General features: G+C 39.7%; 125 protein-coding genes, 2 tRNA genes, 2 other RNA genes, 1 pseudogene, 1 CRISPR repeat array and 1 riboswitch (1 of these 132 running past the window's edge). Of the genes and pseudogenes, 47 read left to right on the top strand and 83 right to left on the bottom strand.

Going from position 1 to position 115343, the window contains the following annotated elements:
* Positions 1 to 160, bottom strand: the beginning of a protein-coding gene (locus tag WMO31_RS08205) for an AEC family transporter (protein ID WP_367999501.1). The gene continues 767 nt to the left of window position 1, outside the view; 160 of the gene's 927 nt are visible here — the first part of the coding sequence; its start codon is at positions 158 to 160; its stop codon lies beyond the left edge, outside the window.
* Between the two features lie 69 nt (positions 161 to 229).
* The gene (locus WMO31_RS08200) at positions 230 to 412 is read right to left on the bottom strand and encodes a DUF1540 domain-containing protein (RefSeq protein WP_015524182.1); all 183 of its coding nucleotides are present in this window, start codon (positions 410 to 412) and stop codon (positions 230 to 232) included.
* A gap of 120 nt (positions 413 to 532) precedes the next feature.
* Between WMO31_RS08200 and WMO31_RS08195 the strand changes: the two genes are divergently transcribed.
* From WMO31_RS08195 to WMO31_RS08185, 3 genes are all read left to right on the top strand, one after another.
* Positions 533 to 865, top strand: coding sequence for a hypothetical protein (locus WMO31_RS08195; protein WP_337367979.1), 333 nt, complete (start codon positions 533 to 535; stop codon positions 863 to 865).
* Between the two features lie 566 nt (positions 866 to 1431).
* A complete protein-coding gene (locus WMO31_RS08190) occupies positions 1432 to 1728 on the top strand; it encodes an ABC-2 family transporter protein (protein ID WP_207661384.1) in 297 nt (98 codons plus the stop codon).
* A gap of 68 nt (positions 1729 to 1796) precedes the next feature.
* The gene (locus WMO31_RS08185; RefSeq protein WP_367999500.1) at positions 1797 to 3023 is read left to right on the top strand and encodes an LL-diaminopimelate aminotransferase; all 1227 of its coding nucleotides are present in this window, start codon (positions 1797 to 1799) and stop codon (positions 3021 to 3023) included.
* Positions 3024 to 3610: 587 nt separating this feature from the next.
* On the opposite strand, the gene ssrA is transcribed toward WMO31_RS08185, so the two are convergent.
* From ssrA to WMO31_RS08120, 13 genes are all read right to left on the bottom strand, one after another.
* Positions 3611 to 3957: a transfer-messenger RNA gene (gene ssrA / locus WMO31_RS08180) on the bottom strand.
* A gap of 18 nt (positions 3958 to 3975) precedes the next feature.
* Positions 3976 to 4716 (bottom strand): hypothetical protein, encoded by a 741-nt coding sequence (locus WMO31_RS08175; RefSeq protein WP_367999499.1) that lies wholly within the window; start codon positions 4714 to 4716, stop codon positions 3976 to 3978.
* A 197-nt stretch (positions 4717 to 4913) separates the two neighbouring features.
* The gene (smpB, locus tag WMO31_RS08170; RefSeq protein WP_021884061.1) at positions 4914 to 5363 is read right to left on the bottom strand and encodes an SsrA-binding protein SmpB; all 450 of its coding nucleotides are present in this window, start codon (positions 5361 to 5363) and stop codon (positions 4914 to 4916) included.
* Positions 5364 to 5450: 87 nt separating this feature from the next.
* Entirely contained in the window at positions 5451 to 6053 is a 603-nt protein-coding gene (gene recR / locus WMO31_RS08165; RefSeq protein ID WP_367999498.1) for a recombination mediator RecR, read from the bottom strand.
* A 2-nt stretch (positions 6054 to 6055) separates the two neighbouring features.
* A complete protein-coding gene (locus WMO31_RS08160) occupies positions 6056 to 6406 on the bottom strand; it encodes a YbaB/EbfC family nucleoid-associated protein (RefSeq protein ID WP_015524209.1) in 351 nt (116 codons plus the stop codon).
* Between the two features lie 19 nt (positions 6407 to 6425).
* Positions 6426 to 8180, bottom strand: coding sequence for a DNA polymerase III subunit gamma/tau (dnaX, locus tag WMO31_RS08155; protein WP_367999497.1), 1755 nt, complete (start codon positions 8178 to 8180; stop codon positions 6426 to 6428).
* Between the two features lie 68 nt (positions 8181 to 8248).
* Positions 8249 to 8347: signal recognition particle sRNA small type (gene ffs, locus WMO31_RS08150), an RNA gene on the bottom strand.
* A gap of 440 nt (positions 8348 to 8787) precedes the next feature.
* On the bottom strand, positions 8788 to 10170 hold the full coding sequence (locus WMO31_RS08145) for an NAD(P)/FAD-dependent oxidoreductase (RefSeq protein ID WP_367999496.1): 1383 nt from the start codon (positions 10168 to 10170) through the stop codon (positions 8788 to 8790).
* Between the two features lie 70 nt (positions 10171 to 10240).
* A riboswitch (purine riboswitch) is annotated at positions 10241 to 10338 on the bottom strand.
* A 156-nt stretch (positions 10339 to 10494) separates the two neighbouring features.
* On the bottom strand, positions 10495 to 11169 hold the full coding sequence (locus tag WMO31_RS08140; protein WP_117951436.1) for an acyltransferase: 675 nt from the start codon (positions 11167 to 11169) through the stop codon (positions 10495 to 10497).
* Positions 11170 to 11220: 51 nt separating this feature from the next.
* On the bottom strand, positions 11221 to 11442 hold the full coding sequence (locus WMO31_RS08135; RefSeq protein ID WP_015524213.1) for a hypothetical protein: 222 nt from the start codon (positions 11440 to 11442) through the stop codon (positions 11221 to 11223).
* Positions 11443 to 11446: 4 nt separating this feature from the next.
* Positions 11447 to 12052: a phosphatase PAP2 family protein gene (locus tag WMO31_RS08130; RefSeq protein WP_015524214.1), complete on the bottom strand. Its 606-nt coding sequence runs from the start codon at positions 12050 to 12052 to the stop codon at positions 11447 to 11449.
* A 68-nt stretch (positions 12053 to 12120) separates the two neighbouring features.
* A complete protein-coding gene (gene hflX, locus WMO31_RS08125) occupies positions 12121 to 13371 on the bottom strand; it encodes a GTPase HflX (RefSeq protein ID WP_303929733.1) in 1251 nt (416 codons plus the stop codon).
* 17 nt (positions 13372 to 13388) lie between these two features.
* Entirely contained in the window at positions 13389 to 13988 is a 600-nt protein-coding gene (locus WMO31_RS08120; RefSeq protein ID WP_367999495.1) for a sugar O-acetyltransferase, read from the bottom strand.
* 256 nt (positions 13989 to 14244) lie between these two features.
* Between WMO31_RS08120 and WMO31_RS08115 the strand changes: the two genes are divergently transcribed.
* The 6 genes from WMO31_RS08115 (at position 14245) to WMO31_RS08090 (ending at position 20683) form a co-directional block, all read left to right on the top strand.
* A complete protein-coding gene (locus WMO31_RS08115) occupies positions 14245 to 14439 on the top strand; it encodes a hypothetical protein (protein WP_367999494.1) in 195 nt (64 codons plus the stop codon).
* A 237-nt stretch (positions 14440 to 14676) separates the two neighbouring features.
* Positions 14677 to 16002, top strand: coding sequence for a Mur ligase family protein (locus tag WMO31_RS08110; RefSeq protein WP_046433453.1), 1326 nt, complete (start codon positions 14677 to 14679; stop codon positions 16000 to 16002).
* Between the two features lie 2 nt (positions 16003 to 16004).
* A complete protein-coding gene (locus WMO31_RS08105; RefSeq protein ID WP_367999493.1) occupies positions 16005 to 16784 on the top strand; it encodes a hypothetical protein in 780 nt (259 codons plus the stop codon).
* A 6-nt stretch (positions 16785 to 16790) separates the two neighbouring features.
* On the top strand, positions 16791 to 19004 hold the full coding sequence (recD2, locus tag WMO31_RS08100) for an SF1B family DNA helicase RecD2 (RefSeq protein WP_367999492.1): 2214 nt from the start codon (positions 16791 to 16793) through the stop codon (positions 19002 to 19004).
* On the top strand, positions 18988 to 19650 hold the full coding sequence (locus WMO31_RS08095) for a ComF family protein (RefSeq protein WP_367999491.1): 663 nt from the start codon (positions 18988 to 18990) through the stop codon (positions 19648 to 19650). The genes recD2 and WMO31_RS08095 overlap by 17 nt, the downstream gene beginning before the upstream one ends.
* 16 nt (positions 19651 to 19666) lie before the next feature.
* A complete protein-coding gene (locus WMO31_RS08090) occupies positions 19667 to 20683 on the top strand; it encodes a rod shape-determining protein (RefSeq protein ID WP_117949307.1) in 1017 nt (338 codons plus the stop codon).
* A 210-nt stretch (positions 20684 to 20893) separates the two neighbouring features.
* Here the strand turns inward: WMO31_RS08090 and WMO31_RS08085 are convergent, their stop codons facing one another.
* Positions 20894 to 21463 carry a hypothetical protein gene (locus WMO31_RS08085; RefSeq protein ID WP_117949305.1) on the bottom strand — a complete coding sequence of 190 codons (570 nt, stop codon included), beginning with the start codon at positions 21461 to 21463 and terminating at the stop codon, positions 20894 to 20896.
* 174 nt (positions 21464 to 21637) lie between these two features.
* Positions 21638 to 25114 carry a dockerin type I domain-containing protein gene (locus tag WMO31_RS08080; RefSeq protein WP_367999490.1) on the bottom strand — a complete coding sequence of 1159 codons (3477 nt, stop codon included), beginning with the start codon at positions 25112 to 25114 and terminating at the stop codon, positions 21638 to 21640.
* 561 nt (positions 25115 to 25675) lie between these two features.
* On the opposite strand from WMO31_RS08080, the pseudogene WMO31_RS08075 reads away from it, so the two are divergent.
* From WMO31_RS08075 to WMO31_RS08025, 11 genes and pseudogenes are all read left to right on the top strand, one after another.
* A pseudogene (locus WMO31_RS08075) lies at positions 25676 to 26719 on the top strand (ABC transporter ATP-binding protein); the annotation flags it as partial.
* 384 nt (positions 26720 to 27103) lie between these two features.
* Complete coding sequence (locus WMO31_RS08070) at positions 27104 to 27895, top strand: ABC transporter permease (protein WP_101029201.1); 792 nt, start codon at positions 27104 to 27106, stop codon at positions 27893 to 27895.
* Entirely contained in the window at positions 27895 to 28701 is an 807-nt protein-coding gene (locus tag WMO31_RS08065; protein ID WP_015524227.1) for an ABC transporter permease, read from the top strand. The genes WMO31_RS08070 and WMO31_RS08065 overlap by 1 nt, the downstream gene beginning before the upstream one ends.
* Positions 28702 to 28733: 32 nt before the next feature.
* Entirely contained in the window at positions 28734 to 29822 is a 1089-nt protein-coding gene (locus WMO31_RS08060; RefSeq protein WP_155130755.1) for an ABC transporter substrate-binding protein, read from the top strand.
* 376 nt (positions 29823 to 30198) lie between these two features.
* Positions 30199 to 31020 carry an ABC transporter permease gene (locus tag WMO31_RS08055; RefSeq protein WP_021884043.1) on the top strand — a complete coding sequence of 274 codons (822 nt, stop codon included), beginning with the start codon at positions 30199 to 30201 and terminating at the stop codon, positions 31018 to 31020.
* Between the two features lie 12 nt (positions 31021 to 31032).
* Positions 31033 to 31779 carry an ABC transporter ATP-binding protein gene (locus tag WMO31_RS08050; RefSeq protein ID WP_015524229.1) on the top strand — a complete coding sequence of 249 codons (747 nt, stop codon included), beginning with the start codon at positions 31033 to 31035 and terminating at the stop codon, positions 31777 to 31779.
* Between the two features lie 71 nt (positions 31780 to 31850).
* Positions 31851 to 32945, top strand: a complete 1095-nt coding sequence (locus WMO31_RS08045; protein WP_367999489.1) for an NAD-dependent epimerase/dehydratase family protein — start codon at positions 31851 to 31853, stop codon at positions 32943 to 32945.
* Positions 32945 to 34822 (top strand): LicD family protein, encoded by a 1878-nt coding sequence (locus WMO31_RS08040; protein WP_367999488.1) that lies wholly within the window; start codon positions 32945 to 32947, stop codon positions 34820 to 34822. The genes WMO31_RS08045 and WMO31_RS08040 overlap by 1 nt, the downstream gene beginning before the upstream one ends.
* A gap of 397 nt (positions 34823 to 35219) precedes the next feature.
* Positions 35220 to 35306 (top strand) — tRNA-Leu (locus WMO31_RS08035).
* A 568-nt stretch (positions 35307 to 35874) separates the two neighbouring features.
* Positions 35875 to 37161: an IS256 family transposase gene (locus WMO31_RS08030; protein WP_367999487.1), complete on the top strand. Its 1287-nt coding sequence runs from the start codon at positions 35875 to 35877 to the stop codon at positions 37159 to 37161.
* 511 nt (positions 37162 to 37672) lie between these two features.
* Positions 37673 to 38761: a hypothetical protein gene (locus tag WMO31_RS08025; protein WP_298179435.1), complete on the top strand. Its 1089-nt coding sequence runs from the start codon at positions 37673 to 37675 to the stop codon at positions 38759 to 38761.
* 273 nt (positions 38762 to 39034) lie between these two features.
* On the opposite strand, the gene WMO31_RS08020 is transcribed toward WMO31_RS08025, so the two are convergent.
* The 5 genes from WMO31_RS08020 to WMO31_RS08005 all read right to left on the bottom strand — a co-directional run bounded on the left by WMO31_RS08020 (position 39035) and on the right by WMO31_RS08005 (position 44006).
* Complete coding sequence (locus WMO31_RS08020; protein WP_298179432.1) at positions 39035 to 40645, bottom strand: recombinase family protein; 1611 nt, start codon at positions 40643 to 40645, stop codon at positions 39035 to 39037.
* A gap of 95 nt (positions 40646 to 40740) precedes the next feature.
* Positions 40741 to 40905, bottom strand: a complete 165-nt coding sequence (locus WMO31_RS08015) for a hypothetical protein (protein ID WP_181984276.1) — start codon at positions 40903 to 40905, stop codon at positions 40741 to 40743.
* Positions 40906 to 40922: 17 nt separating this feature from the next.
* Positions 40923 to 42389 carry a relaxase/mobilization nuclease domain-containing protein gene (locus WMO31_RS08010; protein ID WP_298179426.1) on the bottom strand — a complete coding sequence of 489 codons (1467 nt, stop codon included), beginning with the start codon at positions 42387 to 42389 and terminating at the stop codon, positions 40923 to 40925.
* Positions 42389 to 42700, bottom strand: coding sequence for a plasmid mobilization protein (locus WMO31_RS11275; protein WP_438871054.1), 312 nt, complete (start codon positions 42698 to 42700; stop codon positions 42389 to 42391). Before WMO31_RS11275 ends, WMO31_RS08010 begins: the two co-directional genes overlap by 1 nt.
* A gap of 223 nt (positions 42701 to 42923) precedes the next feature.
* Complete coding sequence (locus WMO31_RS08005; protein ID WP_298179423.1) at positions 42924 to 44006, bottom strand: AAA family ATPase; 1083 nt, start codon at positions 44004 to 44006, stop codon at positions 42924 to 42926.
* Between the two features lie 161 nt (positions 44007 to 44167).
* Between WMO31_RS08005 and WMO31_RS08000 the strand changes: the two genes are divergently transcribed.
* The 16 genes from WMO31_RS08000 to WMO31_RS07925 all read left to right on the top strand — a co-directional run bounded on the left by WMO31_RS08000 (position 44168) and on the right by WMO31_RS07925 (position 56199).
* Positions 44168 to 45310, top strand: coding sequence for a DUF6076 domain-containing protein (locus WMO31_RS08000; RefSeq protein WP_367999486.1), 1143 nt, complete (start codon positions 44168 to 44170; stop codon positions 45308 to 45310).
* 16 nt (positions 45311 to 45326) lie between these two features.
* A complete protein-coding gene (locus WMO31_RS07995) occupies positions 45327 to 46145 on the top strand; it encodes a hypothetical protein (protein ID WP_367999485.1) in 819 nt (272 codons plus the stop codon).
* Between the two features lie 131 nt (positions 46146 to 46276).
* Positions 46277 to 47350, top strand: a complete 1074-nt coding sequence (locus WMO31_RS07990; RefSeq protein WP_178777935.1) for a S66 family peptidase — start codon at positions 46277 to 46279, stop codon at positions 47348 to 47350.
* A 10-nt stretch (positions 47351 to 47360) separates the two neighbouring features.
* On the top strand, positions 47361 to 47570 hold the full coding sequence (locus WMO31_RS11270) for a hypothetical protein (RefSeq protein ID WP_178777933.1): 210 nt from the start codon (positions 47361 to 47363) through the stop codon (positions 47568 to 47570).
* A gap of 26 nt (positions 47571 to 47596) precedes the next feature.
* On the top strand, positions 47597 to 47725 hold the full coding sequence (locus tag WMO31_RS11265; protein ID WP_298181560.1) for a hypothetical protein: 129 nt from the start codon (positions 47597 to 47599) through the stop codon (positions 47723 to 47725).
* 136 nt (positions 47726 to 47861) lie between these two features.
* Positions 47862 to 48296 (top strand): GNAT family N-acetyltransferase, encoded by a 435-nt coding sequence (locus WMO31_RS07980; protein ID WP_298181557.1) that lies wholly within the window; start codon positions 47862 to 47864, stop codon positions 48294 to 48296.
* An 11-nt stretch (positions 48297 to 48307) separates the two neighbouring features.
* A complete protein-coding gene (gene aac(6') / locus WMO31_RS07975) occupies positions 48308 to 48751 on the top strand; it encodes an aminoglycoside 6'-N-acetyltransferase (RefSeq protein ID WP_298181554.1) in 444 nt (147 codons plus the stop codon).
* An 11-nt stretch (positions 48752 to 48762) separates the two neighbouring features.
* Positions 48763 to 49272 (top strand): GNAT family N-acetyltransferase, encoded by a 510-nt coding sequence (locus tag WMO31_RS07970; RefSeq protein ID WP_303693102.1) that lies wholly within the window; start codon positions 48763 to 48765, stop codon positions 49270 to 49272.
* Positions 49273 to 49414: 142 nt separating this feature from the next.
* Positions 49415 to 50035: a hypothetical protein gene (locus WMO31_RS07965; protein ID WP_298181414.1), complete on the top strand. Its 621-nt coding sequence runs from the start codon at positions 49415 to 49417 to the stop codon at positions 50033 to 50035.
* Between the two features lie 40 nt (positions 50036 to 50075).
* Positions 50076 to 50723, top strand: coding sequence for an HAD family hydrolase (locus WMO31_RS07960; protein ID WP_298181415.1), 648 nt, complete (start codon positions 50076 to 50078; stop codon positions 50721 to 50723).
* Positions 50695 to 50820, top strand: a complete 126-nt coding sequence (locus WMO31_RS07955) for a hypothetical protein (protein WP_298181416.1) — start codon at positions 50695 to 50697, stop codon at positions 50818 to 50820. Before WMO31_RS07960 ends, WMO31_RS07955 begins: the two co-directional genes overlap by 29 nt.
* Positions 50817 to 52064 carry a GNAT family N-acetyltransferase gene (locus tag WMO31_RS11260; RefSeq protein WP_438871053.1) on the top strand — a complete coding sequence of 416 codons (1248 nt, stop codon included), beginning with the start codon at positions 50817 to 50819 and terminating at the stop codon, positions 52062 to 52064. The genes WMO31_RS07955 and WMO31_RS11260 overlap by 4 nt, the downstream gene beginning before the upstream one ends.
* A 34-nt stretch (positions 52065 to 52098) precedes the next feature.
* Positions 52099 to 52539: a VOC family protein gene (locus tag WMO31_RS07940; RefSeq protein ID WP_298181418.1), complete on the top strand. Its 441-nt coding sequence runs from the start codon at positions 52099 to 52101 to the stop codon at positions 52537 to 52539.
* A gap of 26 nt (positions 52540 to 52565) precedes the next feature.
* Positions 52566 to 53024, top strand: a complete 459-nt coding sequence (locus WMO31_RS07935; protein WP_298181420.1) for a GNAT family N-acetyltransferase — start codon at positions 52566 to 52568, stop codon at positions 53022 to 53024.
* Between the two features lie 104 nt (positions 53025 to 53128).
* Complete coding sequence (locus WMO31_RS07930; protein ID WP_298181424.1) at positions 53129 to 53866, top strand: methyltransferase domain-containing protein; 738 nt, start codon at positions 53129 to 53131, stop codon at positions 53864 to 53866.
* A 152-nt stretch (positions 53867 to 54018) separates the two neighbouring features.
* A complete protein-coding gene (locus WMO31_RS07925; protein ID WP_367999484.1) occupies positions 54019 to 56199 on the top strand; it encodes a KAP family P-loop NTPase fold protein in 2181 nt (726 codons plus the stop codon).
* 413 nt (positions 56200 to 56612) lie between these two features.
* On the opposite strand, the gene WMO31_RS07920 is transcribed toward WMO31_RS07925, so the two are convergent.
* The 44 genes from WMO31_RS07920 to WMO31_RS07705 form a co-directional block, all read right to left on the bottom strand.
* Positions 56613 to 57452: a peptidoglycan recognition protein family protein gene (locus WMO31_RS07920; RefSeq protein WP_303667625.1), complete on the bottom strand. Its 840-nt coding sequence runs from the start codon at positions 57450 to 57452 to the stop codon at positions 56613 to 56615.
* 2 nt (positions 57453 to 57454) lie between these two features.
* A complete protein-coding gene (locus WMO31_RS07915; RefSeq protein ID WP_294038936.1) occupies positions 57455 to 57670 on the bottom strand; it encodes a phage holin in 216 nt (71 codons plus the stop codon).
* Positions 57671 to 57683: 13 nt separating this feature from the next.
* Positions 57684 to 57959, bottom strand: a complete 276-nt coding sequence (locus tag WMO31_RS07910) for a branched-chain amino acid ABC transporter permease (protein ID WP_117839239.1) — start codon at positions 57957 to 57959, stop codon at positions 57684 to 57686.
* A 3-nt stretch (positions 57960 to 57962) separates the two neighbouring features.
* Positions 57963 to 58211 carry a hypothetical protein gene (locus WMO31_RS07905; RefSeq protein ID WP_367999483.1) on the bottom strand — a complete coding sequence of 83 codons (249 nt, stop codon included), beginning with the start codon at positions 58209 to 58211 and terminating at the stop codon, positions 57963 to 57965.
* A 14-nt stretch (positions 58212 to 58225) separates the two neighbouring features.
* Entirely contained in the window at positions 58226 to 58993 is a 768-nt protein-coding gene (locus WMO31_RS07900; RefSeq protein ID WP_367999482.1) for a hypothetical protein, read from the bottom strand.
* Complete coding sequence (locus WMO31_RS07895) at positions 58977 to 60182, bottom strand: hypothetical protein (protein WP_367999481.1); 1206 nt, start codon at positions 60180 to 60182, stop codon at positions 58977 to 58979. Before WMO31_RS07895 ends, WMO31_RS07900 begins: the two co-directional genes overlap by 17 nt.
* 16 nt (positions 60183 to 60198) lie before the next feature.
* Positions 60199 to 60600: a DUF6711 family protein gene (locus tag WMO31_RS07890; RefSeq protein ID WP_117967690.1), complete on the bottom strand. Its 402-nt coding sequence runs from the start codon at positions 60598 to 60600 to the stop codon at positions 60199 to 60201.
* A 13-nt stretch (positions 60601 to 60613) separates the two neighbouring features.
* Positions 60614 to 63535, bottom strand: coding sequence for a phage tail protein (locus tag WMO31_RS07885; protein ID WP_367999480.1), 2922 nt, complete (start codon positions 63533 to 63535; stop codon positions 60614 to 60616).
* A gap of 123 nt (positions 63536 to 63658) precedes the next feature.
* Complete coding sequence (locus tag WMO31_RS07880) at positions 63659 to 64369, bottom strand: zinc ribbon domain-containing protein (RefSeq protein ID WP_303929752.1); 711 nt, start codon at positions 64367 to 64369, stop codon at positions 63659 to 63661.
* Positions 64370 to 64474: 105 nt separating this feature from the next.
* Entirely contained in the window at positions 64475 to 64759 is a 285-nt protein-coding gene (locus tag WMO31_RS07875) for a Gp15 family bacteriophage protein (RefSeq protein WP_367999479.1), read from the bottom strand.
* A gap of 20 nt (positions 64760 to 64779) precedes the next feature.
* Complete coding sequence (locus WMO31_RS07870; RefSeq protein WP_117912485.1) at positions 64780 to 65097, bottom strand: hypothetical protein; 318 nt, start codon at positions 65095 to 65097, stop codon at positions 64780 to 64782.
* Between the two features lie 22 nt (positions 65098 to 65119).
* Positions 65120 to 65563, bottom strand: coding sequence for a phage tail tube protein (locus tag WMO31_RS07865; protein WP_303667666.1), 444 nt, complete (start codon positions 65561 to 65563; stop codon positions 65120 to 65122).
* 4 nt (positions 65564 to 65567) lie between these two features.
* Entirely contained in the window at positions 65568 to 65960 is a 393-nt protein-coding gene (locus WMO31_RS07860; RefSeq protein WP_215639406.1) for a phage tail terminator protein, read from the bottom strand.
* A complete protein-coding gene (locus WMO31_RS07855) occupies positions 65957 to 66343 on the bottom strand; it encodes a hypothetical protein (protein WP_303667668.1) in 387 nt (128 codons plus the stop codon). The genes WMO31_RS07860 and WMO31_RS07855 overlap by 4 nt, the downstream gene beginning before the upstream one ends.
* Complete coding sequence (locus WMO31_RS07850; protein WP_117949272.1) at positions 66343 to 66735, bottom strand: hypothetical protein; 393 nt, start codon at positions 66733 to 66735, stop codon at positions 66343 to 66345. The genes WMO31_RS07855 and WMO31_RS07850 overlap by 1 nt, the downstream gene beginning before the upstream one ends.
* A 16-nt stretch (positions 66736 to 66751) precedes the next feature.
* Positions 66752 to 67081, bottom strand: coding sequence for a hypothetical protein (locus WMO31_RS07845; protein WP_303667669.1), 330 nt, complete (start codon positions 67079 to 67081; stop codon positions 66752 to 66754).
* Between the two features lie 4 nt (positions 67082 to 67085).
* Entirely contained in the window at positions 67086 to 67316 is a 231-nt protein-coding gene (locus tag WMO31_RS07840; protein ID WP_117967704.1) for a hypothetical protein, read from the bottom strand.
* A 16-nt stretch (positions 67317 to 67332) separates the two neighbouring features.
* The gene (locus WMO31_RS07835; RefSeq protein WP_195231739.1) at positions 67333 to 68226 is read right to left on the bottom strand and encodes a capsid protein; all 894 of its coding nucleotides are present in this window, start codon (positions 68224 to 68226) and stop codon (positions 67333 to 67335) included.
* Between the two features lie 18 nt (positions 68227 to 68244).
* A complete protein-coding gene (locus WMO31_RS07830) occupies positions 68245 to 68829 on the bottom strand; it encodes a hypothetical protein (RefSeq protein ID WP_303667670.1) in 585 nt (194 codons plus the stop codon).
* Between the two features lie 139 nt (positions 68830 to 68968).
* Positions 68969 to 69169 (bottom strand): hypothetical protein, encoded by a 201-nt coding sequence (locus WMO31_RS07825; protein WP_117949264.1) that lies wholly within the window; start codon positions 69167 to 69169, stop codon positions 68969 to 68971.
* Positions 69170 to 69378: 209 nt separating this feature from the next.
* Positions 69379 to 69567: a hypothetical protein gene (locus tag WMO31_RS07820; RefSeq protein ID WP_117838486.1), complete on the bottom strand. Its 189-nt coding sequence runs from the start codon at positions 69565 to 69567 to the stop codon at positions 69379 to 69381.
* Positions 69568 to 69574: 7 nt separating this feature from the next.
* Positions 69575 to 71296: a phage minor capsid protein gene (locus tag WMO31_RS07815; RefSeq protein WP_367999478.1), complete on the bottom strand. Its 1722-nt coding sequence runs from the start codon at positions 71294 to 71296 to the stop codon at positions 69575 to 69577.
* Positions 71297 to 71303: 7 nt separating this feature from the next.
* Entirely contained in the window at positions 71304 to 72863 is a 1560-nt protein-coding gene (locus WMO31_RS07810; protein ID WP_367999477.1) for a capsid protein, read from the bottom strand.
* Entirely contained in the window at positions 72850 to 74214 is a 1365-nt protein-coding gene (locus WMO31_RS07805) for a terminase large subunit domain-containing protein (protein WP_367999476.1), read from the bottom strand. The genes WMO31_RS07810 and WMO31_RS07805 overlap by 14 nt, the downstream gene beginning before the upstream one ends.
* Positions 74207 to 74602, bottom strand: a complete 396-nt coding sequence (locus WMO31_RS07800; RefSeq protein WP_367999475.1) for a terminase small subunit — start codon at positions 74600 to 74602, stop codon at positions 74207 to 74209. The genes WMO31_RS07805 and WMO31_RS07800 overlap by 8 nt, the downstream gene beginning before the upstream one ends.
* A gap of 155 nt (positions 74603 to 74757) precedes the next feature.
* Positions 74758 to 75153 (bottom strand): polymorphic toxin type 24 domain-containing protein, encoded by a 396-nt coding sequence (locus WMO31_RS07795; protein ID WP_117949256.1) that lies wholly within the window; start codon positions 75151 to 75153, stop codon positions 74758 to 74760.
* Positions 75153 to 75776, bottom strand: coding sequence for a DUF4417 domain-containing protein (locus WMO31_RS07790; protein WP_367999474.1), 624 nt, complete (start codon positions 75774 to 75776; stop codon positions 75153 to 75155). Before WMO31_RS07790 ends, WMO31_RS07795 begins: the two co-directional genes overlap by 1 nt.
* A gap of 155 nt (positions 75777 to 75931) precedes the next feature.
* Positions 75932 to 76342 (bottom strand): DUF1492 domain-containing protein, encoded by a 411-nt coding sequence (locus WMO31_RS07785; RefSeq protein ID WP_303667674.1) that lies wholly within the window; start codon positions 76340 to 76342, stop codon positions 75932 to 75934.
* Positions 76339 to 76560 carry a hypothetical protein gene (locus WMO31_RS07780; RefSeq protein ID WP_367999473.1) on the bottom strand — a complete coding sequence of 74 codons (222 nt, stop codon included), beginning with the start codon at positions 76558 to 76560 and terminating at the stop codon, positions 76339 to 76341. The genes WMO31_RS07785 and WMO31_RS07780 overlap by 4 nt, the downstream gene beginning before the upstream one ends.
* Positions 76547 to 76741, bottom strand: coding sequence for a hypothetical protein (locus WMO31_RS07775; protein WP_306526367.1), 195 nt, complete (start codon positions 76739 to 76741; stop codon positions 76547 to 76549). The genes WMO31_RS07780 and WMO31_RS07775 overlap by 14 nt, the downstream gene beginning before the upstream one ends.
* A gap of 5 nt (positions 76742 to 76746) precedes the next feature.
* The gene (locus WMO31_RS07770) at positions 76747 to 77085 is read right to left on the bottom strand and encodes a hypothetical protein (protein ID WP_296642485.1); all 339 of its coding nucleotides are present in this window, start codon (positions 77083 to 77085) and stop codon (positions 76747 to 76749) included.
* Positions 77063 to 77281 carry a hypothetical protein gene (locus tag WMO31_RS07765; RefSeq protein WP_303667681.1) on the bottom strand — a complete coding sequence of 73 codons (219 nt, stop codon included), beginning with the start codon at positions 77279 to 77281 and terminating at the stop codon, positions 77063 to 77065. Before WMO31_RS07765 ends, WMO31_RS07770 begins: the two co-directional genes overlap by 23 nt.
* Entirely contained in the window at positions 77278 to 77664 is a 387-nt protein-coding gene (locus WMO31_RS07760) for a RusA family crossover junction endodeoxyribonuclease (RefSeq protein ID WP_303667682.1), read from the bottom strand. Before WMO31_RS07760 ends, WMO31_RS07765 begins: the two co-directional genes overlap by 4 nt.
* A gap of 315 nt (positions 77665 to 77979) precedes the next feature.
* A complete protein-coding gene (locus tag WMO31_RS07755; protein WP_303667683.1) occupies positions 77980 to 80190 on the bottom strand; it encodes an AAA family ATPase in 2211 nt (736 codons plus the stop codon).
* Complete coding sequence (locus WMO31_RS07750; protein WP_367999472.1) at positions 80177 to 81787, bottom strand: DEAD/DEAH box helicase; 1611 nt, start codon at positions 81785 to 81787, stop codon at positions 80177 to 80179. The genes WMO31_RS07755 and WMO31_RS07750 overlap by 14 nt, the downstream gene beginning before the upstream one ends.
* Positions 81787 to 82338 (bottom strand): hypothetical protein, encoded by a 552-nt coding sequence (locus tag WMO31_RS07745; protein ID WP_303667685.1) that lies wholly within the window; start codon positions 82336 to 82338, stop codon positions 81787 to 81789. Before WMO31_RS07745 ends, WMO31_RS07750 begins: the two co-directional genes overlap by 1 nt.
* A 20-nt stretch (positions 82339 to 82358) precedes the next feature.
* On the bottom strand, positions 82359 to 83459 hold the full coding sequence (locus WMO31_RS07740) for an AAA family ATPase (protein ID WP_303667686.1): 1101 nt from the start codon (positions 83457 to 83459) through the stop codon (positions 82359 to 82361).
* Positions 83460 to 83729 carry a hypothetical protein gene (locus WMO31_RS07735; RefSeq protein ID WP_101028766.1) on the bottom strand — a complete coding sequence of 90 codons (270 nt, stop codon included), beginning with the start codon at positions 83727 to 83729 and terminating at the stop codon, positions 83460 to 83462. It lies immediately after the preceding gene.
* A gap of 2 nt (positions 83730 to 83731) precedes the next feature.
* Positions 83732 to 85021, bottom strand: a complete 1290-nt coding sequence (locus WMO31_RS07730; RefSeq protein WP_367999471.1) for an AAA family ATPase — start codon at positions 85019 to 85021, stop codon at positions 83732 to 83734.
* A gap of 113 nt (positions 85022 to 85134) precedes the next feature.
* A complete protein-coding gene (locus WMO31_RS07725) occupies positions 85135 to 86223 on the bottom strand; it encodes a hypothetical protein (protein ID WP_303667688.1) in 1089 nt (362 codons plus the stop codon).
* A complete protein-coding gene (locus tag WMO31_RS07720; protein WP_303667689.1) occupies positions 86220 to 86456 on the bottom strand; it encodes an MreC domain-containing protein in 237 nt (78 codons plus the stop codon). The genes WMO31_RS07725 and WMO31_RS07720 overlap by 4 nt, the downstream gene beginning before the upstream one ends.
* A complete protein-coding gene (locus tag WMO31_RS07715; protein WP_303667690.1) occupies positions 86446 to 86700 on the bottom strand; it encodes a hypothetical protein in 255 nt (84 codons plus the stop codon). Before WMO31_RS07715 ends, WMO31_RS07720 begins: the two co-directional genes overlap by 11 nt.
* A gap of 12 nt (positions 86701 to 86712) precedes the next feature.
* Complete coding sequence (locus tag WMO31_RS07710) at positions 86713 to 86904, bottom strand: hypothetical protein (protein ID WP_117882358.1); 192 nt, start codon at positions 86902 to 86904, stop codon at positions 86713 to 86715.
* A gap of 4 nt (positions 86905 to 86908) precedes the next feature.
* Positions 86909 to 87118: a helix-turn-helix domain-containing protein gene (locus tag WMO31_RS07705; protein ID WP_117838524.1), complete on the bottom strand. Its 210-nt coding sequence runs from the start codon at positions 87116 to 87118 to the stop codon at positions 86909 to 86911.
* Between the two features lie 78 nt (positions 87119 to 87196).
* Between WMO31_RS07705 and WMO31_RS07700 the strand changes: the two genes are divergently transcribed.
* Positions 87197 to 87886: a hypothetical protein gene (locus WMO31_RS07700; RefSeq protein ID WP_303667691.1), complete on the top strand. Its 690-nt coding sequence runs from the start codon at positions 87197 to 87199 to the stop codon at positions 87884 to 87886.
* Here the strand turns inward: WMO31_RS07700 and WMO31_RS07695 are convergent.
* A complete protein-coding gene (locus tag WMO31_RS07695) occupies positions 87883 to 88068 on the bottom strand; it encodes a hypothetical protein (RefSeq protein ID WP_293638383.1) in 186 nt (61 codons plus the stop codon). The two genes, WMO31_RS07700 and WMO31_RS07695, sit on opposite strands and share 4 nt — an antisense overlap.
* A 112-nt stretch (positions 88069 to 88180) precedes the next feature.
* Between WMO31_RS07695 and WMO31_RS07690 the strand changes: the two genes are divergently transcribed.
* On the top strand, positions 88181 to 88741 hold the full coding sequence (locus WMO31_RS07690) for a hypothetical protein (RefSeq protein ID WP_101028771.1): 561 nt from the start codon (positions 88181 to 88183) through the stop codon (positions 88739 to 88741).
* Between the two features lie 88 nt (positions 88742 to 88829).
* Here the strand turns inward: WMO31_RS07690 and WMO31_RS07685 are convergent, their stop codons facing one another.
* The gene (locus WMO31_RS07685) at positions 88830 to 89048 is read right to left on the bottom strand and encodes a helix-turn-helix domain-containing protein (protein ID WP_117967752.1); all 219 of its coding nucleotides are present in this window, start codon (positions 89046 to 89048) and stop codon (positions 88830 to 88832) included.
* A gap of 422 nt (positions 89049 to 89470) precedes the next feature.
* On the opposite strand from WMO31_RS07685, the gene WMO31_RS07680 reads away from it, so the two are divergent.
* From WMO31_RS07680 to WMO31_RS07665, 4 genes are all read left to right on the top strand, one after another.
* On the top strand, positions 89471 to 90103 hold the full coding sequence (locus WMO31_RS07680) for a LexA family protein (protein WP_303667693.1): 633 nt from the start codon (positions 89471 to 89473) through the stop codon (positions 90101 to 90103).
* A gap of 176 nt (positions 90104 to 90279) precedes the next feature.
* Positions 90280 to 91500: a Fic family protein gene (locus WMO31_RS07675; RefSeq protein ID WP_367999470.1), complete on the top strand. Its 1221-nt coding sequence runs from the start codon at positions 90280 to 90282 to the stop codon at positions 91498 to 91500.
* Between the two features lie 169 nt (positions 91501 to 91669).
* Positions 91670 to 92707 carry a tyrosine-type recombinase/integrase gene (locus tag WMO31_RS07670; RefSeq protein ID WP_367999469.1) on the top strand — a complete coding sequence of 346 codons (1038 nt, stop codon included), beginning with the start codon at positions 91670 to 91672 and terminating at the stop codon, positions 92705 to 92707.
* A 273-nt stretch (positions 92708 to 92980) separates the two neighbouring features.
* A tRNA-Pro gene (locus WMO31_RS07665) sits at positions 92981 to 93057 on the top strand.
* Positions 93058 to 93577: 520 nt separating this feature from the next.
* Here the strand turns inward: WMO31_RS07665 and WMO31_RS07660 are convergent.
* Entirely contained in the window at positions 93578 to 95230 is a 1653-nt protein-coding gene (locus tag WMO31_RS07660; RefSeq protein WP_367999468.1) for a sigma-70 family RNA polymerase sigma factor, read from the bottom strand.
* 567 nt (positions 95231 to 95797) lie between these two features.
* Positions 95798 to 96448, bottom strand: a complete 651-nt coding sequence (locus WMO31_RS07655; protein WP_294441278.1) for an HAD family hydrolase — start codon at positions 96446 to 96448, stop codon at positions 95798 to 95800.
* Positions 96449 to 96754: 306 nt separating this feature from the next.
* Here WMO31_RS07655 and WMO31_RS07650 point away from each other — a divergent pair, with 306 nt between their 5' ends.
* A complete protein-coding gene (locus WMO31_RS07650) occupies positions 96755 to 98356 on the top strand; it encodes an O-antigen ligase family protein (protein ID WP_367999467.1) in 1602 nt (533 codons plus the stop codon).
* 3 nt (positions 98357 to 98359) lie between these two features.
* On the opposite strand, the gene WMO31_RS07645 is transcribed toward WMO31_RS07650, so the two are convergent.
* A complete protein-coding gene (locus WMO31_RS07645) occupies positions 98360 to 99223 on the bottom strand; it encodes a polysaccharide deacetylase family protein (protein ID WP_367999466.1) in 864 nt (287 codons plus the stop codon).
* 158 nt (positions 99224 to 99381) lie between these two features.
* Between WMO31_RS07645 and WMO31_RS07640 the strand changes: the two genes are divergently transcribed.
* From WMO31_RS07640 to WMO31_RS07625, 4 genes are all read left to right on the top strand, one after another.
* On the top strand, positions 99382 to 99774 hold the full coding sequence (locus WMO31_RS07640) for a Fur family transcriptional regulator (RefSeq protein ID WP_021883631.1): 393 nt from the start codon (positions 99382 to 99384) through the stop codon (positions 99772 to 99774).
* Between the two features lie 25 nt (positions 99775 to 99799).
* On the top strand, positions 99800 to 100339 hold the full coding sequence (locus tag WMO31_RS07635; protein ID WP_015524277.1) for an NADH peroxidase: 540 nt from the start codon (positions 99800 to 99802) through the stop codon (positions 100337 to 100339).
* A 99-nt stretch (positions 100340 to 100438) separates the two neighbouring features.
* On the top strand, positions 100439 to 100597 hold the full coding sequence (gene rd / locus WMO31_RS07630; RefSeq protein ID WP_015524278.1) for a rubredoxin: 159 nt from the start codon (positions 100439 to 100441) through the stop codon (positions 100595 to 100597).
* A 64-nt stretch (positions 100598 to 100661) separates the two neighbouring features.
* Complete coding sequence (locus WMO31_RS07625) at positions 100662 to 101420, top strand: exodeoxyribonuclease III (protein WP_195231768.1); 759 nt, start codon at positions 100662 to 100664, stop codon at positions 101418 to 101420.
* A 197-nt stretch (positions 101421 to 101617) separates the two neighbouring features.
* On the opposite strand, the gene WMO31_RS07620 is transcribed toward WMO31_RS07625, so the two are convergent.
* The 12 genes from WMO31_RS07620 to WMO31_RS07565 all read right to left on the bottom strand — a co-directional run bounded on the left by WMO31_RS07620 (position 101618) and on the right by WMO31_RS07565 (position 113514).
* On the bottom strand, positions 101618 to 102730 hold the full coding sequence (locus WMO31_RS07620) for an Mbeg1-like protein (RefSeq protein WP_367999465.1): 1113 nt from the start codon (positions 102728 to 102730) through the stop codon (positions 101618 to 101620).
* Positions 102731 to 102859: 129 nt separating this feature from the next.
* Positions 102860 to 104665: a DNA helicase RecQ gene (gene recQ / locus WMO31_RS07615; RefSeq protein WP_367999464.1), complete on the bottom strand. Its 1806-nt coding sequence runs from the start codon at positions 104663 to 104665 to the stop codon at positions 102860 to 102862.
* 17 nt (positions 104666 to 104682) lie between these two features.
* The gene (locus WMO31_RS07610) at positions 104683 to 105057 is read right to left on the bottom strand and encodes a DUF4186 domain-containing protein (protein ID WP_337805983.1); all 375 of its coding nucleotides are present in this window, start codon (positions 105055 to 105057) and stop codon (positions 104683 to 104685) included.
* Between the two features lie 159 nt (positions 105058 to 105216).
* Positions 105217 to 105525: a hypothetical protein gene (locus WMO31_RS07605; protein ID WP_367999463.1), complete on the bottom strand. Its 309-nt coding sequence runs from the start codon at positions 105523 to 105525 to the stop codon at positions 105217 to 105219.
* A 125-nt stretch (positions 105526 to 105650) separates the two neighbouring features.
* Positions 105651 to 106589, bottom strand: a complete 939-nt coding sequence (locus tag WMO31_RS07600; protein ID WP_367999462.1) for a DUF4428 domain-containing protein — start codon at positions 106587 to 106589, stop codon at positions 105651 to 105653.
* A 12-nt stretch (positions 106590 to 106601) separates the two neighbouring features.
* Complete coding sequence (locus WMO31_RS07595; RefSeq protein WP_367999461.1) at positions 106602 to 108146, bottom strand: dockerin type I repeat-containing protein; 1545 nt, start codon at positions 108144 to 108146, stop codon at positions 106602 to 106604.
* Positions 108147 to 108159: 13 nt separating this feature from the next.
* Entirely contained in the window at positions 108160 to 108744 is a 585-nt protein-coding gene (locus WMO31_RS07590) for a DUF6935 domain-containing protein (RefSeq protein ID WP_015524285.1), read from the bottom strand.
* Between the two features lie 16 nt (positions 108745 to 108760).
* Positions 108761 to 109147, bottom strand: a complete 387-nt coding sequence (locus WMO31_RS07585) for a hypothetical protein (RefSeq protein ID WP_117967778.1) — start codon at positions 109145 to 109147, stop codon at positions 108761 to 108763.
* A gap of 192 nt (positions 109148 to 109339) precedes the next feature.
* Positions 109340 to 109741 (bottom strand): hypothetical protein, encoded by a 402-nt coding sequence (locus tag WMO31_RS07580; RefSeq protein WP_367999460.1) that lies wholly within the window; start codon positions 109739 to 109741, stop codon positions 109340 to 109342.
* Positions 109742 to 109926: 185 nt separating this feature from the next.
* Entirely contained in the window at positions 109927 to 110565 is a 639-nt protein-coding gene (locus WMO31_RS07575) for a LuxR C-terminal-related transcriptional regulator (protein ID WP_367285993.1), read from the bottom strand.
* Positions 110543 to 111850 (bottom strand): sensor histidine kinase, encoded by a 1308-nt coding sequence (locus tag WMO31_RS07570; RefSeq protein ID WP_367999459.1) that lies wholly within the window; start codon positions 111848 to 111850, stop codon positions 110543 to 110545. The genes WMO31_RS07575 and WMO31_RS07570 overlap by 23 nt, the downstream gene beginning before the upstream one ends.
* Positions 111847 to 113514 (bottom strand): histidine kinase N-terminal 7TM domain-containing protein, encoded by a 1668-nt coding sequence (locus WMO31_RS07565; RefSeq protein WP_367999458.1) that lies wholly within the window; start codon positions 113512 to 113514, stop codon positions 111847 to 111849. Before WMO31_RS07565 ends, WMO31_RS07570 begins: the two co-directional genes overlap by 4 nt.
* A gap of 411 nt (positions 113515 to 113925) precedes the next feature.
* A CRISPR array of direct repeats spans positions 113926 to 115343; the repeat unit is 36 nt; unit sequence GTTTTACTACCTTATAGATTTACACTATTCTCAAAC.

Genomic DNA, 115343 nt, shown 5'->3' with positions numbered 1-115343 from the left:
TGTTAATTACAACGGCGGGCATAAGAATTCTGTTCTCAAGCTTTGAAAAAATTTCGGCTGAATTTTCCGGCAAAAATCCGCCCTGTCGGATTGTAAAACCGATAAATATAAACGAAAACAAAACCGCAATCTGAAAAATCACCGATGAAAAAATCTCCACAAATTCATCCCCTTTTAAAGCCAAAACACCCCCAGTCCGAGGGTCTGAGGGTGTAAGCTTCAAATCAAATTACTTGCAGCTGCACTTTGCTTCAAAGCTCTGGCAGTCCGTACACTGACAAACAGTCGGATTTGCCTCGTGAGTTCCGACCTTGATTGCTTCAAGCGAACAGTAGTCCTTTGTGCTGTTATGATGCTTACAGTTTGTTACCGAGCACATAATGCTTTGGTTACAATATGCATTGTTTTCCATAGTATTCATTCTCCTCATTCATTTTTGCGGATTAGCCGCTTTTTATATTGTTTCTGCATTTTGCGGATTTATACCGCACACTTTGAAACATCTGCAATAAAATGTACTGAGGTGAATTACATGAATGTTGTATCGGCTGTTTTTCTTGTTGTTTTTGCCGTAATCGGAATTTGTGCATTTGTCCGTGAATTAACATTTTTTCTCTTTCGTAACAGAAAAAATAATACCGTTATGTTTGTTGCTCCCGTCAGCGGAAAATGTGAAAATGCTGAATATATTTTGCGAAGTGCTGCCGCAAAGGTGAAATGGATAAGCAGAGGAAGAAATGACTGTGTAATTTGCCTTGACTGCGGTATGGACGATGAAACAAAAAGAATTTGCCAAAAAATATGTCGTGACTACAGCTTTGCAAAGCTTTTGACAAAACAGGAATTTTTAAAAATGATAAAGTAAAAATCCAAACGAAATTTAAACAAAAATACTGCCACGGAATATGCCGAGGTTTTATAAGGCAGTATGATAAATCTGAATAAACCCAAGACATTGCCATGGCAGTATGAGGCTTTGACTGTAAAAGGTCAAAGCCTTTTTCTTATCAAAAGTCTGTGAGTGCATTTTTGCATAAATCGAAAAAGAGTGTAAGAATAGGCATTATAAAAAACACTATTATTATTTGTTTATAATTACATATGTATCTGTTATATTGTACAAAGAAATGTGAATAAGTCTGTAGACAATTATAATTGTATTTTATTGTTTAAATATGGTAAAATTCAATTAACAAAACAAATGCCCTTACAATAAACTAATATAAAAATTAATGTTGTGAGTGATGTGAGTTTTGTAATTTCTACTATTTTTTGTAGATTATTAGTTTTATTGTAGACAACAAAAAATAACTTTAAACACGAAAGGAGAGCTAATAATTTATGCAAGAGCATAAAAAAATATCGCATCTTACACACAGAAATTCAGTTCAAAAAACAATTAGGATGCAACTGAATCCTGTAGGTAAAACAATGGATTATTTTCAAGCAAAGCAAATTCTTGAGAATGATGAAAAGCTTAAAGAGAACTATCAGAAAATCAAGGAAATAGCAGACAGGTTTTACAGAAATTTAAATATTGTAAGAAACATAATTACTTACATTATTCCGTTCGCGTTTACGGCTTTTTATCCTGCGTATTATATCCTTTCGGGCGAAAACCCACTATTTAACATTGGTATGACGGTGTTAATCGCAATTGTGATGATGGTTGTTGGAGTGATTGTGTGGAACAGAGGCATTAGGTCTTATGAAAGTGCTGGTTCATAAATTTTATGTTGACTAAATAATTGACATATGATATATTGGTAAATAAATAAATAAAAGGAGTGACTAAAGTGGAAATACAGAATTTATTTGCTCAAAGAATTGGTGGAAAAGAATTTGGAATAAATAATGAAGTTTATAAATTCGCTTTAATAAAGAAATGGAAGCAAGAAGCTGAGAAAAAGCATTCAAATAATTTTAAATTAATTGATATGGGAGTGGGTGAACCTGATTGGGCCGCTGATGATAAAGTTGTTAATATGTTATCTATTGAAGCAGGCAAACCCGAAAATAGATTCTATTCTGATAATGGAATTCCTGAATTTCAAAATGCAGCAATAAAATATATGGAGGAAGTTTTTGGTATATCAAACTTGACAATTAATAATGTAATTCACGGTATTGGTAGTAAACCAATTCTTGCAATGCTTCCTTCTTGTTTTATTAATCCTGGAGATTATGTGCTAAATACTATTCCTGGATACCCCGTCCTGGCAACTCATGCAAAATATTTGGGTGGGAAGATTTATGATTTGCCTCTTAAGGAGGAAAATAATTTTTATCCGGATTTTTCGGAAATCCCGAGGGAAGTTTTAGAAAAAACGAAATTATTATATATTAATTATCCTAATAATCCAACAGGACAAGTGGCAACAAAAGAATTCTTTGAAAATGTCGTAAAATTTGCCCAAAAGAATAACATTATTGTAATTCATGATGCGGCATATGCAGCGCTTACATATAATGATGTTAAACCTCTAAGTTTCTTATCGGTTGATGGAGCTATAGATGTAGGTGTAGAGATTCATTCTTTATCAAAAGCTTTTAATATGACTGGATGGAGATTAGGTTTTTTAGTCGGAAATGAAAAAATTGTTTCTGCATATGGTGTAGTCAAAGATAATACAGATTCGGGTCAATTTCGCGCGATACAGAAAGCAGGTGCTTTTGCTCTTAATAATAGATGGATTACAGAAAATACAGTTAATAAATATTCAAGAAGATTTAAAATGCTAATTGAAGCACTCAATGAAGTTGGATTTAATTGTGTAGAGCCAAAAGGTACTTTCTATTCTTATGTGAAAATTCCAACTGGAACAGAAGAAGGAGTTAAATTCAATACTGCATTAGAGGTTGCAAGATATATTTTATTAAATGCAAACATTTCAGTTGTTCCTTGGGATGATTGTGGACATTATTTAAGATTCTCTGTTACATTTTCAGCTACTCATTACGAGGAAAAAATAATAATTGATGAAATGAAAAATAGATTGAAAAGTTTAAAATTTGTATTTTAAGAATATATAATGTAAATTTGATTATAATTGTAGTAAAATTCAAGTTCTATCATATGTAAGACCAATTTATTGCCAATATTAATAATTGTAATAAATATAAAATTAAAATTATGACAAACTAGGGTAATGCCATTATAGCAGAGATTATATATATTAGTTCCTTTTAGGATAGTAAGAATGAAGATTCCCCTTTGCTGATAGTCGGCTAACTTCTGCAAACCCAAGTCTTAATATTTATTTTTGTCCATATGGGGTTATTGAACAATGAAAAAGTTATTACAATCTCACATATGTTATTTAAGTTATTTTGAAATTTATGTAACATCATACAATGTAAGGGTTTAATAACCCTGTATAATTTCTACTTTTTTGATTAGATAAAAAGGTTACTTACACCGATTAACAACAAATTCATTTTGCTACAAAAATACAAGCCACACACAAACAAAAGCAGAGAGTCCGAAAGCTCTCTGCTTTTTATCGTTTTTTAACATTGTACCGAACCATTACAACAAAGTTACCTACATAGCTATGGGAATTATCATAAACAGAAAAAGTCACAACTGCATATGCAATCGTGACCGATTTGGTGGAGATGAGGGGAATCGAACCCCTGTCCGAAAAAATCTTGCCAAGGGTTTCTCCGAGCGCAGTTGGTGTTTTAAATCTCCCTCGGTGCATCGCCCATCAACAGGCTATGCACTTTGGCAGCTCCTAAACTGTGACAGGGTTCGGAGCGCTCCCCTGTTCACATTTACCTCTAATCGACGCCCCTTACACAGCCGAGGTACTCTGTGCAGGAACGAGCAGCACTCAGGCTGCTAAAGCAACTGTTTTGTTGTCAGTTAATTTTAAAGTTGCGGATTTTATGGCGGTTCCGCACCGCCGCTCGCTTACCAAGGTTTGAAATCCCCGTCGAAACCTTTACATCCCCATATTCAATTTAAAAATTTTATATTGAAAACCTGTATTCGGTAACAGGCTTATCAAGCATTTTTTCACAGCAGACAAGACAACATTCAATGTGCTTTGTATTCGGCTCAATCGGTGAATACATCACAGCCGTTTTCAAATCGCTTTTGTTCGAATCATCCATTGCTAAAGCAACAACTCCGTCATCGGTTGCCAATCCGCCCATACCCTTGAAAGGTTTGTCAAGCTCATCAAAAAGGCAGAATATCACTGAGATTTCATCATCACACGAATACTCAACATACGGAAGCACAACATCATTTTCGAAAAATTCCTTCATTTCGGAATCTTCGGCTGAATTCAAAAGTTTAAGATTTTTAATCACAATTTGATTTTCGCCGTCAAAAATTTCAATCGGAATATTTACTTCCTTGCCAACTTCAAGGCTGAGTTTTGCTAACGGATAATCTGTCTTTTGATATTTTGAAAATATTATTTCAACATTCTTTGTCAAATCAAGCAAAGACAAATCATCAATCTTATTCTCAAGTTCAATAAAGTTTATGAACAGAGAATCAAGAGGAACGTCGAAAAGCCTGTCGCTCTTCCAACCGAGTTTCATAAACTCTGAGATGATATATGACCTTGTTAATTCGCAACATTCAAGCGTTTCACCGCATACTGAGTCAAAGTCAAAACGCTGTCCGTCAATTACAATTGCGGAAAAATCATCGGACAAATCAGAATTATTTTTCTTTTCAAGAATGATATTTTCTCTCAAAGTCAAATCTTCACAGCAAATATCATCTTTGGAACAATTGAAATTCAACAGAACAAGCTCGGTTTTATCGGACGAATTTGCAAAACCAAGCACGGAATAATCGGTATCAAAGGCAGAAAAGTCCCGTCCGATTAAAGCAAAATCGCTGTATCCGAAATATTTTCGTACAAGCTACGCAAACTCATAATAACACCAAACTATCTTCTCTGTTCTTTAATGGCACGCTCCATATCACGCTTTGCGGAGCGTTCTGCCATATCGGCACGCTTATCGTATAGCTTTTTACCTTTGCAGAGTCCAACCTGAAGTTTTACCTTGCTGTCCTTGAAATACAGACTAATCGGGATAAGTGAATATCCCGTCTGCTTAACCGTGCCGTAGAGCTTTAAAATCTCTTTTTTGTGCATAAGAAGCTTTCTCACACGCATCGGATCACGGTTAAAGATGTTTCCCTGTTCGTAAGGAGAAATGTGCATTCCGTTGACAAAAATTTCGCCGTCAACAATTGAACACCAGCTGTCCTTGAGATTCACTCTGCCGGCACGCAAGGATTTTACTTCCGTACCGCAAAGCTCAATTCCGGCTTCATAGGTTTCCTCGACAAAATAATCGTGTCTTGCCTTTTTGTTCTGAGCAATCGTTTTCATATTTGCCACTGCACATCCTCCTTTCTACTGTGGAATACAAGATTATACTACTGTTTCGACAATTTGTCAATAGTTTAAATCAAGAAATTAAATTTCATTTCTGCCCTCAAGAGCCTTTGCAAGAGTGTATTCATCGGCATATTCAAGGTCACCGCCAACGGGGATACCGTAGGCAAGTCTTGTCACCTTTACACCAAGCGGTTTTAAGAGCTTTGAAATGTACAGAGCCGTTGCATCGCCCTCAACGGTCGGGTTGGTTGCCATAATGACCTCCTCAACCGATTCCTCGTTAAGCCTTGCAAGCAGTTCTTTTATTGTAAGGTTGTCGGGACCGATATCGTTAAGCGGTGAGATTGAACCGTGGAGGACATGATAAACGCCCTTAAATTCGTGGGTATTTTCAATAGCCGTAGCATCTCTCGGAGTTTCAACAACGCAGATAACGGAATGATCCCTTGCGGGATTTGCACACACGGGACAAAGGTCTTTGTCTGTAAGATTACAGCATCTACTGCAATAGTGAATCTTTGTGTGGGCATCCATCACCGCACCCGCAAGCTGTTCCGCTTCTGTTTTTGACAGATTGAGAACATAATATGCAAGTCTTTGAGCGGTTTTGTTACCGATTCCCGGCATTCTTTCAAACTGCTCCACCAAATTTTCAAGCGGAGCAACATTATATCCCGACATAATCAGAACATTCCCGGAATGTTAAGTCCGCCTGAGATTGTTTCCATTTTGTCCTCTTTTTCCTTAGCGGCTGCTCTGATTGCCTCATTTGCGGCTGCCATAACGAGGTCTGAGAGCATTTCTACATCCTCGGGATCAACAACTTCGGGTGAAATCTCAACCTTTGTGAGTTCCATTTTGCCTGTTACTGTAACCTTAACTGCACCGCCGCCGGCTGTTGCCTCATACTCTTTTGTTTCGAGTTCCTTTGATGCGGCCTCCATATCATCCTGAAGTTTCTGAGCCTGACGGGCAAGCTGCTGGATGTTGTTTGCTCCGCCGCTGCCGTAACCCTTTGGTAATCTTGCTTTCATAATTTTATCTTCCTTTCGGTTATTCTTGTGTTATTATTACATCGCTTCCCTGCAAGCTTTCAATAAGCTTGTCAACGGGATCGGTTTTTTCTTCCTGTTTTGCACTCGGTCTTTTATACGGACCGAGATTATAGTGCTGACCTGTTGTTTCTAAAATAAGCTGACGGATTTCCTGTCGTCTTTCGTTATTTTTGAGGAGTTCAAAAGCCATTTCATTATCTGTGTCAATCAGCAAATATTTTCCGCTTGTGTAGGCGGCAGAATTTGCAAATGCCGCCGCAATTGCCCTTGAAACAGGTTTCATATTGTTGACTACCTCTGCCCAATCGGGGAACGGTTGTGCGTTGTTATAGATTGCATCAAGGTCAACGCTCTGTCTTTGAGCTGTTTTCTTAGGCTTTTGCTGTGCAGAAACGGGTTGTTCCTGTATTGGCTGAACGGGCTGTTTCGGTGTCGGCATCTCAACAGGAGGCGTCGGAATTACCGGCTCGTCCTTTATTTTTTCCGAAACAGGTTTTGTTTCCTGTGACTTTTCGGGTTCTGCATTTTGAACCTCGGGTTTTGGAGTTTCATTCTGAACAGACTGCGGTACAGTTTGCACCTGTTCGGGAACATAGTTCACCTTTATTCCCTTTTTAACTGCCTTTTCAAGGGCGGTTACCCTTGCGGTCAAAGCCTCAATTGTACCGTCAAGCTCCGCTGATGACAGCTTTACAACTGCCATTTCAAGCTCTGTTCTGTCGCCTGTTCCTCTGCCCATATTCTGATATGCCCTTGAAAGCACATCCATATAATAGACAATGTCGGCAAGTGAGAGGTAATCCGACTGCGTTTGAGCCTGTTCAAACTCATCGTCAGCCATAATCACGATATCCCTCGGATTTTTCACCGATTTTATGAGCATTAGCGTTCTGAAATGCGAAAGCAATTCATCGCAAAGCCTTGCCATATCCTTGGACTCACCGTAAAGCCTGTCAACAATTTCAAGTGCCTTTGCTGTGTTCTTATTGATTACACAATTAGAAAGCTCAAAAAGATATGTCTTTCTCGCAAGTCCTGCGGCACTGCGAACAACATCTTCATCAATTTCCGAGCTGATTGCAATGCATCTGTCAAGAAGCGAAAGAGCATCTCGCAACGCACCGTCTGCAACAGATGCGGCAAGCATTGCGGCACTGTCGCTCAGTGTCACGCCCTCCTGATTTGCAACATAGAGCAGTCTGTCTGCTATTGCACGGGGTGGGATTCTGTGAAAATCGAAACGCTGGCAGCGCGACAGAATTGTCTGCGGAAGCTTGTGAACTTCGGTAGTTGCCAGAATGAATATGACATGTTCGGGAGGTTCTTCAAGCGTTTTGAGCAAGGCATTGAACGCCTCGGTTGTGAGCATATGAACCTCGTCAATGATGTAAACTCTGTATTTGCACTTTGCGGGCTTGAACTGAACCTCGTCAATAATCTGACGGATATCATCAATTTTTCTGTTGGATGCGGCATCCATTTCGACAATATCGAGGATACTGCCGTCGTCAATTCCCTTGCAGATTTCACATTCACCGCAGGGATTTCCGTTTACGGGATGAAGGCAATTGACTGCCTTCGCAAGAATTTTTGCACAGGTAGTTTTGCCCGTACCTCTTGAACCCGTAAAAAGATATGCATGGTTAAGACGGTTGGTGCTGATTTCGTTTAAAAGAGTTGTGGTTATGTGTTCCTGTCCCGAAACATCGGCAAATGTTTTCGGTCGCCACTTTCTATAGAGTACCTGATACAAAAATTCACCCCGCAATCAACAAAAAATGCAAGCCGTCAGCCGAAATAACGGCAATCGTACAAATGAGTGAACGACAGACTTACTGCATCGCATCGGCAATACTGCTTAATGCTGCTCGGTTCCCCGCCTGACATGATTCACAGACCCCAATCGTACAGGGCCTGCCGCTCACTTAATTGCACGCTTTTTGACTTCTTGCAATTCTGAACTAAATTATTCATTTCTTTGTTCATAAAAAGAAATATATTGTACAAAAGAACACCATTGCAAGACAAGCTGATTGTTCAGTCTGCTTTACAACGAGCTTATTATACCATAACCGATTAATAAAATCAATAGGTTTTGGTTATTTTTATTGTTTGCAGTCGCAGAAAGATATCGTCTGTTTTGCAGCGGCGAACGAAGTTCGCCACTACAAATGAATACACATATTTGATTAAATCATAAGTTATGTGAATAAACAAAATGTTACATCAATGCGGGCGTCCAATGAACGCCCCTACAGCATAGACTGCATAAGCACTTGCAATTTTGCACTCGGGCATAATATGCTGTTTATTATGCAATCTATCTTCACGAATTGGGAACGGCGGCTCGCCGTCAATTTTTAATTTGCTAAGATTTCCCTTGCGACGAATACACCGCCGGCGCTGGCATGAGAAAGTGAATGTGTAACGCCGCTGCCGTCACCGATGATATAAAGTCCCTTGTGGGGCGACTCGAGATGCTCGTCAACATCAACTTCCATATTATAGAACTTAACCTCAACGCCGTAGAGAAGTGTGTCATCATTGGCTGTGCCGGGGGCAATTTTGTCAAGAGCATAAATCATTTCGATGATACCGTCAAGGATTCTCTTTGGAAGCACAAGGCTCAAATCGCCCGGTGTTGCGTCAAGAGTCGGAACAACAAGTCCTTCTTTGATTCTGCTCGGATTGCTTCGGCGACCTCGAATCAAATCACCGAAACGCTGAACAATTACACCTCCGCCCAGCATATTGCTAAGACGGGCAATGCTTTCACCATAACCGTTGCTGTCCTTGAAAGGCTCTGAAAAATGCTTGCTGACGAGGAGTGCAAAGTTTGTGTTCTCTGTCTGCTTTGCCTTGTCCTCATAGCTGTGACCGTTTACTGTGATAATACCGTTTGTGTTTTCGTTTACAACGCAACCCTTCGGGTTCATGCAGAATGTACGCACATTGTCCTCGAACTGTTCTGTGCGGTAAACAATCTTGCTTTCGTAGAGTTCGTCTGTGAGGTGTGAAAAGATTGCGGCAGGGAGCTCCACACGAACACCGATGTCAACACGGTTCGACTTTGTGGGAATATTAAGGTTATGACAAACATGTTCCATCCACTTGCTGCCGCTTCTGCCGACTGAAACAATGCACTTTTCGCACTCATAATTTTCATCGGCTGTGTCAACAAGATAACCTTCCTTATCATTGCCGTTCTTGAGTTCAACATTTTCAACAGGTGTATCAAAGTAGAAATCAACCTTGTTTTCAAGGTAATCATAAAGATTTTTAAGCACAATGTAGTTGATGTCCGTACCGAGATGACGGACTGATGCGTCAAGAAGATTAAGCTTATTCTGTAAGCAAAGCTTCTTAAAGCTTGTGCCTGCTGTGGAATAAAGCTTTGTACCCTCTCCGCCGAACTTCATATTGATTTTGTCAACATATTCCATAAGCTCAATAGCTTTTTTCTTGCCGATATGTTCGTAGAGCGTGCCTCCGAAATCGTTTGTTATGTTGTACTTGCCGTCCGAAAACGCACCTGCACCGCCGAAACCGCTCATAATGGAACAGGTTTTGCATGAAATGCAATTTTTAACTTTGTCACCGTCAATCGGACATTTTCTCTTTTCAAGAAGATGACCTTTTTCAAATACGGCAACCTTTATTTCAGAGTTGTTTGTTACAAGCTCATATGCAGAAAAAATTCCGCCCGGACCTGCTCCTACAATAATAACATCGTACTTTTTCATTATCATTTTCTCCTTTATTTGTTGTGGGTAACATTTAAGGGCAATAAAAAAACCGCCAAAACATAATACTACGCCCCTTAACGGGGATTATAGTAAACTGTTTAAGGCAGTTTGTAGAAACACCCGTCCGTATTACGGGCTTATACAATCCAACTTCTGCACACGGCAGAAAATTGTTCTGATAAAAGTCATCAAAACCTTGGTTATTGTAACAAATAACATCACAATTGTCAACAAAAAAACGCAAAAATTTAAAATCTGTTATTTTTCCTTTATCGCATAAAAACTACACAATAATTATGCTTGCCGACAAATGCATAAATATTATTCAATCTTTTCGGCAACCTCGCCAAGACGCTTGTAGATGCTGTTTTCGGGAACATAACCTCTTACAAACGAAAGCGGATAGATGTTGGTGTTTCTGCCGATTACCGAACCTGGGTTAAGAACGCTGTTGCAACCTACCTCTACATGGTCACCGAGCATTGCGCCGAACTTTTTAACATTTGTGTCAACCTTATCGCCGTCGCAAAGAACAGTTACAAGGCTCTTGTCACTCTTGAGGTTTGATGTGATTACACCTGCGCCTGTGTGTGACTTGTAGCCGAGAATACTGTCACCGATGTAGTTATAGTGCGGAGTCTGAACACCGTCAAAAAGAATTGAATTTTTAAGCTCTGTTGAGTTGCCCACAACTGCGCCTTTGCCGACAATTGCATTGCCTCTGATAAAAGCACACTGTCTGATTTCGGCATCTTCGCAGATAATGAGCGGTCCGCCGAGATATGCGGAGTCAAAAACCTTTGCACTTTTTGCAACCCACACATTTTCTCCCCTCTGCTCGTAGATTTCGGGATCAAGAGTTTTTCCGAGTTCAATGATAAATTCGCTGATTTTCGGAAGAGCTTCCCACGGATAATCAACAGTTTCAAGCAAGGGCTTTGCAATAGTCCTGCTGTAATCAAACAGATTTTTTGCCAATAATTTTTCGTTTTCCATTTTTAGAATTTACTCCCAATATATATTATTATTTTAAAGAATTTTAAAGTTTTATACCTCAACAAAGAACAGCCAGTAACCGCTTGCGTCCTTTCCCGCAACAAACTCAACTCCTCCGCTTATGTACTTTGAAAATACATAGCTTTTGCCGTTCTGAGGATTTGTCACGGTGGCACAACTGCCCTCATGAATCCAACGCTCGTTGAAAACATTTATTCCCTTGATGAGAAAAGTCTCTTTTGAGGTTTTGCCGACAAATCTGTAATTTTTCATAAAATCAGCCTTCTTTAACCTTTTGCGGTGACAGCCTGTTGTCAAGACCTGTCTTTTTAAACACAAGCACAACGACAACGGCACAAATCACGCCGAGTAACATTCCGCAGAGAACATCTGACGGATAATGAACATAGTTATAAAGTCTTGAGAATACAATCAAAAGCGCAAGTACAAGTGCAGGAATTCCGAATCGTTTGTCCTTGATGAGCATAACGGTTGCCGCCGCAAGTGACGAACAGCTGTGTCCCGACGGAAAGCTGCTGCCTGACGGAATGGCTATGTTAAGCCCAAAGTCGGGATTCAACTCAGACGGTCTTGCTGAATAATCGATATTCACCATAAACGGCCGTGGTCGGTTTATAAGATTTTTTATTCCGATTTCACCGACAAGAAAGCCGATTGCCATTGCAACAAGCATCATAACTCCCATTGAGCGAGTTTTTTTAAAAATTATAAACACAATGCCGACTGCAATCCAGAAAAGCCCCATTTCACCCATATAGCTGAAAAAAGCCATAATCGGATCAAGAAAAGAGCATTTAAATGTGTTCTGAATAAATTCAAGAACCGAGGTGTCAAATGATTGAATCATATCAAAGAATGACATATCATTTTCCTTTCATAATATCATTATAACAACCAAAAAACAGAATGTCAAATTAAATAAATTTTAAGTTATTCACATTCATATTTTGCAAGTTTAGCATAAAGTGCTTCGTCAACAACAGCCTCAACCGAAAGTCCTTCGGCAACATATTCTTCATAAATGAGAGTGCCTTTGTTGCGGATTTCGTTTGCAAGACCTGCCTGTGCAAACGGCAGAAGAATTTTTACTCTTTTCATTCTGACAGGAAGATTGTCCTCAATTGCATTAAGAAGTTCGTCTATGCCCGTGCCGTTCTTTGCGCTTATGCGAACACAGGCTTTAAAGTCCTGTGCAAGCATAGTTTCGTCAAGCAAATCGCACTTGTTGAGAACGGTTATAATCGGTGTGTCACCGCAACCGAGGGATTCAAGCAAGTCGGTTGTAACCTGCATATGTGTTCTTGCCTCGTCACTTGATGCGTCACATACATTTAGAATAATATCCGACTGTGCCGCCTCTTCAAGGGTTGAGCGGAATGCTTCAACAAGGTGGTGCGGAAGTCTGCGAACAAGTCCTACCGTGTCAATCATCATAACGGTTACACCGCTCGGAAGCTTCAACGCTCTTGAGGTGGGATCAAGCGTTGCAAAAAGCTTGTCCTGTGCAAGCACACCTGCGTCTGTAAGGCAGTTCATAAGAGTTGACTTGCCTGCGTTTGTGTAGCCGACAATCGCACAGGTTATTACACCGTCCTTTTTTCTGCGTGAACGCAACATCTGACGATGCTTTTCAAGGTCGGAAAGCTCTTCTTTCAGGCTTTCAATTCTTCTGCGGATATGTCGTCTGTCGGTTTCAAGCTTTGTTTCACCCGGACCTCTTGTGCCGATACCGCCGCCGAGTCTTGACATTGCGATACCCTTGCCCGTAAGTCTTGGGAGCATATATTTAAGCTGTGCAAGCTCAACCTGAAGCTTACCCTCTTTTGATCTTGCTCTCTGGGCAAAAATATCGAGAATAAGCGTTGTTCGGTCAATTACTCTGACATCTGTTTCAGCCTCGATATTTTTAATCTGTGTCGGAGAAAGCTCGCTGTCAAACACAAGCAAATCTATCTCCTGCGATTCGCAGATTTCAGCAATCTCGGCAAGCTTGCCTGTGCCGACAAAAGTACCCTTTTCAATTTTTTGCAGATTCTGCGTTACCGATAAAACGGGATCTGCTCCCGCACTTTTTACAAGTTCAAAAAGTTCGTCAAGTGACGCCTGTGCGTCATATTCGCCCGTGTCAACACTGACGAGCAATGCACGGGTAATTTTTTCTTCGTTACTTTTAAGCTCCATAAAATCCTCACTTGAAGTTATTTATTCATACTTTTGTCAAAACAGGTTTTCATATCCTCATCCGTGATTTTTCTGATAGGCTTGCACGGATTTCCCACGGCTACGCAGTCGGACGGAATATCCTTAACAACAACGCTTCCACCGCCGATTACAACATTACTTCCGATTGTGACGCCAGGCATGACCTGAACTCCTCCGCCAATCCACACATTGTCGCCGACGGTAATCGGATAGGCATATTCAAAGCCTGCGTTTCTTCTCGGATAATCAACAGGATGACCTGCCGTGTAAAATCCGCAGTTTGGTGCAACAAAAACATTGTCGCCGAATTTCACCTTTGCACAGTCGAGAATCACCATATTGTGGTTTGAATAGAAATTCTCACCGAGTTCAATATTGTAGCCGTAGTCGCACCAGAACGGAGCGGTAATGTAGAAATTTCCCTTTGTACTGCCGACAATTTTCTTTATCAGAATTTTTTGAGTCTCTTCATCTTCAAACGGAAGATTGTTGTACTCTCTGCAAAGATTTTTAACCGAACAGCGTTCATTGCGAAGCTGTTTGTCGCCCATTGTATTATACAGCTGCGAATTAAGCATTTTTTCTTTTTCAGTCATAATTTTCTCCGTTAATAAATCACATAACAAAATTTACATAACAACGCTTATTATATTATAATCTCACCTTCAATACAAGTAAATCCAAAAATTAATTTACTTTTCAACTGACAACAAAATTCAATTTTAAAATTCATAGGGAGGATAATGGGACAGCAGGCTTTTGTATAATATAGTTACATTGAAAATATCAATGGAATTTGCAGAAAAAACGATTAAATTATGAGATTCCGTTTTGATTTGAGGAGGAATTATTATGGAAGAAAAAAGAAAAACCGTCACATCAACCGAAGTAAAACGCAGATACAATCAAAAAGTTTACCGTCAAATTTCATTTTCCGCCCCAAAGGAACTTGTTGAGGAATTCAGAGGGATATGCAGAAATATCGGAATTTCACAGGCAAGTGTTTTCAAAAAGTTTATCACCGATTTTGTTGAAAAGTACAGATAAAATCAAAGCCACTCGTTGAACGGATGGTTGCAGTCTGCATAAAAGCCCGAAATTCAAGCTGTCCGAATTTCGGGCTTTTTATTTTTTGGTTTTAAAATTTTTTCAACCTGCTGTTTCAATTTGCAAAAAATTTTAAGAATATATATTCAAAGAAATAAAATTGTGGTATAATGATGAAGAATATATACAAGGTATGTACAGGCAACACAGGTTGTCTTTAATTAAGGAAGTGGCAAAATGAAAAAACTATTTACTATTATTGTGTGCAAGGTTCTGAAATTTGTCGGAGGATTGCTCGGCAAGGGCAGCAGTCTGCCGGGACAGATTGCGCTTAAGCTCTGCCCCGATATTCTCGGACGAATTGAACTGCCGAAATATATTGTTGCCGTAACAGGCAGTAACGGCAAGACATCTACCGTTGAGATGATTGCACATATTCTTTGTGAAAGCGGCAAAAAAGTTGCCTGGAACAAAGAGGGTTCTAACCAGATTGAGGGCGTTACAACTCTTATTCTCGGCAGCTGTACTCTTTCGGGCAAGGTTAAGTCGGACATTCTTCTTATTGAAAGTGACGAACGCTTTGCAAAATATACCTTCAAATACATCACACCGACTCATTATGTTATCACAAACCTTTACCGTGACCAGCTCACACGAAACGGTCATCCGGAATGGGTTTACAATGCCGTAAAGGATAGTATTCATCCCGAAACTCAGCTTATTCTTAACGCCGACGATCCGCTTGTTTCGTGCTTTGGCTACGGCAGGGATAATGTTGTATGGTTCGGTGCAGGCAATCTTCCGACCGATACAAAGGAGTTTGTCGGTGTTTATAATGACGGTGCATATTGCCCTCACTGCAAATCTCCTATGACATATTCAAGCTATCACTACGACCACATAGGCAACTATGAATGCCCTAACTGCGGTCTTAAAAGGCAGGATACAAGCTACACAGTTACATCTGCCGATCTTGAAAAAGGCGAAATTACAATCAACAATAAGTACAAGATTGAACTTACACTCAAATCGCTTTATAATGTTTACAATTTGCTTGCGGCATTTACCGTTGCGTCAATCACAGGTGTTGACGGCAACACAATTGCAAAGAGCCTGAGCAATTATGTTCTTAAAAACTTCCGTGTTGTAACATTCACGCTCGGAAACAGAAAGGGTACGCTTGTTACATCAAAACATGAAAACAGCATTTCGTACAATCAGTCACTCAAGCTTGCCGCATCCGACAAGGATAAGTGCGATGTTTTGATTATTGTTGACGCAGTCAGCAGAAAGTATTTTACAAGCGATGTTTCATGGCTTTGGGACATCAACTTTGACCTTCTCAAAAGCGACAATGTAAAGAACATTGTGCTTGCAGGAACATATTGCAATGACCTTGCAACAAGATTTTCTTTCTCAAAAGTTGACAGAAACAAAATCAAGGTTATCAAGGACATTGAAGAAGCCGTTGATTATCTTGACAATGACCGCAAAGAAAAGATTTATGTAATTACCTGTTTCTCAGACAAGGGTAAATTTCTTGAAAAGGTAAAGGTGGACTGATTATGAAAATTCTTCATTTGTATCACGATATAATGAACCTGTACGGAGAATATGCCAATGTTTCTGCGCTTGAAAGAATGCTTGAAAAGAGCGGTGTGAAATTTACAACCGACAGGCTTACCCTGTTTGACAATGCCGACCTGGGCGATTACGATTTTATCTACATCGGTTCGGGTACAGAAAAAAATCAGAAGCTTGTTTTGCAGGATTTTAAAAAGTACAAGGATTTTCTTGTTGAATACATCAACAGCGGCAAGGTAATTCTTATGACGGGCAACTCGTTTGAAATGCTCGGAAAAACAATTACAGACTCTGACGGCAAGGTTTATGACGGACTCGGAATTTATGATTTTACAGTTACCGAGCAGAACAAACGCAGAATTACAGGCGATATTGTTTATACATCTGACATTCTCACAAAACCGATTGTCGGCTTTGTAAACAAGTGCAGTGAAATCATGTGTGATTATAACGATTATTACAACGGAACTCACCCTATTCCGCCCGAAGATGATAAATTCTTAGAAAAACCTCTTTTCACAGTTAAGCATGGACTCGGCAACTGCGAGGGTTCAAAAGAAGAAGGATTACACATTCATAATCTTTTCGCAACTCATGTTACAGGGCCTATTATGATTAAAAATCCGCATTTTCTTGAATACATTGCATTGCAGATTTCAAAAAATACGAATGGCTTCAAGCCGTGTACGGATTACCTCGACTATGAAAGAGCGGGCTACGAAATTACTCTCGGCGAACTCACAAAAAGATTTGAGGAGTAAGTTTTAATGAACAACGACAATCTTCTTCAGCTTGAGGGAGCAATTGAAAGCGTGGTTTTCCGAAACGATGAAAACGGCTACACGGTAATCGAGCTTGCTGACGGTGACGATTATTTGACCGCTGTCGGAATTATGCCACAGGTGTCGTCGGGTGATGTTGTAAAGCTTACGGGCAAATATACAAATCATCCGAGCTACGGCAGACAGTTTGCCGTGCAGATTTGCGAAATCAGCAGACCTACCGAGGCGGCTGATATTCTGCGTTATCTGTCATCCGGAGCTATCAAGGGAATCGGCACTCAGACCGCACAAAGGCTTGTAAAGGAATTTGGCGAGGCAACGCTTGATGTGCTTGAAAATCAGCCCGAAAGAGTTGCAATGCTGAAAGGAATTTCTTCGCAAAAAGCCGAGGATTTTTCAAAGCAGTTAAAGCAGAACACAGGCGTGCGAACACTCATGCTTTTTCTCGGCGAGTACGGAATTTCAAACACCGCATCGGTCAAAATTTTCAACGCTTACGGTCCGAGCTGTGTCGATTTAATCAAGAAAAATCCGTACATTCTCTGTCAGGGTGATTTTGGGGTATCGTTTGAGAGTGCGGATTTTATTGCTAAAAAAGAAAAATTAGAACCCGATTCAAATGTCCGTATGCGTGCAGGAATCGTATACATTCTTCATCACAACGAGCGAAACGGTCACACCTGTCTGCCAAAGGAAAAGCTGCTGAAGGTTTCAACCGATTTTCTCGGAATTGACGGTGAAAAGGTTTCGGAGTGCATGGAAGAAATGCTGTTTGACCGTTCGCTTATCGAAGATAAGATTGACGACAAAAAATTTGTGTTTCCTCCCAATGTTCACCTCTGCGAAATGTACATAGCGTCAAGAATAAAAATGTTGCTCAAATTTCCGTCAGAGAAAATTAAAAACATTGACAAGGCGATTGAAAAATGTGAAAAAGAGGACGGAATCGAATATGCCGATTTGCAAAAGAAAGCAATCACTATGGCACTTACCGAAGGTATGCTCGTTCTGACAGGCGGTCCCGGTACAGGAAAAACGACAACCCTCAATGCTATAATAAAAATAATGAAAGCAAACGGCAAAACCGTTTTGCTTTCTGCCCCCACAGGCAGAGCTGCTCAACGAATGAGCGAGCTCACGGGCGATGAGGCAAAAACTCTGCACAGACTGCTTGAGGTCAGCTGGGATAAACATGACAACCCCATTTTCAACAAGAACGAACGCAATCAGCTGAAGTGCGACGCATTGATTGTTGACGAGGTTTCAATGGTGGACACATTCATTATGGAAAGCGTTATGAGAGCGCTTTCCACAGGATGCAGACTTATTCTTGTAGGCGACTCCGACCAGCTCCCCTCTGTAGGTCCGGGTAATGTGCTCGGCGATCTTATCGAAAGCGGACTTATTCCCGTTGTACGGTTGAATGAAATTTTCCGTCAGGCACAGCAGAGCCTTATTGTCACAAACGCACATAAGATTGTGAACGGTGAAATACCCATTCTTAACTCCGCCGACAAGGACTTTTTCTTTCTTCAAAGGAACAATAAATCAGAAGTTTCAGCGGTGATAGCTGACCTTTGTGCAAATCGTCTGCCAAAGGCATACGGATATTCTCCGTTTGAAAACATTCAGGTGCTTGCTCCGTCCAAAAAAGGTGAACTCGGAACTACCGAGCTTAACCACAAATTGCAGGCGGCGCTAAATCCGAAGGATGACGATAAGGCGGAAATCACAATCGGTTCAAAAACCTTTCGTACAGGCGACAAGGTTATGCAGATAAAAAACAACTATGATATTCGCTGGTTTCGTGAAAACGGCGAAACGGGCGAAGGAATTTTCAACGGTGACATAGGAATCATCACAAAGATTGACAGAAAGACAAAATCGCTTGTCGTTAAATTTTTTGACAAGATTGCAAGATACACCTTTGAATTTGCGGGCGACCTTGATTTTGCCTACGCAATCACGGTGCATAAAAGTCAGGGCAATGAATTTGACGCAGTTATTATACCGATGTTTTCGGGTCCTCCTCAGCTTTACTACAGAAATCTGCTCTACACCGCTGTTACAAGGGCGAAGAAAACGCTTGTGCTTGTCGGCAATCCGTCAACCGTTGAATATATGGTAAACAATAACCGCCGTACAAAAAGGTACAGCGGTCTTAAAGAATTTTTACTGAGAGATGACACACTTTATTAAGAAAGTTTTCGGCACAATAAAAGGATTTTTCTTTACGGTTCGTTGTCCGTACTGCGGAAGGGTTATTGAACCGAACAAAAACTGTTGTGACAAATGCAGAAAAGAATTCCCCGAAATGCCGCTTGTACGATATGCAACGGGAGGGTACATCTGCACCTCTCCTTTCCCCTATGACGGAATTTTTCGCAGGGCAGTTCTTAACTTTAAATTTCACAACTGCGGTGCATATGCCGAATTGCTTTCACACGAAATGGTTCGTTCAATAAAAGATGTTTACCGTGACAGGGAATTTGACCTTGTCACCTGTGTGCCGATGCACAATGATACTCTCAGAGAGCGTGGATACAATCAGGCTGAGTTGCTCGCAAAGGAATGTGCAAGGCTTCTCGGCATTGAGTATGCCGACCTGCTTGCCAAAACAAAGAAAAATAAAACCCAGCACAGCATAAAAGCGGCTGAAAGGGCAAAAAATGTTATAGGCGTTTATTCGCCGATTGACAAGAATTTAATCAAAGGCAAGCGAATACTGATTATTGACGACATTATTACAACAGGCAGTACGCTTGGCGAATGTGCAAGAATACTTAACAAGTGCAAATGCGGTGAGATTTGTTGCTGTACGCTTTGCACATCTCTGCTGATATAGCATTGGAGTGATTAAAATGGATATAGCTGTTGATCTCGGTTCTGACAGAACAAGAGTTTTTATTGAAAATAAAGGAATAGTGCTTGATGAGGCGAGCGTTGTTGCGTTTGATGTTGACACCTACGACATTGTCGGCGTCGGCAACGAGGCTTATAAGATGATTGGCAAAACGCCTGCAGGCATAAGAGCAATGCACCCGATTGATGACGGTGTTATTTCACGCTCCGAACTTGTTGAGGATATGGTTTCAATTCTTATAAAAGAGGTCAGTCCGTCAAAGGTGACTATGCCGAGAGTTGTTGCATCAATCCCGAGTGAGGTTACCGAGGTTGAAAAAAGAGCTGTTGTAAATGCAGTAAGCTCAATCGGTGTTCGCAAGGTGTATCTTATTGAAGCACCAAAAGCGGCGGCAATGGGCTGTTCGCTCGACATAACAAGTCCTCACGGCATTCTGATTGCAGATGTCGGCAGCGGTACGGCAGACATTGCCGTGCTTTCTCTCGGCGGAATTTCGGTTTCAAAGTGCATAAAGTCGGCAGGCTGTGCAATGGACGAAGAAATAGTTAAATACATCAGAAAAGAGCATAACCTGATTATCGGCACAAACATGGCAGAGGCCTGCAAAAAGGCTGTTGGCTGTGTAAAAATTCCGAAAGAGCCTAAGCTTTTCAGAGTTAAAGGCAGAGATGCCGTAAGCGGTCTGCCTAAATTTATTGATGTTGGCTATGCCGAAATCAAGCCTGTAATCGAGGATATTGCGCTTAACATTATCAGAGCAATCAAAGATGTGCTTGAACAGACTCCGCCCGAGCTTGTCGGTGACATCTACACTGACGGTATAATTTTGACAGGCGGTCTTGCCAAGCTGACGGGATTTGCAAGGCTTCTCAGCGAATCTACAAAGCTGAAAGTAAGAGTTCACAAAGCCTCCGCTGACTGCGTTATCAACGGTTGCGGCAAGGCAATCGAATATATTGACCATCCCGAAAAAATACAGCCTGGTGCAGTCAATCCGCTTATAGAGGCATTTTAATTATAATTTTAAACATTTTATCCGCAGATTTTACCGTCTGCGGATTTTTTGTAACATGGTATTGTAAAATCCGAAAATATGATTTAACAGTTGTCTTTATCCCGTTTCAGTACCGTACTTTTTTTCTTCTTTTTTACATAAAAATCTCCCCTTAAAGCATTCCCTGAAAACCATGTTTTTCAAGAGTCTGCTTTAAGGGGATTATATCAGTTAACAATTGTTCTCCGCTTTTGTTTTATAGTTCATTATTCTTTCAAGAAATGACTGTACTTTTTCTTTGGCTATCTCTCCGCTGTTTTCAATTTCGGTATCGCCAATGTAAAACTTGTGTTCAACGGATTTCTTCAAAATATCAAGCAATTTTTTCTGTTCATCCGCTTTGTTAATGAAAACGGACACGGCACAATCACAGGCTATGGAAAATTCTGCCGGTGTTTTTGAAGCAAGTGCGTCGTAAAACCTTTCTTTTACGCTTTCAAATTTATTTTCCGTGTCAGTCGGCAAAAGCTTTGTAATTATCTTCCAAGTATTCCACGCAAGAAATCCGTTGCAGTTTTCAAGACCTTTGGCAACAAATTCAAAGAACGGATAGACAAGTTTCGGATTTACTTCGCAAATATACTCAAGAACCTGTTCCGCCCAGTGAGCATTTGCGTAATCATCGTCAAGAAAAATCTCAATAAGCAAAGGAACAGTCAGAATTTCTTTGCTTGCAAGCTGTGCATAATATTCTTTTTCAAGCCTTTGTTCAAATTCCTGAAAAATCTGCTCTGTTTTCATAAATTCCCGTGCATAAATTCACTTAAATTTCGGTTTATTACTCCTAATATAATACTGTATATTACATTCTTTTTCAAGTAAAATCATATTAAAAGTAACATTCCCCCCGAATTTTATCGGAGGGAATGCTTTACTGTTAGCAGAATATTAAGAAAAGGTTGTTCTGTAGTTCTGTTATTCTGAATAGCTTACCCAGACACCGCCGGACTTTGAACCCGGATTTGCACGGAAACAGTTCTTACCGTCAGCAACTGTCAAGTCGTTTGTCTGTGTTTTCCATGTTGATTCTGTGTCCTTAAAGAGGAAACAGTTTGCACCGGGGCTGAGCGGTGTGTCAAAATCGTAGTACCAGATATCTGTACCTGCAATCTTATTCATGTGAGCTGCTGCGTTGCCGAGTCCGCTCTCTGCCCAACCGTAGATATAAACATCAGTATAGTGTGCCTTTGAGTTATCAAAGTAAACTCTTGAAAGTGTGAATGCAGGCTTCTGCTCCGGAACATACGGAGCTGTTGAAACAGCTTCGTCATTGCTGAGTGCGATGCAGTTGTTTGTCTTTGAAACTGTTGCATTCCAGCAATTGTAAACATTACCGTCATCACCGCCTACAGGCTTTTCGTCAACCTCTGAAAGAGAACGATAAACGCTGACATTTGAAACTGTTGCAGGAACTTCAACTGTGTAAACATTCGGGTAAGCGTCTGTATCCTGCTCAAACTGATAGCTTGCACCTGTGTCAAGGTCATAAGCAAAGAGTGAAACACCGTCAGATGTCATCCAGCCAAGCTTAGTCTTGAAGTAAAGAGTGTATGTGTCAGCAGGCTTTGTTGTAGGCTGTGCAGTCGGCTTTACGGTTGTAGGCTCAGCGGTAGTCGGCTCAGGTGTTGTAGGCTGTTCTGCCTGATAAACATCACCCGTGCGGCCCCAGTCTTTGAGCTGAACAATGTACTTCTGAATCAATGTTGCGTCAACAACAGAGATTGCATTATCCCCATTAACATCAGCAAGAATCTGCTTGTCAGCCGAAAGTGTTTCAAGCTGAACGACATGTTTCTGAACGAGTGTAGCGTCAACGACTGTAATGTCACCGTCACCGTTTACTTCACCGTAAACAGCATTGCCCGAAGGCTCTGTTGCGGGCTGTGCAGTCGGCTTTACGGTTGTAGGCTCAGCGGTAGTCGGCTCAGGTGTTGTAGGCTGTTCTGCCTGATAAACATCACCCGTGCGGCCCCAGTCTTTGAGCTGAACAATGTACTTCTGAATCAATGTTGCGTCAACAACAGAGATTGCATTATCCCCATTAACATCAGCAAGAATCTGCTTGTCAGCCGAAAGTGTTTCAAGCTGAACGACATGTTTCTGAACGAGTGTAGCGTCAACGACTGTAATGTCACCGTCACCGTTTACTTCACCGTAAACAGCATTGCCCGAAGGCTCTGTTGCGGGCTGTGCGGTTGTAGGCTGAGTTGACGGAACAGGCTTTGTTGTAGGTTCTGCTGCAGAACCCTTTGTAACATCAGTAGCCTCAATCTCAACCTTTGTAGGTGTAAGAGTTGTATCCTCCCATGTACCTGCCTTTGTAAGTGAGAATGCCTTTGATGAACCGTTGAGGCTGATAGGTGTACCTGTTCTGCCCGGATACTGCTCGCCGCCTTTTTCAGAGATGATTACTCTTGTGTTGGCTGAAGTTGAAAGGTCAAAATCCGACGCAGCCTGATTTTCATCATCCTCATCAGCTGAAATACTTGATGACTTCGGAACTTCGTAGTAATAGTAACCTGTTGCAGGATCAAGAGTCATTGCTTCGCCCGGCCAGTTTGCATTCTTGTAAACAGTACCCTTGTTTGTGGTTTCATCAAAGATGTAAACCTGGTAAGGTGCTGACCAGCCCTTCTTGTTAGCAGGGTTGAAGAATACATACACTCCCGATTCCTGAGCGGTACTCTTTGCGTACTTATAAACCATTGAAGAAGTCTTTACACCGTCGGTTGCCGTAACTGTGAGATTGATTGTTTCGCCCGGCTTATAATCTGAACCGATACGGATTGATGTTGTACCCGTAAACTTAACAGGAGTTGAATCATCAAGACAGTAAGTACCCGATGTTGCGTTTTCAAGACTGAGTGTAAGGGTCATTGTGTCGCCCCTGAACGAACCGCTTTCAACAGAGTTTATTGCCTTCGGGGTTGTTGTACCGTTGTAAACAACAGCAACACCCGTGTTGCCGATTGAACCTGTGAGAACGCCGTTTGCAACCGTAAACTCAGCACCTGAAACCGTATCCGTATATTTGCCGTCTGCAAGACCTGTGCCGGAAATACTTACGCTTGCGTTTGTACCTTTACAATTTGAAAGAACGATACCGCTTGTGCCTCTTGCAACATAAGCAATGTCGCCTGAAGAACCGAGCTTTTCAGACTGACCTACAAAAAGGTTGTGGAACTTGTTAATTTCGGAAACAGCTGTGCTCTTGTAAGTTGAATCCGTTGAAATGTTACCCATGAGAGCTGTTCCCGGACGGGCAAAGAAAAGTGCTGTTGAATCTTTTCTTGATGCAACGATTGCCCATGCCTTTACAACATTTTCATCCGAAACATCGGCAGTGTTTGAGAATCCCGATGAACCCGAGCTGCCCTCGTATGTATCGTGGCTTTCTGCCCAGAGAACTGCATTTGACGCTGCAACACCTGATTTGTATTTCGCATTGGTAGCTGTGCTTGCCTTACCCCTTGTGACATTGTAAAGCACTGCGTCGCCCGTTCTGTTGTCAGTAACATTGATATACTTGGTGTATGAGGAGTAGCTTCTGTCTGCACCGCAGTTGTTAAGAATTTCACCGTAGATGTAGAGGTCATCGCCTGTTTTCTGTGTGTAGTAAGAAGAAGCCGATGTTGTTATATTTTTCCAGTAATCAGACGCATACTCGCCGTCATCCTCTGTTTCAATATGCTTTGCGGCATCAAAACGGAAACCGTCAACACCGCAGTCGATGCATTCCTTGAGGAGGTTGATAATGTATTCCTGAACAGCAGTATCGTTTGTTACAAGGTCAGGACACTTTGAAACATGACCCTGAACAACTGCCTGAACCGAACTGTCGTTTGCATCGCCTTTGTACGTACGGGTGTAGGTTTTTCTTTTCTTATAGAACTCAGGCTCGTACTTTTTAACCTGATTGCTCACAGTCTCCGGCCTAGCTTCATCGGCATTTGCAATATGGTTTGAAACGATATCGCAGATGATTTTGATGCCGTATTTGTCAGCCTCATCACAAAGTGATTTAAGATCATCCTTTGTGCCGAGCCATGACTCCTCTGCAATATGGAAGCTGATCGGCTGATAAAGCTTCCACCACTGACCTGTTACATCGCCTGAGGTTGAGTAGTCCTTTGGCTGCTGAACGGGAGAAGTCTGAACTGTTGTGTATCCTGCCGCTGCAATTGCGGGAAGGTTTTCTTTGATTGTATTGTAAGACCAGTTGAATGCGTGGAGCATAACACCGTCGCCGACCTTATCACGAAGGGTGCTGTCGGCAGATGCAGTCTGTGCGGAATCAACCTCGGCAGCATTTACGGAGGTAATTGCCGCAAAAGAAGATGTCAGAAGCGCAGACGCAACAACAAGACTTGCAATCTTTTTTGCTTTCTTCATAGGGAAAACATCCTTTCATAAAATTCTCGATTTCATTATAACAAATTTCACCAAAAAAGTATATACTTTATGTTACAAATTCGAGGGCTGTTTTTTGTGCAGATTACACGGTTGTAAAAATTTTTTAACAATAATTTTGCACCAAAAAGCATTATATTTAACCTTTTCTGACTCTGTATGAGCTTTACTTCTTTAAAAGAATATTAGTGATGCAAATTTGATTTTCTTTTTACACGATATTGATTGACATTTTTGTGCATTTAGAATATAATCAAAGAGCAGTTGTCCCCTGATGCTTATGTGACGGGTGACATTTCGGAAAATTTAAATTGTATTGCGTGCAATCGCTTTCTTTTAAGCGGTTAATAAGGATTTTATGTGAAGGAAAAGGACGGGGCGACACAGCCGTCTTATTTTTCTGTTCAAAAATTCTGAGCATCATGGTTATGTCTTTGCAGAAACGGCAGAGCGGACTGTGTTCGCCTGCATTTTTCAGGCTGACACAATCCGCTTTATTTTTTACGGATTTTACTGTTATCACAACGGAACAGGGGTGCATAAATGGAACAGACATCAAAGAAAACAATAGTTTCACTCAAGGATATTTTCATCAAATTTGACGGTGAGGTAATTCTTAACCACATCAACCTTGATATAAATGAAAAGGAATTTGTAACTATTCTCGGTCCGTCAGGCTGCGGTAAAACCACAACCCTGCGCATCATCGGCGGTTTTGTTGAACCCGACAGCGGCGATGTCATTTTCGGCGGCAAAAGAATTAACGGAACTCCTCCGAATAAAAGAAATGTAAACACGGTATTCCAGAAATATTCTTTGTTTCCCCACCTCAATGTTTTTGATAATGTGGCTTTCGGACTCAAGCTTAAAAAGATGCCGAAAGATGAAATAAAAAAGCGTGTAACCGATATGCTTGCAACCGTTGACCTCAAGGGTTATGAAAAGCGTTCCGTTGCAAAGCTTTCGGGCGGTCAGCAGCAGCGTGTTGCAATTGCAAGGGCGCTTGTGTGCGATCCCGAAATCATTCTGCTTGACGAGCCTCTCGGCGCTCTTGATCTTAAACTGCGTAAGAGTATGCAGCTTGAGCTTAAGGAGATTCAGCAGAAAACTCAGAAAACATTTATATATGTTACTCATGATCAGGAAGAGGCTCTGACCATGAGCGACCGTGTCGTTGTTATGAACAACGGTGTAATCGAGCAGATTGGTTCTCCCGAGGATATATACAACGAGCCTGTGAACGCATTTGTTGCAGACTTTATCGGTGAGGCAAATATTCTCAACGGAATTATGCTTGATGACTGCAGAATTCAAATTCTCGGCAAAGAGCTTGAATGTGTTGACAAGGGATTCGGCAGGAATACTCCTGTTGATGTTGTCATCCGTCCCGAGGATATTGAAGTTACCTCTCCCGAGGACGGTCAGCTTGTCGGAATTGTTGAGAACACAACCTTCAAGGGTGTTCACTATGAGATGAGCGTAAGATGCGGAAAGTGTGAAATTCTTATCCACTCCACCAAATCGGCTGAAATCGGAAGCAAAATCGGTATGAGGGTTATCCCGTTCAACATTCAGATTATGAACAAGCTTCTTCCGTTTTACGATAATGTTATTGAGACAACCGTTACATACTCGAATCAGAATGACAATTCCTTTGAATTTGAGCTTGAGGGCGAAACCGTTACCGTTCCCGATAAATACTATGAAGAAGGTACAAAGCTAAAAATCACTCTGCCGCCCGACGCTCTTTCGCTTGCAGGCGACGGCGTGGGCGATTTAAAGGATTTGTACATTGAATCCGTAGTTTACAAGGGTGAACACAACGAAATCATTCTTGAATCGGACGAAAGAAAGTGGCTTATGCTCAGCGATACGGACGAGCAGGTCGCAACCTATGTTCCGCTTTCATTCAACTTTTCAAAGGCTCGGTTTGAGGTAATCTCAGAGTTTTCGGAAAAGGAGGGCTGATAAATGAAATCACGCAAGCCCTCTATTCCCTACATAATCTGGATGGTTGTTTTCACAATGATTCCGATTATTATGATCGGCTTTACCGCCTTTACCGACAAGAACGGTAATTTTTCGCTTCAGGCATTTACAAATGCGTTTTACTACACAAACATTTTTGTAAAATCACTTTGGATTGCGCTTATTTCAACGGCAATCTGTCTTGTACTTGCATATCCGCTTGCATACCTTCTCACGAGAATGAAAGAATCAACCCAGAACACGCTCATTATGTTGCTTATGATTCCTATGTGGATGAACTTTCTGCTAAGAATCTACGCATGGGTAACGCTTTTGCAGGACAACGGTCCGATTGATATGATGCTCTCGCTTTTGGGTATTCATTCAACCTACATCGGCAACACGGGTGCGGTAATTCTCGGAATGGTGTATGAATATCTTCCGTTTATGGTTCTGCCGATTTACACCGTTATGAGCAAAATCGACAACGGTCTTATTGAGGCGGCGCAGGATCTCGGTTCAAACAACTTTACCGTATTCAGAAAGGTTGTCGCACCGCTCAGCGTTCCCGGAATTATTTCGGGTGTGACAATGGTATTTGTTCCGAGTGCAAGCACATTCCTGGTTGCACAGTATCTCGGCGGTCCGGACGACATTATGATTGGTGATGTCATTGAAAAAATATTCTGGACAGACCAAAACACGGGTTCGGCAATTTCATTGATATTAATGATTTTTATTTTCGTGTTCCTGATAATCATGAACTTGTTCGGTGATGAGGAGGCGATTGCATAATGAAAAAGAAAACAGGTATTCTTTCAAAAATTTACATTGCAATCCTGCTTATTTTCCTTTATTCGCCCATTGCCGTACTTATCTTCTATTCCTTCAACAACGGAAAAACTACCGTCTGGAAAGGATTTACATTCAAATGGTATATACAGCTTTTTCGTGACGACAATATTATGAACGCATTGTGGAACACTGTTATTATTGCCGTTCTTGCATCTGTTTTTGCTACAATCCTCGGAACTGCCGCCGCAATCGGCATCAGCAATTTCAAGGGCAAAAAAAGAATGCTTATTCAGAATGCGTCAAACATTCCGATCATCAGCCCTGACATAGTAATGGGTGTTTCTCTCATGCTTTTGTTTACGACTCTCGGAGTTATCTTTAACTTTGAAATGGGATTTTTCACGGTTTTAATTTCGCACATATGCTTTTGTGTTCCGTTTGTTGTGCTTAATGTTATGCCGAGAATCAAACGAATGGATCAGAGCATTTACGACGCCGCCCTTGACCTTGGCTGTAACCAATGGCAGGCATTTTACAAGGTAATTATTCACGAGCTTATGCCGGGTATTTTCTCGGGTCTGCTCATGAGTTTTACATATTCTCTTGACGATTTCATCATAACATATTTCACAAGAGGTGCAAAATTCCAGAACCTCTCTATTGAAATTTACTCGATGACTCACAGGAGAATTTCACCGAAAATCAACGCTCTTTCCGCACTGCTTTTCCTTGCTGTACTCATTGTTATGGTTATTATTAATCTGCGTGACAGACACGAAGAAAAGGTGCAGAAAAAGAGAACTTGATTTTAAAAATTTTATTAAAGGGAGATTGAGAAATGAAAAGAATCATCAGCATTGTCCTTGCATCTGCAATGACGGCAACATGTGCGGCTTGCCTTTCAGGCTGCGGCGGAGGTGCTTCGGCTGACTCAGCTGACGCAGGAGAAGTTAATGTTTACAACTGGGGCGAGTACATTTCAAACGGCGAAGATGACTCACTCGACATTATCGAGGAGTTTGAAAAACGCACCAACATCAAGGTAAACTACACAACCTATGAAACCAACGAAGAGCTTTACAATATGCTGAAAAACAGTAATGTAAGCTATGATGTTGTCATTCCGTCCGAATATATGATCAGCAGAATGATTGATGAGGATATGCTGTTGGAGCTTAACTTTGACAATATTCCTAACTACGACAATCTTATGGATCGTTTCAAAAAGCTTGCCTGCGATCCCGAAGGTAAATATACCGTATGCTACAGCTGGGGCGTAACAGGTATGGTTTATGACAAAACAAAGGTTAAAACAAAGCCCGATTCATGGGACGCACTTTGGAACAAAGACCTTTCAGGTCAGATTCTTATGTTTAACAACAGCCGTGACGCAATGGCAATTGCAATGCAGCTTGAGGGCATTAATCCTGCTAACTGCACCAAGGCAGATGTTGACAAAGCCGCCGCTAAACTTAAAGAGCAGAAGCCTCTTCTTAAAAAATATGTAATGGATCAGGTATTTACTGAAATGGAAAACAGCCAGTCGGCAATTGCTCCGTACTACGCAGGCGACATTATGACAATGATTGATAACAACGAAGATCTTGACTACGCAATGCCAAAGGACGGCTCAAACCTTTTCTATGACGCAATGTGTATTCCGAAATGCAGTAAAAACAAGGAAAATGCAGAGAAGTTCATCAACTTTATGCAGGATCCGGAAATTGCCGCTGCAAACTTTGAATATCTCAACTATGCAACACCAAATCAGGTTGCATATGACGATTACATTGATGAAGACGCAAAGAAAAACGAATTTATCTTCCCGAGTGACGAGTATCTTGACAAATGCTATGTATTTTCAAATGTTTCCGATGAGGTTTATTCCTATATGCAGGAACAGTTCGTAAAAATCCAGGCAGACTGATAAGCAATAAAATTAATCCCGAGCAAAGCTTTTAAAGGCTCTGTTCGGGATTTTAATTTTGGTAAATTTTTAAAAAAATTAATCATCCCCCATTTATACAGCCTTTAAATTTTATGTTATCTTAAAAGCATTATTCCTTATTTTAAAAGGTTTCCGTGACAGGTTGTCATATTCGCTCTGCTAACACTCAAAATACACAGAATTAACGGGGATTCGCTCAATCTTACAAATAGATTTCAATTGCCTTGTTTTGATTGACAAATTAGGAAAAAGTAATATAATATATACTGTTAAAGAGTGCATAATACATTTTTCGATTTTATTCACTTGCAGGCGGGCGCCTGTGCATCACAAAAGAGATAGGATGGTATAATAATTGTTTACAATTTTAAAAGAACATCGTGGCTTCGGAAAGCAGATTTTGCTCCTTGCCAAAAACGAACTTATTAAAACTTACAAAGGCGCCGTAATCGGTCCTCTTTGGGCTGTTGTTAAGCCTGCGTTTACAATTTTTGTTTACTGGTTCGCTTTTTCCTGCGGTATCAAACAGCTTAAAACACTTCACCTTGACATCGGCGGAGCACAGCCTTTTTCCATTGACTTCTTTACTTTTATGTTCATCGGTATCATTCCGTGGTTCTTTATTCAGGACAGCATAACGCAGGGTGCAAAGGAACTGAGAATCAACCGTCAATTTATTACAAAGGTTAAGTTCCCCGTTTCAACAATCCTTACTTATACAGAGGTTTCAAGGCTTTTTGTTCACCTGATTCTTATGGCATTTATGTACGCATATGTACTTTTCACAATCGGACCGAGCTGGTACAATCTGCAATTTTTCCTGTACTGTCCGTTGATGTTTATCTTCTTCCTTGCACTCACATGGTCAACAGCCCCGATGTCTGCGTTCAGTAAGGACTTTGAAAGCCTGATTGTTTCCGTTATGTCAGGTATTTTCTGGTTATCGGGTATTATGTACAACTCCTACGGCTTTGATTCGCCGTTCCTCAACAAGCTCATGCTTATCAATCCGATTAACTTTTTCGTAAACGGCTACCGCAACTGTTTCCTCTACAACAGACCGTTCTATGCAAACAAAACGGAATGTCTTGTGTTTGCAATTGAATTTGTTGTAATTTTCGCCCTTGGTATTTTCAACTACAACAGACTCAGGAAAAAACTTCCTGATGTACTTTAAGGAGGTAATATTATGGCTGAAACAAAAGTATCCGATCCGATTATTACCTTTAAAAATGTCAGCAAAACCTACACTCTCTACAAAGATGACAAGGCAAGATTCAAGGCTCTTTTCTTTAAGCCGAGAAATGCAAAAACAAATAAGGCACTTAACAATGTTTCAATGGTAATCAATCGTGGCGAATCGGTTGGTATTGTCGGCGATAACGGTGCAGGCAAGTCAACTCTGCTCAAGATGATTACGGGCGTTGCATTTCCCGACGAAGGCGAAATCACCGTTGACGGCAAGGTTGCCGCATTGCTTGAGCTCACTGCAGGCTTTTCCATGGAAATGACAGGCAGGGAAAACATTTATCTGAAGGGTTATGTTCTCGGTCTTGAGGACAGCTACATTAAGCAGATTGAGGAGAAAATCATCGACTTTGCAGAGCTTGGAGATTACATTGACCAGCCTGTAAGAACATACTCAAGCGGTATGAAAATGCGTCTTGGTTTTGCTATCAATGTCAACATTGAACCCGATGTTCTTGTTGTTGATGAGGCGCTCTCGGTCGGTGACGCAACCTTCAAAAAGAAGTGTAAAAATAAAATTAAAGAGATTATCGAAAGCGGTGTAACCGTACTTTATGTAAGTCACAATGCCGCTTCGGTTAAAGAAATCTGCGCGCGTTCAATCTTCCTGAAAAAAGGAACTGTTATGTTTGACGGCCCGACAGATGAAACCCTCAGAGTGTATGAGGAATCAAAAAAGAAAAAATAATTCCGTTTCGGAATAAAGCAAAAGCTCCACAATTGCGGAGCTTTTCTGATTTATCTGAGAGGTAAACCCATATGGACTGTACCGTAAAAGGCAATCTGCCCTCCGAAATTTTTGAGGACATTAAAAAAATTGCAGACAACAGGATAAATTTTCAACAGTTAAAAAACAAGACTGTTTTCGTGTCGGACTGTCACGGACTTATTGCATATTACATTATATGCACATTGCTTGAGGGCAATGATTTTTTTGAAAACAACACAAGGGTAATCACCCTTGCAAAAAGCCGTGAAGATGCCGAAAAGCAGTTCGGCAGCCTTACTCTCCGCAAAGATTTTGTTGTTGAAATCGGAGAGTCAAAGAACTTTCCGGAGATTGAAAGAGCCGACTTTATAATATACTGCAACTGCCCGTGTGAGGTTGCAGAGGAAGATTGCAGTAATCCCGAAATTGCGGATACAATCACTTCGGGCTTTGCAAATGTGCTTGAATATGCAAAAGAGTCAAATGCCGAATCGGTTCTGCTCGTATCTTCATATATGGTTTACGGGGAGGTTTTCAGCGGTAAAAATAACATTTGCGAAAACGACCTCGGCTATCTTGATCCGACCGATGCCGACAGTGCATACGCACAAAGTATGCGTTCAGCCGAAACACTTGCTGTTTGCTATGCTGAAAAGTTCGGTATGAATGTAAAAATCGCCCGTCCCTGCCCCACACTCGGAGGTATCAGAATGAGCGATGAAAGAAAATGGGCAAAGCTGATTGTCAGTGCGGCAAAAAATCAGAGCATTATGCTTACAGATAACGGTGGTGAAAAGTTCAGCTTTTGCTATGTGACGGACACGGTTTCTGCATTGATTGATATTTTGCTTAACGGAAAAAGCGGTGAGGCATACAACATTTCAAACGATAACGCAAATGTGACAATGCGGGAATTTGCACAGCTTGTAAAATCGGTAAATCCCGAAAAGAATCTCTCCGTAGTGTTCGTTCACAGAAAAGACGAAGAAGAACCCGAATTTTCTCCGTCATCCCCCACACCGTATGTTTTGTGCAACGATAAAATAAAATCACTCGGCTTTAGTCCGAAAACCACGCTTAAAGACGGAATAAAACGCAGTATAAGAGCAACAGAACTGCGAGCAGAATTGCGAAGGATAAAGTAATGCGTATTAAAGATTTTTTAAACGAATTTGAGGCCGACAGGGCGGCATTGCCCGGAGTTGAAAAAGAAACTCTTGCAAAGCTCAGGAACAAAACAATTGTCATCTCGGGCGGTGAACTTGCAAGGTGTCTTTGCTATGCCTTTCTGTACAATAACGAGGCTAAAAGGCTCGGAATAAAAGTTATCCTTCTCGGCAAATCACGCAATGCAATGGCATCATACCACAGCGAACTCTTGTTAAGAGATGATTTTGATTTTGTCGATTATAATTCTGCATCAGAAATTTCAAGTGCCGACTATGTAATTACAACAGGAATCTGCGGTGAACATACAGACAACAACCCACAGATTATGATTGACGGCATTGCAGAGATAAATGCCTGTGCCAAAATTGCAAAAGCCACAGGCGCAAGGGTTGTCGTTGTGAACGACAGCAGAATTTACGGCAAAGCCAAACCGCACAGAGTTTATTCCGAAAACGAGTACGCAGAACTTGACGCAACCTCTCCCTCATCGCTTGCAGGTCAGCTTATGAGAACGAGAGAAACCACCTTGCACTCGGTTTTGAAGAACAGCGAATCAACCGTTACAACGCTCAGAACTGGCATAATTTTGGGAGCGTCAAGCAACTTTACAAGCGTGCTTGATCCTGTTTTTGACGATATAGCCAACCGCCGTGACACAGTTGTTCCTGCAACAAGGGATCGTTGCACCTTTGTTTATATCAACGATGTTTTAAAGGCGATTGTTTTCGCAATGACAAATCTTGAAGAAAACGCAGTTTATAATGTCGGCGGCAAAAACTGTAACGCATCACTGATTATGATTGCGGCTGTTCTCAACGATATTTACGGCAGTCGCTGTACAATTGAGTCGGGCAATTTTACGGAGCTTGACGGCTGTGCAATTAATTCAAACAAAATTTCCGTAAACGAATGCACTCCCGACATAGACCTTGAAACCATGCTGAAAATCTGCATAATGGACAAGATGAAGTCCGAAAAAGTTCTGCGTATCCCCCACTCACACGAGCGCAGACTTGATTCAATTCACGAAATTCAGCTTGCATTTCTGCTTGAAACCGACAGAATTTGTCGAAAGCACAACATAAAATATTTTCTCGGCGGCGGAACACTTCTCGGTGCAATCCGTCACAAAGGGTTCATTCCGTGGGATGATGATGCCGATATTATGATGTTGCGTGAAGATTTTGACCGCTTTTGCGAGATTGCGCCAAAGGAACTTCCGAGCAATATGACTTTTCAATCGTACCATACGGACAAGGCTTGTTTCTATGAATTTGCCAAGGTCAGACTTGACGACACTTTCTTTGCAACCGACTTTGCAAAAGACCATCACGCAATGCACAACGGAATTGCGTTTGATATTTTCTGTCATGATAACACAGCCAATTCAGCAATCGGACGAAAAATTCATATGGCTGTGACTCTGTTCACAAGAGCGCTGGTGTTCAATAAATGGAACAATCGCAAGGCTGAAAACGGCAGTAGAATCCAGAGCATTGTAACAAATTTCTGCAAGAAAATATTTCCGCTCAGATTCAGTATGTGGCTTGAAGTCCGTACTTTAAAATTCTTTAAAAACAAAAAGAACGCAAAATATCTCTATGACGGAATGGGCAGAAATATTTATAACGGTGCTTTTCCAAAGGAATATCTTGACGATGTTGCTTATGCCGACTTTGAGGGTTACAAGTTCCCCGTGCCAAAGGAATATGACAAGTACCTTACTTTCCTCTACGGCGACTATATGGAGCTTGCACCGCTTTCAACAAGAATGGGTTGCCACGAAATTGCCCTCTGTGACATCGGAAAATATGACGGGTTCAAAATCCGCAAACCCGATTCTGAAAAATAATCAGCGTAAAACAGACCGATAAAATAAATGTGACTTGACACTTACCTGTCGGTCTGCTATAATAATGTAGCACATTTTGAGTGCTGTTGCGGAATCAGCTGAAGAGTAAGATTTATCTGAAAGTAAGCTCCGCCTCGGTTTCCCCACCGTGTAAAAATCAAGGGAATTTAAATTGATTATGCAAAAGTTGACACAATCATTTTCAACTTTCCATTTTCAATTTTCAATTTAATAAGCAGGTATGGCGGAATTGGCAGACGCGCATGGTTCACTTCGCACCACCTCGGTGTAAATTCATTTCATTGACTATATCCTGCAAATTGTGGATTAAGCATTTAGCTCCACCTAGGTTCTCAACTCTCAACCGTGTAAAAATTCAGAGAGAAAAATTAAATATGCACCCGTGGCGGAACTGGCAGACGCGTATGGTTCAGGTCCATATTTTCGAGAGGAAGTGCAGGTTCAATTCCTGTCGGGTGCACCATTGACCTTGTAATCCATCACAATTTACAAGGTCTTTTCTTTTTTCCATAATAAATGCTTTGATTTCGTTTGTAAGATTTCAAAATTCTTTTGAGTAGTCCAACGAGTAATAATTTTATGTACGAATAGCGTAAAATACATGCAATGATAAAGTCATTTCTGGATAACAAAAAATACCCTACGGATACTATAGAATCAATAAATCGCAGACAAACGAATGCGACTTAGTTATTGAAAACAATAAACAAATCTTATTTCTTGAAATAAAAAACAGACATTTACCTGAAACATTTGAACAAGGCGATGATGTTAGTACTTTACGTTGTCTTGCTGAAGGTATGATTAAGGCCCAAATACAATGCTTGAAGCTTGAGTATTTTTAAAAAAAGAACGGAAACATTATTCTATAAGATGATAGTGATGAGGATAAACCTGTTACTTATCAATTGAACTGGAATAAAAGACGTATTATATGAGACCGCCGAGAATTTTGTGTAAAAGTGAATAATAGACTTCCTTTCAAGCAATAATGGAAATAGAAAAATTAAAGCTTGGAAGGAAGTTTTTTAATGGCAAAAGCACCGGCAGAAATGATGAGAGAATTTGTAAGAAGCCAGAATTTCACATCAACAGATGAAGTGATGACAGCGATGAAAGATATGTTCAAGGACATTCTTCAGGAGGTTATGGAATGTGAGCTTGCCGATGAGCTCGGCTACGAGAAAAGTGAAAGAACGTCGAATGATGAATATGGCAAAAAGTCGAAAAATTACAGAAACGGCTATTCGAAAAAGACGGTAAAAACGCAGATGGGCGAGCTTGAAATCAAAGTTCCGAGGGACAGAAACGGCGAATATGAACCCAAAATAATCAGCAAATACAACCGCAATGCAGACGGTATGGAAGAGAAAATTCTCTCACTTTATGCCTGCGGAATGAGCCAGCGTGACATTGCCGAACAAATCAAAAATCTTTATGATGTTGAAATCTCGCCTGAGCTTGTCAGCAAGATAAGCGAGAAGATTATGCCTGATGTTACAGCCTGGCAAAACCGACCTCTTGAAGCTGTATATCCGTTTATTTTTATGGATGCAATTCATTACAAGGTCAAGGAAAATCATCAGTATATCACGAAGGCTGCATATGTAGTTTTGGGCATCAATCTTGACGGTCAGAAAGATATTCTCGGAATATGGATTGGCGAAAATGAGAGCAGTAAATTTTGGTTGAATGTGTTGAATGAGCTCAAAACCCGTGGAATTAAAGATGTATTTCTGTTCTGCGTTGACGGTCTGACAGGTTTCAGACAAGCTATTGAAGCAGCTTTTCCAAATGCACAAATCCAGCGTTGCATCATTCATCAGATACGCTCAAGCACAAGGTTTGTCAGCTACAAACACATCAAGGAGCTGATGGTTGACCTCAAGAAAGTATATCAAGCAATCAGCGAGGAAGAAGCTATGAACAACCTGATTTTGTTCAAGGACAAGTGGGGCAAAATTTATCCCTCTTGCGTGAAAAGTTGGGAAGAAAATTGGGATATCCTATCCACGTTTTTCGCATATCCGCCCGAGGTTCGGAAGATAATATATACAACGAATATTATCGAAGGTTTGAACCGCCAGTTCAGGCAGATTACGAAGAACAAGCCATCATTCACGAATGATAACAGCCTGCGCAAAATGTTGTATTTAGCGTCGCAAAAGATTGTCGAACGCTGGACACAAAGATGTCGAAACTGGGATATTGTTTTGAGTCAGTTATCGATAATATTTGAGGACAGAATACCGGCTCGATTTGCCCCTGAAAATAGAATTTCCTGTCCGCAAAATGTTATTCACGCAAGGCATGTATAACATTCCACAGACAGGAAAGAAAAGTTGACACGGGGCAAATCAGAAAGCCTGATTACACCGCAATCCGCTGTTTTGTTATTGCTTGAAGGATTATTATTTACACAGAATTTTATGGGGTGCCTATTATTGCATTAGCATTTGTGCTCACGAATACTTATTCTTAACAAATAAGGGTTTTAGTAAAAATTCTTAGAAAGCTTATTAGTTTCCACATACCATGCGAATGATAAAAATAAAGAGAGTGAGTTGTATAATCCGAACAAAATGAGTAACGAATTAAAAAACATAGTAAATGAAATGTTTAAATCCGATATGAATCTTAATCAAGTGTTCTTTGATACATTGTTTAGGAGTACCCAACAGTTGCATGCCATATTGAGTGTAATTAACTCGTTGGATGAGTTTATACATTATTTAACCGAACCGATATATATCATGGATGGCAGTAATGATGTATATTGTCAGTTGCTCAGAAGTATTAAAATGACAAAAATGTAAAAGGAGATAAAATATGAGTTTACAACATGGTGACAAACTATTTGTATTTTATGATAATGACAAGATACCGAAGCACGGAAGGTATTCGTATTTCGGAACTGATTTTGGAACGGTATCTGGGTTTAGTCAGTATATAGACGGTTATATATTTGCTGCGAAAGTCTTATATAGCGAATTTGTTTCTTGTGATAGCTATAGGAATGATATTCTTGATACAATCATTTATCCACTATGCTTTAATTATCGTCAAATCATTGAGCTTTATATCAAATACTTATATTTCAAATATTCTGGAACAAATGATACTGATAAAGAGAACTTCGTAAAACGTGTGAGCCATAAACTCAATAAAGCGTGGTTAGAAGTAAAACCTTATTTGCTACCGTTGCTGTCCAAAATAAATAGTTCAATAGACATTACTCTCTTTGATGAGTTTATTAATGAAGTAGATTCTTTTGATACAGATTCTTTCCGTATGCGCTATCCTATCAAAAAGGATTTAACCCCTGTACATACTTCATCAGTTAAACTTGATGTCGTAGGATTGCATTCTAAAATGATTGATTTATTTAACTTGTTTCACAGACTAGATTGTGAAATTGAAAATGTGCTTATAAATAACGATTATAATGTAGAACTGACAAACAATATAAAACGTATTTATAATAAATATAAGGACGAAATAATCGAAGTCTCAAAAAAACTAAATAAACTAGCAGATAAGGAACAAACTGAATTAAAAGAACCACAAGCACATAGTATTGCTGACTATGTTGAAAGTGATTTATTCTATAATCCTCATAATACAGAGTTTGAAGATTTGATTATGAGGTTGCCATCCGAAAATGCCTTTATTCTAGGTTTGCTGATTCAGGTTGGTAGAAATATTGCTGACGGAAATTGCAAGTTGGCGGTAAACGAGGAACGAAAAAATGATTTTAATAAACTAATGGAAATAACATTGCAACAATGTGACTCGTTTATTTCTTTAAATGGTCTTTATTCAAATAGGGATATGTGCTATTCTCTATTTGAAAAAGGATATATAGTTTCTTCTAGATGGCTGAACCTCTCTCTTGAAATAATAGAAAGTGTTAGTTGATGTATATATTTATATATAAAAATCGGCAGCGGGCAACCCATAAAATTTTGTGTAAATAATCCTTCAAGCAATAACAAAACTGTAGAATATCCGCACCACAAAAAGCCCGATTTTATCGAGCGTGCTTTTTCCCATTTTTCATTGCTTAAATCGTTGGCAGACGCACAACCTTGGGGTTGAGACTTCTTGTATATTTACTACAAATTTAATTCTGTTAAATTATGCAATTGTCATAATTTTATATTTATAAAGGTCGTGTGTCTGCAAATCATTTTACCCTTGCAATATGAGATTATGTTCCACACCGCTTTTCCCGTAAATCTCATAATGTTTTGTAAATTTGGCTTTCAGATTAATTTCTATCCTCAGCTTTTTATCACTCTCGTAAATTTTGATTTCATCTACCAGCAACCGTAAATTTGCATCACTGATTGCTCCGTCCTTGATGATTTCTTCAATCAGGTCTACGGTTTTCTTCAACTCTGATTTGCGTTTCTTAATCGTTGTATTGTAGTATTTAATAGCTTCAATTTCTTCTGTTATCTGCTGTATATCTTCTTCGCAAGTTTTTAGCATTTCGGTATAGATTTCTGCGTGTTCCTTATCCCTGATGCGTTCAAGAAGTATTTCTTTTTGGTCGCTCTTGCGCTGTTCAAGCCTATCTTCCAGCTTTTTCAGCTTGTTATTAACCGTGTTTTTCTTCTTCATCCACTTCTTAACATTGGTTTCAATGGACTTGTAATTATCAATTGCAGAGTCCTTGACCCCTAGAATTTCCTTGTATATCAGTTCATCAAGATCCCTTTCGTTTACTCTATGCGGACTGCAATTCTCCTTGCCGTATCGGTGATAGCCGTTGCATACATATTCTATCCTATCAGGATGTTCTCGCCATTTTCTTGTTTTGCATACAAAACACGAGCCGCAGTCACCGCACTTGATAAGTCCTGCATATCTGTGACATGGTTTATTACTTCCTGCTCTTACATTTCTTTTAACTTTATCCGAGATTAAAAATTGTACCTGCTTCCACTTATCCTCATCGATAATGGCAGGTACAATATTTTCATGTCTGTATTGTTCCTCTTCGGGAAGATTCTTTCTGATGTGATTGATTTTATTGTTGTAGGTCTTGTGATTAACCACCGTACCTATGTAAAACTCGTTTTCAAGAATTCTCTTGACACCTTTGTTATCCCATAGGTATCTTCTGCCTATCTCGGGTTTGTTGTAGCCGAGATTCTTGCCGAATAGTTTTTTCTGATAGTATGCAGGAGATTTCACACCTTCCTCATTCAAGATTTTCGCTATTGCATTGAATCCGTAACCGCTTAAATACATATCAAAAATTCTACGGACAATTTCTGCGTGTTCCTCAACTATGACTATTTCGTTGGTATTCTTATCTTTGAAATACCCCATAGGCGGTGTCAGGACAAGTCCGTCCTTTAACTTTTGATTCATGCCTGCTCTGACTTTCTTTGAGATATCACGGGCATACATATCATTGAACAGTCCTTTAAAACCGATAATCAAATCGTCCGATTCGTTTCCTGTGTCAAGATTTTCAGTTACAGAAACTACATTGATTCCATTTTCCCTTAGGTAGTCAATGAATATTGCTGTTTGAGTTTTATGTCTGCCGAGCCGTGACATATCCTTTACAAGGATTGTTTCAAAGCTTTTCTTCTCAACCTCTTCATAGATTTTATTGATGCCCTCTCGATTGAAGTGCATTCCCGAAACATTATCGTCATACGACTCTCCCACGATTTCGTGATTGTTTGCCTTAGCATATTCGACTAATATATTTCGCTGATTTGTCAACGAGTTAAGCTCGGCATCTTCATCTCTTGACAGTCTGTAATACAACCATACTTTCATTTTGATTCTCCTCTCCGTTTTATCATCTGAATGTTGTGGTCACACCACCTCAGTGCAACCACAACATATCACAACTTGTTTCTAATATCCAGCTATCAAGCTGACTTTTTATCAATAATATTTTCATCATCGGGCAACAGATTATTTTCCGAAACATAATCCTTTATTACACTTTTCAGAAAAGTATTAAATTGCTCGTCTGTGCCTGTGTAGTTGTAAAATACAGATTCAATAATTACTGGTTCTGATTTTCTGCTCATAATCCTCCTTCCTTCGACTACATTTGCATAGTCGGACTGTCATCAGGTTCTTCATATTCAATATTTTCTTCTTTTGATATTGCACTTGCAATCAATCCGGCGGTAATACCAAGTAAAGTACCAATATCACTTCCGTTTTGCTCGGCTACAATCCGCTTTCTGCGTTCTTCTTCATCTTCCGATTCATCATCAATTATCCGAGAAAGTGATTCAGCAAGAGAGTTGATACTGCCGAGGACAGCACAGTTATTGCTATCCATTTTAATGTTGTCAGCAGAGTTGACTTCTTCACTTGTGACGCTATTGCCGATTCCAACTCCCGACCTTGTCGCAAGGTATTGTTCAAAAACTCTTCTTGACTCTTCCCAGCCTGTTCGATAGTTTTCGTCATCTGAGTTTGCACCGACCTGATTTCTTTCAGAGTCTGTTCCGAAATTTTCTTCAGCTCCGCCTGACAACCCTTCGAGATCAATTCCATATTGTCTTTGTTGATTTCCAGAATTCTCTCCAGATAGTCCACCATCTGGTCGTCCGTTGAGATTTTTGAAATCATATTGTACAGCTCCGGCTGAAAGGTTATTGCCGTTCTCAACAGATTGAGTTCCTCCTCTCTGACCTGTGACGGAATCGAAATCACTTTTGTTTCTCCCGATAGTAGCTCTATCGCTGTCAGCGAGTTGCTGTTCCTCTGCTTGAGATTTTCCAAAATATTGTTCTTGCCTGTATCTGAATTCATTTTCCATACTTCCTTTCAAATATTTATCGTTGTGCAGTTTAATATCTCTGCACTTCATTTTATTCGGGCATTGATAGGTGATGTATTTCCTGCCATCAGTCCAAGTCACCGAATAACCCATAATTGACATTGCGTTTATGAAATCCTCCTTGCTTCCGCTTATGTTCATAGCTTTGTCTATGTCATTCATCAGTTTGAATTTCCAGCTCTGACCTTTGACTGCGGTGCGGTATTCTCTTGTAGAGATTTTAATACCGTTCTTGCTGTAAGCCTCAAGAGTTGAAAGGCTATGCTGTCTGCAAATTTCATCGCTCAATGCTCGTAATGATTTGAGTGTGTTTGGATTCTGACGGAGTTTTTTACCATTCTCAAAGCTGACAGAGTTGATAACAAAGTGAGAGTGGATGTGTTGTGCATCACAATGTGTTGCAACCAAAACTTCATATCCTGTCCACGCTTTCTCAGCAAACTCTAATGCAACCTCATGAGCTTTCTGCGGAGTAATATTTTCTTCGGGTGAGAAGGATTGAACATACTGGTAGAAATTCATACCGTCCGTCTTTTTATACGATTTCTTTGTTGCTAGGAATTCTGAAAAAACATTCTCACCGTCACAGTTAATTCCGCTGATAAGTCTTTGATTTAAAATTTCATCATAGACTTTCTTATCCTGACAACAGTAATCAATTACACCTTTCATCGCACTGATTGATTGTTTTGACTCACGAATATATGTCACGGTCGCCATCACTTTTCCTCCGACAGTTTTATGATTGCATCATAGATTTTTCTTTGCATAGCAATCATCTCACTAAAGTTGTAGGAATTACAAGCACCACTGTTTATCTTTCTTGTTATCTGATTAAGATTGTTTCCAATCCTTTTCAGCTCAACTAGTAACGGTTGTAAATCAATAACTTTTATTTCGGTATGCAATGAAGATTTCAAAATATATTCAGTCAATGTCAGATGAGCTTTCTTTGACTTTTTACAGATTGCAGATTTTTCAGCTTGAGTTAATCTGATACTTAAGGTTTGATTTCTATTACGATTTTCTATTTTTATGCACCTCCGTATTAATGTGGGTCCGGGCTTTGCTCGGTTTTATGCGTTCGGCGGACAGCCGGGCGCTCTGCTTGCCCCGGACAAGTCCGGGAAATGAAGCCCCAACCTCAGCTACTAAAAATAAAATTTCAATTCTGCCGTAAATCCGCCCCAATTGCGATTTTTACTTGCAGTCGGATACTTCCTCCACCTCTGCAAAATAATCGCACAAATCGGCTCACGTTGGCTGACACAGCTCGTCAGGGTCGCAAGTGACGAAAGAAACGCAAGTTTTGGCACTAATAATATTTCCGTCATTTAAGGCACTTGAGTCACTATCGGGCATATAGTGAACATTTACAAACCTTTTACCGTTACTTCTGTATGAGCTAAAGTAAATGTCATTGCTCTCTAATTCGTAACGCCATTTATTCATCATCTGTTTTAACGCTTTTGCAGAGATTTCCTTACGGCAGAAAGAATTAAATTCTTCTGCGAACTCAGAGTTCGTCCCCTTGAAGACAATCTTTTGTTTCATAAATTCAATTAACGAATTCATTTCTTCCGGCAAAAGTATTTCAGGACTTTCTACACTGTCCGAAACTAAATTCCACATATGATTGTCTTTTGAAAAGTTCAGTTCCAACTCTCTGTATTCAATATCCCTGCCCGTGCAAATCATAGTTGCGTTGTTCTGACTTCTCTTGCTCTTATCAAGAATAAATGTTGTATCAACCGCACCGCTGATTCCTGTTGTGCCTGAGATTTTATTCAGAGGATCATTGTCACCTTGCTTGCGCAGATGATGTACAAGCAGAAGAGAAATTTTCAGCTTGTCCGCTAATCTTTTTAGTTCCTCAATTTCCTGATAATCATTTGCGTAAGTAGTATCCTTATTTTTACTTCGTATCATCTGAAATGTATCTATGACAACCAGAACCGTATCTTTATGCTCTGCGACAAAACTTTCAATCTGTTCTACAAGTCCGTCCGGCAGCGAACACGAAGATGTTGCAAAGAATACTTTGTTCGGAACTTCATCTGTAATTTCATTTAGCCTTTGTTGGATTCTGCTCAAATTGTCCTCAAGACAAAGATACAAGGTAGTTCCCTTCGTAGTTTTAAAATTCCACACCTCCTCTCCTTTGGCTATGCGAACACACCAATCAAGTACTAACCACGACTTACCTATCTTCGGAGCACCGCAGAGCATTGATACTCCCTGCGGAAGCAACGAGTCAATGCAAAAGCTTATCGGCTTGATTCGCATATCCATTAATGTTTCACCGTCAACGACAACAAGCTTTTTGTTGTTACGCACTATAACTACTCCTTCCATAAAATATTGAAAGCTTTTTACTCTCAATATATAAATGTCAGAAATTTTCAAAAAAACCTAAAAGTCCGTGACAACACAATTTGCTTTCCTGAATACTTGTGATTTTATTTTCAAAGTGATATAATATAAACGGAGTTGATACTATGGACTTTAAGGACAATGTACTGAAAAAGCTGAATACAACTAATCTTTTTAGCGTCACATATAGAAAAGATAAGTTTGCAATCAGCGATAAAGAATATCCTATCGGTTACACAAGTTTTCTTGTAATGGATACCGATAGTCGCTTTATTGATGAAAGTATTTTTGAAGATTTAAAAAATTTCACAGAAGAATTATTAAATAAGGATTTTAACAGAACCGATTTTTTAAATTATCGTGCAAAAATAATTTCAGTTATTGATGTTTTGAGTCAATATGAAATCTTTAAAATATTTGACATCAAGAAATGCAAAGAAATAATCAATGAGTTTTTCACAGAAGAGAAAATCAAACTTTATGAGGAATATGAACGATTCACAAAGGATGAATATAGAATAAAGATTTCAGAAAAATTAGATGAGTTAGTCAAAGCATCTGTTGATTTAGAAACGGCTTTCTTAATCGGTTTCTTTATTTCATCTGCTGTAAAGGAAGTAAAATATTATTCATCTGTCGTGTTTCAGATTACAAATAAAATAGTAAAAAATAACGCACGAACAAAAGCAGAACTCGCAGAAGCGTTCAATGATTTTATAAACGATCCGTATATGAATTTTATATTTGACGTTAACAGCCATCCATTCGGCACGAGAGCAACAATAATCCCGGTAGTTGAGTCTGAAAACGGAACAAGTAAGATTTTACGGAAGGTTTATTACAATAATCTGAAAGACTTTCTGATGACGGATTTATTTGAAGGCTACATTCACGGTCACTATCTTTGGAGATGCGATATCTGCGACAGATATTTCTTTATGACCACAGCTCGCAATCAACTGTATTGCAGTACGGTAAATAAGAAGTACGGTGTGCCTTGTTCGTACATTGCAAAACACCCGGAAGTCACAAAAAGGAAAATGAAAAAGCAGAGAAAATCCGACAGTCCGTATTATGTTCTATGGAAAAACCGTTACGATTCTATTCGCAAAAATAAAAGCCTCAGCAAATACAGTGCGGATGTATCTGCCAAGGCAAAGGAGCTTATTGATTATTATTTCAATTTGGCTAATGTTGATTTTGACTATGCCGAAAATCAATACGAGAAGGATATGGAGCTTTCAAAAATATATGAGGAGGCTATGTAAGATTAAGGAAAATAAAATGTATCAGCTTGATTACGTTCCAATCAAGCCTGCTAACTTGAATGATTATTTTGTACGCTACAAAGAAACAAAGGACGAAAAATACTTTAATGAATTTCTCTATTTTTATGAGCCTGTACTCAACAGAAATGCCCAACTGTTTATAAATAAATACAGCTTGGATAATAACAGAATTAACGACTTGAAACAAATCTTTTCATCTCTGCTGTGGAGCGAACTGCAAAGCTATAATTCGGATATACCTTTACTGCAACTGATAAAATATAAAGTTCTCAAGGCTTGGCACGAATATGTCCGTACTGTCTGCGGTAATGTACATATTGATAATTATAATCAGTATCTGAATTTACGTAAAGTAGCATTGCTGTACTCTCAACAGCCTAATGACAAACCACTTGAAGAAGCAGTCACAGACATTGCAAATGAATTAAATATTTCTGAAAATACAGTCCGTAACTGCATTATTACTTCAACTCAGTTTAAGCAGAACAGCAATCTTGATATTCACAATAAAGATAATGAAAATTATTTCAATCTTTCAATCACTGATGTTGAAATAAATACACTGTCCCCCGAAGATATATATTTCAAAAACGAACAGAGAGAAAAGTTAAAAACAGCTTTGAGCAAACTCAAGCCACAGGATTTAAGATTGATTGAGTTAGTATTTGGTATCTGTCCCAACTGCCTGAAAAGCAAGGAGAAAACAACAACCCGTGAAGCATCATTGAGAGTTGGTCTGACAGCCGAAGGTGCAGAAAAAAGATTAAAGAAAATCTTGAAACAATTAAAAGAAGATTTTCAAAAACAACTATGATATAAACCACACTCTCGATTTGTTATTTGATGCGATATTTTTAGTGTTTTGATTTTTAAATTAATTGCTACATTCCAGCTTTTATGATAGAATTTAAGTAAGATTTTGAAAATTATATAGGTGAACTTATTATGATAAAACCAAAGAAATTACAAAAGGGCGATAAAATAGCAATAGTATCCTTGTCAAGCGGTATTATGGGCGAGGATTTTTGCAGGCACGAATTAGAGATAGCATTAAACCGCTTAAGAGGTTACGATTTAATGCCTGTAGTGATGCCAAATGCTTTAAAGGGTTTTGAATATCTGAAAAATCACCCTGAAAAGCGTGCTGATGATTTGAAGTTAGCTTTTTCAGATAAAGACATAAAAGCCGTAATTTGCTCAATCGGCGGTGTGGATACATACAAGCTTACACCATATCTCATGAATGACAAAGAGTTCATAGAGAATGTTAGAAAACACCCGAAAATTTTCACTGGGTTTTCAGACACAACAATCAACCACCTGATGTTTCATAAAATCGGTATGAGTACCTTTTATGGTCCTAATATTTTATGCGATCTTGCGGAGCTTGATAATGATATGCTTCCATACACCAAAGAATACTTTGAGCTTTTCTTTAATTGCAGTGGAAGTTTTGAAATAAAGTCCTCTGATACTGTTTATTATGACAGAAAAAGCTATGGAAAAGAAGAAATTGGAAAGCCTAGAAAATCTACTAAAGAAAATTTCGGTTACGAGATTTTAAACGGTAGTGGAGTTGTAACAGGACAGTTGCTCGGCGGTTGTATTGAGAGCATTTACGAAGCCTACAACAGTTGCAGATACGCAGATGAATTTGACGTGCTAAATAAATACGATATCTTGCCAAATGTTGAGGATTGGAGAGGCAAAATTATGTTTCTTGAAACAAGTGAAGTAAAGTCTTCACCTAAAATGCTTAAAACAATGCTCGATTTCTTTATGAATAAAGGTATATTCAATCAAATCAACGGTTTGATTGTCGGCAAACCCTTCGATGAAATTTATTATGATGAATATAAGGTTGTATATAAAGAAGTGTTCAAAGGTACAAATGTTCCCGTTATGTATAATCTTAACTTTGGTCATTGTCAGCCGAGATGTATTTTACCTTATGGCATAACAGCAGAATTGAATGTTGATTATAGAACTTTAACAATACTTGAAAATACATTTAATTAGAGATTGAAATATGGATATTTGGAACAAATTATGCGAAAAAGCAAAGCAGGAGTACCATCCTGAAGATGTATCTCCGTTTGTTATGGCTCATCACGTTGTATGCGCTCTGGAAGCTGAAAACGGAGAGATATTCACAGGCTTTTGCATTGAAAGCTGCAGCGGAGTTATGAATTTATGTGCTGAGCGAGTAGCTGCACTTAATATGTATATGAACAGCTGACAGACTGTTGTAATCTGATTGCATTTATGGATAAAGCCCCATACGGCGAGGGTGACGGAATACCCTGCGGAGTATGCAGAGAGTTCTTTATGCAGCTTAACGAGAAAAATGAAGATATGGAAATAATGACTGACTTTAAAAAAGGGAGACTGTGATATTGAAAGAGATTACTCCATTTTGGTGGGGTAAGGAATGCTATAAAAATGCAAAAAAGGACAGTTGATATATGAACTTATTTGGTGAAATAATTTAAATATATATTGTTGAATGTGCATAATTACGGTGATGAAAATGATTAGAAAAATCAAAACAGACGAACTAAACAAGTTACTTGAATTATATACGCATTTGCATGAACTTGGTGTTCCTGAGCATAGTGAACATTTAGAGAAAACTTGGAATGCAATTTGCAACGATGAAAATCATCATATTATTGTTTGTGAGGTTGACGGCAAAATTGTTTCTTCCTGCGTGTGCGTTATAATTCCGAATCTTACAAGAAATATCCGACCCTATGCTTTTATAGAAAATGTGGTTACTCACGCTGATTACAGAGGAAAAGGCTACGCAACAGCGTGCCTGAATTATGCGAAAGAACTTGCACAGAAATCAGATTGCTACAAAATGATGTTACTCACATGTTCAAAGAACGATAAAACATTAAACTTCTATAAAAAAGCAGGCTACAACTCCGAGGACAAAACTGCTTTTATTCAATGGTTATAGGGAGTTATGTTATGAAAATAGAGTACAGAAAAGCTACGAATGCTGACAGTGAAGCTATCGCTTTATTAGCTGTTCAGATGTGGGCAAGCCATACAGTAGAAGATTTGTCAAATGTTTTTTCTTCATTAATGGAAAGCGATAATAATGCTTTATTCCTGTTGATTATTAACGGAACTATAGAAGGATTTGCACAATGTGGATTAAGGCACGATTATGTAGAAGGCACAAACAGCAGTCCGGTAGGATATTTAGAAGGAATTTTTGTACAAGAAGAATATCGAAAACAAGGCTATGCAAAACAGCTTTTGAACTACTGCGAGAAGTGGGCAAAGAAAAAAGGTTGCAGTGAATTTGCCAATGACTGTGAACTCGATAATGAAATCAGTCGGCAATTTCATATAAATTTAGGCTTTGACGGAGCAAATAGAATAATCTGCTTTTCAAAGAAAATATAGTGAGGAAAACAATGAAAATACAGTATAGAAAAGCAACTTTAGAGAATTTATATGAAATAATGGAGCTTATCAAATCCGCTATAATTAATATGAATCAAGCTAAAATATATCAGTGGGATGAAATTTATCCCGATGAAGCCACTATAAAATATGATATTGAGAATAATGATTTATTCATAGGCATTGTTGACGGAAAGATTGCTGTAATTTATGTAATAAACAATTCCTGCGATAAAGAATACAATAACGGTGATTGGCAGTATCCAGATACAGAATATAGAATCATTCACAGGCTTTGCGTTCACCCTGATTTTCAAAATAATGGTATCGGCAAAATTACAATGGAATATATTGAATCCAAACTTAGCAAAGCTGGTATTGAATCTATACGACTGGATGCTTTCAACAAAAATTCTTATGCACTAAAGCTTTATAAAAACCTCGGCTACAAAATCGTAGGCTATGCCGATTGGCGTATGGGAAGATTTTATTTAATGGAGAAATTTTTAGCTGGCAACTGATTATGGACTTACGAGGAACCTTTAACAAAATGGATACAATTGCGTTTATTTTTCTATTACCTTATGAGCGAGTTTGTAGTATAATTCGTTCAGAGTATTACCATTTTGATAAGTATTTTTTAGCAAAACTTATGGAGGCATTATGATTAACGCTTTAACTTACGAGGAAATGATAAAAAAGATAAATAGTAATTATATTGAAAGGGGTCTAAGGAACGATTATATAGGTGTTTTTATTACGCGTCCGGATTTGGAGTCCGGAAAAAGCATATTGAATAGCTTGAATTATTACCATCATTTAACCGGCAGAAATGTTAATTTTTATCTTCCAGGATTCGGCTCGTATTGGGGTGAGAATTATCCTGATAAGGAAACTGTCGCAAAAATTGATGGAACAGAATGGTACTTTAGTAACGAACAATTTGTGAAATTCACGAGAAAACTTGAAAGAAAAACAAAATGGGTTTATTCAGGGGAGAGCGAGCTAATACTATTGCCTTTAATCGACGGAAAAATATATTTTCAGAAGATTTTAATATTTTACTTAGACGATATGCTAAGAGATGGAGCAATCAAATCCGTATCTGCTTTCTTTCAACAATTATCAAGACTTTTTGAAAGTAAAAGTACATTAAGCGAAATACATGTGGCTTTACGTAAAGATAATGCTATTGAGTTAATTAAAGGAGCTATTCTAAAAAATTTACCCTACGGTATCGGAGATGTAATTACTAGAGAAAATTATTTCGTTATAATGAATTGATACGATGTTTAGAATATAAGTTGAATTTGGTGATAATAAGATGAAAAACATTAAATGGATTTTCTTTGATATAGGCTCAACACTTGTTGACGAAAGTGTTGCTTTCCGAAAAAGAGTTGAAAAGACCATAGCAAATACAAATGTTAGTTATGATGATTTTTACAGCAAAATGGTTGAGATTTCAAAATACAATCAAAATGGCTACCATAAGGCACTTGAATATTACGGCTTGACTATGGCTCCTTGGAACAGTGATGACGAATTTGTATATCCTGAAGCGGAAGAATGTTTAAGAAAGTTAAGCGAGAAATATAAAATCGGAATTATTGCCAATCAGATCTTTGGCAGTGAAGAACGGTTAGAAAAAATCGGCTTGCTTAAATACATAAACCTTGTTGTAGCTTCTGCCGAGGAGGGTGTAGCAAAGCCTGACTTGCGTATCTTTGAAATTGCTCTAAGTAAAGCTGATTGCAAGGCAGAAGAAACGGTAATGGTCGGTGACAGGCTCGACAATGATATTGTACCTGCCAATAAAATCAGAATGAAAACTGTATGGATTAAACAGGGCTTTGGCGGACTTGCTGTGCCTATGGCACAAGATGAACAACCAAACTTCACAATTAGCAACTTAAACGAATTATGTGCATTGGAAGATATTTATGATACGAAAACCATATCCAAACGGTAAATTAAATGCGTTCAATGTAACTTATGATGACGGAGCGTTGCAGGATATCCGTTTTGTAGCATTTCTCAATTGCGGATATATGGAGAAAGAGTTATGAATTTAACAATTAGAAAAATGCATCCAAACGAATACCCTCTGCTTGGTGATTTTTTATATCAGGCAATTTATCAGCCGGACACAACAAACTTAGCACCGAAATCAATTATCAATAAACCTGAACTTCGGGTTTACATAAAGGACTTTGGAAAACAAAAGGACGATTATTGCTTTTGTGCCGAGGTTGATAACAGAGTCGTGGGAGCAGTATGGGTGCGTAATATCAATGGATACGGCAGTATTGACGATGTTACAGTTGAGTTTGCTATCTCGGTTTTTGACGAATATCAAAAAATGGGGATAGCCACTGCATTGATGAATAAAATGCTTATGCATCTGAAAGAACTGAATTATCCAAAAGCTTCTCTTGCTGTTCAAAAGGAAAACTACGCTGTCCGAATGTACCAGAAGGTCGGCTTTGAAATAGTTGACGAAAACGAACAGGAATATATTATGATACATAGGTTAGGTAACAAAATGACAAATAAAGATATATTAGAAATCGCATTACAGCAGTCAGCGTATGACTGCAACTGCGAAACAAAAGATTTTTTAGCTGAACACAACATTGTGTCGATATCCAAAGCAAACCCCAAAGCGAGGAAATATATTCCTTTGCCGTTTGAATGTGACCTCGTTTCATACGGCAATAATATAGTTGCTCAAACGAGTGAAAGAACAAAAGCGGTTGTTACAGAATATATCAACAAATACCTTGCGTACCGTTGCTTTGAAACACCGAATATCAATGTGCTAAACGAACTGCTTGCACCGTTTAATTTGAAGGTTTGCTTTATGGCAGAGTATTTCCTGCCTGATGTCACCAAGTTGAAAGAGCTTGATTGCGGATATGAACTGCGTGTTTTGCAGAAACAGGATTTTGCAGATTTGTATTTGGAGCAGTGGAGCAACTGTCTGACATTTGACGATAGAGAAAGAGATGTTCTGGCGGTTGGTGCATATGATGACGATAAACTGATAGGGCTTGCAGGTTGTTCTGTCGATTGCGAAACGATGTACCAAATTGGCGTTGATGTACTCCCCGAATACAGACGAAAAGGTGTTGCTTCTGCCTTGACAAGCAAATTATCCCTTGAAATCTTAAAGCTCGGCAAGGTGCCTTTCTATTGCGCCGCTTGGTCTAATATCAAATCGGTACGCAATGCAATCAAAAGCGGTTTCTATCCTGCGTGGGTGGAATTAACTGCCAGAGAAATTGATTTTGTAAACAATATAAATAAGTGAATATATCAGTGATTAACAATAAGGAGAAAATTTAATGCGATACGGCTCAATTTATTTGGTAGTTAAGGATTTTAATAAATCTCTTGATTTTTATGAAAAGCTCTTGGATATGAAGGTAAGTGCGAGAAACGGAGAACGCTTTGCTGTTTTCAACAACGATGGCTTGAATATCTGCCTTTTTAACGGCTATTATGATGCCGAACATCCTGAACAAATGGAAACAATAGGCGAATCGTATCCGATATACGATGATTCATTAGCTATCGTAAACAGCGCAAACAACAGAAAAGTATTTATCAATTTAGGTGTGCCTGATTTACAGGAAGAATACGATAGAATTGTTAATTTAGAAATTGCAACCGAATTAACGCCCATAAGATATCTGAATGTATTTTCTCCTTACTGGTATTTTACATTTATGGATCCTGACGGAAACCCTATTGAGATAACAGGAGGATATCAGGAAGAAAATTGATTATTGATTTTAGGAGTGAATTTTATATGAAAAATCTCGGAACAGTAACACTTGAAACAGAAAGACTGATATTGCGTAAAACAAGGCAGAATGATGCTGAGCAGATGTTCAGAAACTGGGCAAATGATGAGAGAGTAACCAAATATATGACTTGGCCGCCTTATGAAAGCGTTGAGCAATTAGAAACTACATATCACAAATTTTTGTTGGATAATCAGGGTAAGCCTGATTTTTATGACTGGAAAATAGAGCTGAAAGATATCTGCGAGCCTATAGGTGCAATCAGCGTGGTACAACTCAGAGAGAATATCGAAGCCGCTACAATCGGATATTGTCTTGGTTATAATTGGTGGCACAAAGGCATAATGAGCGAAGCTTTTAAAGAAATAATCAGATTCTTGTTTGAAAATGTAGGCTTAAATCGTATTGAAGCATATCATGATCCTCGCAATCCACACTCAGGAGATGTAATGAAGAAACGCTGATGGGATTAAGTCCTCACTTCTTGGTAGTCGGAAGAAAATAATTATTGATATAGCAAAGGAAGATAAGTATGACTAAATGGAATCCCACATAATATGAGAGATTTATAAAAGACAGAACACAGCCTGCTATTGATTTAGCAAACAGACTTGAAACACTTAATCCAGATAACATACTTGATTTAGGTTGCGGTCCTGGAAACAGCACAAAAGTCTTGAAAGATAAATATCCAAATTCACATATAATCGGAGCTGATAACTCTGAAGATATGTTAAAAAAAGCAATGGAATTATACCCCTATATAGAGTTTATCAAACTTGATGCAAACGGTGATTTGAATGATATAAGCGAAAAGTTTGATATAGTGTTTTCAAACGCCTGCATTCAATGGCTGCCAAATCACAGAGAGCTTTTGCCAAAACTGATGACACTATTAAAGCCAAACGGTATTCTTGCAATTCAGATACCAATCCAGCGTGAGCATCCTGTTCATATAATCATAAATCAGCTTTCCGAAAATCAAAATTGGAACGGAAAAATCGTTCCAAGACAATACAACAATCTAACAACCGAAGAGTACTTTGACGTGCTTTCCCATATTTCAAGCGATTTTGAAGTATGGGAAACAACCTATTGTCACCGTATGCCAAGCTATGAGAGTATTATAGAATGGTACAAAGGTACGGGTCTAAGACCATATCTCGAACAGCTTTCAGAATCAGATGCTAATAAGTTTGTTAATGATGTATATAAAGAATTGCAACAACGGTATCAAGTACAGAATAATGGTGAGATTCTGTTCCGTTTTCCGAGATTGTTTTTCATAGTAAAGAACAATTATTGATTTTTTGTAAGGAATTGTATTCTCGTTCATCACAAAATTTTTATAAATTATTATAACCATCCTTTATACACATTGATGTTGACGAAAATTTTTATGAAATAATTATACAAATGAACATGATATAAAAAATTTATCATAAAGGAATGAGAAAAATGTTTAATACAGATAAGCCAATTGATAACATTAGCTCTGACTTATTAAATAGAGCGTCTTTTTCAGAGCAACTCGCAAAAGCAATATTATCATACACAAATACAGATAATTTTACAATTAGTCTATGTGGCAAATGGGGATCTGGAAAGACTTCTATTCTTAATATGGTAGAAACATATATAAACACACTTACACAAAATTATAGTGAAGACGGAAAACCAATAATTGTACATTTTAATCCGTGGAATTATTCAGACCAAACTCAATTGATTACTCAGTTTTTTTCAACTATGCTTGCAGAGCTTAATGTTAATTCAAAGAGTGAAAGCCTGTATAAAGTTGGAAAAGCCTTACAAGAATATTCTACAGTTTTCGAATATGCAGAAAACATACCTGTTGCTGGAAAATATATAAAACCGATAAAGTGGATTATGGAGAAAACGGGAAAAAGGCTATCCAACGGCAATGATAACAACCTTAATAAAAAGAAAGAAGAAGTTACTAAGGCGTTAAGTCATCAAAGTCACAAATTCATCGTGATTATTGATGATATTGACAGATTAAACAATAATCAAATTAAACTGATTTTTCAGTTAGTTAATTCATTGGCTGGTTTTCCGAATCTTATTTATTTGCTTTCTTTTGACAGAGAAGTTGTTGTGAGAGCACTAAGTGAAGAGCAAAAATGCAACGGTGAAGAATACCTTGAAAAGATAATACAGGTACCATTCAATATTCCAGAAGCAAAAGGCGACTTAGTTCAGAGTGTTTTCTTTGAAAAACTGAATAAACTCTGGTTTGGCGAAATACCCTGTTCTGATTTTGAAAAAAGTTATTGGGATAATGTTTTCAATTATTGTATATCTCCCTTTATTAAAAGCATTAGGGATGTTAACAGAATAATTAATGTCTACCAGTTTAAATATAGCCTAATGCATGATGAAACAAATTGTATTGACTTACTCGCAATTACTACGCTTCAAATATGTGCCTCAAGTATTTACAACTGGATATATAAAAATACTGATAGTATTTGCGGAAGTATTTATACAAGAGGAATTTCTGGGGTTGAACAAAAAGAAGCATATAGCAAGAGATTAAAAGAATTTCGGCAAATATATGATAATCCGGAATTAATGATACAAATAGTACAGACTTTATTTCCAAAATTTTCATGGTTGACAGGAGGATATCATCACTCTGGGGATTCTGATGATGAGTTAAGAAAAAAGCAAAAGATTGCCTGTCGTACCCGTGCTGGTTTATATTTTAATTTATCGTTAGATGATGTAGCTATTTCAAGACAAGAAATATTAGAATCCATAAACGATTTTGATAGAGAAAAACTAAATAATTATTTTAACAAACTAATAAAAAACGATAAAATGCTTGAATATTCAAGAGAACTGCTCTCATATGTTCCTGATATACCAGAAAATAGAAAGTCAATATTTTTAAATGAACTCATTATAGCATTAACAATACCCTCAAATCATAAATCAAGAGGAATATTTAATCCTACTCCGAGTACATTTATAGCTAATTGCATATGGAAAATAATGAAAACATATTCTCAAGATGAAGCTGAACAAAGAATCATAGAGTTAATCAACTCTTATTCATCGGACGAATTATCAATTGTAGTTGATTTAGTACTTCAAATAGAATATTCTTATGGACGAATAGGTAGAGATATTGATTATAACTATAGAATGATTTCAGAAGAACAGCTAAGTAATTTGGAAAGAATAATAATAGATAAACTAATAGAATCTTCTAAAACTCTAAATCTATTTGACTTAACATATTTTTATCCTACATACATCTTCTGGCGTAATATTGATAAGGATTCATTAGATATTTATGTTAAGAAAGAACTTAGGATACCTTCTAATATTCCAAAATATCTTAAAATAACGGCAAATCATTGGAGTTCGGGACAAGGTAATGGATGGAGCTTTCAAAAAGATAATTTTGAAGGTGTTTTAAGCGACGAAGATGCCTATAATAGCATTGTATCACTCAAATCAACTCAAGTATTTTCAGAACTAGATGATGATGCAAAGAAATTGGCTATCGCATATTGTTTGTGGTATGAAAGAAAAGATGAAAAACTGAATAGAGTTGACGAAGATGAAGTAAATAAATATCTTAGTGAATGGGAATATGAAACACAATGAATTCCGTTTTTGTTAATAAAAGTAAGTTATTCAACTAACATAAAGTTAGTCAGAAGATTGTAGTCAAAACGTTATTATGATATAGTGTATGAATTAAAAGTGGAACATAAATATTCTTACACCGAAGTGGTGTAATCATCAGGTCCATGTGAAAGCAATTTCATGCAGGTTCAAGTCCTGTTACCTGCACCATAGCTTTTTACCCCAGTAAATACGATATTTACTGGGGTTTTGCTATACTTAAATCACTCTAAAACACGGAAAAATACATATCGTAGCTAACACACAGCTAACAAGTAGCTAACAAATCTACAAATAACAAATTCCCCTCACTCGCTTTTTTACGGCGGATGAGGGGGATTTTTTGCAATTATGTGTTTGTCAAGACATTAAAAATGTCCTTTAGGTTTTAATTAGCCAAGTGCTTTTTTTGCATTTGCGATTTTTTTATCTTTAGCCCAATTGCAATCATTGATAAGATGATAGATAGCATTGATTGTCTTCTCACCTACAATGCCATCAACTGTGACCTTACCTGCTCTCTGTGCTTCTTTTACAGCTTTCAGTGTACCGTCACCGAAACCGTTTGAGTTATCGACTTTTGTTTTGATGATTTTCATGTTATAAAGCGTAATTAACTGCTTTTTAAACGCGAGTGTAGCCGTATTGTGTGAGCCGTATTTAATCATTTCCTCATTCTCCTTATTTGATGTTTTACCGCCGAGCTGTGCAGTTACTTCGTCTGCAAGATTGCCAAGCCTGTTATAAAGCCAGTCACCTGGGCAAGATTTATTCGCAAACCACCTGTGTACAGTCAAGACCATTTCGCCTGATTTTGGCGAATAGTTTAAAGTCTTGTCCTGATTGCCAAACCAAAGCAGTTTAGTCTTGCCGTTACGCTTGCAAATGTCAACGCAGAGTGCAACGAGTTTGTTATACACCTTACTGTTCATGGTGTACGGAGCTACCGTGTCGCTTGCACATTCGATTGTGACTGCCCTCTGGTCATTTGCGTTTGATGAACTACACCAAGAGCGATTGCTCTCATCGACACAGAGCAACACTCTGCCGTCATAGCCGATTCCGTAGTTACAGCTTGCCTCACGAGCTGTGTCCTGAAAAATGTTTCCGAGTGTTTCGACACTGCACTGACCGACTACACAATGCGGAGTAATGCGGTCAATACTGTGTGTGCGTTTACCGCTGTGGTTTGGGCTTAATTTTGTGTAATTAACAAGTTTTGAATTACTCATAATTATTCCTCGCTTTCGTCTGTTTTGTTATATTTATAAGCTGACAAGCCGAGCAGAGCGCCTAAGAAGGTGTCAACGGCTGTGATAGTGCCTACAATCTGTTCGCCGTATGGCAAGCCCCAAATGCCTGCTACGGCAAAGTAAAGTGTACCGATTGCAGGCAGTACGATAAGAGCAATGTATTTAAGTACATCATAGATTTTGTTTGTCATTTTCATTATTATCATCCTTTCAATTTAAATCTTCCGCCGAATGTGCCGACTGGTTGAGGTACTTATCAATCTTATTGATAGCCTCGGTAACTCTGCCGTTACAACCCTGCTGTTTCAGACCATCAAGACACGCACGGAGTGCATACATTGTCAAGGTCTGCTCACCTTTGATTTTTTTGATTTCAGCGTTCTGCTTTTTGTTGTTTTCGATAAATTTAAAAACACCAAATACAACACCGCCAATTAAAGCTAACGCAGATATGATTTCTGCAAGCTGTACAATATCAATCTTCATCGCTTACATCTCACTTTCGACAGGCTCGTCAACGGTTGGATTGTCGCCCCAAACTGCCATGACGGCATTGTAATATTCATCAGACAGCACCGTTTTGAGCTGTTCTCTGCCCGATTTGCTGTTCATGTATGCGTTGCGGATGTTTCCGCCAACCTGCATTTCTTCACCGTTGAAGGTCAAAAACTGCTGTCTGAGTACCGAAACGCTGTCCTTTGTGAGCATATCAAGTGTGATTTTTTCTTTAAGTTCCATTTTTCATACCTCCGTTATTTAATTTTGTACAAGCAAATCACATTAATTTGCTCGCCGTCTGCAAATGTGTAAGCCGTCTTATCCTGAGTCGAAAACTGTAGCCAAGTGTTATTTTTCGGAATGGCAAATTTAAAGAGCTTGCCAAGGTTTGAAATACCGACACAAAAAACATTGTCCTCGGAAATACATTTGTACGGCAAATCAATCAGCGGACACATGCTATTGCCGCCAAGAGATACTGCGTTCATTTTGACCGTTGCACTGACGATTACGATGTCACCAATCGTCTTATATGTACAGTTTGCACTTTTGATTTTATCGGTGACGGTTGAATACGGTGTGAGTGTTGATGTACCACTTTCAATATTTGACGAATCGTATTTAGTCGCCAAGGCGGTTTTATCTGCTTTCACAAGCAGAGCATTGTAAACCGTACCGCTTGTGAGGTAACACGGGCTGTTATTTTTTGGTTCGCTGTCGAACGGCATTGAATTGAGCTTTTGGGCAAGTTTTTGGTCTGTTCTTTCCTTCGTATATGCGTCCGTAATTCCGTACCCTGCAAGCGTTGTCGATTTATTGGCTTTACTTGCAAGATTTGCGTCGGTCGTATCAAACCTTGCTCCAAGCGAATTTTGACCGCCTCTTGCTGTGGCTATTTCGGTTTCAAGTGCAATTGCTCCGTCCGTTGCCCGTTCAATCCCCTCGTCCATATGGTTGAGGTTGTCGGCATTGAGGGGCGGAGCAGAGCCGTTCACAAAGACAATTTTATTGTATTTGTTCATTTTCTTTTACTTCCTTTCCTAATCGTTTTTCGCCCTTTGACGTGAGGGCAGTTATAAATCCGTCCATTTTCTTATTGAACACAAATGTTTCGATTGTCGGCAAATCTTCAAACGGAGTTTTAATTGTGTACTTATCGCCTGCCTCAAGCCACCAATACGAAAACAGCTTAATTTTTGTCGGGCGGTATTTATATACATCACCAAAAAAATTAACAGAATTATATTTTGTGCCAATATCACTTGCTGTTGTTCTGCACCTCATCAAAATGTTATCGGAAACATACCACGAAAAATCGTTACTGTTGCCATACAAAAACGCTTTTTTATCAGCAAACTTAGCACTGTACATACGGATAGGCTCAAGTTCGTAATCTTCAAAGGATAAATCTTTGTACGAATCGATTGTTTCAACGGAAGATTGAGAATACAACCTTTTAAAACGCATTTTTCCGTCGGCATCTATAACGGCAAAGCTCAAAGTTAATTCTGCATAAGCTTGGATTAAATCTGACAAGGTAATGTCCTTTATAACCTTTTCCACGCAGGTATCATCAAATTTCAGCGGTACACTAAAGACAGATAAGCTCGGCGGTGAAACCCCTGTAATTGCATAATCTTTGGCAAATTCTGCGATTATTGAATAAAAGCTCTTAAAATTATCGTCTTTTTGATAGTGCGCATAACCATAAGCAAAGCTGCCGTCCTCGTTCTCTTTGCCTGCAAACCACAAAGACATATCCACCTTTGACATATCATAAAAAGCGTCATAGGCTGTGATTTTGACGATGTTACGCTGTTTTTTATCTCTTTGAGCCGACTGAATTTTTCCGTAGAAAACAGGACATTCAACCGTTCCTGTTTCGGCAGGACAAATAAGAGCATTTGACGGGTACAAATCATCTGACGGATACAGCTCCGATTCAAGATATGTTGCCATTATGATGACCTGTACCGTCTTTCCTATCAAAGCCGAGCAATCATAATCAATGAGTTTCACGCTCATTTCAGAGGCTATGCAACCGCCGAATTTCAATTCTTTTTCAACAATTTCATTTTCAAGCGAAAAGCTGTCAAGCACGATACTTTCACCTGTTATATCCTCAAAACTGCCGTCGGGGGAATGCAGGGCAACGGTGTTGTAAAGTGTGTTTGTTTTCAGCTTATCAGCAATTTCTTTAGATACAAGCATTTTTAAGAATCACCCCTTAATACTCAATCAGCTCAACAGTAATCGGCTGATAGGTTATATCATTCTTTTCGGCATTCATTACAGTATATTCAATATCAGGAATATAAAAATAAGAGGTGTAATAGCTGTTCGTTTCATCGTTCCAATAAGTTACCCTGCACTTTCTCTGTAACTTATTCGCCATTGAGAGGTTGATAATCGACTGAAAATCAATCTTTTCGTCAAGATGAAGAATGTGAGTTGAAAACGAAATTTTTGTTTTGTAATTTGGCAGCGTTGCCCTTTGAAGCGTACCGTTCTGATCTCGTTCCGCAGAAGTTTCAAGTCGCTGATTCGGAGTTGATGAAAATGCGGTAATGTACTTATTCGGCATTATGTTGTTGCCGAATTTAAGCAAATAGCCGTTATAATTTGACATATCATCCCCCCCTTTATGCAAATGCGGATTTACCGTTGTGTCTGCGTCTGTAAAGCTCATCCTGTCTTATCATTTCTTCAAAAAGCGTTGAACCCTCAAGCTCGGCAGTAAACGAATAAGTGTTGCCACCGTTATTGCGAAAGATAATGAACATTTCATAAATGCGTTTAAGCAGGTCAAGAATTTGTGTGAGAATCACTGTATCCTGACCGCCCGAATTGTCGAGCATACCCTGTAACTTGTTAAGAGGAGAAATAACCTCAGGGTTACCGCTGTTAGCACCTGCGTTATCGCCGACAACCGCAAGTGTCGGAGCTTTAACAATACCGCCTTTTGCAAATTTTCGTGCCGGTGATTCCGTGGGTTCTTCAAATCTCGGAATGAGAGGCGGATTTTCAGGCATTGAAAAACTCCAATCCTGTCCAAAAGCCGCTCCGATAATACCGGCTATTCCGCCGATTGAATTAACAACACCCGAAACGAAATTATAAATACCTGTCCACAACGCATTTATGCCGTCAATGATAGCGTTTATAATAAACTTAAACACGGCACAAATGCCGTCCCAAATACCTTTGAAGAAGTCGTAGATACCCTGCCATGCTTTTTTCCAATCGCCTGAGAAAACACCTGTAATGAAGTCAATAAGACCGCCGAATGTTTTCTGTATAGAGGTAATCAACCCACCGATAAATGTAAACACATTATCAAACACCCTTTTTACGGCATTGAAAACATTCTGAAATATAGGTCCCCAAAAACTGACAAGCCAGTTTACAAACGGTGACAGGAAGTTATTCCACACGGTTGAAACACAGTCTGCAACCTTGCCGAAGAAGTTTATTGCACCCTCAAAAACAGGCTTCAGCCAGTTTTCCCAAGCTGATTTTACGATTGCTACGATAAAATCCCACGCAGGCTTAATCCATTGATTGTAAACATTCATCAGGGTTGTGCCGATGTTGGTAAACATATTGCAGATATTCTGAAAAATCTGCTGTCCGTTGCCGTTCCACCAATTACTGATAATTGTTCCGATATCTCCGAAAATCTGACCGATAAAGTTAAACACATCTGCAAACTGCAATTGTAAATTTTCGAGAAATTCAGTGATTGTTGCACCGTCATTTTCAGTCCATTCCACAAGGCTTTCGGTTGCAGTTGAAAACGCACCCGAAACAACTTCGCCGACTGAGCCCGCAAAGGTTGTAAGATCGCTAAAAAGATTGGAAATTGATTCTTCCATTTGAGGGCGAACATTGTCAATTGCATTGCCTGCAAGTGTACCGAAATTATCAAAAAAGGTTGAAAGGTTGTTATAGCCGTTTGTAAGATTGTTGCCTATGGTATCGATAAAGCCGATAATCTTTTCCCTGTCTTTTGAGATCCACTTAGCAACACCGCCTAAAATGGTCTGAAACGACTTTCCGCCGATTGTCGCAACCGCTCCGAATGCAGAGCCGATTGCCCCGAGTTTTGCAGAACCGACCTTTTGCATTGTGCCGAATGCCTTTTGAACTATGGGAACAGCATTATCAAAAACGGTCTTGCAGTTCTTGCCTATAGCTGACCAATCAACCTTGTTAATACCTTTCTGTACATTCTCGACAAAGCCTTTGAATCCGCTTTTTTCGTATAGATTTTTGAATGCCCCCGAAAGGTTTTTGCTTGTGTCCTTGACAACATTCTTTGCAACAGCTCCGCCTGATGAACCGCCTGAAGAGCTTTTTGATGAGGAGGTGTCTGACTTTGAAGATGAGCTGTCAGAGCTTGAAAGCACATTCAGCTTATCAAAGCCCGCAACACTTCTCTTTGCTTTTTCGGAACTTTTCTGAACATTATCAAGTGACTTTGAACTGTCATCTGCCGTATCCGTAAGGCTTTTGGCAGAATCGGACGCAGATTTGATATTGCTTGCGGTGTTGTTGCCTGTATCCCAGCCGAAGACCTTTGAGAGCGATTCAACCGCACCTTTGGCATATTCCGTTAAAGTCGCAAGTGCGGAACTCAACCGCTTTACAACCTGAGTTGCCACCTGAAGAATAGGCTGACCGACTACGGCAAGGAGCTGTTTCCAACTTTCTCTGAGGTTGCCCGTTACATTCTCCCAACCGTCTGCTTCACGACTTGCCTGTCCCATAGCACCCGAAAGCTGATTAGCGTCCTTAACCATTTGCAAAAGCGTGAGCTGTTTCTGCGATTCCGACAAATCCGTAAATGACTTGCCATACAGCTTATTAGCCGCCGCATTTCGTGTGGTTTCAGTACAGGACAAACCGAGTGCGGCATCATTTTCAAAGTTACCTTTGAGGAATGATTTCAGGCTTTCTGCGGTGTCTTCAAGCGAACGGTCGTAATATGCGGCACTGTCGGCTGTTACCTGTAAAGCCTCCTGCATCATTCCCAAAGCACTTGAACTGTCCATACCCGTAGTTTTTGCAAAGGCATAAATGCTTGTGCCGACACCCTGTAATCGGGTTTCAAGAATACCACTTTGATCGGCAACGCTCTGAATGGCTGATTCTGCCTGCGACTGCATTGTACCGAATGTCTGCTCAAACTGCGAATTTGCCGCATTGACTTCCGCAGCCGATTCAATGCACTGCTGACCGAACTCCTTGATTTTGGCAACGGAAAAGGCGGCAACCACAGCTGTACCGATTTTCTTAAACGAAGATGAAACCGAATTGCTTAACTGCTCACCGCTGCCTTTGATATTTGAAAATTCTTTCTCGGTTTTCTGAGAAACACCCTCTGCAACCTTTGAAAAGGACTGTTTCATATCCGTGCTTACATTTTCAAAATCTTTTGAAAGACTTGAAAATGCCGAATCAAACTTTTTTGTAATTGAATCGGAAATCTTATGCAATGTTTTTGAAATATCATCACCTGTCAGCCTGACATCAAGCTCAATTTCACCCGCCTTTGTCGCCATATTCACCACTTCCTTTCATTTTAGATTTTTTAAAAACAGGCATAAAAACAGCGCACACCGCTATGATATACGCTTAAAAATTTTGCAAAAGAACAGCCACCCCATTTGGAGTGGCTTTTTGTTTTAGTTGTTGAGTTCGTAGTATTTGATGTCGATTTTCGGAAGTGACACATTGTTGCCCATTACGGTTTCATATGTATAGTCGCCGTCACAAGTTCCCCAGAATGTGATTACATCATCTTCAAGGAGTTTGTCCGCACCGTCAGGAATTTCTACAGTTGCGTAGATTGTATCAGTCCACAATGGTTCATCAAGATACTCATTTTCTTCTTTGGTTATATTGATTCTCAGGTCAACCGAATCGCCCCAGCCTTCCTGAACCTGAATAATCTGACCTTCAAACTTGTAGTCATTACCTTTGTACTTGTCAGGGTTTCTTGAAAGAGTTTTAAAGTCGACTGTTTTGCAACCGTCTTTAAATTCTTTTTCAACCTTCTTCGGGTCTTTAGTAGGCTTTTCTGTTGCAACTTCTTTTGTGGTCGGTGCTTCTGTCGCTTTTTCAGTTGCTTTTTCTGAACTCTGATTTGCAACAGTAGTTTCCTGCTTTGATTTGTTTGAACCGCTGTTACCGTTAATTGCACCGTTTACACCGCCAACAATCATAATAGCAACAACGATAATAACCCAAAAATACCAACGCTTGTAAATTTTCTTCTTTGCATTTGCAGGATTTACGGTTGCCGAGGTTGAATCGTTTCCGCCAAATCCTGCACCGCACTTGTCGCAAAATTTTGCATCGTCCTTTAATTCGTTTCCGCAATGTGGACATTTCATAAACATACACTCTCCTTAATAAATTTGTTAGTGTATGTTACATTTTATCACTATATATTAACATTGTCAAGAATTTTGTAGATACAGCGAAAATTATGTACAAATTTACAGATTAGCGAAGAAGTCTTGAAATTCTGCAAGAACGGTGTTCATATCTTCGTCTGAATAGTGCTTTACATTCCTTGACCGCCATTTGTTGCGGATTTTATGCTGTGACGAAGTAAAGTTTTTCAAGACTTCTTTGTCGGTTTCAAGGCGAATTTGAACCGTTCTTGCAAGCGGTGTTTCGGGTCCTAAGCCTTGCAGAAGTGAGCAGAACTCATTCCAACTCATTTTAGCAAAATCCTTTGAATAAATGCTGACCCCATACTCCGAGCGAAAGCTCGACACGATTAAATCAAAGTCATCAATCAGGTCGTAGCCGGGGTCTGAGCTTCCCCCTCGTCAGTCAAATCGCCTGTTGCAATTTTGGCAGATTCGCTGATAAGGGCGTTGAAATCGTGCATATTCAGTTTTAACTTTTCAATCTTTTCTCTCTCGGATTCATCAAAAAGAAGATGATACATTTCGATAACATCTTTACTTTTACCGTTGCCGTCCTCAAAAAGTGCCGCAACTTTGAGCATTGAAACTGCGTCATTGTTGATTGCAAGGTCAACATTTTTAACTCTGACACTCGGCTTTTCCTCAAAATTAAGTTTGTCTGTAATATCAATTAACTTTGACATAATCGTTCATTCCTTTCGTTTTTTAAGCGGCTGCTGTATATACGGGTTTGCCGTTTGACATAACTTCAAATTCAAGCGGAGCAACACCCGTACTTGCGCCTGCACCATTTGATGTAACGGATACAACTGCATTTTTAAAGAGGACGGTTGCACCGTTGGGGAAGGTCCACATAAACGGAACTTCTACCTTTCTGCCGTTTTCAAATGACAATGCGGCAATCTGGTCGTTACCTGCGTCACCGATTGTACGCTTGCCCTTTACCGAAATTGTGATTGACTTTGCTGTCATAAGCCTTGACTTCCAGCCCTCGTTTTCAAAGGCTGTCCATTCCTCGACACCGTTGTCAAATGCAACGGAAAATTCTTCGCAGTTAGCAATATTTGTCGTGGCGGATTCTGTTCCTGCCTTGCCAACCGCAAACTGATTTTCATAGCATGGGAATACTCCCGATTCAACTTTTGCCATAAAATTACTTCCTTTCGTAATAAAATTTAACTTCAATGACCTGCTCATACACACCCTTGTCGTCTGTTCCCACATCAACGGGTTCTTCCGTGAGCAGTTCGATTATATAGATTTTGTGTTCCTTAATTTCAACATTTTTAATGTCGTAAAGCGTTTCGTAAAGTCTGCGTGCAAACTCCTCGGTTTCTCTTGCGTTGTCGGTGTAATGGATAAGCAAAGACACGCTTATTGTATCGTAGGTGCTTTCACCGCCGATTGCCCTTGTGGGTGTTCCCGACTGCTTTAATGAATACACACCGATTGACCTGTCCTGCTTGTTGTCAAGTTTGCCGATGTAATAATGCTCGGCTGAGGTAACGCTTTTGAGCCAATCTCTGATGTCCGATAAGTAAATCAAAGTCCTGCTTCCTTTCTGTAAAATCTCACAAATGCCCGACTGCAAAAATTCTGCCGTGTACCACCCTCAAGCCACGGAGCGAACCATTTACCGCCGGCGGCAATGTTTTCCTTACGGCTGAAATTATACTCGGGATGAAAATACAACCGCCTTGCATACGGAGTGCTTGACACAATTTTAACCGTGCCGTTCCAACTCTGCGCACAATCTTCAAAGGTATTTTCGTTCTGAAGATTACCCGTATCAAACGGCATTACCTGCGTGTTTTTCACCTGTTTAAGAAGTGCGTCACCTGTCTGTTCAAGAGCCTGTTGCTTTGCCTTGTCAAGCTGTTTTACAACAGGCATATTGAGTTTGATTTTTGATGATACTGAAAATCCCATTAAATCACATCCAATTCCGTAAAATTAACTTTGCCGTCGGGGTTGCGGTGTTTTGTACCCTGTACGATGTTTCGTTTTACGCCGTCAAGGATTACAAAGCCACCGCTTAAAGTGGGGCTGTCGGGGGCAATATCGCCGTCAAAAAGCAAGACAGCCGACACCTGAACAATTTTCTGCTCTTTGGTATAGACCGTCTTTGCCTTTGACTGCATATTACACAAGGCAGAGCCACCGTGCAGGGTTGCTGACGGGTACAAGCTGTCGGAGGGATACAGATTTTTGCATTCAAACACGGTCAGGGGTGCTCCGTCTTCGGTAACACCCTCACCGTAGATTGTGACCTCGACAGGAGTTTTGCAGAACTGCTTTTTTACAAGTGACGGAAATTTCACGGTTTTCACGCACCTTTCAGATTGCAGGATAACAAAGTCCCGTTGATTTTAGCAACGCATAGAGGTCGGCAGGAATTGCCACTCCGCTGATACACATTAAGTTCCAGCTTGCACCAAATTCCATTGATGTGCCGTTGATTGAATAGCTTTTCAGATAGGAAGAAATCATATCGGCATTTTCTTCTTCAAAAGCAGTAAGTCTGCTATGCACTCTGCCGATGATTCTCTTCTGCATTTCCGAAAGTTTTTCAAAATCAATGCGGTTAAAAGTTAGAACATCAATGTGTTCGGCAGAGATAACGCTGTTCTCATCTCCGCCCTGCTGTTCAATGTAATCGGCATACATAGATTTACTCCTTTGTGTCTGACTTGGTACTCTCTTTAAGTTTTTTGTTTTCGGCTTTGAGCTTTGAATTTTCTTTCTTCAAAGTATTGTAATCATCAACAGAAATTTTCTTGCCTAATCCATATTCTTTGATTTTGCCGTTGTCATCCTGAATATCATAACCACGGGATACATAAGTCTTAGCTTCCTCGTCTGTGTTGACTGTATATGACTTATTGTCTTTGATTGCTTTCATTTTTTCTCACCTCGCTTTAAGCCTCGGCATGAATGATTACGCCCTGCTTCATAAGTTCGTCAATGGCAAAAGTACCATTAACTTTTCTGTTCTGATATATATAATTATCAGCTGTTCGGCTGTCAGAACCCGGAGTATAGACATTGATATATGAATACTTAACTCTTGACACCTGTGCTTCCGGGTCAATAAGAATATAGTCAATCTGCTTAGCTGAGCTGTCAGCAACACAACCGTTTGTAAAATCAAACAAAGACTTCATTCTTGAGCTTGGCACTTCTACAATCTTATCAATATCATCAACGGAACGAACACGGCGGTCAATGCCCTTTGCGGAACTGATTTCAAGTGTTCTCTGAATACCCTCTGCATTCTTCAAAAGCTTTTTGTACTGTGGTGTCGCATAAAGAATAACCCTGTCGAGCGGTACACCCGCTTCGGCAAAAGCCTCAAGGTTATCGTCAAAATCTGCAAGCACATTCGCCGCAGTTAATGCAGTAGTTTTTACTGTTGCACCAACTCGCTTAGCCTCTGTATAAAGCTTGCTGTAAGTATAACAGTCGAGTTCAGGGATAGCCTGTGTTTTTTCAAAGCGTGTCTGAATATTTGCGATAGTCACTACCATATTTGTTTCGTCAACATCAATAGGGTCGATAGCAAACTCAATATCTCTGTCGTGGTCAAGGGTTTTGGTTTCGTAACCGTTTGAATATGTACCCAAATTAAAACCGCCTGCACCTCGTGTATGGTCTTTATAACCGCTGACCGAGAGTTTCGGAATTTTAATATCCTTACCGTTGATAATCTGAATGTCAGAGTTTGAGTGGTAAAGGTCATCGCAAGTAAGGGCTTGACCGTACAATTCTCTTAAAACATTACTGAAAATAGTTGCGTATTCTAATACTGCCATAATTATTTACCTCTTTTCTTACTTTTTCGATTTGATGCCGAAAATTCCTCTTAAGGCATCTTCTGTTAAATTTTTGTCGCCGTTGCCGTCACCGCCGATTTTCTTAACTCCTGTGCCGTTCTCGGCAGGTTTGCCCTTGAGTGCGGGGATATCGTCAAGCACCTTTTTAACAGCCTCTGTCAGCTTTTCCGCATTGACCTTGCCGTCTGTCACAGCTTTTGAAAAGTCTGCAATTTTAAGCACATACGGAACGGTTGCAATGTCAACGCCCTGTTTTACGGCTTCGAGGGTTGCCGACTGGTTGACTTCTGCCATAAGCTTTGCGTTGTTTGCAGATTCAACTTCCGACTGCATTTTTGCAAAGTCGGGAGTGTTCTTAGCTTTCTGCTTTTTAAAAGCACCGATAGCCTCTTTCATCTCATCGGCTGACAATCCCTGCTCCTTAAAATATGACTTCAAAACGGTGTCCTCTGTCACGCTCTGTTTGCCTGTAATAAGGCTTGCGAGCTTGTCGTAATCAAAGACAGGAGCGTTTCCCTGTGGAGTTCCCTGCGGTGCAGGTGTCGGTTCATTGGGGGTTGGTGTTGGATTTGGTTCTGCCATTTTTTCATATCCTTTCAGTTTTTCGGGTGTCTCCCGTAATCAGTTTATAGAGTGTCTCTCTGTTTCAGTTTTGCACGGTGTCTCCCGTAGTTTAATGTCTTCGGACAATAAAAAAGCACCTTACATATTCGTAAAGTGCTTAATCCGCTTTTTCTGTTTTTTCTGTTTTAACTGCTTTGGCTCTCGGCTTTTTGGGAGCGTCAGGCTTGACCTCTTCTGCAAAACCACCGTCAATGAGTTCCTTTGCTCTCTGCTCGGAGCATTCAAAAACTTCATTCACAGGTCGTGTTACATAGCCGTTCTGCCTGTCGTTAAATGCTGTTGTTACTCTGATTTTCATTCTGTCACCACCTTTCTAAACTGGTCGAAATCGACGGGTTTAAATGCAATAAAAAAGCACTCTGATTTCTCAAAGTGCTGATTTGATGTATTTAGTTCTGTTACGGCAAGTTACAGGCAAGTTAAGCAATGCCGTGAACAAGCCGTTTTTCTTGCTCTGAACATATTCTCGGCAAGTTAAACAACAAAACCGCCCTTTTTACGGAGCGGTTAGATTATGCCACTATCTTTTAGATATTGCATTTTTTGTTTCTCTCTAAGCTTACTGTAAAGTGCTTCAGCATCTTTAGCTTCTTGTGGAGCATCTTCACGCAAAGTGACATTTAAACCATTTGTTACAAGGTACGGCTTAAACGCATTCCATAGAGATTTTTGTTCTTCAGTTTGTATCAATCTCATACTATCATCACCCTAAAAGTTTGCTGACTCTGTACTCATTATACACTTCATCCATAGCTTTATCTTTTAAGCATTCAAAAGCATACTCACTTATATCCTCTATATTATAACCGTTATTTATCAATTTTTCAACCTTTGGAGCATAAATTTTATTAAGGTAATCGCAATATTCAAAATAATCGTTAATACTTCCGAATTTTGCTCTGTAATTTTTAGCGTCTTGCCAATGAATCAGTTCGTGCAGAATTGTACTCAATCTGTCTTGCGGACAAGCCAAGTTTTCTTGTAAGCCTGACAAATCACTTGTTGAAAAGTATGCTGAATTGACATTTAGAACATTTTGCATTGGCATATATGAAGCAATAGCATTTACTCGCATTTCTTCGGGAGTGACAATACAAATTTCAGGCTTTCCGCTTGTTTCAACCTCTCCGAGCATATCAAACGCTTTTCTCACTTGCATATCAAAATTATGAAGTTCTTTTCGTTTTAGCTTTACCTTATCTGAAATATAAACATTATCACACAATGTATTTGCATTGTGGGTATCAATTGTAATTGTTTCGCCCTCAATTTTGCGTTCAAAAGTTTTTGATATATCTTCTTCAAAAACAGGTCTGTAATATTTTTGTTCATCAGTCTTCAAAGAAAATTGTTTTGCCTTTTCTTCAAGCGTATTCGCCCTATCGTGCCACTCATCGGCTCGGGTTTGGGCAATGCGTTTATTGTCCTCATCAAGGCTGTATTCGGCACGACGGTCAAAGCGTTCTGCCTGACGCTGTGCATACTGCTGTTTTTCCTCAATTCCTCGCTGACGGTCAAGCTCTTTGATTTCATCTTCAGACAACGGTGCGTCCAAATCATCAAGTTCGGGATAATATGTACTTGTGCTGTCCTTACATCTCGGATGAAACAAACCGTTCTTGATTGCAGTTGAGAGAAGCGGATAGTTTCCGTCTGACTTTTTGCCGTTTGAATAAACATCGTCAATAAACACCTTGCCGATATATTTTGCACAATCGGGGCAACCGCCCTGTCTTGAGTTCACAACAACGAGGGATACTCCCCATTCGGCTCGCTTTTCGCCCTCACCACGCAGATAGGCTCTTTTGTTGGCTGTTTTAACCGCCATGTCCGCATAATCCGAGAGCGTGTGCCTTGCACCGTTCTTGTATTCCACACAATTAAGACCTGCGTTGAGCATATCTTTGCAGGCGATATCAACGGCTTTTTCGTATGTAACCGCACCCGTGTTCGTTGCAACCTGTGCGTTAAAAATCGCCTTGCGGTACTTGTCGTTGCTCATACGCAAAACCGCCGTTTCTGCCCTCTTTAAATCGTCTGTGGTCGATTTTATGAGTGCGTCAAGTTTACGGTCATTCACCTTAAAAAACTCGGCTGTGCTGTGTGCTGACGGCTTTTTCGGGGCCTTGAAACCGTCCTTGACAGCTTCAAGAATTTCTGCCTCCTGACTTGCATTTCCGTCAGCTTTGGCGGTGCGAATCATCTCTTCAACCTTGCCGTTAATGGTTTTGAAACGCTTGCCGAATTTCTTTGCGTTGTGCTTACGGTACTCTTCAAGACTTTTGAGCTGTTCAGCCTGCCATTGTGTCCAGTTGTAACCCTCTTTGGTTTCTTCGGCTCTGTGACGGCTGAAATTGCGCATCATGCTGTCGATAAGCTCGTTTTCAATTCTCTCAAAAGCCTCTTTAATGTTGTAATCACTCATTGCTTACTCATTTGCTGTCATCGTCCTGATTTGCGATATCTTCGGGTTTATCGGGTTCATTGCCCGTGTCGGTAAGGTCCACATCGTCAAGCTCCGATTTTTCTTCTTCGCCTGCAATGCCCTGTTCTTCCTTAATTCTCTGCACCTCTTCGGCTTTCCAATCCTCCGACTTGCTGTCGCCGTAAAGCTCGTCAACCGAGGTTTCAACTGACATCAAACCGCCCTGTCTTGCTTTTGACACGGTTTCAACCTGACTTTCAAAGCTCGGATTTGCATATTCGCCGAAGTTTACGGATACTTCCAAGCCCTCAACAATACCCTTGCCGTTAAGTTCACCGTCTGCATTGAGTACAACTGCAACAAGGCTTTGAAGTGCGTTCTGCGTAATTTTCACAAGGTTCTGCCTTGTGTAAAGGGTTGTCTTTTCCTTTTCACGCTGAGCGTCTGCATTATCAAGCTTCTTCGTATCAATGCCGAGAGTTGACGGCGATATAATGCCCTGTAAGCAGAGGTCGAGGGCAGTAATGTATGAACTCAAATAGCTTTCGTGCTGAATCTGCGGACTTTCGGTGTAAATCCTGTTGCCGTTGCCGTTTTCAGACATATCGTTGCCCACGGTGATAAATCGGTTGTCAAACGGATTTGGCGACATCGGCTGACAGGTTTCGGGATTTCTCGGAACAAGGCAATTAGGCACATACTGCTTTGTTCGGCAGGCTCTGAGTGCGTCCATCCACTGTGACCACACTTCATCAAGGCTGTCGAAAGCGTCTGTTTTTATGCCAATAATGCCCGCACCTCTGCCCTTGTGGCACGATTTGCCGTAAAGGACAGGTACAGCCCACATATATGATTCGTCAAATGTAACACCCTTTGAATCAATCCAAGAAAGTGCGTCTACCGTGTGCAGGTCAATCTCTTTGCCGTTGTCATCATACAAAGCATAGTGAATATAGCCGTAACCGTATGTTTCTTCAAAGCGGTAACGGCGGTGTTTTTGCGTGTAATCGGTGTAAAACTTAACCTCTCGGATTCTGCCACGCACATATGTAAAGTCGATGTTTTCGGCAGGATACCATTCAACAATCGGAACATCTGATACAGCCGTGTCAAAGCTGACCTTAAAAGCACCGTCACCGACAACACATAGGTCACGGAGCATTTGCTTAACCGTGTCGGACAATTTGTTCTGCTTTTCAATGTCTTCCCAACGCTCTGCATAAGCGGTTGAATTTTTACTTGTAACATCTGTGCCGTTGTAGTCGGCAATTACGATATTCACAAGCGTTTCGCAGATGAGTGCCGGCAAGCCCGTGTGTATTTTACGGATTTCAAGCCCCTTTGTGCTTTTTGCCGCCCAAAACATAGTTTTGTTTGTATCAATCTGCCTGTACAGCTCCGCAAGCTGTCTGCTGTTGCCCCAATACCAAATGCGATTGATAAAGCACTCGGTCAGATGATTGCTTGTTTCGGTGACGGTAATTGTTTTGTCGCTTGCAGGAGTAATCTGCAAAAAGTTTTTAATTCCCGATCTGATAGATTCAGCCATTCTGTTAATCAGCCCCATTTATTTCACTTCCAATAATATTTTTAAACGGCAGCCACGCATATTGACCGCTGTTAATGCAATGGTCGTGACCGTCCTCGGGTGTGTTGTCTTTATCCTCTCGCCAGCTGTAAATTTCAAACTCGGCAATCGTGTTTTTACAATGTTCAAGCACAAAATAACAGTCGGTGGCAAGCCAGCCGAGTACAAGATTGATTCGGTCGATAATCTTCGTTTTCTTCCATGCATTTGCAAAGTCATAGACACAGCCGTGCTGTCGCTTATACTTTTGAAATTCGGTAATAGTCGCTTGGTCGGCGCTGTCAATAAAAGCCGTGCGTGCAAAGCCCCATTCATCACGGTTGCGGTCAAGAAAATCAATAAAATTCTTCACTGTGTCACTCGGGGCAATAGGTGTTTGCATTTCGGCATTGTTGTAAACTCTTTCATCAAGCTGAACACACTTACCGTGATTGGTAATGCCGTAAAATGTCATTGCGATAGTGTCAGGCGACTTCTGCGAATAGGCGGTATCAAGACCTGCGGTGAACTGAACAAAGTGTTCCGACTTGCGGTTACAGTTCAAAAACTTTCCTGCCCACTCTTTTGATTTGATATGTCTTGCCCTCTCAAAATTCGGGAACACAAGACCTGTTGCTCTGCCTCGCAAACCTAAGATTTTATTTTTATAGAGCTTTGTACCTTTCGGTGCAGAGTTCTTTTTCTTTTCAATCTGTTCAGGTGTAAGACTTAAATTGTCGGCAAAAGAAAAGAACCAATACCGCCAATTTGGTACAGGTTCTTCGGTAAGCTCCGCCGTAATCTCGGGAGGAACATCGTTTTCATATTTTTTAAAAGGACGGGAGCGGTTGACAAACTCCTTATACACAGGCAGGCTCGGATCATCGGGATTCAGCGTTGCAAGCATATAGTCATTACGGGTTGACATCTCTCGGATAAACTCGATATCGGCGGTGTTGATTTCGTCAATATAAACGCACCCAAACTGCGCACCGAGAACCATTTCCCACTTATCCCGACTGCTGTAACCGAGAATATAGATGATTTTGCCCTCAAACTTGATATGCGGCAGCTTGTAATCCTTGTCGCCGTTACCACAATAGACTGCGTTGCGGTGCAAGTCGAGAATACCGTTGTCCTGTTGAATTATAGTTTCCTCAGCCTTGCCCGTGTTTTTGGCGGCAATTGCGTGAAGCTTCTTCGGCGACTGCGACACCATTCGCATAAACTTAACGCCTGCTCCGACTGTTGTTTTTCCTGAGGCTGTAGTGCCTTCAAGAAATTCAGCCGACACATTTGTTGTGTTGATAAAGTCGATATACTTTTGTGACAGCGGAAATTTGTTACTCACTCAGCCCCTCACCGCCCAACTGCCTGAACACATCGGATAGCTTTTCGGACTGCTCAACCTTTGCGTCAACCTTAACGGTGTATTCGCCCGTCATCTTGTTGAGCGTGTCAATCGCCCTCATTCTGTCGGAGGTGTCCTGCCCGTCATTCCTTGCAATGTCGGACAAAGCAACCTGTCTGTCCTTTGCACTCATAATGCGCTCATCTTTGAGCTTATCGGAAAGCTCTTTGATATAATTTGCGATTGTAGTATTTTGTAGTAATTTTGAAGCATTGGTATTAGCATATTTTGCGGAATATCCTGCCTTAACAGCACTCTCAGCGGCGTTACCGCTTTGTGCATAATATTCAGCAAATTTACGCTGTCTTGCATTTAATTTGTCTTTCACGGTATCACCGCCCTTTCTAAAAATAAGCAAAAGAAAAGACAGCACATTTCTGTACTGTCTTTAAACACAGGTTTCCGGAGTTGCACCGGAATCTGTAAAAACTGTTTTCCTATTTAAACTATCCCCTGCGTTTATAATATTATATCAATAAATTTCTAAATATTCAAGTGTTTTCTTTTTCTTTCCCATTTATTCAATAATGCACTTACATATTTCTGTTCTTTATCAGTCAATTGACGATCTCCAATTTCATTATGTTCATAACCCAAATGGGTATGTGGCATCATTCCATTATGAGGTCTACCTTTAACGTCAATTTGTTTTATTCTTTCGCCGTAGTTGTCATAAAAAGTAACACTTTTGATGTTGCTCTGTTTGTCAAGAGTAGCATACACTCTATTTTTTGTCATAGTTTCCATAGGAGCTTTTATCGAAGTATTACCATTCATATGAATTACTTTTATTTCACCAAATTGAGCAACTGTGTGATATTCTGTACCGTACTTCTTTCCCTTATCACTTATACCGCTTGAAGAGCCTCTTCCGCCCATTATTCTGACCTCCTGAATTTTTCCTGAAATGATTTGATGTTGATAATGTTCTCCTCGCATTCTTCGGGGACTCTGCCGTAGAAGATAATTGTTTCAGGCTGTAAGCGTTCAATCATTTCTTTGTAGCCTTTCAAAAACAGTTCTTTGGCAATCTTGTTTTTCTGTGTGCCGACACTTGACACGGCAACAGTACCGCCAATAGGTTCGCCGTCAAAACACCATTCAAAACTCTTTTCATCACTCCAACAAATTGTAGGTATCACCTCAATACCGTAGAGCTGTAAATATGCACCTATCCAATGCTTGCGATAGTGGTTATAAATCTGCAACGCTGTCGGATAATCAGTGTAAAGACTGAAATCAGGCGATAATACACAACTGAATTTTTGTAGACTCTCAATATACCTGTCGGGTGTATTCCACAACCTCTGAAACTGGTAATCGTCAAGGAAAAAATGTACTCCGCAATCACTTTGCTTACTGCTTAAAATTTCGTTAAATCCAATGAATTTGTTTTCAGTAATTTTTGTAGGCTTGATAATCGGGATGTCATATTCTCCTGCACCTTCAAAAATCGTCCTTGTACTGTTTTCGTAACTTGTACCGCATTTATCTTTATACATTAATTCCACCCCGCAAAAGCAAAACCGCCCTCAAATGAGAGCGGTCTGTGCGATTTTTATCTTAGGAGAGTTTTACATATGTCCTGTTTGTCAAACTTTCATAATACCATTATACGCAGGGTAAGGGTGACATTCAATGACATTTCAAAATAATTTTACGAGAAATTGAACTTTTTTCGGAACGCCTGTAACGCTTCGCCGTGCAATCTCAGGGTATGCCTTACGCTCATTTCCATACTCTCGGCAATATCCTCCCACCTCTGACAATTTATGTAATACTCGGTCAAAATTGCAATGTAACGGTAATCGTCAAGTGCGTTGATTTTACTGCGGATTTCAGTTTTCAACCGCACAAGATTGTCAATTTCCCGATTGATTTCAGCCTGAAGGTCTGCAATCCTGTCCACAATCCGCATAGGGTCATTCACTCCCGATGTCTTAACAGGCTCGTTCTGCTTAACTGATACCTGTGCAATATTCAGCCTAAGTTTCGACAGCTCGTGTTCTTTCGTTCTGATCAGCTTATCCGAAACCCTGACCGAATATAAATAATCTTTAACCGTCAATCCACTTCACGCTCCTCGTCAAGCATACCAAGTTCCTGCGCCAACGCAACAACAGCGGTTACAATCAAATGCAAATCCTTACCTTTGATGTTACACATATTAAAGCAAACATCGCCCTCATCGTTATCAAGTTTACCAAAATCAATAACAAGTCCCTTTGTGATCGTCTTGCTTTCATTGTTATCGTAATTAACGGTAATGTTTTTAATATCTTTCATTTTCTTCACCTCTCAACGATTTGGCAATTCTTTGTTGATTCTTGCAGATAAGATCATTTATGTTACAAAATAAATAATATGTCAACCCTCTTATCTCTTCTATATCATCTGTGACCATAATGCGATTGAGTTCACCGTCAATCATATCACGGGTGTTATTGATTTCCTGTCTGAGTTTCATTTTCTTCATTCTCCTTCAAAATTAACAACTTTTCCGTTGTCGGTGTAATCTCGTTTGTCAAATTCAAGTTTTAACTTGTCGATGACAACCCTGTCGATATGCTCCCAAAACACTTCGTCAGTGTCGGAGTGTTCAATTATTTCGGTCATAGACTTTAGTGCCTTTGCACATCTGTCACGACCAAATCCGAAATCCTTATGCAAAGCATACAGCATTGTTTTAAATACTCTGCGTGTGATGTCCTTGTTTTCTTTTTCTCGGATCTGCTCGTATGCGTTTTTGGCAATCCGTTCAGCTTCCTGTTTAAGCTGTTTCGGAATCTTAGGCGGTATTCTCGCTTTCAATGCTTTCTCTCCTTTCGTCAATCTTATCAAGTGCAGTTACAATCAACGAGCTTTTGGCTTTGGTGTCCATAAGCTCTGCTTGATAGTAAAACCGACCCGTTGTATTCCGTCTGATGATACAGCCTTTCAGAACGTATTCTGCTCCATTGTACAGCACGGTTCTTTCAAGGTTGCGTTTAACTTCCGAGATATTCACAGCATTTCCACCTCGATGTAAATACCCGGAACATCCGCCCAAAACTTTTCGCATATCTCACTTGCGACAAGTGCGTCATCAGACCAAAAGCCGAGAGCGGTCATACAGTCTTTTAGCATTTTTTGCAGATTGTCCGTGTCAGGTTTTGTTATACGATATTCGCCGTCTTGATGTTTACCACGAGGAAAGCACCACTTTGTTATCAACCTGACAGCCGACTCGTACGGTTCTGACGGTTTAAACTTTGCTAAATGTGACGTGAGCTTTTCTCTTGCCTGTTTCACCTCGGGCGGATTGTAAAAAACAGGTTTGCCGTTTTTTACCATAACCTTATGTTCCTGTGCAGTTACGGTCGGCGGTATCATCGCCATAAAAAAATCCATTTTTATATTTCACTCCTTTAAAGCATTAAAGCTACTTTTAATTTTTGAATTTTGCTTTTAGTCACAGGTCAGGGGAAGGAGTTGTTGTGCGTAAGCTTCGCACAACTACTTCACCCCTGTGACCTTTAGGGAACGGACACCGTTTATATATACGTAGTATATATACTTTTTCTTTCCCTCGGAAAATCTCGAGAAAAAAGTCATTTTCCGTCATTTTTAGAAAAGGAAAATCTCGGGAAATTTTCCCTATTTTCCCTCACGGAAAGAGAAAATCTCGATAAAATTTTCCTTCCAAATTTGACGGAAAGGGAAAATTTATTCGACTTTTTCCTTTTCCTTTAATCCTGTTTTACCGCCGTCAATCCAAAATCCGCCGTGTTCTTTTAGTCGATTTCGGACTGTTTTTTCGGTAACTCCAAGATATGTAGCAATGTCATTTATATCTGCCTGACCGTTATTCTCTTCTGCCGTAAAGGCTGTCATAAGAGATTCCATGCGTCCTTTTTTGTTTTCCGATTTAGTATTTTTCTTACCGAAATTCTTCTTATAAGGCGGGTCAAAATCGCCCTCAAAATTACAGTCCTTCAACACACCTGTTGCGTCCGATTTGTGAATCGGATAATCAAACCAAAGGTTAAGTGCATCAAATGCCGGAAACTCTCGCAGAGTACCCTCTATTCTCCACGCTGACATCCCTTTTACGGTTTTTTCGGCACGGGCAACATCTGACATCATCAGTTTAAAAGACTGTTCAGGAAGCGTTTTGCGTGCGATGTCAATCATATTATTTGCCATTACCAAATCATCCTGCGAACACACTTCACTGATTTTGTTGAAGCGACCTATCCAGTCTTTGCAGATTTTACAGGTTCTTTCATCCTTTTGCTGTTTCATCAAATCTTCGCTGATTTCAAGCCTTGTAAGGTCAAGGAGTGCATCGGGGTCACGAGCGAAAACACCCGAGCCCGAAACTCTGTCCATTGACTTTTTACCGCCCTGAGCACCTTTTGAATGGTGGTGACAGTAGATTACCGCACAACCGATTTCGGTACACACCTTATCAAACTGGTTGCAAAAGTGGGCCATTTGGTCAGCACTGTTCTCATCACCTGTGATAACCTTGTATATCGGGTCAATCACAACAGCTATAAAGTTGCCTTTTAAAGCTCTGCGTATGAGCATAGGCGCTAACTTATCCATAGGCACGGACTTGCCACGCAAGTTCCAAATATCAATTCTGTTTAAGTTTTTTGGTTCAAGTCCTAATGCTTCATATACATCCTTGAATCTGTGAAAACAGGACGCACGGTCAAGTTCAAGGTTCACATACAAAACATTGCCCTGCGCACACTTAAAGCCGAACCATTCTGTTCCCTCGGCAATTGCAATACACAATTCAATCAGCCCGAACGATTTGCCGGCTTTAGAAGGTCCGCCGAGGAGCATTTTATGTCCCTGTCGCAATACTCCCTCAATCAGAGGCGGAGCAAGTTCAGGAGGATTTTCAAAAAAATCTGCGAGGTTCTCAAGATCGGGCAAGTCATCGTTAATGCTCTCCACCCAGTCTTTCCACTCGGCAAAGTCGGATTTACCGATATTGGTGTCAATGATAAACTGCTTTTTGCCGTTACGGATAACACCGGGCATACGGCTCAGCCTTGACGGATTGCGGTTCTGCTTGTCGATTTCAAAGCCGTTCTTATTGCACACATTGTAGAGATAATCAACTCTTTTGCGGTATTCGTCATAGTTTGCGGCATCAATCTTAACAATAGCGTGGACTGATTTTCCGCCCGAATAAACAAGCACCGCAACAGGCAGCTCAAGCTCTCTGATGATTGCATTTTGTTCTTCAAGAGCCATACAGTCAGATTCCACCAGAGCGTAACGATAATCGGTTACATTCTCGTTTTTAACACCCTTACCGTCCAATGGATTAAACCTTATCCACGCTCCTGCCTCGGGTTTGTAATCGCCGAATACATTTGAAATATCACCGTCACAATTGTTGAGGGCGGCAATAAGCTCACCTGCCGTACGGTCACAACTGCCCTTTGTAGGCAGATATTTAACCTTGCCGTTATCGTTCTTCTCCCAAGTTTCGGTTACATAGCCGACATTTTCGGAGCTGTCAAAGAGGGTTTCAAGGTAGGTTACAATTTCATTCACAGGATTCCAGTTTGCAGGCTCGTGAAACTTTACACCCTCACAGGCTGTTACTCCAATATCGCCCTGTTCAAAAGCAATTTCGTCATTCCAGCCGAGTTCTTTCGATTCACGAAAAGTCATCCCCCTGTCTTTAGCCATTTGGATTATCGTGCCTGCTGTGACAGGTGAAGCAGAGCCGTTAAAGCTCTGCCATTTCTTTTCGCACTCACCGTTGTGATAGCGGTTGTCTGCTCTGCTCCAATCGTCCCAGTCTTTTACGCTGTATCCCTCTTGTTTGAGTGCCATTCCGACATTTACCCAGTCTTGGTAGTCAAGCTCTGACGGACTGATGTATTCAAGTGCATTAAGTAAGTCCAACCGTATTCACCTCGCTTTGCGGTACATATGTTTTCGGGTTAATGTTTTTCGGAGTTCTCCAACCGTTTGCGGCAATCCTTGAAATCAAAGCTGACGCTTCGTCAAACTGCCATTTGCCCACGTGCTGAAAACCTCTGCTTTCAAGCATACGGATTTGTTTAGGTGTGGTTAAGCCCTCAATTCTTCGCTTTTCGAGCCTGTCAAGAATAAGTTTTGCTTTGCCGGCACTCTGAATTTCATCGGGGAATATTCCGAGCTTTTCAAGTTTTGCTTTCTGTTTGTCTGTAGGCGGAGAACACTCCCAGCCGAATGCAGGAACATATCCTGCAAGGTCCTGCGCCTGAATTGACATTTCGTACTGCAACGGATCTACAAGTTTGCGTTTGCGTGTTCGCATTTCCGCAAGCTGATTTGCAAGCGCTTCTTCACGCTGAGCAACAACATCTTCACTTGCTTTTTCCTCCGCTTCTTCAATGTCAATCGGACAGCCTGCCTGTTCCGATAAGTTTTCGGTCATCTTTTGTGCGACCTCTTCGTTATCGCAAATGAGATGTGCAGGTCTGCAAAGTTCGTGCCTTTCTGTGTGCCACAAAAAGTCGAGTAGCAAAAGCTCCGTCTTGTTTGGTGCAAGCCTTGTTCCTCTGCCGACCATTTGGCAGTAAAGCCCACGCACCTTTGTAGGTCTTAAAACGACAACGCAGTCAACACTTGGGCAGTCCCAACCCTCGGTTAAAAGCATTGAGTTGCACAGCACGTTGTACTTATCATTTTCAAAATCCTGCAATACTTCCGCTCTGTCTTCGCTGTTACCGTTGACCTCTGCCGCTTTAAAGCCTTTTTCGTTCAAAATGTCTTTAAATTTCTGCGATGTTTTTACAAGTGGTAAAAACACAACAGTTTTACGGTTCTTACAGTATTTTTTCATTTCTTCGGCAATCTGATAAAGATACGGATCAAGTGCCGTGTCAATATCACTTGCTTTAAAATCTCCTGCCTGTGTGGCAACTCCCGAAAGGTCAAGTGTAAGCGGTATTGTCACAGCTTTAATCGGTGACAGATATCCCTCTTTGATAGCCTTAGGGAGCGTGTACTCATACGCAAGCGAATCAAATACTGTTCCTAAATTTTTCATATCTCCTCGGTCGGGTGTTGCGGTAACACCCAACACTTTTGCATTGTCAAAATGCTCAAGCACACGCTGATAGCTGTCGCTGATTGAGTGATGTGCTTCATCAATAATGATTGTGTCGAAATAATCGCTGTCAAAGTTTGACAGCCTTTTCTCACGCATAAGCGTCTGTACAGAGCCTACAACAACCCTGTTCCACGAACCTATGCAACTTTGCTCGGCTTTTTCAACCGACGAATTAAGTCCTGTTGCTTTTTGGATTTTGTCCGCCGCTTGGTCGAGCAATTCTCCACGGTGGGCAAGTATCAGCACCCTGTCACCTCGACGGACACATTCTTCGGTGATTTTTGCAAAAACTATCGTCTTGCCACAGCCTGTAGGCAAGACAAGTAATGTTTTTAAATTGCCGCTTTCCCACTCGGAGAAAACGGCATTCTTCGCTTCATTCTGATACGGTCGTAACTGCATTAAAAGCTACCCGGTGTCCAGTTATTCGGCATCGCAGTATTTGGCGTTGCAGGCTGTGTGTTATACTGTGGCGGATATGTAGGCTGTACATACTGCTGAGGTGCAGGCTGTGCTACGGCAGGAGATACCGTTGTCACCTGCTCATCGTAGGCATAAAAATACTTGATGTCATTTGTTACGCCCTCTGTACCGTCATTCTTGACATATTTGCGTATGATAACCTGACATTTACCTTTCTTGCCGATAATGCCTGTCCAGTCCATACGGAGCGGTTCGCCGTGCTTTTTCATTGACACGGACAAAAAGAGCTGTGACAGCTTCCATTCAAGCGAGGAGTGCAGTACGAAATTAACTGTAATTTCTCGCTTGTCATCTGCTCCCCACACATCAAAAGTCACCTTTGCCATATTGCACGGCGGCAGTTTGCCTTTACCCTGTGAGCGAGCACGCTCAACCTTTGCTACTGTAAAATCATAATCATCCTCGGGGAGCGGTTCATAATTTCCGCCCTCTTCGGTTATTTCGTCGTTCCAACCAAATTCTCTATCCATTTATACATCTTCCTTTCTTATTAAAACGGTAAGTCACGGTTGCTCTGTATCACTTCGAATACCTTATTCCACGCTCCCACAAGGCAACCGTTAATAAATCGTGGGTCATAGTTTGTGATTGGTGTATCGTAAGGGTAGTGTCCCTGTGTAAACACCGCCTGTCTGATTTCGCTTTCATCAACACCGTTAGCTCTCATAAGGTCGGCAAGAGCTTTTGGTATGCCCTCGGGAATATTGACAGATTTATCATTCTGTATCTGAGGTGTTGACAGCGGAACAGGCTCGGGAACTTTTTCAATCTGCGTAGGTTGTGGCACAGGCTGTGTCGCAGGCTCTGCCTTAGGTGGTTGAGGTATCGGATTCTGCGAAACAGGACCGTTATTTACAGGTGCAACATCATTAAAAATATGGGCAATGCCTGCATAGCTAAAATCCATTTCTTCGGGCAGTCCGTGACGATTCTTTGCGTCCCAACAGGGATGATGAAGCGTGTGCATTACTCTCCCTCCGCCCTGCGCTTTGTACTTTCTGCCGTCTTTGTCGGTTGCTACCGCTACTGTTTTATAGTTTGCGAAAAGCACCATATCCGCCCATTCTTTTACAAGCGGAGAAATCTGTGAAGCAGTCTTTTTGCCGAGTTTAAGCTCCCAACGGTCATATTCACCGATTTCATCAGGCTGTGAAAACTTGCGGAGCTGTGCGTGTGCGGTGAGCACAACATTGATACCTCTGTCAATCAAATCTTCAAGGCTGTTCAAAAATCTGCCGAACTCCTCTTTTTCGTAAACATATCCGTTTCCGTAACCGAAATCCTCAATACCTTTTTTGCCGTACTTTGAGCAAATATCATCAATACAAAGCTGTTCTGCCCAGTCGATTGTGTCAATAACAACCGTCTTGCATACAGTCGGATTGCTTTTGATATATTCAAGCTGACTTTTGAGCATAGTCCACGATGTCGGCTTATCCATTCTCGCAACATCAAGGTTTTTTGTGCTGCCCTCCGTGTCGATAAACAGAGGGTTCGGAAACTGCGAAGCAAAAGTTGACTTGCCGATACCCTCGGGACCGTAAATTACAACCTTTTGAGCCGACTTGATTTTACCTCTTGTAATGTTCATTTATCTTACCCCCTGTACATCTGAAAAATTGATTTTATTGCCGTCAACATCAATGACAACATAGTCGATTGCGTAGTTGAGCAGTTCGTTTGTCAGATCCTGTATTGACTTGCCTGTCATACCTGCAATCAAAACAATTCTTGAATAGTTTTCAGGCATAATCTTGACCTTGGTATAACCGCAGGCAAGCTCTCTGTGCGGATTGCATTTGATTACACATTCGTTTGTATTTGTTTTTGCTGTTGTTTTAGCTGTAGTTCTTGTAGCCATAATTAAAACTCTCCTTCTGTCCAAGTCGGTGTTGTAACAGGTGCGGTTGTTTCGGACTTAATATAACCGTCCTCAATGATAATTGAACATTCATCACCGTTTGAAACTCTTGTTGCAATAGCCTGCAGTCCCTCTGATTCAAGCCATTTTGCAAAGTCTTTGAGTGTGTCGGTGTCCATTTGTTCGAGCTTGTCAAGCAAGACAAATCCGCATTCGGGATTGAGTTTGCGTACAATTGCCGTAGCGACACGAAGCTGTTCAGAACCGCTCATATTGTCCCACTTAAAACCGTTATATGTAAGCTCGCCCTTTTCAACCGATAAGCCGTCAAGGGGTAAATTTGCGTTGTTGAGCAAGTCATATTTTGTTTTGCGGATTTCTTCAAGCTGTGCTGTCATATCGGCGTACTTGCCGTAATATTCCTTTGCGTCCTCATCAGCTTTCGCTTTATCGAGGTTGGCTCTGACTTTGCGGTTAATTTCGTCAATCTCGGTAATGTTTCTTTCAAGCTCTGCCGTGCTTTCATCGTGCAGTTCGGCAACGGTCTTTCTGCTCTGTTCAAGCTGTGCAAGCACTTTTGTAAGTTCGGAATTGTATTTTCTCAAATCCTCGTTAAGCCTGTTGATTTCGCTCTGCAAATTGTTGGCACGGATTTCAAGGTTATCTTTTTCTGCTCTCAGACGGTTATTTTCACCGTTGCGTGCAAGAATTTCCTGCTGTTTATTGATAAGTTCAGAGGCTGATACAGGTTCATTCGGCACGCCTTCGTATTCGGGCATTTCGGCGGCAAACTTTTTCTTTTGGTCTGCAATCTGACCGATAGCACGACGCTCGTTATACACCTGTGTTTCCTGCGTTTCAAGTTCATAAACTCTGTTGCCTACACCGATAATCTGCAGGAGCGTGTCAGCCTTTTCCTTGCCGGTTGCATTCATAAATTTCGGCAGGTCAAGAGCAAAGTTACTGACAAATGCGTCAAGCAAAGCCTGTCCGCCTTTGTTGCCTGCGGTGTCAATTACTTTAAGACTGCTGTTCTTACCGCTACGCTCCACAACAATACCGTTTGAGAGCTTGATTTTAAGATGTGGCGGAATCGTTGAACCCTCACGGTACGGAGCAGACGGAGCGAAACGATTACCGCCGAGAGCCCACGCAATTGCGTCAAGAACAGATGTCTTGCCCTGTCCGTTTTTACCGCCCAACACGGTAAGTCCGTTTTCGGTCGGTTCATAAGCAACCGCCTTTACTCTTTTTACATTTTCGATTTCAAAAGCTGATATTTTTACTGACATATTAAAGTCCTCCTTGACAATTCGCTTAAAATTGTCTATCATTTAATTAAGGTATTTTTCTTTGTCCGTTGAGGCTTTGCAGAGCTTCAGCGGATTTTTCTTTGCAATTGCAATTAATATTTAACATTGATATAATCCAACACCCTTGCCCAGCCGTATCTTTCGCCTGTTTTATCATCTGTGCAGCAGTTATACATCCAATACTCCCACTCTTTAGGATTTCGCTCTTTAAGTAAGTCAAATCTATGAGGGCGCTTTTCCAAGTGCAAACCAAATCCGCACATTGAGCAACCTGTTCTTTGAGCTTTGGTTGTGTACAAAGTACCATCTTCTTGCCTCTCGATTTTTCCATATATTTCGGGAACAGGAACATTTAAATCAAGAGCAAGTTGCAAAATGTCCTGTCTGTTAAAAATCGCAAATGGTGCTGATCTGATTGTAGATTTACCAAAATAATTACAACCATTTATCATTAAGGATTTGGCTCTTCTTCCGCCTTCGGAAGCCATCAAGCCAAGATAAGGCACGCTGTTATGTTCTTTTGCCCAAGTGTCACAAGGCTTTTCTTTTAGATAATAGCAGCATTTTGATGACACTTTGAAATTTGGAATTTGATAATTTGTACCCTCTTCATTGTTCGCATAACCGCCGAACTTTTCAAGCCATTTTTGCGACATTTTCATACGACTGTTTTTTTGATAACCGCCATAGGCCCCTGTTTCGCCTGTTACAATAGCGTGTCGAACAGTTTTGTTTTTTTCTGTCGGATTTGCAAGTAATTCAATCTTGGCGGCAATTTCTTTTGATAAGACAGGAAATCCAAACTCCTGAATTATATCCTGTTTAGTCCAGCGGTGTTCTTTTCCTGCACTGTCAATATACCGAACTGATGGCTTTAACCTTTCAATTCCGAGCTCTTTATGTATTTTTTGTATGCTTGAATCTTCAAGGTAAGAAACGCTGATTCCCGGGGCACGGATTCCAATCGACTTTAAAAAGATAAATAATGTAATGCTATCAAGACCGCCGACCGAAACGTGATAGTTTAATTCTCGTCTATCGCATTCTTCGGCAAATTCTCTCGCTCTGATAGTTGCATACTTAACTTTAAATTCATAATCCTGTTTTTGCTTAACAATGAAATCAGAGATTTTTCTCTGTCCGTCAATTCTTTCCATTCGTTCAAAAACATTTTCTTTCATTTCTTCACCCCCACACATTCAAAGCCGATTGTTTCGGGTTCTGATGATTCATAGGCTTTGAGCTTATTGCGAAGTGTACGGTTTTCGTTGCGATAACCGCTTGATGTCACCAGTTCAAGGGCGAGGTCTGCCCTTGCGTTTCTCAGCTCAATGCTGAGATGTCTGTTCTCTGCTCTGAGGCTCTCATTCTCCTTAAGCAGTTTTCTGCGTGTAAGTAAATCTTTAAATGCCATTTTGTGTCGTTCCTTTCATTGGGTTTGAACCGAGAATATAATTGAGAAACGGTATTCTCGGAATACGGATAGATGTGCCGACTACAATTACATTGAATCCCAATTTTTCGGGTTCGTCCTTTGCCTGTTCACGCAAGTTTTGCGGAGCAACTCCAATAGCCTTTGCGGCATCCTCAGAAAGCAAATAGACATCACTGCTATCCATAATTTCTTTGATTTTTTTGTTCATCTGAACTGTGTCCATATGTACACCTCCTTAATTTTCGTTGGTAATTTTGTCTGAAACGATTTCGACTGATTCAACATCAGCTACGCTGAGAGCCAGTTTGAGCAGTACAACCTCGCTGACCGTTCGTGTTATCTGATAGCTTGTAACATACGGAATTTCTGTTCCGTCAATTTCAAGAAGGAACTTGTCCTTTGTGTCAATAAGTTTAAGTTTTGCCATTTTCTCACCTGCTTTCTGTTTTACCTATCTTGATTTCTACACCCAAAGCCGTTAAGAGCCTGTCGGCATTTTCAAGAGATATGCTCTTTTTGCCTTTTTCCCAATACTGAATAGCTCTTTTAGTAAAGCCCGATTTCTTAGCAAGCTCACTTTGCGAAAAGCCTTTCTGTTTTCTGCTTTTGAGCAATATTTCAGCAAATTCATTGATGTGCATTGATTTCACCAACTTTCTATGATATACTATATGTAGTGATGAACGGCAATTCATTACACTATATAATGAAAGGGGTCTTTGCTTATCAAAAAGGCAATTTATAACTGCGAATCATTGAACGATAACTTTAGTAAGAAAAATCTTGAAATCGAATATCCGTCAGTCTGTCCTATGTGTCACAAATCTGGCGACCCCTCGTATTTAAGCTCCTACTATATTGACGATGAACATACTTATCCAAATCTTTTCGTTCATTTCTTCTGTCACAATTGTGAAAAGACCTTTTTAGGTAATTATCATATAGGTCCTTATCACGGTTTAACTGAACTTATGGGCTTCGAACCTATTTCTAGAGTAGAAGAACGAGAGTTTCCTAAACACATAAAAGACTTATCCCCTGATTTTTGTAACATTTACAATCAGGCTTATGCTTCCGAACAGTACGAATTAAAAGATATTTCAGGTATGGCTTACAGAAAAGCCTTAGAGTTCTTAGTAAAGGATTACGCAATAATGTTACAGCCGAACAATAAAGATAATATCGTTAAAGCACCATTATCAAGATGTATCAATGATTACATTGATAACAACAGAATCAAAAAATTAGCAGTAGCCTCTGCTTGGCTTGGTAATGATGAAACACATTACGAAAGAAAATTCAAAGATTATAATATTGATAACTTAGTCGAATTTATAAACGCTATTGTTTCTTTCATAGATTCTGATATATCCGCTGTCAATGCAGAAAGAATGATAGAAGGTAACTAATTATCCTTATCTGTTGAGAACTTAAAACTAAAATTGAAGAATTCAAGCTGATTGATTGTATCCTGCAATTCGTCAGCTTGTTTTTTTGCCTTTTTTATAAGGCTTTCAAACTCCTGCAAATTTGTAGCCGATATATTAAGCACTCCTTCATTTGAATAGTTGCCTATCATTTTATTTTTCATTTCTTCACCTCTTTTAAGCAAAGTCCGTTTAATAGGACTGCGATTGTGGTATTATTGATTGTGTTGCAAATATCTTTTGCAAATGTTGTAATCGAGCAAAGGAGCTGATTATATGTGGGTAATAATTAGTGGTATTTTAGGCATTGCAGGCTTTTTAATATCTTTAATAAACCTGATTAACTATTTTGTTTCGCACAAAGTGAATTTGGAAATCACAATGCTTGAATACGCATACAAATTAGGCGTGCAGGGAAAGAAAAGACTTTTCATTCATTATAAACTTAACAATAAATCGCAACTGCCTATTTCTGTTACCGACATTCAATTAGTTCTGAACGGCATAGAGTACACCGAAGATTACAACACCCACGAAGTTAATTCTTATCATCACAAGGCAAAAGGTGTTGATGAGTATGTTCCGACATACAATGAACATCTGCCTATCAATCTTGAGTGCCTACATTCTCATTCGGGTTACCTCGTTTTTGTAATTCCTGAAGATAATTCTCCAAATCTCGATAAAGGTCTGACTTTTCAAATTCGCACCAATCGGAATAAGGAAGTACAAAAGAAAGTGTCATTGAATGAGGTGGTAACGCTCCGCTCCACTCTACCTTATCAAAAGTATAAAAATCTTTTTCTAAAGGATAAGGCGGAACATAAGGTGCACTGACAGTCTTGTTGACTGTTGGTGCTTTTTCTATGTTGAATAAATTATTAAAAAATCCCATTTTCTCACCCCCTTAATATAATAGTTGCATTTATGCGACAAACTGACTAAAAAAAATAGCCTGTGCCTCATCACCTGTTAATCCGAGAATTTGTGTGATAGCGTCTGCCTGCTTAATGGTAAAATCCTCACCACCGTTAGAAAGTTTACGATACATCGTACTTTTGTCGATACCGATACTTTCAGCAACCTTTTCAGGGGTTAATCTTTTCTCCTTGATAGCCCCTTTCAGCTTATCAACATTAGTCAATTTTATCACCTCCAGTTTTTATTGTGTTGCATTTCTGCGACAACTATATGATACCACCCTTGTAAGTTATTGTCAATATATTTTTCGCATTTTTGCAAAATTATTTTTATTTTTTCAAAAAGTAGTTGCATTTTTGCAACCGTTATGTTATAATACTGTACAGTAAAGGAACGGTGGCGGCTGTTTCGACTCCCTTGAGAAAGGGGGTGATTGCGTGGAATACATAGCTGTGATAGTAATTTTCACATTTTTTATTGTGTTCACCATAAAGAAATAACCGCCCTGTACTGCAATACAAGACGGTTATAAAAAATAATTAGTTTTTGAATAGCGGAACAGCTAAAGCCGTTCCCTTACTACCATTATAATACAACTTATTTTGCATTATGTCAATAACAATATATTGAAAAAAGGTGTTACTTATGACAATCGGCGAACGCATTAAAAAATTGCGAGAAGAAAAAAATATAACTGTTGATAAACTTGCCGAGCTGATAGGAAAGAACAGAGCTACAATATACAGATATGAAAGCAGCGAGATTGAAAAGTTACCAACAAGCGTATTAGAACCGCTTTGTAAAGCTTTAGGAACTACTCCTGCATATATTATGGGTTGGGACGATAAAACACCGGAACAAGCAACCCCCCTTCCGCAAACAAATGTATTTATGCGACCGGTATATGACAGCATTTCGGCAGGGTTCGGAGTGATAGCTCAGGATGTGCCTGTTGACTATATGCCTACATACATCACTTGCCCCTCAGAACAGGATAAATATATATGGATAAATGTTCACGGCGATTCTATGAGCCCTCTGATTGATGACGGCAGTAAAATTCTTATTAAAAAGCAAACCTCCGTTGACAGCGGTCAGATTGCCGCAGTCCTCGTTGACGATGAAGAGGCTGTTGTTAAAAAGGTCCTTTACAACGATAACACCGTTGAACTTCATTCAGTCAACCCCTACTATCCCCCACGAGTGTTCAAAAATAACGATGTCACCCGTGTTCAAATCCTCGGTCTTGTAAAAGAAGTCAGTAAATCGTTACAGTGAGAAAAGCTGTTTTACTGTAACAGTTAAATTTGTAAAAATATATTGATTTTGTAAATTTGTCGGTGTATAATTATATTCAATTCGTAAAAACAGCCTATTTTTACGAATTGCTTTTCTGATATATGCGTATAATTGTTAAATTACGGCATATAATACTTATTGGAGAGGTGATACATTTGGGGTATAAATCTTTAGATAAGCTGTTTTATTCTGACAAAGAAAATTATGAAAAAATTTACAACGAAAGGTATAAAAGCGAATACGCAGTACACTTAGATTTTCTGATACACGATAACCCTGCTTTTTTTGTGATGATACCCGAATTTATTACGAAAATTCGTGACATTTATAAAACCGATAAGCAAATCAAAGCTTTAAGGGATTCATTACCCGAAAAAGCAATTGACCATTTCGCTATCAGATGTTTGGTTGATGAAATTGTAAAGACAAATGATATTGAAGGTGTTTACAGCTCAAGAAGAGAAATTAACAGTGTCTTGTCAGAACTGGAAACAAAGAGCCACGGGAAGCGTTTTATGGGGCTTGTGCAAAAATATCTTATGTTGCAAAAAAATGAAACTATGTCCTTTGACACCTGCGAAGATATCCGCAACCTGTACAATGATTTAGTATATTTTGAAATCGAAGAAGATAACCCGTCTGATTTGCCTGACGGTAAAATCTTCAGAAAAGATTCAACAAGCGTCCTCAGTGCAACGCAAAAAGAACTTCACAGAGGAGTTAATCCCGAAGAAAAAATTATAGAGTGTATGAATAAAGCGTTGGCAATACTTAATGACAAAAGCATTGAGTGTGTTTTCAGAATATCAATTTTTCATTACCTCTTTGGTTACATTCATCCTTTCTATGACGGCAACGGAAGGACATCCCGTTTCATCAGCAGTTACTTGTTGTCAAAAGAATTTGAATCAATTATCGGTTACAGAATGTCTTATTCTATTAAAGAGAACATAAACGATTACTACAAGGCATTCAAGGTGTGTAATGACCCGAAAAACAAGGGAGATTTAACTCCTTTTATAATTATGTTTACCGATATTATTGATGATTCGTTGCACAAGTTGGTGTACGCTTTGGAGAAAAGATTAGAGCAACTGACACATTACGGAAAGTGCATTATCTTTCTGCCTAAAGGCGCCGACGAAAAATATAGTAATCTGTATTTTTTGCTTATTCAGGCAAGTTTGTTTTCCGAAAGCGGAATAAGCACAAAGGAACTAATGGATATTATGAAATTAAGCAGAAGTACAGTTACAAACAGGTTAAACACCCTGTCCGATTACGGTTTAATAATCAAAAAAACTTTAGGCAATATCCGTTGCTACAGTCTCGACATAGATAAAATAGATACAATAATGGAAGAGATAAATAAATAAAAAAAACCGCCCTGACCTGTTGGCGCAAGTCAGAGCGGAAACCACCTACACAGGGTGCAGATGATGCAGTTTAATGCAAGATAATTGTATCACAATCCCTTGTGTTTTTCAAGTAATTTAAAGCACAAGGGATTTTTGCACCCTTTTTTAAGCAAAAGGAGTGTATAAAATGAAACTGCCTAACGGCTACGGCTCTGTTTATAAGCTGAGCGGAAACAGGCGCAATCCGTGGGTTGCCTGCGTGACAATAGGATACAACAAAGAAACACGCAATCAGGAACGCAGAGTTATAGGCTACTTTCCAAACAAGCCTAAAGCCCTGAACGCTCTTGCTGATTACAATCAAAACCCGTTTGATGTTGATTCGGCAAGACGCACTTTTTCAGAAATTTATGAACTTTGGTACAAGGAGTTCATCACTGAAAACACAAATCCGAACACCAAAAGACAGTATAATGCGGCATACAAACAATGCTCAATGTTATACAATCGCAAGATGTCCGATATAAAAATCATTGACATGCAACGAGTTCTCGATAACTGCCACAACGGTTATCAATCGGTTAGGCGAATTAAAATTCTGTTGAACAAAATCTACGAATACTGCATATTTCACGATATGCTCCATAACAATCTTGCAGAAAAATTGAAAATCAATGCCAAGTCAGATGAAACAAAACGAGCACGCAGGGAGTTTTCGGAAAGCGAAATAAATCTTTTGTGGGAATATTCAAATCTTGATTCGGTAAAAATAGTGCTTATGCTGATTTATTCGGGAGTGCGTGTGTCCGAATTGCTCGACCTAAAAATTTCAAATGTAAACCTTGACGAACAGACTTTCTTTGTTGAAAGTTCAAAGACCGATTCAGGTGTACGAACCGTGCCTATAGCAGACAAAGTACTGCCGTTTTGGCAGAAATTCATCAGCGATTCTCAATGTGGATATGTTCTGAATAATACCAATGGCAAGCCGCTGAAATACGATAACTTTAAACGCAACTACTGGACACCTCTGCAAAACGATTTAGGTTTAGACCACACCATACACGAAACAAGACACACCTGCATTTCAATGCTTGTATCGGCAAATGTGAACCATACAATCATCAAAAAAATAGTTGGTCACAAGTCGAAAATGGACTTGACCGAAAAGGTTTACACCCACATTAACCCAAAAGAATTAGTGAATGCAATCAACAAAATATAGTCTTATATTATCCTGAATTGTTCATAATTATGTTCCGTAGCTTACATATAGCTAACAAAATCCCCCATTTTCCCCATTCCTATCCCCCTTGCAAGTTACCTGCACCAACAGCCGTTTCTTATGTAGGGACGGCTGTTTTCTACCACATTTTCGGTCTGTTTTATGGTGATTTTCAAAATATTTGAATTAATTTTTAATAAAAAACGAAAATTATGTTGACAAATCCGAAAATATGGTATATAATAATCAAGCTGTTGTTATTAAACAACATTTCGAGGTGTAGCTCAGTTTGGTAGAGTGCTTGGTTTGGGACCAAGATGCCGCAGGTTCAAGTCCTGTCACCTCGACCAAAAAAGGTGGTTTTTTAACCGCCTTTTATTTTTTGCCAAAATTGCTTAAAATGCCTTAAAAGTGGCTTAAACACTGGGTTTTTGAGATTTTAAAAATTCAGTTGAGTAATTTTGAATTAAGTTAAAACAAGATAAAATGCAGTCAAACTTACTGTCATTTTAGTTTGCCTGCCGATTTTCAAGGAAACAAGATAATATATTTTTAAAATTTATTACACCGTAACACAAAAGATTTTTTATTATTAAAACAACAAAGAGGTTAAGCAATTTTTTCTAATGCTTAACCTCTTTTTTTATTTTGTTGATTACAGAGCATTCCCTTATCATAATTACCCTTATCAGGGTTATAACTTTTCATGTAAATTCCCCCTTAATATGCTCATATTATACCATATATTATAACTAAGTTAAATACTTTCTTTAGTATAATATTTATTTTTAACATAGAAAAAGAGGGTTCATAAAGAACCCTCTTTTCCCAATAATTATTTTAAGGATTTATACTTGCTATCGAATTTAATTATCTGTACTCCCAATGACCGCCGTCTTTAACCTTCTCATCCCAAGGTTTTACCCATTCTTTGTCTTCTACTGTTTTTGTGCCTGTCTGTACATATTCTGTCTCATGGTGGTATGCACCTGCACCGTTAGTTTCCAGTTCCCAAGTAAGATGAGCCTTTCTCTCCTTAGCATCATTCATCTTCATGCCACAATTATTACATACATCATAACCTATCCAACCATATACTGGCTCCTCGTGAGTACCTACTACCTTCCAATAGCCATCATGGTGAACTGTTTTGTAGTCGTCTACCCATACCTTCTGCTTTGGCTTTGCTGTAGGTGTTTCAGTCTTTGAAGATTCACTTGGCTTAGCTGGCTTCTGGTTATTACTTGAAGAGTTGCTTGGCTTAGCTGGCTTCTGATTATTACTTGAAGAGTTGCTTGGCTTAGCTGGCTTCTTGTCGTTATCAGATGTATTTGTTTTTGAAGAGTTGTCTTTCTTTGAAGATGTATTTGACTTAGTATCTTCTTTCTTTTCGGTGTTACCCTTGTTGCTGTTGTTTTTGTTAGATACCGTAGTTTTTACATCGTCAACCTTAACTGTAACTGTCTTACCGTCGTCGGTTTTTACTTCTACCTTACCGTCTTTTACTTCGACTTTCTTACCATTCTTGTCTGTGATGTTGCCGTCTTTGTCGACTTTGATTTCACCCTTGTCTACCAAATCTTTAACTGCCTTTGGCACTGTAGTTTTAGGTACAGTTGTTGGAACAGTTGATGTCTGTACGGTTGAAGATATTACTGACGGCTCTGTCGGTTCTTTCTCAGCGTTACAGCCTGCAAGAATGCTTATGCCGACTGCTGATGTGCCTGCAAGTATTGTAGCACCGCAAACAACTGCGATTACCTTGGCTTTTACTGTCGCATTTGCTGTTGCCTTTACGATAGATGACACTGTTGACTTTGCACCTGTAGCAATGCCTTTTGTTGCAGAGGTTGCAAGTGTCTGTCCGTTTGGAAGTGTGATTGTAATGCTCGGAACGCAAAGGCTCTTTGCCTGCTCTCTGAAAATTGTTGTAAAGAACGGCACAAATACAACACCGTGAAGCTTGTCACCGCTTTTGTTTTCGTAATCTTCAATTGCAGTTTTCATCTTTGCCCTTGAATAATTGAGCCTTGAAAGCACAGTACCCCTTGAACATTCAAAGACTTCTGCGATTTCATCAACAGTCATTTCATTAAAATAGTGCATAATCACTGTCTGATACTGAACATCGGACAGTACTTCCTGCATAATCGAAAGAATAATTTCTCTCTTTGCCTTGTCTGAAATGTATTCTTCGGGAATTGATATACGCTCGTCAACTATTGCCTGATTTTCAAAAATTTCATCGTCCAGTTGGATTTCACCTTTACCTTTCAAATAATTTTTGCACTTATTAACGGCAATTCTGTTAAGCCAACTTCTGATTTGTGATGATTTTTCCAAAGATTGGATTTTTAAAAAAGCCGTTATGTAAGTTTCCTGCATAATGTCCTGTGCGGTTGTTTCGTTCTTTAAAAAGCTGATACAAGTAAACCACACTTCACGCTCTGTAAGCTTGTAGAGCTTTTCAAATGATTTGTTATCTCCCTTCTTAATTTTCTCTACTAAGTGGGAAATGTTCATAAAATAACCTCCTCTCATTTCCTTTCATAATATAGACAATTTAAAACGGCTTTTGATTTTATAAAATCCGAAAAAATTTTAAAATTTTTCAAATTTTGTCGATTTTTTTAAAAAGCAAATATTTTTCGCATAAAACAAAAAGTGCGTAGCTGAAGCTACGCACGAAAAATACATAGCTTTGATTGTTGCGACACAATATTTCACTTATAAGGTGTGAAAAGTAAAGCCTGCATTTTTACCGAAATAAAAATACACACTTAGGTGAACTTAAAATTAAATTTTTGTTTGGCATTTTTATTTTAGCATACAATATGTGAAAATTCAATATTATTTAAATTAACTTTTAAAATTCATGTAAAAGAATTTAACAATATCAATTCCGTACTATCATATTTCTGTTTATCAAACATCCCGTTTACAAGCAAAAGTATATTGTTTATCATTGTTATTATACAGAATTAAATTTGCATAAAAAAATCAGGCAATCGTTATGACTGCCCGATTTGTTTTTGGAAAATTTACAATTTTAATCCTATTTATGCACTGTTTTACACGCACTAACCGTAATCAGAGTTCCATGACTTTTTGAGAGATTTCTGCCGGAGATGACACTGTGCCGACGCATTTGTACTCTTCGGTTTCTTCCTTGGTTTTAAAGCCCCAGCCGTATAACACAGCGAGGAAGTCCATACCTATTTCTTCCGCACCCTTTGCCTCGATTGTGCTGTCGCCGACAAGGATACTTTCTTCAACGGAAACTCCTGTCTGCTCACACGCCTGCAAAAGCAGATGACTCTTTGTGAGGTTTGTACCGACATCTGTTGCACATACTGCGTCGAAAACATCCGACGCCTCGTAGGTTTCGAGTATATCCGTTGTGAACATTCTGTGCTTTTGAGTTGCTATTGCAAGCTTAAAACCGCTTTTCTTGAGTTCACGAAGAGCGTCATAAATTCCGTCATAGACGGTGAACATCTCTTTTCCTTTCTGGGAATAAAGTTTACTGTAATTCTTTACGGCATATTCAATTTCGTCATCACTCATATTAAAGAGCGTTTTAAATCCGTATTCAAGCGGTGCGCCGATTACTCCGTAGAGTGCGCTGTGTTCAACAGGCTCATAGCCCATTGCAACTGCTGTTGTATTGAAACAATATAAAATTCCGGGGGCTGTGTCGGCAAGAGTGCCGTCAAAGCCAAAAACAACTAATTTTTTCATAAAACCACCCAATCTGCAAATAGATAAATTCATAAACAATTTTTTACAAAAGTCTTTGTCCTGCAAATATGGAAATACATCTCAAGGGGAATTATACCATTTTACGGAGATAAATACAATACTAATTTCTCCACAAGTATTAATTTGGGAATAAAAGTGCCGAAAAATATGCAATTATTGTTCTTTTGCAAGCATATGCCAATCGAAACAAGTCGAAAATCAGAGCTTTCAACTTACTTTATTTCTTGACAACATCGTGTGTGCGTTATAAAATTGAAGTACATTATATTGAAAGGTTATTATATTATGACTTCTGCAAAGCATAAAAATCCGCCTGCCAAACCCAAAGAAAAATATTCGGTACAGCAGGCGCTCACAAACTATTATCTGCTTGTTATGTTCACGCTTTTTCCGTTGTTTTTTACCGACGCATATTTTAACATCAGGCATGACAAGTATTACTTTTTCATTATATTAACGGGTATTCTCGTTATTGCGGAATTTCTTATTATTATGACCGCAAGCGTTGATAAACCGCCGGAAGACTCAAAGCTTGAAAAGCCTAAACCAAAGCATTTGTATGAAGAGCTTTCGTTTATGGACTGGGCATTTATTGTATTCCTCGGGATAAATGTCATTTCAACGCTGTTGTCTGCAAACCCTTTGGATGCACTTCTGGGTACTCAGGGACGAAACAACGGTCTTGTGCTTATGGCATTTTACACCGCAGCATATTTTATGATTACAAGGTGCTTTAAATATTTTGAATACATATTCGTTGCGCTTGCGTTCGGTTCAATGATAGTTTACGCACTTGCGATACTCAACGCATTCTATGTTGATCCGTTTGGAATGTTCCCTCTGCTTAATGAACAACAGACTATTGACTTTACTTCAACAATCGGCAACAAGAATCTGCTTTCAAGCTACATCTGTATTGCAATGCCTGTTATGATTGCAATGTCGCTTATCACGAAAAAGACCTTGCTCAGAGTAATTTATCTTGTAGCAACAGGATTTGGCTTTGCGGCTCTTATGACTGCCGACAGCGATTCCGGCATTCTCGGCATGGCTGTATTTATGATTATTTACCTTGTATGGTTTTCAAACAGCCTTGTCAGACTGAAAAGATTTTTCCTTTCGGCAACTGTTATGCTGTTGTTTGCAAAGCTGCTCAGATTGTTCTCGCTCTGCTTTGATGACAAAAGCAAGGGCTTTGATAAGTTTCAGGAAATTTTCGTTTTCTCAGGCATCGGCTGGATATTGTTTGCAGCTTGTGCCGTTATTACAGGGATTTTGTATCTTATTGATTACAAAAAACCAAACATCACAATTTCAAAAGCCGTGCCGATTGCTCTTGCCGTTGTATTCGGACTTTGTGCTGTTGCCATGATAGGAATTATGGTTTATTTCAGCTGTATTGACACCAAAACCGACCTTGGCAGTTTTGAAAGAATTATCCGCTTTAACGATATATGGGGTACGCACAGAGGCTTTATGTGGATAAGGTCGATATGGATTTTCGGCGACGCTTCATTTATTGAAAAGCTGTTCGGCGTAGGTCCGGATATGTTCTACTCCGCATTCAGTCCGTACTTTGACGACCTTTCAAAATACGGTGACAGCTCAACAAATGCCGCCCATAACGAATATCTAAACTACCTTATCACAATTGGAATTACGGGACTTCTCTCCTATCTTGCCATTGTGTGCGGTACGATTAAGAACGCAGTTAAGTATGCAAAGGAAAATCCGATGCTGATTGCTTGCGTTTCGGCTGTTATCTGCTATGCTGTTCAGGCTGTTGTAAACCTTTATCAGCCGATTACAACTCCGCTGTTTTTCATCTTCATAGCTTTGTGCGAGGCTTTTGTAAGAAACACCAAGGCTGAAAAAACTGCCGTATAAATATTATGACTGCATTTCAATTCGGATAAGAAGATTCTGCATTGACTCGTTGCGGTCACGGCGGTATCGTCCCAGCTCGTAGAGGCTGTCGGGATTTTTAGTAATTATATTGGGCTTTTCCGTACAGGTTAGTGTACACGAAAAGCCCATTTCTTTTATCAGCTTTTCGGTCAGGTCATTTTTTGCACCGAACGGATATACAAAGCAGGTCGGTTTTTTCCCTGTTGCATTTTCAAGCAAGCCTTGAGCCTTGACAACATCTTCCGTAAGAATAGATTTATATGCTTCGTCACTCTCCCCCGCTTTTGGCAAAACACCCTTTCGTGATTTCAAAGAATGCATATCGTACGAATGATTCTGAATTTCAACATAGCCCGAATCGGACATTTCTTTCATATCGTCAAAAGTTATATGACCGTAGGTCACGGAAATATCCTTGGTTTCGGTGAATTTTTCGGACACTGACGCAATCGGAGATATGACCGCCTTGCAGTTGTATTTTTCAAGCAAAGGGAGTGCATAATAATAATTATTATAATAGCCGTCGTCAAAGGTCAGCATAATGCATTTTTCGGGCAATGATTTTTTGCCGTAAACATAATCGGTAAGGTCTTTTACAACAACGGTTGTGTAGCCGTTTTCGGTAAGATATTTTAAATCGTTTTCAAAAAGAGTCGGCGAAACAGTGTAGTCATTTTGCAGTTTTTCGTCCTTTAAAAGTGAGTGATACATTATTACGGGAAGTTTTACGCTGTCGGTATCAGCCGTTGTTTCTTTTACTGCACCTGTCATTACCGATATTAAAATTATCGCAGACAGGAAGAGTGCCGTAAAAATGATAATTTTTACTGTTTTGTTTGATTTCACTATATTTCCTCCCAATTCTTTGTGCAAGATTTTTCATCTATAATTCTTTATTGTAAATATAATCAAACATCTGCGTGATAGAATATAGGCAAAGTTAATACTGATTACTGATTTTGGTCAATCGGTACTGACTAATATTGCATAAGGATTTATGAATTATGGCAAAAAGAAATTTCAGCTCAAAACGCAATGCAATTTACAACGCTGTGTGCGGTACGGACACTCATCCGAGCGCACGCTGGGTTTATGATAAATTAAAGCCCGAAATTCCCGACCTTAGTCTTGGCACGGTTTACAGAAACATTGCTCTTTTTAAGGATGAAGGAAAGGTCAGCGTTATATGCAATGTAAACGGTGAGGAGCGTATTGACGGCAACACAGAGCCGCACCCCCACTTCGTCTGCAACAAATGCAAAGCAGTTATTGATGTTGAAGACAATCAAAATGCTGATGACCTTGAGTCGCAGCTTGCCGAAGAGGGATTTAAGGTAGAAAACAGATTTGTTATCTACTACGGCATATGTCCTAAATGTTCGGCAGAAGTACACTAATATTTATTACAAAGGAGAAGTAATTATGAAATGGTATTGCACAGTATGCGGTTATGTTTATGAAGGTCCCGAAGCTCCCGAGGCTTGCCCTGTTTGTAAGGCACCGAAGGAAAAATTTAAGCAGATGGACGAGGAGGCATCTTTCGCAACAGTTCACGAGGTTGGCGTTGCTCAGGGCGTAAGCGAAGATATTCTCAAGGATCTCAGAGCTAACTTTGAGGGAGAATGCAGCGAAGTCGGTATGTATCTTGCAATGGCAAGAGTTGCAGACAGAGAAGGCTATCCCGAGGTTTCTGCCGCATTTACAAAGTATGCTTTTGAAGAGGCTGAACACGCTGCCAAGTTTGCAGAGCTTTTAGGCGAAGTTCTTACAGACAGCACAAAGAAGAATCTTCAGATGCGTGTAGATGCAGAAACAGGTGCTTGCGAAGGTAAGTTTGACCTTGCAAAGCGTGCAAAGGCTCAGAACCTTGACGCTATTCATGACACGGTTCACGAGATGGCAAAGGATGAAGCAAGACACGGCGCAGGCTTTAGAGGTCTTCTTAACAGATACTTTAAGTAATCATTAAAACAATAAAAAATCAAAAAAAGTCAGCTTGATAATCGTATGACCAACAACTAACCGATTACACAACAGACTTTGAACAGGAGATTTGATAGTATGAAATATGTATGCGATGTTTGCGGATATGTTTACGATCCTGAAATCGGCGATCCCGATAACGGCGTTGATGCAGGCACAGCATGGGAAGATGTACCCGAGGATTGGGTATGCCCTCTCTGTGGTGTAGGCAAAGACGAATTTTCCGCAGAAGAATAATTAACAAATTGGCAATTTGGGAGCAGGCAATGCTTGCTCCCTTTTGTGTGTACGGGAGTAAATTATGAAAAAATTAATTTCGTGGAATGTAAACGGACTTCGTGCCTGTGTTACAAAGGGCTTTGAGAACTTTTTTAAAGATGTTGACGCAGATATTTTCTGTCTTCAGGAAACAAAGCTTCAAGAGGGACAGATTGACCTCTTGCTTGAAGGATATCATCAGTATTGGTGCTATGCCGACAAAAAAGGCTATTCGGGAACGGCTATGTTCACAAAGGAAGAGCCTTTGAATGTATGTTACGGGATCGGCATTGACGAACACGACCATGAGGGCAGAGTTATCACGGCAGAATTTGACAATTGCTTTGTTGTCACCTGCTACACTCCAAACTCGCAAAGCGAGCTGAAAAGGCTTGATTACCGAATGAAGTGGGAGGATGATTTCAAGGCATATCTGAAAAATCTTGAAGAAAAAAAGCCTGTTATTATGTGCGGTGATTTGAATGTTGCACACAAAGAAATTGATTTGAAAAATCCGAAAACCAACCGTAAAAATGCAGGCTTTACCGATGAAGAGCGTTCAAAGATGACAGCGTTGCTCGATGACGGCTTTATCGACACCTACCGCTATTTCTATCCCGATACAGAGGGCGTGTATTCGTGGTGGTCATACAGATTCAAGGCTCGTGAAAAAAATGCGGGCTGGCGTATTGACTATTTTATCGTTTCAAAAGCTCTTGAAAGCAAGCTTGATGGTGCAAAAATCCATACCGAAATTTTAGGTTCTGACCATTGTCCCGTTGAACTGACTATTGACATTTAAAAAGCAAAATAAAACCCCGACACAGCATACACCGTGTCGGGATTTTTTGTATATTATGAAAAATTTTCAAGACCGACAATACAAATTCCAAAAGTGCCAATTGACAAAACGGGAATTTCGTCTTGACAAATGATTTTTTTGCAAAGAAAATGCTCCGACGCTAAAAAGTATCGGAGCATATATGAGCTTTTTTATAATTAACTGACGGTAATTTTGTTCTGACCGCCTGTTATGTCGGAAAAATTATTTTTTGCACTTTTAACAAATGCGAAGATTGTTTTCAAAAGCATATTTCTCGTTTTGCTGTCAAGACCTGCAAAGGATTTTAGGATTGTTCCCGTGTTTTTAAGCGGATTTTTCAGCATCTCATTAAAGGTTGAGGTTTCGGTCAGCGACAAAAGGGCAAAAACCTCTTTTGTGAACTCCCGTCTTTGAGCAATTGTCAGCGATTCAACAAATTCTTTCAGCGTGTGGTCAAAGAAAACGCTGAAATTTGTAGTGCTTTTCAGCCTGATAAGACTGTTCTGCTCAATCTCCCATGAATAGATATCGTGCTGAAGAAAACCTTTTTGATTGCTCTTTACAATTGTGTAGCTCTCCTCATGCTCAAATATCATGCCGAAAATGCTTGACTGCGGAACAAAGGTGTAGATTCTGTCGTCAACTTCATAAAATCCGCTGTCCCTGATTTTGTCAAGAGAAAACCCCGGTCCGTCAAAATTGTAAATATAATCAATGTGATTTCTTGAATTTCCATCGGTAAAAGCACCGGCATAAACCGCAAGATTTCCACCCTTTGAGTGACCGCCCAGAATGAATTTTCCGTTGAGCATACGGACTGCCTTTTCAAAATAATCAAGAGCCTTTTTCTGTGACGGCAACGGAAATGTGAAGAACATATTGAAGTCCTCCTGCCAGCCGACAAGAGAATTGTCCGTTCCTCTGTATGAAATAAAATAATTCTTTTTGAGAAATTCAAAAGTGATTGCGGAAAACTGCATACTCACATCGGACTCAACCTCGTTTACATACCCCGAAACAAGAATTTTGCCGAATCTCTTGCTCTCTGCCGTCGCTTTCAAAAGGTCGGCGTCACCCTTCCACAATAGATTTTTCTCGTAATCATCGGTTGCAAACACACGCATTGCCGCCTGTTCAAGGGTAATTTCATCAAACAGACAGGACGATACCGCACCGTCAAAAGGAAGATATGAAAGCCGTGAAAGCACAAGTGCGTCAAGCTCGTTAAAACCGTCCTGTTCAAATGTCAAATCGCCTCTTCGACTTATGTAATCAAATATGTCAGCCATACAAATTCCTCCAATCTGTTTTCTCTCTGTAACTATTGTACCACTTTGTACTAATTATTTCAATACAATTTTGAAAATTGAAAAAGAAAAGGACAAACGAATTCGTTCATCCTTTAACAGTATATGAAGTTATCTGAATTTTGCGATTTCTTCAAGAAATTGTTTTCCGAATTTTTCAAGCTTTGTTCTGCCCACACCCGAAACTTCAAGCATTTCATCGGGTGTTTCGGGACATTTTTTGCACATATCAATCAGCGTTGCATCGGTAAAAATAACATAGGCAGGAACGCTCTTTTTGGATGCAATGCCTTTTCGCAAAGCCTTGAGCGCATCAAGTAAATCGGAATTAACAGGCACTTCGGGGCGGTGCGTTTTGACAACCTTTTCGGAGTTTTCAACTTTCTTCATCACAAGCCGTTCCCGTCCGAAAAGCACATCTCTGCTCTTTGGCAAAAGTTTTAGAACCTCGGTTTCATTGTCGGATGAAATATACTCCTTTTCGGCAAGAAAGTCAATTGTGCCGAAAATATGCCTTGCCGTAACCTCTTTCATTATTCCGTAGGTTGACTGATTGTTAAGCTCAGCTTTTAGAATTTTCTCGCTTTTACTGCCCTTTAACACATCACAAATCACGGTTTTGCCGTACCTTTGTCCTGTTCTTGCAATACACGACATAATTTTTTGAGCGTCAATTGTGACATCAACAAGCTTGTGAACGGAAAGACAGTTTGAGCATTTTCCGCAGTAAGCCTTTTTTTTACCGCCGAAATACCGCAGAATAAACCCACGCAGACAATCGTTTGTTGTGCTGTAAAAGGTCATATATTTTAAGCGTTCAAAATCACGCTCACGAATTTGCTCGTTTTCTTCAATTGTAAGCTCATCGTTGCCCTCGGAATTTTCAATCATAAAGCGATTTAGGCGAACATCCTTAGGACTGTAGAGCAAAATACAATCAGCCTCACCGCCGTCACGACCTGCCCGTCCTGCCTCTTGATAGTAGCTTTCAATGTTTTTCGGCATATTGTAATGAATTACATATGTAACATTTGACTTGTCAATTCCCATACCGAAAGCATTGGTTGCGACCATAATATTTTTTCGGTCAAAAACAAAATCCTCCTGATTTTTCCTGCGTTCGTACTCATCAAGACCTGCATGGTATCTTGCCGCCGAAAAGCCGTTATCGCAGAGCAATTCGCAGACAGATTCAACATTTTTTCGGGTTGCACAATAGACAATTCCCGACCTGTCGCCACGCTCCCGAATGAGGTCAATAAGCTTTTCGTCCTTTGACGATGACTTTATTACACCGAAGAAAAGGTTGGGGCGGTCAAATCCCGTTGTAATTTCAAACGGATTTTCAAGCCTGAGAATTTTCTTTATATCTTCTTTTACATCATTCGTAGCCGTTGCGGTAAATGCTCCGACAATCGGACGATTTGCAAGGCTTTCAACAAATGAAATAATTTTGAGGTAACTCGGTCTGAAATCCTGTCCCCATTGTGAAACGCAATGAGCCTCGTCAACTGCAACCATTGAGATTTTTATCTTTTTACAGGTGTCGAGAAATCCGTCAGTCAACAGCCTTTCGGGTGCTACATAGATGATTTTGTATTTTCCGTGTTCAACATTTGAAAGCACTCGGAGAAATTGCGGATATGAAAGCGAGCTGTTTATGTATGCCGCAGGAACTCCCGACTGAACGAGTGAGCCGACCTGATCCTTCATAAGCGAAATCAGAGGTGACACAACAATTGTCACCCCGTCAAAAAGTAATGCGGGAATCTGATAGCACATAGACTTGCCCGCACCTGTGGGCATAATGCAAAGTGCATCTCTGCCGTCAAGCAAAGCGTCAACTATCTGTTCCTGTCCGTCTCTGAAAGAATCGTGTCCGAAGTAATCTTTTAACACGCTTAATTTATCACTCATCTTTTTGCCCTTATCTATCATTCTTTATTAGAATTATAATCATTGTATTCTCTTTCAATCCAAGCCATAAGCAGATTCACAATTTTCTGCTGTTCGACCTCGTTAAGCTGTTTGTCCCTTGTAACTCTGTACCACTTGTTAAGACACCCTCTGCAACAACAGGCACAGGCGTGCTGTGCGATAAAAACAGGGTGTCCCCTCATAGGCGTTTGCTTTCCGTCATTCGGAATATATTTTGGCGCAAGCCGTGTTCTGACAAAATCTTCTGCATGGGAGCGGATTTTATTCATTCCCTTTTCATTAATATAGTCAATGTCCTTTTGCTTTAAATGAAACCGACTGCGAAAATCAGATTTTTTCAGTTTGTTTAGTGCCTCATCTATCGTTTGCATTGTTCATGCCTTCTTTTATTGTCATACCTTAATTATAAACAATTACTACGGTAATGGCAAGTAAAAATGCACTCCTTTTCTGTTACAGAAAAAACAACCCCACGATTATTTTACCGTGGGGTTATTTTCATAGGGTTGCTTTTCAATTATTTTTAGATATTAAACATCTTTGCAATATTTTTCAGCAAGGGCAAAGAACGCTTTTTCGAGCGAATCCAAGGTTTGTTCCGTCATACTGACCGACATACTGTTTTTGTCGGAAAATATGATTTCAACGATTGTAACCGTGGCGTCATCGACTGTCAGTTCTTTGTCTTTTGGATTATATTTTTTCAGAATTTCCAATGCGTCTTCGGCGGTGTCACACAGCAGTCTCATATCCGTTTCGTCGATCAAAACATTTTCAAAAGCGATATAACCGCATTTGCAGATAGCGTCAAAAAGGAAATTTACACCTTTTTTTCGCACATAAAAAGAACAGCAGGAGTCAAAATTTGAATGATTTTTTGAATAGCTCACGGATACAATTTCTTTTTTTACACGCGTTTTTCGTTTGGAAATATTATGAAATAACGACCGTAAAGTCATATCGGTTATGTCATGGCAGCCCCGCAGAACGGACAGAATTTCGGCGGATTGCCGTCAGGCTTATATCCGCAAGCCGAGCAAACAATTGCCGCAGCATTTTGCGGAGTAAACGGCTGTGAAACTTGCTGATTTACTGTGTTGCTCTGCATAGGCATTCCGTTCTGCTGATAACCCATATTGTTCTGCATGGACATTCCGCTTTGCTGATAGCCCATATTGTTCTGCATACCGTTCCTTATTTGTTCACACAGTCTCATTAACTGCATTCCGTCATCAAACGCTCTCATAAGCTCATTCCTTACAGTACCGATTGACGAATCAACATACATTGATATATCGGTTATGAACGGATGATTTACGATGAATTTTGCTTTTAAAGAAGATATTCTTTGCGGTGATGACGATGTGTTTGTATCACGAACATACGGCTGAAGTGCAAGCGGAACATCAAGCATACCGTTTTGCCCCGAAAATGAGTTTGTTGTATCAAACTGACTGCCAAAACCGCTGTTCCTGCCCTGACGGTTATCATAGCGGTCATACTCATCAGGAATTCCGTCACGGTCGGAATCCTGCAGAGTTGTATATCCAAGCTCAAGCCAAAAGTCCTGAAGCTGTGAAAAATCAAAAATTTCAGGATTGCTGTTTTTGAAATCTCTGCCTATTGTAAAATAGAATTTTCTATTATTAAAATCTACAACAAGCTTTTCGTTTGTACCGGCACTTGCCGACTGAACAAATGCCGAATATTTCTGTCTGTTCTGTTCACGCTGTTCAAGATGAGTTTTAACATCTGCTAATGTTCTGTTTTTCCAACCTGATGAAAGCGAACTGAGCTTGTGCTTACAGTCGCTGCAAAGATAACCGTCTGAAAGCTTTTGCCTTGTGAGTGCGTTTACCTTGTCACAGCAAAGGTCACAATATTTCTTTTCAAATAGTCCCATAAACTTTCTCCTTTACAAAAGATTCACGATTTTCTTCTGAATATTTGTAGCATCAATAACTGATATTGTGCCGTCACCGTTTGTGTCTGCAATTTTAAAAGTGTAATCGTCAAAGTCTTCAAGCCCGACAATGTATTTTTGAACCAAGGTTGCGTCCACAACATTAATAACACCGTCCATATTGACATCATACGGAACAGTAATTTTTACTACAAGGTTAACATCTTTCTTAACAACATTCACTTCATATACCCGTGTTACGCATTGCGGTTTGCTTACAGTAATGACATATTTGCCTGGAACTGTTTCATAATACACATATAATGGTTTTGCATTACTGTTTACCGTTTCATGTGTATAGCTGCCATTATAGACGCCGTCAGGAGTGTATTCATCAAACTTAATAGTAATAGTGTCATCCGGTAAGCCGCCCGTTCTTAAATCCAGTATAATACGGGCCTTAACCTTTTGCGTCACTTTAACCGATACACTGTAAATGACATCACCGTTTTCACCCGTGACAGCACACCTGAAATGAGTTTCATCAAAATCCGTATTCGGTCTGATGCTCAAAGCATTTGTTTTTGTACCCTTGAAGGAAAATTTGTTTGATGTGGATGAGTTGTCACTTATGTTGCGCCACACATATCTTCCTGTGCTTCTCCTTACTTTCATCTGCCACTGATAGCTTGCGGCATTGTTGGCAGTAACCGATATAGTTCCTTCTTTGCCTTTCATAATTTCTGCCTCAGTGAACTGATGTGAAAATGAAGGTGATTTATCTGCAACAACGTAATATGCCCAAATATAATATTGACCTGTGGTTTCATCCTGAAGAATTGTTGCCTGACCGTCGTCGTTGTACAAGCCACATACTGCGTTCTTGGCAACCGCATATCCTCTGTTCATATTAAAGTATAGCTGACAACAATACATACCGCTGTCAAAAGCTTCTCCGTCGTTGAGCTTTCTGCTAACTTTGTTGTTTTTGTACTCATACCACTCAATATAATCAAAACTGTAGTAAGTGCTATTTATCGGAGTTGCCGTAGTTGAGGGGATTTTCCGCTGTTCAGGTTTCTCCAAGCCTAAAAATCCAATTATAGGAATTTCTGTCTTCTCAAGAAGTCCCGGAAAGTTACATTTTCCCGAATAAAAAGTACCGCTTTTTGAGCCCGTTACTTTACATCTAAAGACAACATCTTTCCACCCTGAGTCAGGTCCTACAAGTTCTGCGTAGGTCTGAAATTTAAGATGGTCTGTAAAAACACCCGAAAATTTCGAGTTGGGTCTGTTGGTTTTATCGGAGAGGTTAACCCAGTTTAGGCTCGGATACTTTGCCTGCCATTGATAGGTAAAGGTTTCGTCTGTACTGCCGCCGTTTACTCCCACGATAATGTTAAGGACATCTCCTATGTAAACCTCGGTGTCGATATATTTGATATAAGCCTGAGCCGCCGCATTTGCGGTTATGGCTGTCATAGGAAGTGTTGTCAACAGCATGAGAAAGCATAAAACAACACTCGAAATACGCTTTGCTTTTTTCGTGATTTTCATAAAAATCCCTCCTTCATGCCCAAGGATCAACCGAAGCCGGAGTTCGTATATCAGAGAGTGCAAGATTACGCCATAAGAACCATTGATTGCCCTTTCTGCGAAGCTCAATCGGACGAGGTGAGTCTGCTCCCGACGACTGAACCTGAACCTTTGCATAACCCTCGCTCTGATAGGTATATGCATACTCGGAAACGGTTATTTTGTACGGAACATTCGGTGTATAATCGTTCTTCACGGATGAACCCTCAAAATATGAGCGAGGAATATATCCCCTGCCCTTGATTCTGTCACGCAAAAACTGAACATCCATCCCGTTCATCGGCTGAGGTCCTTTTAATACATTAAGCATTTCTATTGTGTTTTCCGGACTTTCATCATATTCAAGCAACACAAGCATTGCAAATGCCGCTGTTGAAAGAGGTGACGAAAAGTCAAGCTCCGGCATTTTTTTGAGTTCATCTGCATTTTTCGGATAATCGGCAAATACAAATGTTTTGCTTTTGTGCATCGCATTGTTTACCGCTCCCGAAACGGCCTTTGAAACATTGTTTTTTACAGCCTGATTTGTCATATTTTTTAAGCTGTCAAATATACCCATAAACAGTACCTCCTTTTTAAAGTGCGTCAAGTGCGGCGGCAAGATAATCTGCCGTTACGGATGAATAAAAAAACGAGCTTATTTTTCCGAATTGTTTTGCCTGTTTAACCCTGTCGGCAAGGTCGGGATATGCCTGTTCGTCACAGAGCAGAGCCGTTTTACAGCTTGGCAGATATTCCTTTACTTTTCCACAAAGCTCAAGCCGTTTCTCAATAGTTGAATCGGCAAGTCTTGTGACATCCATAAGTAAAACATCAACTCTTTCTGCAATGCACAAATCAAGAATTTTCCCGTCTTGATTCGGTGAAACATTCTCAATACAAAATCTTCCCTTCTTTACAAGGGCATTTTGAATAGCCTCACTGAGCAAATTATTCTGAACACTGAGCAAAATTTTCTTCAACGGACATCACCCCTTTTCACCTATATCTTTCACTTATATTGTACAATTTTGCGATAGAATATGAATGTGCCAAACGGCATATTTCACAACATAAACAAAAAAAGCACAGCTGCCCGATTGTTCGGACAGCTGTGACCTTGTGCTAAAAATATTTACGGTGGGTAATTAAAAGGGGGGTAAATAATAAAATAATTATGCTTTGTTCTTAACAGCGCCTATAATGTAAAGTACAGGGATAGCAAGACCGCAGATAAGAGAGAATACATTGAACTGTGATCCGCCTATCATGCTGATAATTTCGCCTGCAATACACATAACAGCAACAATAACGCCCCATACAATACATGTATTTGCCTTGTGCGGAAGTTTTGCGTTGATAACGCCGATAATACCTGCAACAAACTCAGCAACCGCACTGATAAGTGCGAAAACGCCGCCGACATAAAGCATAGTCATATCGTATGTACCGTCGTTAAAAGCTGCAAGTGCGGCGATACCGAGAATGGCGATGATTGACACAACCAATGCAATAGCACCGAATACAATCATAAGGATTCCCGTTACTTTAAGAAAAGTTGAACCTTTTGCCTCCATAGTTTTTCCTCCTGTCATTAAATAATAAATTTTATGCACCTTTGTCTTTGATTATTAATCGGACAAAGATAGCGTTTTGCACAAAAGATATTCACCGTCTGAGCAGTTTATATCCTGTAATTGTATTATACTGTTTTAACAGCAAAAAAATATGTGCCAAACGGCACATATTCAGAAAAAAGTATTTATTTGTCGTTAATTCTATCGTCAAGGATTACAAGTCCCGCCTCTCTTGCCTTTACGGCAAGCTCTGTTCTTGACTTAAAGCCTGTTTTTTCAAGCATATACTGTATATAGTTCTTGACAGTACCCGGAGCAATGTAAAGTCTTTTGGCAATTTCCGTGTTTGTATCACCGCTTGTCAGTTCACGCAAAACCTCAAGCTCCCTTTCGGTAAAATCCGTACTCATTGCGTTGCCGAATTTAATTTTGGGAGTTGTGTCGGGAAACACACGCTCACCGTTCACTGTTCTGTCCATAAGTTCAATAATAGGTTCGGAACTTACCTCTTTGTACCAAAAGCTGTCAACCCCTGCATCCTTGGCACGCTTTAGATAGGAATATTCGGGCATTGAGGTAACAATGATTATCTTAATTTTCGGAAACTTTGCTTTTATTCTTTCAGCCGCCTCAAGACCGTTTGCTCCCATTGAAGTGCATATATCCATTAAAATCAGGTCAACATCGGAATTTTCACAATGATAATCCGTCATATCGGCATTACTTATTGAGCCCGCAAGCGTATAGTTTTCGCTTTGGTTTACATACATTTCAAATAAAGTTCTCGGCATTGACTGATCTTCAACTATCAGCACTCTTGTCATACTGCAGCACCTCGCTTTTCGGTATTGTGATTTCAAGAACAAAAATTTCGGAAGTCGATATTTTCATGCTTCCCCCGATTTGCTCCGCCTTTTTTCTTACGGAAGAAAGTCCGCCGCCCTCATTGATTTTTTGAGGCGGTTTTCTGCCGTTATTTGCAAATTTAAAAATATATTTTTCACCGTCGTCAAGACTTTCAAGAATCATTTTATCTGCTTTTGCGTGTCTTGCGGCATTGTTAAGGCATTGCATTGTTGCAAAAGTCAGAACCCGTGCAACCGCATTGTTATCAGTCGGAAGATTTCCGACTGTTTCAAGCGTTATTCCGACAAGCTTTGCGGCATTTTCAATATCCTTAGCAAAGTTTTCGTCTTTGCAATCATTCTCTGCGGTATTCAGAACAGAAATATTGTTTTTCCACATTTCAAGTAATTTACTGTTATTTTCAGACAGAGTGCCGTTTTCAAGATATCTTCTTGTTGTTATCAGCGTACTGCCGAGCCTGTCATGAATTATCTCTTTTGTGCGAAGAATTTCTTCTTCTCTTGTCAGATCATAGACCATTTCATTGTATTTTTTCAGATGAGCATTAACCTTTTTTAACTCGCCTATTTCATATTCCAAGGTTGATGTAAGCTTTGTAAACTCTGTTATATCGGTTGCCGCAAGCTGAAAATACGGTTTTGAAAAAATTTCCGTTTCCGACAACGAAAAGCTGAAAACCCTGCCGTCCTTTAATCTGACTGTAAATGCCCCGTCATTTTCATATTGAGAAGCCTCTTTTATCTTCTCTCTGAAGGGCATTGCAACATTAAGCGATTTACCCGTAAGTTCAAGGCATATGCTTTCCATAAGGTTATTTTTCAATACAACAAGTCCGTTTTCATCAAAATAGCAAAGTCCTGTCGGCAAGCCGTCAAAGCTTTCTTTAATTGACATTGCGGTAATATCGGTATTCCTGCAATGATGAAGCCTTACCGTTATGTACACAGACATTATCGCACAATATGCCGTTATGCCGACAGACAGAGCAAACGGCATTCTGCCAAAAAATTCAGCCATTTTATTAATTTGGTTATCATAATATATTTTACTCAAGACCTGAGTGCTTACCAAAAACATTGTCAAAGAGATTACTGCAATTATAACCGCTGAAATCGGTTTCCACAACCTGATTTTATAAAGAAAAGATTGCGTTGCGTTGTATATTGCCGCACAGGCAACAACAAATTGCACACTCATCAATATAACACAAACAAACGAACGCATTTCAAGGATGGGTGTCATATGTCATCACCTCCGCTTTGCATACGAACAAACACAAACAGCGTGTCAGCGTCATATTCCGTGGTGACATTTCCGCCGAGTTTTATAATATCGTCAAGTAAATCATCGGGAATTTTCATTTCATTTTTGCTGTCACAGTTGATTTTTAAATCAATAAATCTCTCATGGACTTTTAAATTAAACAGCAACGCATCTGTGCATTTCATTATATGCCTTATAAAAATCCCGATGAATTTAAAAAGTGCAATCGTTTTTTCGGCTGAAATTTCTCCCGAAACATTACTGAAAAACGAACACGAAATTCCGTAAACAGAAATGTACTCGGCAAGTTCTCGGATACTGTTTTCAAGCTCAAAAGCATTCAGCATTTTTCTGCTTTTTGCCATAATGAGCAGATTGCTTATTCTCTTGATGTAGACATTAACAACACAGGCACCGGCATAATTAACCGAAATATCTCCCCTGTTGTTTTCAATATTTTTGAGTATATTTTCAAGGTCGCAAAGCTGAGGACGGATAAATTCGGTTATACTGTCATAGAGCTTGTTCTGTTCGGTTACTGCCGCTCTTCGTTTTCTCAGCTCTGCCTCTGATTTTAAGATTACATTGTATTCCGAAATCTGCTCTTTTACTTCCGAAAGTTCTCTGTTAATTCGGTTAATTGCCGATATATCTTCCGTCCAAACTGCCTTACCGCCTTTTATATTATGCTTTTTAAGAATTATATTTTCATCAATCACAACACTGTTACCGTTTTGCAGAACAACATCTTTTGAAACATTTGTTGCGTTTTTAGAGCGGTATTTCACATTGCCCTCATTGTCAAATATGAGAGTGTTAAGATTTGACGCATTGAAAAAATCGCCGTAACCCGTATTTGACGGCACAAGACCTATCTGAATAAGGCTTTCCCATAGAGCAATTGAGGCAAAACAGAACACCTCGGGAACATTGTAAATTCTAAGTCCCGAATATCCGTGATTCAGATTATTCCAGAGTGTGTAAATTATTGCGACAAGAATTATTAAAATCGGAATCCACAGCTTTTTGCGTGTTGCGGAAATTCTGCATCGATTTATTGAAAGCACAATTGACGAAAGTACAAGTATAAAAATCCACACTGCAATTACATAGTAAACAGGACCGTAACTGTATTGTTTGTTCCAATTGTGAAAATCGGGTTCAAATACAAAAGCAAGCTGATGAAAATCGTTCGTCATAACAAGCAGCACAAGAACGGCGGCAGGTATAATCAAAAGATATTTTCGGTTATTTGTATTTTCGGGCTTACCGATATTCAGCATTGCAAAAAACATCATAAGCGGCAAAAACACCATTGCTATGTAATATGAATACCAAAGATACCGTCCGTATGTGTTGATGTCGGCAGGGCTGTTGTATTTTATGGCACGAAGAGCCATCCACAAGAGCATAAGCGCCGCAGATATCACAAGGCAGATTCGTATATTCTTCTGAACAATGCGATATGCAACAGACACACCCCAGCCTATAATAAGCCCCGAAAAGATAATAACATCAAAATTTTCAATATAATTGTCCGCCGAGGAAGTAAGATGAGAAAAAATTCTCACCGCACCTCCAAACAGGAATATAATTATCCCGACAACAGTCAGAAGCTTTGTTTTGTCAACTTTGCGAACCATATGCCACCCGTCAGTTATTTCAAGTTTAATTTCAGCAACATAATTTTTTCAAAACACCAATGTTGCACACTATTTTACTACATAATAACACAATAAAACGGATTATACAATTCATATTTACCGCAAACTTAAACAAAAAGTAAATAGTTAATTTCCAAAGTAACTTTCATGGTGGAACTTACTTTGGAAATTAACGCACTGAAATCTTCCTTGTTTTGGGCTGCAATCAATCGTGGTATTCTTAACAAACTTATTATATTACAAAAGGCACATAACCGAAAGTGATAACGGTTATGTGCCTTATTGTTTTTTGCAATGCTGTTTTTTCACAGTCCACGAGTAAAATTTGTACTCTAATTAGATTTACACTATTCTCAAACTCATCATCCGAGAGTGATATATTAAGATAATGTTTTACTACCTTATAGATTTACACTATTCTCAAACATATAGGTACACCGATACGGTGAATGTCGTGTTTTACTACCTTATAGATTTACACTATTCTCAAACGCTTTTGCATATATGAGTGACTTTTATGAATTTTACTACCTTATAGATTTACACTATTCTCAAACACCGTAGTAGCAGTAGTGGCAATCATAAAAGTTTTACTACCTTATAGATTTACACTATTCTCAAACGCACTTTGATTTGTATTCAAGATATTTTTCGTTTTACTACCTTATAGATTTACACTATTCTCAAACTAACATCAGTTACCTCAGAAGATGGAAAAAGTTTTACTACCTTATAGATTTACACTATTCTCAAACCAAAGTAATTAACTGTTTCTTAAATGCAAGGTTTTACTACCTTATAGATTTACACTATTCTCAAACGACAATCGTGTACGCCTCAGTTTTTAACTTGTTTTACTACCTTATAGATTTACACTATTCTCAAACGCTACAACATACCGATTGACCGGCTCAAGAGTTTTACTACCTTATAGATTTACACTATTCTCAAACTGCCTCACTTTCAAGTCATTTTCTAATAATGTTTTACTACCTTATAGATTTACACTATTCTCAAACGAACTTATGTTCCGTTGTTTTAACATTCAGGTTTTACTACCTTATAGATTTACACTATTCTCAAACTTTGCTTTCAACTTCCTTAAGAGTTTTTTCGTTTTACTACCTTATAGATTTACACTATTCTCAAACTCGCTGTTTGGTACTTTAGTCGGCACGCTTGTTTTACTACCTTATAGATTTACACTATTCTCAAACCAATCGTAACCGCTGATTGATTTTGTTGCAGTTTTACTACCTTATAGATTTACACTATTCTCAAACCAAGTAGGTTGACAAAGTCGCTGCTGACTGTTTTACTACCTTATAGATTTACACTATTCTCAAACCTATCGGCTGAAATACTCGCAGAAATTCAGGTTTTACTACCTTATAGATTTACACTATTCTCAAACTTGTTTTGCAATGTCTGTAACTTGCCCGTTGTTTTACTACCTTATAGATTTACACTATTCTCAAACGAATTGTACGGTGTACAAGCGTTCTAACCGTTTTACTACCTTATAGATTTACACTATTCTCAAACTAATCCTGTTCATTTTCAGGGAGTTTTTCGGTTTTACTACCTTATAGATTTACACTATTCTCAAACATAGCACTTACATCTGTATTTGCTCCGCCGGTTTTACTACCTTATAGATTTACACTATTCTCAAACCTTTATAAACTGTTGTTTCAAAATCACAAGGTTTTACTACCTTATAGATTTACACTATTCTCAAACAACAACATGGGCGGAGTGATAGCAAGCCGGTTTTACTACCTTATAGATTTACACTATTCTCAAAC

This window comes from Ruminococcoides intestinale (assembly GCF_040095935.1).
In the GTDB taxonomy this organism is placed as follows: Bacteria; Bacillota; Clostridia; order Oscillospirales; family Acutalibacteraceae; genus Ruminococcoides; species Ruminococcoides intestinale.
Note: the sequence above shows the minus strand (reverse complement) of the source record. Positions and strands in the feature narration are given on the sequence as shown.

What these genes read in the sequence shown, in the direction of transcription:
- WMO31_RS08200 (WP_015524182.1), bottom strand. Translation starts at nt 412, where the DNA reads ATGGAAAACAATGCATATTGTAACCAAAGCATTATGTGCTCGGTAACA.
- WMO31_RS08195 (WP_337367979.1), top strand. Translation starts at nt 533, where the DNA reads ATGAATGTTGTATCGGCTGTTTTTCTTGTTGTTTTTGCCGTAATCGGA.
- WMO31_RS08190 (WP_207661384.1), top strand. Translation starts at nt 1,432, where the DNA reads ATGGATTATTTTCAAGCAAAGCAAATTCTTGAGAATGATGAAAAGCTT.
- smpB (WP_021884061.1), bottom strand. Translation starts at nt 5,363, where the DNA reads ATGAAAACGATTGCTCAGAACAAAAAGGCAAGACACGATTATTTTGTC.
- recR (WP_367999498.1), bottom strand. Translation starts at nt 6,053, where the DNA reads ATGTCGGGATATAATGTTGCTCCGCTTGAAAATTTGGTGGAGCAGTTT.
- WMO31_RS08160 (WP_015524209.1), bottom strand. Translation starts at nt 6,406, where the DNA reads ATGAAAGCAAGATTACCAAAGGGTTACGGCAGCGGCGGAGCAAACAAC.
- WMO31_RS08145 (WP_367999496.1), bottom strand. Translation starts at nt 10,170, where the DNA reads ATGAAAAAGTACGATGTTATTATTGTAGGAGCAGGTCCGGGCGGAATT.
- WMO31_RS08140 (WP_117951436.1), bottom strand. Translation starts at nt 11,169, where the DNA reads ATGGAAAACGAAAAATTATTGGCAAAAAATCTGTTTGATTACAGCAGG.
- WMO31_RS08135 (WP_015524213.1), bottom strand. Translation starts at nt 11,442, where the DNA reads ATGAAAAATTACAGATTTGTCGGCAAAACCTCAAAAGAGACTTTTCTC.
- WMO31_RS08130 (WP_015524214.1), bottom strand. Translation starts at nt 12,052, where the DNA reads ATGTCATTCTTTGATATGATTCAATCATTTGACACCTCGGTTCTTGAA.
- hflX (WP_303929733.1), bottom strand. Translation starts at nt 13,371, where the DNA reads ATGGAGCTTAAAAGTAACGAAGAAAAAATTACCCGTGCATTGCTCGTC.
- WMO31_RS08120 (WP_367999495.1), bottom strand. Translation starts at nt 13,988, where the DNA reads ATGACTGAAAAAGAAAAAATGCTTAATTCGCAGCTGTATAATACAATG.
- WMO31_RS08115 (WP_367999494.1), top strand. Translation starts at nt 14,245, where the DNA reads ATGGAAGAAAAAAGAAAAACCGTCACATCAACCGAAGTAAAACGCAGA.
- WMO31_RS08110 (WP_046433453.1), top strand. Translation starts at nt 14,677, where the DNA reads ATGAAAAAACTATTTACTATTATTGTGTGCAAGGTTCTGAAATTTGTC.
- WMO31_RS08105 (WP_367999493.1), top strand. Translation starts at nt 16,005, where the DNA reads ATGAAAATTCTTCATTTGTATCACGATATAATGAACCTGTACGGAGAA.
- recD2 (WP_367999492.1), top strand. Translation starts at nt 16,791, where the DNA reads ATGAACAACGACAATCTTCTTCAGCTTGAGGGAGCAATTGAAAGCGTG.
- WMO31_RS08095 (WP_367999491.1), top strand. Translation starts at nt 18,988, where the DNA reads ATGACACACTTTATTAAGAAAGTTTTCGGCACAATAAAAGGATTTTTC.
- WMO31_RS08090 (WP_117949307.1), top strand. Translation starts at nt 19,667, where the DNA reads ATGGATATAGCTGTTGATCTCGGTTCTGACAGAACAAGAGTTTTTATT.
- WMO31_RS08085 (WP_117949305.1), bottom strand. Translation starts at nt 21,463, where the DNA reads ATGAAAACAGAGCAGATTTTTCAGGAATTTGAACAAAGGCTTGAAAAA.
- WMO31_RS08080 (WP_367999490.1), bottom strand. Translation starts at nt 25,114, where the DNA reads ATGAAGAAAGCAAAAAAGATTGCAAGTCTTGTTGTTGCGTCTGCGCTT.
- WMO31_RS08070 (WP_101029201.1), top strand. Translation starts at nt 27,104, where the DNA reads ATGAAATCACGCAAGCCCTCTATTCCCTACATAATCTGGATGGTTGTT.
- WMO31_RS08065 (WP_015524227.1), top strand. Translation starts at nt 27,895, where the DNA reads ATGAAAAAGAAAACAGGTATTCTTTCAAAAATTTACATTGCAATCCTG.
- WMO31_RS08060 (WP_155130755.1), top strand. Translation starts at nt 28,734, where the DNA reads ATGAAAAGAATCATCAGCATTGTCCTTGCATCTGCAATGACGGCAACA.
- WMO31_RS08050 (WP_015524229.1), top strand. Translation starts at nt 31,033, where the DNA reads ATGGCTGAAACAAAAGTATCCGATCCGATTATTACCTTTAAAAATGTC.
- WMO31_RS08045 (WP_367999489.1), top strand. Translation starts at nt 31,851, where the DNA reads ATGGACTGTACCGTAAAAGGCAATCTGCCCTCCGAAATTTTTGAGGAC.
- WMO31_RS08040 (WP_367999488.1), top strand. Translation starts at nt 32,945, where the DNA reads ATGCGTATTAAAGATTTTTTAAACGAATTTGAGGCCGACAGGGCGGCA.
- WMO31_RS08030 (WP_367999487.1), top strand. Translation starts at nt 35,875, where the DNA reads ATGGCAAAAGCACCGGCAGAAATGATGAGAGAATTTGTAAGAAGCCAG.
- WMO31_RS08025 (WP_298179435.1), top strand. Translation starts at nt 37,673, where the DNA reads ATGAGTTTACAACATGGTGACAAACTATTTGTATTTTATGATAATGAC.
- WMO31_RS08020 (WP_298179432.1), bottom strand. Translation starts at nt 40,645, where the DNA reads ATGAAAGTATGGTTGTATTACAGACTGTCAAGAGATGAAGATGCCGAG.
- WMO31_RS08015 (WP_181984276.1), bottom strand. Translation starts at nt 40,905, where the DNA reads ATGAGCAGAAAATCAGAACCAGTAATTATTGAATCTGTATTTTACAAC.
- WMO31_RS08010 (WP_298179426.1), bottom strand. Translation starts at nt 42,389, where the DNA reads ATGGCGACCGTGACATATATTCGTGAGTCAAAACAATCAATCAGTGCG.
- WMO31_RS08000 (WP_367999486.1), top strand. Translation starts at nt 44,168, where the DNA reads ATGGACTTTAAGGACAATGTACTGAAAAAGCTGAATACAACTAATCTT.
- WMO31_RS07995 (WP_367999485.1), top strand. Translation starts at nt 45,327, where the DNA reads ATGTATCAGCTTGATTACGTTCCAATCAAGCCTGCTAACTTGAATGAT.
- WMO31_RS07990 (WP_178777935.1), top strand. Translation starts at nt 46,277, where the DNA reads ATGATAAAACCAAAGAAATTACAAAAGGGCGATAAAATAGCAATAGTA.
- WMO31_RS11270 (WP_178777933.1), top strand. Translation starts at nt 47,361, where the DNA reads ATGGATATTTGGAACAAATTATGCGAAAAAGCAAAGCAGGAGTACCAT.
- WMO31_RS11265 (WP_298181560.1), top strand. Translation starts at nt 47,597, where the DNA reads ATGGATAAAGCCCCATACGGCGAGGGTGACGGAATACCCTGCGGAGTA.
- WMO31_RS07980 (WP_298181557.1), top strand. Translation starts at nt 47,862, where the DNA reads ATGATTAGAAAAATCAAAACAGACGAACTAAACAAGTTACTTGAATTA.
- WMO31_RS07970 (WP_303693102.1), top strand. Translation starts at nt 48,763, where the DNA reads ATGAAAATACAGTATAGAAAAGCAACTTTAGAGAATTTATATGAAATA.
- WMO31_RS07965 (WP_298181414.1), top strand. Translation starts at nt 49,415, where the DNA reads ATGATTAACGCTTTAACTTACGAGGAAATGATAAAAAAGATAAATAGT.
- WMO31_RS07960 (WP_298181415.1), top strand. Translation starts at nt 50,076, where the DNA reads ATGAAAAACATTAAATGGATTTTCTTTGATATAGGCTCAACACTTGTT.
- WMO31_RS07955 (WP_298181416.1), top strand. Translation starts at nt 50,695, where the DNA reads ATGATACGAAAACCATATCCAAACGGTAAATTAAATGCGTTCAATGTA.
- WMO31_RS11260 (WP_438871053.1), top strand. Translation starts at nt 50,817, where the DNA reads ATGAATTTAACAATTAGAAAAATGCATCCAAACGAATACCCTCTGCTT.
- WMO31_RS07940 (WP_298181418.1), top strand. Translation starts at nt 52,099, where the DNA reads ATGCGATACGGCTCAATTTATTTGGTAGTTAAGGATTTTAATAAATCT.
- WMO31_RS07935 (WP_298181420.1), top strand. Translation starts at nt 52,566, where the DNA reads ATGAAAAATCTCGGAACAGTAACACTTGAAACAGAAAGACTGATATTG.
- WMO31_RS07925 (WP_367999484.1), top strand. Translation starts at nt 54,019, where the DNA reads ATGTTTAATACAGATAAGCCAATTGATAACATTAGCTCTGACTTATTA.
- WMO31_RS07920 (WP_303667625.1), bottom strand. Translation starts at nt 57,452, where the DNA reads ATGAGTAATTCAAAACTTGTTAATTACACAAAATTAAGCCCAAACCAC.
- WMO31_RS07915 (WP_294038936.1), bottom strand. Translation starts at nt 57,670, where the DNA reads ATGAAAATGACAAACAAAATCTATGATGTACTTAAATACATTGCTCTT.
- WMO31_RS07910 (WP_117839239.1), bottom strand. Translation starts at nt 57,959, where the DNA reads ATGAAGATTGATATTGTACAGCTTGCAGAAATCATATCTGCGTTAGCT.
- WMO31_RS07905 (WP_367999483.1), bottom strand. Translation starts at nt 58,211, where the DNA reads ATGGAACTTAAAGAAAAAATCACACTTGATATGCTCACAAAGGACAGC.
- WMO31_RS07900 (WP_367999482.1), bottom strand. Translation starts at nt 58,993, where the DNA reads ATGAACAAATACAATAAAATTGTCTTTGTGAACGGCTCTGCTCCGCCC.
- WMO31_RS07895 (WP_367999481.1), bottom strand. Translation starts at nt 60,182, where the DNA reads ATGCTTGTATCTAAAGAAATTGCTGATAAGCTGAAAACAAACACACTT.
- WMO31_RS07890 (WP_117967690.1), bottom strand. Translation starts at nt 60,600, where the DNA reads ATGTCAAATTATAACGGCTATTTGCTTAAATTCGGCAACAACATAATG.
- WMO31_RS07885 (WP_367999480.1), bottom strand. Translation starts at nt 63,535, where the DNA reads ATGGCGACAAAGGCGGGTGAAATTGAGCTTGATGTCAGGCTGACAGGT.
- WMO31_RS07880 (WP_303929752.1), bottom strand. Translation starts at nt 64,369, where the DNA reads ATGAAATGTCCACATTGCGGAAACGAATTAAAGGACGATGCAAAATTT.
- WMO31_RS07870 (WP_117912485.1), bottom strand. Translation starts at nt 65,097, where the DNA reads ATGTCAAAGTTAATTGATATTACAGACAAACTTAATTTTGAGGAAAAG.
- WMO31_RS07865 (WP_303667666.1), bottom strand. Translation starts at nt 65,563, where the DNA reads ATGGCAAAAGTTGAATCGGGAGTATTCCCATGCTATGAAAATCAGTTT.
- WMO31_RS07855 (WP_303667668.1), bottom strand. Translation starts at nt 66,343, where the DNA reads ATGGGATTTTCAGTATCATCAAAAATCAAACTCAATATGCCTGTTGTA.
- WMO31_RS07845 (WP_303667669.1), bottom strand. Translation starts at nt 67,081, where the DNA reads ATGTATGCCGATTACATTGAACAGCAGGGCGGAGATGAGAACAGCGTT.
- WMO31_RS07840 (WP_117967704.1), bottom strand. Translation starts at nt 67,316, where the DNA reads ATGAAAGCAATCAAAGACAATAAGTCATATACAGTCAACACAGACGAG.
- WMO31_RS07835 (WP_195231739.1), bottom strand. Translation starts at nt 68,226, where the DNA reads ATGGCAGTATTAGAATACGCAACTATTTTCAGTAATGTTTTAAGAGAA.
- WMO31_RS07830 (WP_303667670.1), bottom strand. Translation starts at nt 68,829, where the DNA reads ATGGCAGAACCAAATCCAACACCAACCCCCAATGAACCGACACCTGCA.
- WMO31_RS07825 (WP_117949264.1), bottom strand. Translation starts at nt 69,169, where the DNA reads ATGAAAATCAGAGTAACAACAGCATTTAACGACAGGCAGAACGGCTAT.
- WMO31_RS07820 (WP_117838486.1), bottom strand. Translation starts at nt 69,567, where the DNA reads ATGAGATTGATACAAACTGAAGAACAAAAATCTCTATGGAATGCGTTT.
- WMO31_RS07815 (WP_367999478.1), bottom strand. Translation starts at nt 71,296, where the DNA reads ATGAGTGATTACAACATTAAAGAGGCTTTTGAGAGAATTGAAAACGAG.
- WMO31_RS07810 (WP_367999477.1), bottom strand. Translation starts at nt 72,863, where the DNA reads ATGGGGCTGATTAACAGAATGGCTGAATCTATCAGATCGGGAATTAAA.
- WMO31_RS07795 (WP_117949256.1), bottom strand. Translation starts at nt 75,153, where the DNA reads ATGGGCGGAAGAGGCTCTTCAAGCGGTATAAGTGATAAGGGAAAGAAG.
- WMO31_RS07790 (WP_367999474.1), bottom strand. Translation starts at nt 75,776, where the DNA reads ATGTATAAAGATAAATGCGGTACAAGTTACGAAAACAGTACAAGGACG.
- WMO31_RS07780 (WP_367999473.1), bottom strand. Translation starts at nt 76,560, where the DNA reads ATGAAAGATATTAAAAACATTACCGTTAATTACGATAACAATGAAAGC.
- WMO31_RS07775 (WP_306526367.1), bottom strand. Translation starts at nt 76,741, where the DNA reads ATGAAACTCAGACAGGAAATCAATAACACCCGTGATATGATTGACGGT.
- WMO31_RS07760 (WP_303667682.1), bottom strand. Translation starts at nt 77,664, where the DNA reads ATGGATTTTTTTATGGCGATGATACCGCCGACCGTAACTGCACAGGAA.
- WMO31_RS07750 (WP_367999472.1), bottom strand. Translation starts at nt 81,787, where the DNA reads ATGCAGTTACGACCGTATCAGAATGAAGCGAAGAATGCCGTTTTCTCC.
- WMO31_RS07745 (WP_303667685.1), bottom strand. Translation starts at nt 82,338, where the DNA reads ATGGATAGAGAATTTGGTTGGAACGACGAAATAACCGAAGAGGGCGGA.
- WMO31_RS07740 (WP_303667686.1), bottom strand. Translation starts at nt 83,459, where the DNA reads ATGAACATTACAAGAGGTAAAATCAAGTCGGCTCAAAAGGTTGTAATT.
- WMO31_RS07735 (WP_101028766.1), bottom strand. Translation starts at nt 83,729, where the DNA reads ATGGCTACAAGAACTACAGCTAAAACAACAGCAAAAACAAATACAAAC.
- WMO31_RS07730 (WP_367999471.1), bottom strand. Translation starts at nt 85,021, where the DNA reads ATGTCAGTAAAAATATCAGCTTTTGAAATCGAAAATGTAAAAAGAGTA.
- WMO31_RS07725 (WP_303667688.1), bottom strand. Translation starts at nt 86,223, where the DNA reads ATGAAAGAAAATGTTTTTGAACGAATGGAAAGAATTGACGGACAGAGA.
- WMO31_RS07720 (WP_303667689.1), bottom strand. Translation starts at nt 86,456, where the DNA reads ATGGCATTTAAAGATTTACTTACACGCAGAAAACTGCTTAAGGAGAAT.
- WMO31_RS07715 (WP_303667690.1), bottom strand. Translation starts at nt 86,700, where the DNA reads ATGGACACAGTTCAGATGAACAAAAAAATCAAAGAAATTATGGATAGC.
- WMO31_RS07710 (WP_117882358.1), bottom strand. Translation starts at nt 86,904, where the DNA reads ATGGCAAAACTTAAACTTATTGACACAAAGGACAAGTTCCTTCTTGAA.
- WMO31_RS07705 (WP_117838524.1), bottom strand. Translation starts at nt 87,118, where the DNA reads ATGCACATCAATGAATTTGCTGAAATATTGCTCAAAAGCAGAAAACAG.
- WMO31_RS07695 (WP_293638383.1), bottom strand. Translation starts at nt 88,068, where the DNA reads ATGAAAAATAAAATGATAGGCAACTATTCAAATGAAGGAGTGCTTAAT.
- WMO31_RS07690 (WP_101028771.1), top strand. Translation starts at nt 88,181, where the DNA reads ATGTGGGTAATAATTAGTGGTATTTTAGGCATTGCAGGCTTTTTAATA.
- WMO31_RS07680 (WP_303667693.1), top strand. Translation starts at nt 89,471, where the DNA reads ATGACAATCGGCGAACGCATTAAAAAATTGCGAGAAGAAAAAAATATA.
- WMO31_RS07670 (WP_367999469.1), top strand. Translation starts at nt 91,670, where the DNA reads ATGAAACTGCCTAACGGCTACGGCTCTGTTTATAAGCTGAGCGGAAAC.
- WMO31_RS07660 (WP_367999468.1), bottom strand. Translation starts at nt 95,230, where the DNA reads ATGAACATTTCCCACTTAGTAGAGAAAATTAAGAAGGGAGATAACAAA.
- WMO31_RS07655 (WP_294441278.1), bottom strand. Translation starts at nt 96,448, where the DNA reads ATGAAAAAATTAGTTGTTTTTGGCTTTGACGGCACTCTTGCCGACACA.
- WMO31_RS07650 (WP_367999467.1), top strand. Translation starts at nt 96,755, where the DNA reads ATGACTTCTGCAAAGCATAAAAATCCGCCTGCCAAACCCAAAGAAAAA.
- WMO31_RS07640 (WP_021883631.1), top strand. Translation starts at nt 99,382, where the DNA reads ATGGCAAAAAGAAATTTCAGCTCAAAACGCAATGCAATTTACAACGCT.
- WMO31_RS07635 (WP_015524277.1), top strand. Translation starts at nt 99,800, where the DNA reads ATGAAATGGTATTGCACAGTATGCGGTTATGTTTATGAAGGTCCCGAA.
- rd (WP_015524278.1), top strand. Translation starts at nt 100,439, where the DNA reads ATGAAATATGTATGCGATGTTTGCGGATATGTTTACGATCCTGAAATC.
- WMO31_RS07625 (WP_195231768.1), top strand. Translation starts at nt 100,662, where the DNA reads ATGAAAAAATTAATTTCGTGGAATGTAAACGGACTTCGTGCCTGTGTT.
- WMO31_RS07620 (WP_367999465.1), bottom strand. Translation starts at nt 102,730, where the DNA reads ATGGCTGACATATTTGATTACATAAGTCGAAGAGGCGATTTGACATTT.
- recQ (WP_367999464.1), bottom strand. Translation starts at nt 104,665, where the DNA reads ATGAGTGATAAATTAAGCGTGTTAAAAGATTACTTCGGACACGATTCT.
- WMO31_RS07610 (WP_337805983.1), bottom strand. Translation starts at nt 105,057, where the DNA reads ATGCAAACGATAGATGAGGCACTAAACAAACTGAAAAAATCTGATTTT.
- WMO31_RS07600 (WP_367999462.1), bottom strand. Translation starts at nt 106,589, where the DNA reads ATGGGACTATTTGAAAAGAAATATTGTGACCTTTGCTGTGACAAGGTA.
- WMO31_RS07595 (WP_367999461.1), bottom strand. Translation starts at nt 108,146, where the DNA reads ATGAAAATCACGAAAAAAGCAAAGCGTATTTCGAGTGTTGTTTTATGC.
- WMO31_RS07590 (WP_015524285.1), bottom strand. Translation starts at nt 108,744, where the DNA reads ATGGGTATATTTGACAGCTTAAAAAATATGACAAATCAGGCTGTAAAA.
- WMO31_RS07580 (WP_367999460.1), bottom strand. Translation starts at nt 109,741, where the DNA reads ATGGAGGCAAAAGGTTCAACTTTTCTTAAAGTAACGGGAATCCTTATG.
- WMO31_RS07575 (WP_367285993.1), bottom strand. Translation starts at nt 110,565, where the DNA reads ATGACAAGAGTGCTGATAGTTGAAGATCAGTCAATGCCGAGAACTTTA.
- WMO31_RS07570 (WP_367999459.1), bottom strand. Translation starts at nt 111,850, where the DNA reads ATGACACCCATCCTTGAAATGCGTTCGTTTGTTTGTGTTATATTGATG.
- WMO31_RS07565 (WP_367999458.1), bottom strand. Translation starts at nt 113,514, where the DNA reads ATGGTTCGCAAAGTTGACAAAACAAAGCTTCTGACTGTTGTCGGGATA.